85 protein-coding genes and 1 riboswitch (2 of these 86 only partly in view) are annotated in these 115,343 nt (G+C 72.7%); of the genes, 52 read left to right on the top strand and 33 right to left on the bottom strand.

Annotation, left to right across the window (positions count from 1 at the left end):
- Positions 1 to 474, top strand: the 3' portion of a protein-coding gene (locus tag I3F54_RS01545) for a vitamin B12-dependent ribonucleotide reductase (protein WP_240116684.1). The gene continues 2,424 nt to the left of window position 1, outside the view; only the last 474 of its 2,898 coding nucleotides appear in the window; its start codon lies beyond the left edge, outside the window; it ends in the stop codon at positions 472 to 474.
- A gap of 312 nt (positions 475 to 786) precedes the next feature.
- Here I3F54_RS01545 and I3F54_RS01540 read toward each other — a convergent pair whose 3' ends face one another.
- On the bottom strand, positions 787 to 1,320 hold the full coding sequence (locus tag I3F54_RS01540) for a TerD family protein (RefSeq protein WP_240116683.1): 534 nt from the start codon (positions 1,318 to 1,320) through the stop codon (positions 787 to 789).
- Between the two features lie 155 nt (positions 1,321 to 1,475).
- Here I3F54_RS01540 and I3F54_RS01535 point away from each other — a divergent pair, with 155 nt between their 5' ends.
- From I3F54_RS01535 to I3F54_RS01525, 3 genes are all read left to right on the top strand, one after another.
- Positions 1,476 to 2,081, top strand: coding sequence for a YdbC family protein (locus I3F54_RS01535; RefSeq protein WP_240116682.1), 606 nt, complete (start codon positions 1,476 to 1,478; stop codon positions 2,079 to 2,081).
- A gap of 120 nt (positions 2,082 to 2,201) precedes the next feature.
- Complete coding sequence (locus I3F54_RS01530; protein ID WP_240116681.1) at positions 2,202 to 2,861, top strand: histidine phosphatase family protein; 660 nt, start codon at positions 2,202 to 2,204, stop codon at positions 2,859 to 2,861.
- Between the two features lie 12 nt (positions 2,862 to 2,873).
- On the top strand, positions 2,874 to 3,779 hold the full coding sequence (locus I3F54_RS01525) for an ADP-ribosylglycohydrolase family protein (protein ID WP_240116680.1): 906 nt from the start codon (positions 2,874 to 2,876) through the stop codon (positions 3,777 to 3,779).
- Between the two features lie 343 nt (positions 3,780 to 4,122).
- Here I3F54_RS01525 and I3F54_RS01520 read toward each other — a convergent pair whose 3' ends face one another.
- Positions 4,123 to 5,670 (bottom strand): MFS transporter, encoded by a 1,548-nt coding sequence (locus I3F54_RS01520; RefSeq protein ID WP_240116755.1) that lies wholly within the window; start codon positions 5,668 to 5,670, stop codon positions 4,123 to 4,125.
- 181 nt (positions 5,671 to 5,851) lie between these two features.
- Between I3F54_RS01520 and I3F54_RS01515 the strand changes: the two genes are divergently transcribed.
- The 3 genes from I3F54_RS01515 (at position 5,852) to I3F54_RS01505 (ending at position 7,953) form a co-directional block, all read left to right on the top strand.
- On the top strand, positions 5,852 to 6,475 hold the full coding sequence (locus I3F54_RS01515) for a TetR/AcrR family transcriptional regulator (protein ID WP_240116679.1): 624 nt from the start codon (positions 5,852 to 5,854) through the stop codon (positions 6,473 to 6,475).
- Positions 6,476 to 6,556: 81 nt separating this feature from the next.
- The gene (locus I3F54_RS01510; protein WP_240116678.1) at positions 6,557 to 7,258 is read left to right on the top strand and encodes a ribonuclease HII; all 702 of its coding nucleotides are present in this window, start codon (positions 6,557 to 6,559) and stop codon (positions 7,256 to 7,258) included.
- A gap of 68 nt (positions 7,259 to 7,326) precedes the next feature.
- Positions 7,327 to 7,953, top strand: a complete 627-nt coding sequence (locus I3F54_RS01505) for a hypothetical protein (RefSeq protein WP_240116677.1) — start codon at positions 7,327 to 7,329, stop codon at positions 7,951 to 7,953.
- Positions 7,954 to 8,522: 569 nt separating this feature from the next.
- Here the strand turns inward: I3F54_RS01505 and I3F54_RS01500 are convergent.
- Positions 8,523 to 9,143 (bottom strand): hypothetical protein, encoded by a 621-nt coding sequence (locus I3F54_RS01500; protein WP_240116676.1) that lies wholly within the window; start codon positions 9,141 to 9,143, stop codon positions 8,523 to 8,525.
- Positions 9,144 to 9,502: 359 nt separating this feature from the next.
- Here I3F54_RS01500 and I3F54_RS01495 point away from each other — a divergent pair, with 359 nt between their 5' ends.
- From I3F54_RS01495 to I3F54_RS01460, 8 genes are all read left to right on the top strand, one after another.
- Positions 9,503 to 11,662, top strand: a complete 2,160-nt coding sequence (locus I3F54_RS01495; RefSeq protein WP_240116675.1) for a RecQ family ATP-dependent DNA helicase — start codon at positions 9,503 to 9,505, stop codon at positions 11,660 to 11,662.
- 204 nt (positions 11,663 to 11,866) lie between these two features.
- Entirely contained in the window at positions 11,867 to 13,957 is a 2,091-nt protein-coding gene (locus I3F54_RS01490) for a DUF4192 domain-containing protein (protein WP_240116674.1), read from the top strand.
- 548 nt (positions 13,958 to 14,505) lie between these two features.
- Positions 14,506 to 16,719 carry a glycogen debranching N-terminal domain-containing protein gene (locus I3F54_RS01485; protein ID WP_240116673.1) on the top strand — a complete coding sequence of 738 codons (2,214 nt, stop codon included), beginning with the start codon at positions 14,506 to 14,508 and terminating at the stop codon, positions 16,717 to 16,719.
- Between the two features lie 131 nt (positions 16,720 to 16,850).
- On the top strand, positions 16,851 to 17,609 hold the full coding sequence (locus tag I3F54_RS01480; RefSeq protein ID WP_240116672.1) for an NUDIX domain-containing protein: 759 nt from the start codon (positions 16,851 to 16,853) through the stop codon (positions 17,607 to 17,609).
- A 67-nt stretch (positions 17,610 to 17,676) separates the two neighbouring features.
- The gene (locus I3F54_RS01475) at positions 17,677 to 19,863 is read left to right on the top strand and encodes an ATP-binding cassette domain-containing protein (RefSeq protein WP_240116671.1); all 2,187 of its coding nucleotides are present in this window, start codon (positions 17,677 to 17,679) and stop codon (positions 19,861 to 19,863) included.
- 164 nt (positions 19,864 to 20,027) lie between these two features.
- Positions 20,028 to 20,915 (top strand): FadR/GntR family transcriptional regulator, encoded by an 888-nt coding sequence (locus I3F54_RS01470; RefSeq protein WP_240116670.1) that lies wholly within the window; start codon positions 20,028 to 20,030, stop codon positions 20,913 to 20,915.
- A 457-nt stretch (positions 20,916 to 21,372) separates the two neighbouring features.
- Positions 21,373 to 22,914: an RNA polymerase sigma factor gene (locus tag I3F54_RS01465; RefSeq protein ID WP_308372995.1), complete on the top strand. Its 1,542-nt coding sequence runs from the start codon at positions 21,373 to 21,375 to the stop codon at positions 22,912 to 22,914.
- A gap of 156 nt (positions 22,915 to 23,070) precedes the next feature.
- Entirely contained in the window at positions 23,071 to 23,901 is an 831-nt protein-coding gene (locus tag I3F54_RS01460) for a serine protease (RefSeq protein WP_240116669.1), read from the top strand.
- A 114-nt stretch (positions 23,902 to 24,015) separates the two neighbouring features.
- Here I3F54_RS01460 and I3F54_RS01455 read toward each other — a convergent pair whose 3' ends face one another.
- Complete coding sequence (locus I3F54_RS01455) at positions 24,016 to 24,246, bottom strand: hypothetical protein (protein ID WP_110631647.1); 231 nt, start codon at positions 24,244 to 24,246, stop codon at positions 24,016 to 24,018.
- Positions 24,247 to 24,688: 442 nt separating this feature from the next.
- On the opposite strand from I3F54_RS01455, the gene I3F54_RS01450 reads away from it, so the two are divergent.
- The 3 genes from I3F54_RS01450 to I3F54_RS01440 all read left to right on the top strand — a co-directional run bounded on the left by I3F54_RS01450 (position 24,689) and on the right by I3F54_RS01440 (position 29,272).
- Entirely contained in the window at positions 24,689 to 26,812 is a 2,124-nt protein-coding gene (locus I3F54_RS01450; RefSeq protein WP_240116668.1) for a type IIA DNA topoisomerase subunit B, read from the top strand.
- A 325-nt stretch (positions 26,813 to 27,137) separates the two neighbouring features.
- Positions 27,138 to 27,683, top strand: a complete 546-nt coding sequence (locus I3F54_RS01445) for a DUF485 domain-containing protein (protein ID WP_240116667.1) — start codon at positions 27,138 to 27,140, stop codon at positions 27,681 to 27,683.
- Positions 27,680 to 29,272, top strand: coding sequence for a cation acetate symporter (locus I3F54_RS01440; protein WP_240116666.1), 1,593 nt, complete (start codon positions 27,680 to 27,682; stop codon positions 29,270 to 29,272). The genes I3F54_RS01445 and I3F54_RS01440 overlap by 4 nt, the downstream gene beginning before the upstream one ends.
- Before the next feature lie 122 nt (positions 29,273 to 29,394).
- Here the strand turns inward: I3F54_RS01440 and I3F54_RS01435 are convergent, their stop codons facing one another.
- Positions 29,395 to 30,087: a response regulator gene (locus I3F54_RS01435; RefSeq protein WP_240116665.1), complete on the bottom strand. Its 693-nt coding sequence runs from the start codon at positions 30,085 to 30,087 to the stop codon at positions 29,395 to 29,397.
- A 162-nt stretch (positions 30,088 to 30,249) separates the two neighbouring features.
- On the opposite strand from I3F54_RS01435, the gene I3F54_RS01430 reads away from it, so the two are divergent.
- The 3 genes from I3F54_RS01430 (at position 30,250) to I3F54_RS01420 (ending at position 33,060) form a co-directional block, all read left to right on the top strand.
- Positions 30,250 to 31,065, top strand: coding sequence for an ABC transporter ATP-binding protein (locus tag I3F54_RS01430; RefSeq protein ID WP_240116664.1), 816 nt, complete (start codon positions 30,250 to 30,252; stop codon positions 31,063 to 31,065).
- Positions 31,055 to 31,921 carry an ABC transporter permease gene (locus tag I3F54_RS01425; protein WP_240116663.1) on the top strand — a complete coding sequence of 289 codons (867 nt, stop codon included), beginning with the start codon at positions 31,055 to 31,057 and terminating at the stop codon, positions 31,919 to 31,921. Before I3F54_RS01430 ends, I3F54_RS01425 begins: the two co-directional genes overlap by 11 nt.
- An 80-nt stretch (positions 31,922 to 32,001) precedes the next feature.
- Complete coding sequence (locus tag I3F54_RS01420) at positions 32,002 to 33,060, top strand: ABC transporter substrate-binding protein (protein WP_240116662.1); 1,059 nt, start codon at positions 32,002 to 32,004, stop codon at positions 33,058 to 33,060.
- A gap of 16 nt (positions 33,061 to 33,076) precedes the next feature.
- Here I3F54_RS01420 and I3F54_RS01415 read toward each other — a convergent pair whose 3' ends face one another.
- The 4 genes from I3F54_RS01415 to I3F54_RS01400 form a co-directional block, all read right to left on the bottom strand.
- Positions 33,077 to 33,754, bottom strand: coding sequence for a response regulator (locus I3F54_RS01415; RefSeq protein WP_240116661.1), 678 nt, complete (start codon positions 33,752 to 33,754; stop codon positions 33,077 to 33,079).
- Positions 33,751 to 35,418 carry a sensor histidine kinase gene (locus tag I3F54_RS01410; protein ID WP_240116660.1) on the bottom strand — a complete coding sequence of 556 codons (1,668 nt, stop codon included), beginning with the start codon at positions 35,416 to 35,418 and terminating at the stop codon, positions 33,751 to 33,753. The genes I3F54_RS01415 and I3F54_RS01410 overlap by 4 nt, the downstream gene beginning before the upstream one ends.
- Before the next feature lie 135 nt (positions 35,419 to 35,553).
- A complete protein-coding gene (locus I3F54_RS01405) occupies positions 35,554 to 36,492 on the bottom strand; it encodes a sucrase ferredoxin (RefSeq protein WP_240116659.1) in 939 nt (312 codons plus the stop codon).
- Between the two features lie 79 nt (positions 36,493 to 36,571).
- The gene (locus tag I3F54_RS01400; RefSeq protein ID WP_240116658.1) at positions 36,572 to 37,828 is read right to left on the bottom strand and encodes a citrate synthase; all 1,257 of its coding nucleotides are present in this window, start codon (positions 37,826 to 37,828) and stop codon (positions 36,572 to 36,574) included.
- A gap of 110 nt (positions 37,829 to 37,938) precedes the next feature.
- On the opposite strand from I3F54_RS01400, the gene I3F54_RS01395 reads away from it, so the two are divergent.
- Entirely contained in the window at positions 37,939 to 39,105 is a 1,167-nt protein-coding gene (locus tag I3F54_RS01395; protein WP_240116657.1) for a citrate synthase, read from the top strand.
- 166 nt (positions 39,106 to 39,271) lie between these two features.
- Here the strand turns inward: I3F54_RS01395 and I3F54_RS01390 are convergent, their stop codons facing one another.
- Both I3F54_RS01390 and I3F54_RS01385 read right to left on the bottom strand, forming a co-directional pair.
- Positions 39,272 to 39,508 (bottom strand): hypothetical protein, encoded by a 237-nt coding sequence (locus tag I3F54_RS01390; RefSeq protein ID WP_240116656.1) that lies wholly within the window; start codon positions 39,506 to 39,508, stop codon positions 39,272 to 39,274.
- 146 nt (positions 39,509 to 39,654) lie between these two features.
- The gene (locus I3F54_RS01385; RefSeq protein ID WP_240116655.1) at positions 39,655 to 40,206 is read right to left on the bottom strand and encodes a DUF6082 family protein; all 552 of its coding nucleotides are present in this window, start codon (positions 40,204 to 40,206) and stop codon (positions 39,655 to 39,657) included.
- A 319-nt stretch (positions 40,207 to 40,525) separates the two neighbouring features.
- Here I3F54_RS01385 and I3F54_RS01380 point away from each other — a divergent pair, with 319 nt between their 5' ends.
- On the top strand, positions 40,526 to 41,644 hold the full coding sequence (locus I3F54_RS01380; protein ID WP_240116654.1) for a GTP-binding protein: 1,119 nt from the start codon (positions 40,526 to 40,528) through the stop codon (positions 41,642 to 41,644).
- A gap of 266 nt (positions 41,645 to 41,910) precedes the next feature.
- On the opposite strand, the gene I3F54_RS01375 is transcribed toward I3F54_RS01380, so the two are convergent.
- Positions 41,911 to 44,364: a DNA topoisomerase (ATP-hydrolyzing) subunit A gene (locus tag I3F54_RS01375; RefSeq protein ID WP_240116653.1), complete on the bottom strand. Its 2,454-nt coding sequence runs from the start codon at positions 44,362 to 44,364 to the stop codon at positions 41,911 to 41,913.
- A 325-nt stretch (positions 44,365 to 44,689) separates the two neighbouring features.
- Here I3F54_RS01375 and I3F54_RS01370 point away from each other — a divergent pair, with 325 nt between their 5' ends.
- The 4 genes from I3F54_RS01370 to I3F54_RS01355 all read left to right on the top strand — a co-directional run bounded on the left by I3F54_RS01370 (position 44,690) and on the right by I3F54_RS01355 (position 49,594).
- Positions 44,690 to 46,081 carry a pitrilysin family protein gene (locus I3F54_RS01370; protein WP_240116652.1) on the top strand — a complete coding sequence of 464 codons (1,392 nt, stop codon included), beginning with the start codon at positions 44,690 to 44,692 and terminating at the stop codon, positions 46,079 to 46,081.
- Positions 46,078 to 47,466 (top strand): pitrilysin family protein, encoded by a 1,389-nt coding sequence (locus I3F54_RS01365; protein ID WP_240116651.1) that lies wholly within the window; start codon positions 46,078 to 46,080, stop codon positions 47,464 to 47,466. The genes I3F54_RS01370 and I3F54_RS01365 overlap by 4 nt, the downstream gene beginning before the upstream one ends.
- Positions 47,467 to 47,680: 214 nt before the next feature.
- A riboswitch (cyclic di-AMP (ydaO/yuaA leader) is annotated at positions 47,681 to 47,846 on the top strand.
- A gap of 12 nt (positions 47,847 to 47,858) precedes the next feature.
- Positions 47,859 to 48,611 (top strand): M23 family metallopeptidase, encoded by a 753-nt coding sequence (locus I3F54_RS01360; protein ID WP_240116650.1) that lies wholly within the window; start codon positions 47,859 to 47,861, stop codon positions 48,609 to 48,611.
- A gap of 287 nt (positions 48,612 to 48,898) precedes the next feature.
- Positions 48,899 to 49,594: a GntR family transcriptional regulator gene (locus I3F54_RS01355; protein WP_240116649.1), complete on the top strand. Its 696-nt coding sequence runs from the start codon at positions 48,899 to 48,901 to the stop codon at positions 49,592 to 49,594.
- Between the two features lie 436 nt (positions 49,595 to 50,030).
- On the opposite strand, the gene I3F54_RS01350 is transcribed toward I3F54_RS01355, so the two are convergent.
- The gene (locus I3F54_RS01350; protein ID WP_240116648.1) at positions 50,031 to 50,312 is read right to left on the bottom strand and encodes an HPr family phosphocarrier protein; all 282 of its coding nucleotides are present in this window, start codon (positions 50,310 to 50,312) and stop codon (positions 50,031 to 50,033) included.
- 180 nt (positions 50,313 to 50,492) lie between these two features.
- Here I3F54_RS01350 and I3F54_RS01345 point away from each other — a divergent pair, with 180 nt between their 5' ends.
- The 4 genes from I3F54_RS01345 to I3F54_RS01330 all read left to right on the top strand — a co-directional run bounded on the left by I3F54_RS01345 (position 50,493) and on the right by I3F54_RS01330 (position 56,036).
- Positions 50,493 to 53,330 carry a bifunctional GNAT family N-acetyltransferase/acetate--CoA ligase family protein gene (locus I3F54_RS01345; protein ID WP_240116647.1) on the top strand — a complete coding sequence of 946 codons (2,838 nt, stop codon included), beginning with the start codon at positions 50,493 to 50,495 and terminating at the stop codon, positions 53,328 to 53,330.
- Positions 53,331 to 53,510: 180 nt separating this feature from the next.
- Positions 53,511 to 54,107: a DUF5998 family protein gene (locus tag I3F54_RS01340; protein WP_240116646.1), complete on the top strand. Its 597-nt coding sequence runs from the start codon at positions 53,511 to 53,513 to the stop codon at positions 54,105 to 54,107.
- Entirely contained in the window at positions 54,107 to 55,300 is a 1,194-nt protein-coding gene (locus I3F54_RS01335) for an alkaline phosphatase family protein (RefSeq protein ID WP_240116645.1), read from the top strand. Before I3F54_RS01340 ends, I3F54_RS01335 begins: the two co-directional genes overlap by 1 nt.
- Before the next feature lie 85 nt (positions 55,301 to 55,385).
- Positions 55,386 to 56,036, top strand: coding sequence for a thymidine kinase (locus I3F54_RS01330; protein WP_240116644.1), 651 nt, complete (start codon positions 55,386 to 55,388; stop codon positions 56,034 to 56,036).
- An 89-nt stretch (positions 56,037 to 56,125) separates the two neighbouring features.
- Here I3F54_RS01330 and I3F54_RS01325 read toward each other — a convergent pair whose 3' ends face one another.
- The gene (locus tag I3F54_RS01325) at positions 56,126 to 56,929 is read right to left on the bottom strand and encodes a VOC family protein (protein ID WP_240116643.1); all 804 of its coding nucleotides are present in this window, start codon (positions 56,927 to 56,929) and stop codon (positions 56,126 to 56,128) included.
- Positions 56,930 to 57,226: 297 nt separating this feature from the next.
- On the opposite strand from I3F54_RS01325, the gene I3F54_RS01320 reads away from it, so the two are divergent.
- A complete protein-coding gene (locus tag I3F54_RS01320) occupies positions 57,227 to 58,078 on the top strand; it encodes a sulfurtransferase (RefSeq protein ID WP_240116642.1) in 852 nt (283 codons plus the stop codon).
- 288 nt (positions 58,079 to 58,366) lie between these two features.
- Here the strand turns inward: I3F54_RS01320 and sepH are convergent, their stop codons facing one another.
- A complete protein-coding gene (gene sepH, locus I3F54_RS01315) occupies positions 58,367 to 59,401 on the bottom strand; it encodes a septation protein SepH (RefSeq protein ID WP_240116641.1) in 1,035 nt (344 codons plus the stop codon).
- Positions 59,402 to 59,902: 501 nt separating this feature from the next.
- Here sepH and I3F54_RS01310 point away from each other — a divergent pair.
- Positions 59,903 to 60,778: a hypothetical protein gene (locus I3F54_RS01310; protein WP_240116640.1), complete on the top strand. Its 876-nt coding sequence runs from the start codon at positions 59,903 to 59,905 to the stop codon at positions 60,776 to 60,778.
- Here the strand turns inward: I3F54_RS01310 and I3F54_RS01305 are convergent.
- Positions 60,702 to 62,000, bottom strand: coding sequence for a D-arabinono-1,4-lactone oxidase (locus I3F54_RS01305; RefSeq protein ID WP_374205836.1), 1,299 nt, complete (start codon positions 61,998 to 62,000; stop codon positions 60,702 to 60,704). The two genes, I3F54_RS01310 and I3F54_RS01305, sit on opposite strands and share 77 nt — an antisense overlap.
- Positions 61,981 to 63,219, bottom strand: coding sequence for an MFS transporter (locus tag I3F54_RS01300; RefSeq protein WP_240116638.1), 1,239 nt, complete (start codon positions 63,217 to 63,219; stop codon positions 61,981 to 61,983). Before I3F54_RS01300 ends, I3F54_RS01305 begins: the two co-directional genes overlap by 20 nt.
- A gap of 210 nt (positions 63,220 to 63,429) precedes the next feature.
- Here I3F54_RS01300 and I3F54_RS01295 point away from each other — a divergent pair, with 210 nt between their 5' ends.
- Both I3F54_RS01295 and I3F54_RS01290 read left to right on the top strand, forming a co-directional pair.
- Positions 63,430 to 64,557: a ferrochelatase gene (locus tag I3F54_RS01295; protein WP_240116637.1), complete on the top strand. Its 1,128-nt coding sequence runs from the start codon at positions 63,430 to 63,432 to the stop codon at positions 64,555 to 64,557.
- Between the two features lie 8 nt (positions 64,558 to 64,565).
- Positions 64,566 to 65,381 carry an inositol monophosphatase family protein gene (locus tag I3F54_RS01290; RefSeq protein WP_240116636.1) on the top strand — a complete coding sequence of 272 codons (816 nt, stop codon included), beginning with the start codon at positions 64,566 to 64,568 and terminating at the stop codon, positions 65,379 to 65,381.
- Between the two features lie 101 nt (positions 65,382 to 65,482).
- On the opposite strand, the gene I3F54_RS01285 is transcribed toward I3F54_RS01290, so the two are convergent.
- Positions 65,483 to 65,656, bottom strand: a complete 174-nt coding sequence (locus tag I3F54_RS01285) for a hypothetical protein (RefSeq protein WP_240116635.1) — start codon at positions 65,654 to 65,656, stop codon at positions 65,483 to 65,485.
- A 451-nt stretch (positions 65,657 to 66,107) separates the two neighbouring features.
- Here I3F54_RS01285 and I3F54_RS01280 point away from each other — a divergent pair, with 451 nt between their 5' ends.
- The 4 genes from I3F54_RS01280 to I3F54_RS01265 all read left to right on the top strand — a co-directional run bounded on the left by I3F54_RS01280 (position 66,108) and on the right by I3F54_RS01265 (position 69,732).
- Positions 66,108 to 66,761, top strand: coding sequence for a response regulator transcription factor (locus I3F54_RS01280; RefSeq protein ID WP_003993508.1), 654 nt, complete (start codon positions 66,108 to 66,110; stop codon positions 66,759 to 66,761).
- Positions 66,762 to 66,767: 6 nt separating this feature from the next.
- Entirely contained in the window at positions 66,768 to 68,009 is a 1,242-nt protein-coding gene (locus I3F54_RS01275; protein ID WP_240116634.1) for a HAMP domain-containing sensor histidine kinase, read from the top strand.
- A 393-nt stretch (positions 68,010 to 68,402) separates the two neighbouring features.
- A complete protein-coding gene (locus tag I3F54_RS01270; protein WP_205384670.1) occupies positions 68,403 to 68,699 on the top strand; it encodes a DUF4193 domain-containing protein in 297 nt (98 codons plus the stop codon).
- A 13-nt stretch (positions 68,700 to 68,712) separates the two neighbouring features.
- Entirely contained in the window at positions 68,713 to 69,732 is a 1,020-nt protein-coding gene (locus I3F54_RS01265; RefSeq protein ID WP_240116633.1) for a hypothetical protein, read from the top strand.
- Between the two features lie 21 nt (positions 69,733 to 69,753).
- Here the strand turns inward: I3F54_RS01265 and I3F54_RS01260 are convergent, their stop codons facing one another.
- A complete protein-coding gene (locus I3F54_RS01260; protein ID WP_240116632.1) occupies positions 69,754 to 70,215 on the bottom strand; it encodes a DUF3093 domain-containing protein in 462 nt (153 codons plus the stop codon).
- 113 nt (positions 70,216 to 70,328) lie between these two features.
- On the opposite strand from I3F54_RS01260, the gene I3F54_RS01255 reads away from it, so the two are divergent.
- The 5 genes from I3F54_RS01255 to I3F54_RS01235 all read left to right on the top strand — a co-directional run bounded on the left by I3F54_RS01255 (position 70,329) and on the right by I3F54_RS01235 (position 73,530).
- A complete protein-coding gene (locus I3F54_RS01255; RefSeq protein ID WP_240116631.1) occupies positions 70,329 to 70,913 on the top strand; it encodes a PaaI family thioesterase in 585 nt (194 codons plus the stop codon).
- Positions 70,910 to 71,470 carry a dUTP diphosphatase gene (dut, locus tag I3F54_RS01250; RefSeq protein ID WP_240116630.1) on the top strand — a complete coding sequence of 187 codons (561 nt, stop codon included), beginning with the start codon at positions 70,910 to 70,912 and terminating at the stop codon, positions 71,468 to 71,470. Before I3F54_RS01255 ends, dut begins: the two co-directional genes overlap by 4 nt.
- A gap of 1 nt (position 71,471) precedes the next feature.
- Positions 71,472 to 72,230: a DUF3710 domain-containing protein gene (locus I3F54_RS01245; RefSeq protein ID WP_240116629.1), complete on the top strand. Its 759-nt coding sequence runs from the start codon at positions 71,472 to 71,474 to the stop codon at positions 72,228 to 72,230.
- Positions 72,231 to 72,411: 181 nt separating this feature from the next.
- Positions 72,412 to 72,810 carry an OB-fold nucleic acid binding domain-containing protein gene (locus I3F54_RS01240; protein ID WP_240116628.1) on the top strand — a complete coding sequence of 133 codons (399 nt, stop codon included), beginning with the start codon at positions 72,412 to 72,414 and terminating at the stop codon, positions 72,808 to 72,810.
- 3 nt (positions 72,811 to 72,813) lie between these two features.
- Positions 72,814 to 73,530: a DUF3159 domain-containing protein gene (locus tag I3F54_RS01235; protein ID WP_240116627.1), complete on the top strand. Its 717-nt coding sequence runs from the start codon at positions 72,814 to 72,816 to the stop codon at positions 73,528 to 73,530.
- A gap of 230 nt (positions 73,531 to 73,760) precedes the next feature.
- On the opposite strand, the gene I3F54_RS01230 is transcribed toward I3F54_RS01235, so the two are convergent.
- A complete protein-coding gene (locus I3F54_RS01230; protein ID WP_240116626.1) occupies positions 73,761 to 74,432 on the bottom strand; it encodes a TrkA family potassium uptake protein in 672 nt (223 codons plus the stop codon).
- On the bottom strand, positions 74,432 to 75,103 hold the full coding sequence (locus I3F54_RS01225; protein ID WP_205384680.1) for a TrkA family potassium uptake protein: 672 nt from the start codon (positions 75,101 to 75,103) through the stop codon (positions 74,432 to 74,434). The genes I3F54_RS01230 and I3F54_RS01225 overlap by 1 nt, the downstream gene beginning before the upstream one ends.
- 380 nt (positions 75,104 to 75,483) lie before the next feature.
- Here I3F54_RS01225 and I3F54_RS01220 point away from each other — a divergent pair, with 380 nt between their 5' ends.
- From I3F54_RS01220 to I3F54_RS01190, 7 genes are all read left to right on the top strand, one after another.
- Positions 75,484 to 77,532 (top strand): APC family permease, encoded by a 2,049-nt coding sequence (locus I3F54_RS01220; RefSeq protein WP_240116625.1) that lies wholly within the window; start codon positions 75,484 to 75,486, stop codon positions 77,530 to 77,532.
- Between the two features lie 89 nt (positions 77,533 to 77,621).
- Positions 77,622 to 78,962 carry a class I SAM-dependent RNA methyltransferase gene (locus I3F54_RS01215; protein ID WP_240116624.1) on the top strand — a complete coding sequence of 447 codons (1,341 nt, stop codon included), beginning with the start codon at positions 77,622 to 77,624 and terminating at the stop codon, positions 78,960 to 78,962.
- A 418-nt stretch (positions 78,963 to 79,380) separates the two neighbouring features.
- Entirely contained in the window at positions 79,381 to 80,820 is a 1,440-nt protein-coding gene (locus I3F54_RS01210) for a DUF234 domain-containing protein (protein ID WP_240116623.1), read from the top strand.
- Between the two features lie 225 nt (positions 80,821 to 81,045).
- On the top strand, positions 81,046 to 82,569 hold the full coding sequence (locus I3F54_RS01205) for a TIGR02677 family protein (RefSeq protein ID WP_240116622.1): 1,524 nt from the start codon (positions 81,046 to 81,048) through the stop codon (positions 82,567 to 82,569).
- Complete coding sequence (locus I3F54_RS01200; RefSeq protein ID WP_240116621.1) at positions 82,566 to 84,092, top strand: TIGR02678 family protein; 1,527 nt, start codon at positions 82,566 to 82,568, stop codon at positions 84,090 to 84,092. Before I3F54_RS01205 ends, I3F54_RS01200 begins: the two co-directional genes overlap by 4 nt.
- The gene (locus I3F54_RS01195; RefSeq protein ID WP_240116619.1) at positions 84,089 to 88,192 is read left to right on the top strand and encodes a TIGR02680 family protein; all 4,104 of its coding nucleotides are present in this window, start codon (positions 84,089 to 84,091) and stop codon (positions 88,190 to 88,192) included. The genes I3F54_RS01200 and I3F54_RS01195 overlap by 4 nt, the downstream gene beginning before the upstream one ends.
- Entirely contained in the window at positions 88,182 to 89,468 is a 1,287-nt protein-coding gene (locus I3F54_RS01190; protein ID WP_240116618.1) for a TIGR02679 family protein, read from the top strand. The genes I3F54_RS01195 and I3F54_RS01190 overlap by 11 nt, the downstream gene beginning before the upstream one ends.
- A gap of 858 nt (positions 89,469 to 90,326) precedes the next feature.
- Here I3F54_RS01190 and I3F54_RS01185 read toward each other — a convergent pair.
- The 3 genes from I3F54_RS01185 to I3F54_RS01175 all read right to left on the bottom strand — a co-directional run bounded on the left by I3F54_RS01185 (position 90,327) and on the right by I3F54_RS01175 (position 92,449).
- Entirely contained in the window at positions 90,327 to 90,800 is a 474-nt protein-coding gene (locus tag I3F54_RS01185) for a DsrE/DsrF/DrsH-like family protein (RefSeq protein WP_240116616.1), read from the bottom strand.
- An 18-nt stretch (positions 90,801 to 90,818) separates the two neighbouring features.
- A complete protein-coding gene (locus I3F54_RS01180; protein ID WP_240116615.1) occupies positions 90,819 to 91,136 on the bottom strand; it encodes a TusE/DsrC/DsvC family sulfur relay protein in 318 nt (105 codons plus the stop codon).
- 71 nt (positions 91,137 to 91,207) lie between these two features.
- Entirely contained in the window at positions 91,208 to 92,449 is a 1,242-nt protein-coding gene (locus I3F54_RS01175) for an NAD(P)/FAD-dependent oxidoreductase (protein ID WP_240116613.1), read from the bottom strand.
- Positions 92,450 to 92,520: 71 nt separating this feature from the next.
- Here I3F54_RS01175 and I3F54_RS32285 point away from each other — a divergent pair, with 71 nt between their 5' ends.
- Entirely contained in the window at positions 92,521 to 93,024 is a 504-nt protein-coding gene (locus tag I3F54_RS32285; RefSeq protein ID WP_308372977.1) for a redoxin domain-containing protein, read from the top strand.
- On the opposite strand, the gene I3F54_RS01170 is transcribed toward I3F54_RS32285, so the two are convergent.
- The 9 genes from I3F54_RS01170 to I3F54_RS01125 form a co-directional block, all read right to left on the bottom strand.
- Positions 92,919 to 93,524, bottom strand: coding sequence for a class I SAM-dependent methyltransferase (locus I3F54_RS01170; RefSeq protein ID WP_240116611.1), 606 nt, complete (start codon positions 93,522 to 93,524; stop codon positions 92,919 to 92,921). The two genes, I3F54_RS32285 and I3F54_RS01170, sit on opposite strands and share 106 nt — an antisense overlap.
- Positions 93,525 to 93,701: 177 nt before the next feature.
- Positions 93,702 to 95,087: a rhodanese-like domain-containing protein gene (locus I3F54_RS01165; RefSeq protein WP_240116609.1), complete on the bottom strand. Its 1,386-nt coding sequence runs from the start codon at positions 95,085 to 95,087 to the stop codon at positions 93,702 to 93,704.
- A gap of 126 nt (positions 95,088 to 95,213) precedes the next feature.
- On the bottom strand, positions 95,214 to 96,446 hold the full coding sequence (locus I3F54_RS01160) for an FAD/NAD(P)-binding oxidoreductase (protein ID WP_240116607.1): 1,233 nt from the start codon (positions 96,444 to 96,446) through the stop codon (positions 95,214 to 95,216).
- A 46-nt stretch (positions 96,447 to 96,492) separates the two neighbouring features.
- Positions 96,493 to 96,819 (bottom strand): rhodanese-like domain-containing protein, encoded by a 327-nt coding sequence (locus tag I3F54_RS01155; RefSeq protein WP_240116606.1) that lies wholly within the window; start codon positions 96,817 to 96,819, stop codon positions 96,493 to 96,495.
- A 1,156-nt stretch (positions 96,820 to 97,975) separates the two neighbouring features.
- Positions 97,976 to 98,890: an endo-beta-N-acetylglucosaminidase H gene (locus tag I3F54_RS01150; RefSeq protein ID WP_240116604.1), complete on the bottom strand. Its 915-nt coding sequence runs from the start codon at positions 98,888 to 98,890 to the stop codon at positions 97,976 to 97,978.
- Positions 98,891 to 99,161: 271 nt separating this feature from the next.
- Positions 99,162 to 100,526, bottom strand: a complete 1,365-nt coding sequence (locus I3F54_RS01145) for a hypothetical protein (protein WP_240116598.1) — start codon at positions 100,524 to 100,526, stop codon at positions 99,162 to 99,164.
- A gap of 924 nt (positions 100,527 to 101,450) precedes the next feature.
- The gene (locus I3F54_RS01140) at positions 101,451 to 102,245 is read right to left on the bottom strand and encodes a thioesterase II family protein (protein WP_240116753.1); all 795 of its coding nucleotides are present in this window, start codon (positions 102,243 to 102,245) and stop codon (positions 101,451 to 101,453) included.
- 35 nt (positions 102,246 to 102,280) lie between these two features.
- Positions 102,281 to 106,306: a type I polyketide synthase gene (locus I3F54_RS31980; RefSeq protein WP_275675553.1), complete on the bottom strand. Its 4,026-nt coding sequence runs from the start codon at positions 106,304 to 106,306 to the stop codon at positions 102,281 to 102,283.
- On the bottom strand, positions 106,296 to 115,343 hold the 3' portion of the coding sequence (locus I3F54_RS01125; RefSeq protein WP_240116596.1) for a non-ribosomal peptide synthetase. It continues 4,758 nt past the right edge of the window; 9,048 of the gene's 13,806 nt are visible here — the last part of the coding sequence; the start codon falls outside the window, past its right edge; its stop codon occupies positions 106,296 to 106,298. Before I3F54_RS01125 ends, I3F54_RS31980 begins: the two co-directional genes overlap by 11 nt.

Genomic DNA, 115,343 nt, shown 5'->3' with positions numbered 1-115,343 from the left:
CCGCTGGAGACGTACGTCTCGAAGTTCACCAACATGCGCTTCGAGCCGGCCGGCATGACCGACGACCCGGACGTGCGGATGGCCCAGTCGATCGTCGACTACATCTTCCGCCGTCTGGCGCTGGACTTCCTGCCGTTCGAGACGCGCTCCGCGCTCGGCATCCACTCCGCCGAGGAGCGTCAGCGCCACCTGGAGACCGGTTCCTACGAGCCGGCCGACGACGAGGTCGACGTCGAGGGCCTGGCCCAGTCGGCACCGCGCGCCCGGGAGCTGCCGGCCGTGGCCACGCCGAAGGCGGACGCCGCCACGGCACAGCCCGCTCCACAGCAGGCCCACACCAACGCGGAACTGGTGGAGATGCAGTTGGGCATCCACGCCGACGCCCCGCTGTGCTTCTCCTGCGGAACCAAGATGCAGCGAGCGGGCTCCTGCTACATCTGCGAGGGCTGCGGCTCGACCAGCGGTTGCAGCTGACCCGTGGGCGGCCTGCCGGCCGCCCACGCGACCGCCGGGCTCCGGCGGTCAGCGACGGTCCCCGGTGACAGGGGGCGCCGACCTCGCGTCGGCGCCCCCTGTCCGGCTCCGGGGCCCGTCCCCGCGTGAGTGTCCGGCACCGCGCGGACCCCGCACATGCTCCACGTGCCGGCCGACCGCGGCGTCGCCACCCGCAACACCGGCGACCCCGCGCACCCGTTCACCCACCGGGAGGCCGTCCTCGGCGCCCTCACCCGGACGCCGGCCGTCGTGGCCCCCGCACCGGCCGAGTGCCGCGCGACGCCGCGCCGGTCAGGACTGGTGCACCCGCCCCATCTGCCGGATGAACACCGCCGGGTCGTCGTCGAAGCCGAACACCCCGGCACGCAGACGCCAGCCGCCGGAGGCGTCGCGGGTGAACTCCGCCACCGCCGCCGCGGTCGCCCCGAGCACGCCGCCGAAGTCGTTCTCGAACAGGACGGTGTATCCCTCCCGGATCCGCAGCCCCGGCCGCTGCACGTCCACGAACGTCCGGCTCACGGCCCGCTGCTGGATGACGACGCCGACCACCACGCGCGCGTACCGGCCGTCGAGCCGGTCCAGCTCCAGCGTCATGACCTCGTCCCAGCCGAAGCCCCTGCCGTCCGCGCTGTCCCGGTTCAGCGTGATGGTGCCGTCGGGTGAGCGGCTGTCGAAGTGCACTGCGTACGCGGGCTCGCCGTACAGGTCGTCCACGCCGTAGGTCGCGGCGACGAGGTCCAGGTCGGTGGGTGGCTGTCCCGCCGGGCTCGGGTCCCACTTCAAAGAGACCTCGACCTTCTCGATTCCCTTGCTGAGGCCGTTCACCGGACTCCCCCTTCCCCGTGCACACCATTACCCTCACGCGAACTACCCGTCCGCCAGGGCCGATTGTCCATCCTGCCACGCGTGCGTGCCGCTTCGCCCGGGCGGACTGCGGCGGAGACGACCACGGCCGCGGCCCCTGGCCTTACGATGGCGCGGTGCTGGTCAAGTGGATTCGCTGCACCGTGGTGGACCGCCGGGGGTTCGAGCGGGGGCAGCGGAAGTGGGCGGGGCTTCCGGGGGAGCCGGGTTTTCGGGGGCAGGGCGGGGGCTGGAGCCGGGAGCGGCCTTCGGTGGCGAACATCTTCGCCTTCTGGGAGAGCCGTGTCTTCTACGACTCCTTCATGGCCCGCTCCCACGACCGGCTGGCCGCGGCGCAGGCGGGCACGTTCAGGGACGCCCAGGTCAGGCTCTTCGACTACCGCTTCGACGTGAAGACGGGCTTCGAGCCCCGGTTCACCGACGCCGACCTGATCCGGGTCGCCCTGTGCCGCGTGCACGAGGCGCGCGTCGAGCACTTCACACTGATGCAGGAGAAGGTCTGGAACCCGGCGATGGCCGGCTCGCCCGGGATGATCCGCGGATTGTTCGCGGAGGCCCCGGGCCACGAGTTCCTGGTGCTGTCGATGTGGCGGTCGGCGGCCGAACACGGAAAGTACCGGACCGAGCGCGTCGAGCGCCTGGCGTTGCGCGCCCAGACGGAGGCGGACGTGGCGGCGCTGTCGGGAGACATGGTGGAGCTCGAACCGAGCTGGACGGTGTGAGCGGTGATGCCGGTACGGGCGGTGTGGGCGGTGTGACGTGGGGCGCGAGCCGTGTGAGGTACGCCGTATGGTTGCCGTAGGGGGTGCTCCTCTCCCCGTCACCGGATCTAGGGTTTTGGCATGGCACGACCACGGCGCATCGTCCTTGTCCGGCACGGGGAGTCAACGGGCAATGTTGATGACACCGTCTACGAACGCGAGCCCGACCACGCTCTGGCCCTGACCGAGCGGGGCCGGCGGCAGGCCGAGGGGACCGGGAAGAGGCTGCGGGAGCTGTTCGGCCAGGAACGCGTCAGCGTGTACGTCTCGCCGTACCGCCGTACGCACGAGACCCTGCGCGCCTTCCACCTCGATGCCGGGCTCATACGGGTGCGCGAGGAGCCCCGGCTGCGCGAGCAGGACTGGGGCAACTGGCAGGAACGCGAGGACGTGCGCCTGCAGAAGGGCTACCGGGACGCCTACGGGCACTTCTTCTACCGTTTCGCCCAGGGTGAGTCCGGTGCCGACGTCTACGACCGGGTCGGTGGCTTCCTGGAGAGCCTCTTCCGCAGCTTCGAGGCCCCCGACCACCCCCCGAACGTCCTGCTGGTGACCCACGGGCTCGCCATGCGGCTGTTCTGCATGCGCTGGTTCCACTGGACCGTCGCCGAGTTCGAGTCCCTGTCCAACCCGGGGAACGCCGAGATGCGCGTGCTCGTTCTCGGGGACGACGGCAAGTACACGCTGGACCGGCCCTTCGAACGGTGGCGGGATCCGGAGCCGTACGGAATCACCGGATAGAGTGGCAGGGCGATGACCGCTGACTCCTCCTTCGAAGGGCGCCTGGAGCGCGCCCTGGCCAGCCTGCGCGGACTTGCGGTGGGGGACGCCCTGGGCTCCCAGTTCTTCGTCCCCGCGAACTATCCGCTGCTGAAGCGCCGCGAGCTGCCCCCGGGGCGGTGGCAGTGGACGGACGACACCGAGATGGCCGGCTCGGTGGTCCTGGTGCTGGCCACCCACCACCGCATCGACCAGGACGCCCTGGCCCGCTCCTTCGCCGACCGCCACGACTTCGACCGCGGGTACGGCCCCGCGGTCAACCGCCTGCTGCGCCTGGTCCGCGAGGGCGGCGACTGGCGGGAGCTGTCGTCCGCCCTCTTCAACGGCCAGGGCTCCTGGGGCAACGGCGCCGCGATGCGGATCGCCCCGCTGGGTGCCTGGTACGCCGACGACCCGGAGCAGGCCACCCACCAGGCGGAGATCTCCGCCTACCCCACCCACCAGCACCGCGAGGCCGTCGTCGGCGCCATGGCGGTGGCCTCGGCGGCCGCCCTGGCCGGCGCTCCCGGTGGTCCGCCCGCTCCGGAGGCGTTCCTCGACGGCGTGATCGCCCTCATCCCGAAGAGCGCCGTCAGGGCCGGCCTGCGGCGCGCCCGGGACATGCTCGACTACGGAGACCCGGGCACCGTGGCGGCCGTGCTGGGCTGCGGCCGCCGTACGACCGCCCATGACACCGTGCCCTTCGCCCTCTGGTCGGCGGCCCGCTCCCTCGGCGACTACGAGGCGGCGTTCTGGACGACCGCGCAGGTCGGCGGGGACGTCGACACCACCTGCGCCATCGTGGGCGGCGTCCTGGCAGCGGGCAAGGCGGGGACTCCGCCGACGGGCTGGGCGGAACGCACGGAGGACGTTCCCCGCTGGGTGCCACGGGTGGACTGACGGGCCCCGGCCCCTCGGCTCCCGAACCCGCCCCGGAGGCCCGGCGGCCTGCCGCACCGGACGGCGCGCCCTATGACCGCACGGCGGTGCGACGGCCCGCAGCGGGGCGGAGCGGGCCGCGTGGTGGCGCCGCCGTGCCGTACGCCGGTTCGGCGTTCCTGACGGCGCCCCGGCAGTCCGGACGGCGACCCGGCGGCTCTGCGCGGTCTCCGGGAACATCGTGTGAATCAGTGCCCGTCGTCGCTCCGCCCGCGCCCGGCGCGCGGGTGGAGCGGAGCGCCCGGGCGGCACGGTCTCCCGCCGTCCCGGCCGGAACGTTCCGGCCGGGACGGCGGGAGACCGCTCAGCCGACCATGGGTCCCGTCGCACCCGACAGGGCCTCCAGGTCGCTCCTGCGGACCCGGATCACCAGTCCCGCGGTCAGCAGCGCGAGGACGGCCATGGCGGCGGCTGCGACGAAGCCCGTGGAGATCCCCTGGGCGAGCACCGCGTGCCCCCAGGGGGCGGGCAGCTGATGCGTCCTGGCGAACTCGGCCTGCTGTGCGGGCGTGGCATCGGTGAGGAAGTGCGGCAGCTGCCGCTCCGCCTCGTCCTTGCTGGCCGTGCCGAAGACCGTCGTCAGGATGGACAGGCCGAGCGAGCCGCCCACCTGCTGCATGGCGTTGAGCAGGCCGGAGGCCGCTCCGGCCTCGTGCTGGGCCACCCCCGACACCGCGGTGACGGTGAGCGTCACGAAGTTCAGGCCCATGCCGAAGCCGAACACCAGCATCGGACCGAGCACCCCGCCGGCGTAGGAGCTGTCCGAGCTGATGAGGGTCTGCCATGCCAGGCCGGTCACCGCGAGGGTCGAGCCCGCGACCATGAACGGCTTGGGGCCGAGCACCGGCAGGAACCGTTGCGACAGCCCGGCACCGATCGCGATCACGACCGTGACCGGCAGGAAGGCGAGGCCCGCCTGGATCGGGCTGTAGCCGAGCACGTTCTGCACGAACAGGACGATGTAGAAGAACATGCCGAACATCGCCGCGGCGAGGCTGAGCATGATCACGTAGGTTCCGGAGCGGTTGCGGTCGGCGAACATCCGCAGCGGGGTGATGGGCTCCCTGGCCCGCGACTCGACGAACGCGAAGGCGAACAGCAGGACCACCGCCGCGCCGAACGAGCCGATGGTCAGGCTGTCCCGCCAGCCCTCGTCGGCCGCACGGATGAAACCGTAGACGAGCAGGGCCATGCCGCCCGTGGACGTGACGGCGCCCGCGATGTCGAACCGGCCGGTGTGGCGTTCGGACTCGTTGATGTACAGCGGCGCGAGCACTGCGATCAGCACGCCGATGGGCACGTTGACGAAGAACACCCACCGCCAGTCCAGCCACTCGGTGAGCATGCCGCCGGAGAGCAGGCCGATCGCGCCGCCGCCGGCGGACACCGCGGCGAAGACCCCGAAGGCCCGGTTGCGCTCGGGGCCCTCGGGGAAGGTGGTCGTGATCAGCGCCAGCGACGTGGGTGACGCGATCGCGCCGCCCATGCCCTGGAGCACCCGCGCGGCCAGCAGCTGCCAGGGCTCCTGCGCGAGCCCGCCGAGCAGGGAGGCGAGGGTGAACAGCAGGATGCCGGTCATGAAGACCCGGCGGCGCCCGAGGATGTCGCCTGCCCGGCCACCGAGCAGCAGCAGACCGCCGAAGGTGAGCGTGTAGGCGCTGACGACCCAGGTGAGGTCCGTCGTACTGAAGGCGAGCGCGTCTTGAATGTGCGGGAGCGCGATGTTCACAATCGTCGCATCGAGTACCACCATGAGTTGACACGCTGCGATGACCGTGAGCGCGATGCCGGGACGCCCCTCCCGGCGGGCCGCACCCGGTTTCCTGTCCTGAACGAGTTGAGAGGTTGTCACCATGGGTCCCCCACGAGTTGCTTAGTGAACGCTCGCGTTCACTGTCGCGCTCACGGTAGGCGAGCCTCGTTAGTGAACGCAAGCGTTCACTCGCGGTCGGCCGCCAGGCGTGTCCCCCGCCGCCGCTCGCGCGTCCCGTTCCCCCGGAAATGTCCGCTCTCTGTCCGCTGGAGACACTCAGATGGTTACCTCGCGCTGGACGACCGCCTCCGCCCGGGCGGCTTCCCCCCGCCGGCGCGGCGTCGTCCTCGAACACGCGATCCTGGACGCCGCCCTGGAGCAACTCAGTACCGTCGGCTGGAAGGGTCTGACGATGGAGGGCGTCGCCGCCGGCGCCCAGACCGGCAAGGCCGCGGTCTACCGGCGCTGGCCCACCAAGGAGGACCTGGTCGCCGACGCCCTGCAGTCCGGACTGCCCCCCTTCGACGCCGCCCCCGATCTCGGGACCGTGCGTGCCGATCTGGTCGCGCTGTGCCGCCGGGCTCGCGACGCCATGTACTCGCGCCTCGGTTCCGCACTCCGATCAGTCATTCACGAATGCGATCCGTTGCAGGTCGAGCGCTTCCATGGCGTGATCGCCGAAGGTGTTGTGGAGCCGGTCGTCAAACTACTGCGCGAGGTCATCGAACGCGGGATCGATCGCGGGGAGGTGCGTCCCGACGCCCTGAACGGCTTTGTGCTGGACGCGGTTCCGGCCATGATGATGTACCGCTCCAAGATGTGCGGAAGCGAATGGGCCGACCAGGAGCTCGATGAGATGGTCGACCGGCTGATGATGCCGCTGCTGCGCCCCGGCACCGTCTGAGGCCCTCGTCGCCGGGCCCGGCGACGCCTGTGGGAGCCAGGGTGTCGCGCGGGGATCACAGAGGCGTACGCTAAGGGCGCCATGCCGTACGAAGCACCTACCCACACCGTCGAGCGCTCCCTTCGCGCCACGACCGGAGCCAAGGTCATCGCGGGTGTCGACGAGGTGGGGCGCGGCGCCTGGGCCGGTCCCGTCACCGTCTGCGCGGCGGTCACCGGACTGCGCCGGCCCCCCGAAGGGCTCACCGACTCCAAACTGCTCACCGTCAGGCGGCGGGTGGAGCTGGCCGAACGGCTTTCGGCGTGGGTGACCTCGTACGCCCTCGGGCACGCCTCGCCCGAGGAGATCGACGACATCGGGATGACGGCTGCGCTGCGGCTCGCCGCCGTCCGCGCCCTGGAAGCGTTGCCGGACCGCCCGGACGCGGTGATCCTCGACGGCAAGCACGACTACCTCGGTACTCCGTGGCAGGTCCGCACGGTGGTCAAGGGTGACCGGTCCTGCGTCGCGGTGGCCGCGGCCTCGGTGATCGCCAAGGTTCAGCGCGACAAAATGATGGCCGAACTGGGTGTCGAACATGCACACTTCGGTTTCGCGGACAATGCCGGGTACCCGTCGCCGGTGCACAAGGCCGCACTGGCGGAGTGGGGCCCCACCCCCTACCACCGCCTGTCGTGGGCGTATCTTGATGCGCTGCCCCAGTGGCGGCACCTCAAGAAGGCCCGCAGCGGGGCGGACGGAGGGGTTCCGGAGATCGAGGGTCAGCTCGGCTTCGATTTCTGACCGTTCCGCACGCACTCACGTGCCACCCGTTCACGTGAGACGCACCAACGTTTGATAGAAGTCACGTCATGCCTCTCATTCCCGAGGAGCCTCAGATTCACGAGAGTGCCCAGGGTCCCCGCGCCACTCCGGCCAGCGGCCGTAGCGCGCCGACCCCTCGCCCCGTACCCGGACCCCGCCCCGCGGCCCCGCCGCGTCCCGGCCGTCCCGGACCCCTCCGCCCCGCCCCGCCGGCGCAGCGCACGCCCCGCGACGGGGCTGCGGCCAAGCCCGGACCCAAGGGCCCCGCCGCCCCTGCCCAGGCGACCACGCAGATCCAGCTGATCCCGGCCTCGGTCGAGGGGGCGCTGGACGCGGCGGAGGAAGCCGTGGACCTGCTCCTGGACTCCGGTCGCACCCCCGGTGACGTGCTGGTGGTCACCACCGGCGAACCGCATCCCTGGGCCGCCCACGAGCTGTCCTTCGGTGAGACCTCCTACTGGGCGCAGCACGACGCGCGCGAGGACGTCTTCTACGCCGACGCCGCCGTGGCCGGCCGTGCCGCCTCGCGTGCCGTGGTCGTCGTCGCCGTCAACGGCGGCAGCGACGCCACGGCTGCCTCCGCCCTGTCGCTCGCCCACACCAGGGCCGACGCGCTGCTGATCGTCTGTGGCGATCCGCAGCAGATCAACTCGGTGCTGGGCGCGGGCGTCTGAGCGGTTCGGCGCCGGGCGGGGACACCCGCAGCGCCCCGGAGGGGTCGCCTGCGGTGCTGCGCCGTGCCCGCCGCAGGGTGGGAGCCGGCGCGGATGTGTGCCCTGCGGTCCCGTCGCCGGGTGGCAGCCGGTTGTTCGTGCCCGGGGTGCCGTGCCGCCTGCCGTGCCGCACGCTGCGTGGACGCGGCCGCCGTGTCGCGGCGGTGTGCCTGTGCGGGACTCCGGCAGGCCCGGCCGGGTCGCCGAGCGGGTTCCGCCGCTGCCTCACCCGTGCCGGGGCGCGCCCTACGGGGCCGGCCGGTGCGCGGGCGCCGGTGTGCCACGTGGGCGAGGACCGCTCGCCGGAGGACCGGGAGGGCGGCGTGGACGCGCAGGGGGAGACGGATCGTGCCGTCGGCTCGGGCCCGCCACTCTGCCTGGAGTACCGGGCGGCCGGTGCCTCCGCGGAGGTTCGCGGCTTCGTCCGGGGGACCTGGCGAATCGTTACTTCGACGGGGGCGGGCGAGCCGCTCCGCGGCGGCGGAACGGCGAGCCGTTCCGCCGGTCCGCGGTGCCCTCCGGCCCGTGGCTCAGCGGGCCGCTGCCCGGCGCAGGAGCTCCGACGCGGCACCGCCGGTGCGCGGCAGCGGGGGCGGGACCTCCGAGGCGCCGAAGGGCTCGGGGGAGGAGTCAGCGTTCGGGTGACGGCCCCCGCGGCCCTCGCCGAGGACCTGCCAGCCGTCACGGGTCAGCGTGATGTACGCCCCGCACCGCAGCCCGTGCAGCGTGCACGCGTCGCGCAGTCCCCACATCCACGCGCCGTCCTCCTCCGTCCAGCGCGCGTCGCCGTCCCGGCAGTACAGCAGCACGGCGGTGCGGACCGGGGTGCGGCGCCGCAGGTCGTGCGGGATGACCCGGCGCAGCTGGGCGAGCAGCGCGTTGCGGAACATCCAGCCGTCGGCCGGCGCGGGCCGCCGCACGAAGGACGCGCTCGCCAGCAGCCGTTCCTCCGGGTCGAGGACGGCCACCACCGCGGTCGACGGTCTCGGGCGGTGGCGCGTGTGCAGCCCGCTGACGACCTCCCGCGGACTGCGCAGCAGAGGGATTCCCGCGGAGGCCCACTCGGCGGGCTCCAGCAGACGGCTGGCGGAAGCGGCGGACGTGGACGTCGACAACGAGCCCGCCGAGGACGGAGCGAATCCGAAGGTCACGTTCCTCCCTTCGGCTACGCGCCCACACTGCGGGCGAGTCGGATTCGGGGGAGCGCACACCGCAGCAGAGCCCTACCTGATCACGGGCGGGCCGTGCGGGGAGCGGACCTCAATTCTTCCTGCCGAACTTGGATGCGGCAACGAGCAATTGGGCTCGGCGACCGGTATGCGGTGATCAGTGTCTTATATCACTGCCCCGTGAGGCGCCCGTCGATGCACGGGACGGCGGCGCACCGCACGTTCTACCCCGCCGGACCGCACCGGTCCAGAGGCGAGGTCGTCCGAAAGCACCGGGTGCGCGACCGCCGTCACACCGAGTGAAGTGGTCGGCGGGGCCCGGCATCGGGTTGCATGGGGGCATGGACAACGCTGAGCTCCGTGCCGAAGCCGATGCCGTCCTCGCCGAACTCGTCGGCGCGCCGGGCGGTCCCGCCCGTCTGCGCGAGGACCAGTGGCAGGCCGTGGCGGCCCTGGTGGAGGAGCGCCGGCGCGCCCTGGTGGTGCAGCGCACCGGCTGGGGCAAGTCCGCGGTGTACTTCGTCGCCACCGCGCTGCTGCGGCGGCGCGGAGCCGGTCCCACGGTGATCGTGTCCCCGCTGCTCGCGCTGATGCGCAATCAGGTGGATGCCGCGGAACGGGCGGGCATCCGCGCACGCACCATCAACTCGGCCAACCCGGAGGAGTGGAGCGTCGTCCACGGGGAGATCGAACGCGGCGAGACCGACGTGCTCCTCATCAGCCCCGAACGCCTCAACTCGGTTGACTTCCGCGAGCACGTGCTGCCCGGCCTCGCCGCCACGACCGGCCTGCTGGTCGTCGACGAGGCGCACTGCATCTCCGACTGGGGCCACGACTTCCGCCCCGACTACCGCCGGCTGCGCACGATGCTGGCGGAGTTGCCCGCGGGCGTGCCGGTGCTCGCGACGACGGCCACCGCCAACGCCCGGGTGACCGCGGACGTGGCCGAACAACTCGGCACCGGGGCCGGCGGGGCCCTCGTGCTGCGCGGCCCGCTGGAACGCGAGAGCCTGCGGCTGGGCGTCCTGGAACTGCCGGACGCGGCACACCGGCTGGCCTGGCTGGCCGAGCACCTGGACCGGTTGCCGGGCTCGGGCATCGTCTACGCCCTGACGGTGGCCGCCGCGGAGGAGGCCACCGCCTACCTCCGGCAGCGCGGCCACCAGGTGGCCTCCTACACGGGGAGGACGGAGAACGCGGAGCGGGTCCAGGCCGAGGCGGACCTGCTGGCGAACCGGGTCAAGGCGCTCGTGGCGACCTCGGCGCTGGGCATGGGCTTCGACAAACCCGACCTCGGTTTCGTGGTGCACCTCGGTTCGCCGTCCTCGCCGATCGCGTACTACCAGCAGGTGGGGCGGGCCGGCCGTGGCGTCGAGCACGCGGACGTCCTGCTGCTCCCGGGCAGGGAGGACGAGGCCATCTGGCGCTACTTCGCCGATACCGCCTTTCCCCCCGAGGAGCAGGTGCGCCAGACCCTGTCGGCTCTCGCCGGCGCGGGGCGGCCGCTGTCCGTCCCCGCCCTGGAGGCGGCGGTGGACCTGCGCCGGAGCCGCCTGGAGACCATGCTCAAGGTGCTCGACGTGGACGGCGCGGTCAAGCGGGTGAAGGGTGGCTGGACGGCCACCGGTGCCGCGTGGGTCTACGACGCCGAGCGCTACGCCTGGGTGGCGCGGCAGCGCGCCGCCGAGCAGCAGGCCATGCGCGACTACATCGGCACCCCGCGGTGCCGGATGGAGTTCCTGCGCCGGCAACTGGACGACGAGGGGGCCGCCCCGTGCGGCCGCTGCGACAACTGTGCGGGCGCCTGGATCGACGGGTCCGTCCCGACCGAGGCCCTGGCGGGCGCGGTGAAGGAACTCGACCGCCCCGGGGTGGAAGTCGAGCCGCGCCGGATGTGGCCGACCGGGATGCCCGCCCTGGGCATCGACCTGAAGGGGCGGATCCCGGCGGGCGAGCAGTGCTCCACCGGGCGCGCGCTGGGGCGGCTCTCCGACATCGGCTGGGGCAACCGGCTGCGCCCGCTGCTCGCCGACGGTGCACCGGACGGCCCGGTCCCCGACGACGTCCTGCGGGCAGCGGTGGCGGTCCTCGCCGACTGGGCACGCTCACCCGGCGGCTGGGCTCCGAACGCCCCCGACGCCACCGCCCGGCCCGTCGGCGTCGTCGCCCTCCCGTCCCGCACCCGCCCGCACCTGGTCGCCTCCCTCGCCCAGGGCATCGCGACGGTCGGCCGCCTGCCCCTGCTGGGCACGCTGGCGCACACCGGGTCCGACGGCGCGCACACGGCACGCCGCCACAACTCCGCCCAGCGGCTCGCCACGCTCTCCGGTGCCTTCACGGTTCCCGGCGAACTGGCCGGGGCCCTGACGCGGTCCCCCGGTCCCGTGCTGCTCGTCGACGACTGCACCGACTCCGGCTGGACCCTCGCGGTCGCCGCCCGCCTGCTGCGCCGGGCGGGCAGCGGCCCGGTCCTTCCGCTGGTGCTCGCTGCGGCGGGGTGAGGGCGGGTCGGCGGGGACCGGCCGTGACCCGTCGGCGTGGCTCCATGGTGTGGCCCGGTGATCTCCTGGCCTCGCGGTCTCGCGGCGTGCTGCGCCGGGGTCGGCTGTTGACCCTGCGCTGCTCAGGCCACCTTTTGACGTGTCCTTGATCGGACTTGTCCACAGGCTCAAGCGAAACATTTGATTCCGCGAGATCGTCAGCGCATGACACATCACGGCGAAAAGACCGATTCCTTCGGGAACGGCGAAACCTCCGGTTCCTCCGGAAGTGGCGAGACGGCGGCTTCCCGCCGGAACGGCGAGGGCAGCGGCTTGCTCCCCGGTGACGAGAGGACCGGCCTCCCCCCGGGTGGCGGGGGGACCGGCTTCCTCCCGGACGGTGAGGGGACCGCGGGCAAGCGTGGAGGTGAACCGGCGGATCCCCTCCCGGGCGGAGGAGCGACCGGCCGCCTCCAGCAGGGCGAGGGGAGCAGCCTCCTGCCGGGTGGCGGGGGGACCGGCTTCCCCCAGGGTGAAGGAGCGGATTTCCTCCCGGGTGGTGAGGGGGCGGGCCTTGTCCAGGGCTGCGAGGCGACTTCTTCCCTCCCGGAGGGCGGCATCACTGCTCCGCTCGGCGACGGCGGCTCCGGCGGCCCCTTCGGGAGCGGCGGCCGTACCGCTCCCGCTCACCTGGCGGGGCACGACGGACCCCTCGGGCACGGCAGCCCGGCCGACCCGCACGAGGTCACGCTGCGCAGCCCCTCCGAGCTGGCCGACGCCCTGCCGTATCTCCTCGGCTACCGCCCCGAGGACAGCATCGTCCTGGTCGCCGTCCACGGCGGCGGAGAGCGCGGCAGGTTCGGCGGCCGGGCCCGGCTCGGCATCCCCGCGGGCCAGGAGGACTGGACGGCCGCGGCCCGCCAACTGGCCCACGGACTGGTGACCGGATGCGAACGCCGGGGTGCCCGCCCCGGGCAACTGGTGGCGTACCTCTGCCAGGAACCGACGGAGGGCGAGACCGGCCAGCAGGTCATGGAGCGGCTGGAGCCCCTCGCCCGCGCCCTTCGCGTTCAGTGCGGACTCCTTGACGTGCCGGTCGTCGAGGCCCTGTGCATCTCGGACGGCCGGTTCTGGTCGTACTGCTGCGCGGGCGAGGCCTGCTGCCCGCCCGCAGGCCTCCCCATGGGCCTGCCCGGCACATCCGTGCTGGCCGCGGCCGCCGCCTACGCCGGCATCCGGGTGCGCGGCACCCTCCGCGAGCTGCGGGCCCGGATGCTGCCCTGGGAGAACGCCGGCACCCTCGGACAGCAGAACGCGCTGGACGCCGCCGGGGCGGCACTGGTCCCACGCATCCTCGACGACGCCGAGCGCGTGCGGGTCGCCGAGGAGACGGTGGAACTGGCCGGGCGGATCATCGGGCGCTACGCGGACGCGCCGCCCGTCTCCGGCACGCTCACGGCGGACCGCCGCGACGACGGCCTGCTCGACCACGGCGAGGCGGCACAGTTGATTCTCGGCCTCCAGGACCGCACCACCCGTGATCGCGCCGCCCAGTGGATGGAGGGCGACGAGGCCGGCCCCGCCCTGCGCCTGTGGAGGGCCCTCGCGCGGCGCTGTGTCGGTCCCTACGGGGAGCACGCAGCCGCGCCCCTGACCCTCGCCGGCTGGGTCGCCTGGTCGACGGGCGACGACATCGAGGCCAGGGAGGCATTCGCGATGGCGCTGGGCGCGGACCCCGACTACCTCTTCGCCCGCCTGCTGCACCAGGCCGTGAACGAGGGCCTGGACCCGGAGTCCGTGCGTCGCTGCCTGCGCACCGAGCGCCGGACCCGCGGAACGGCGCCGGACGCCGAACGGCCTGCCGGCGCGACCTCGGACAGCGGAGGCTCGGGTGCCGCCGCGCCGGCCGACGACGAGGGCGAGGGCGACGGCGGAGGGGGAGAGGGAGGCGGAAGGGAGCCGGGAACGGCAGCAGGTGCCGAACCCACCGCTGCACACGGGACGGGAACCGTGGCCGCGCCGCGGATTCGCGTGGGGACCCCGAGCCGCCTTCGTCGCAGCATCACCCGGGGGTCCGCGGGCAGGACGCGGCGCCCTGACGCGGTCGACGTGCGTACGGCGTCGGCGCCCGGCGTGCCCGCCCGGGACCGGTCCGGCAGCCGGCGCCCCCCGGCCTCACCGGCCGGCGGAACACGGCCGCGCACTGCCGGCCAGGACGCACCTCAGCGCAGCGTGCCCCGTGTGTACGACGCGTTGTCCGCGAGCACGGACGGTTTGCACCCCGATGACGGGGGCGGTGGGGGACCGCGGGCCTGAACGGCACGGCGTGACGGCAAGCCCGGGCGGCGGGCCGGTACCGGAGCGGGCGGCGCGGGCAGAGAGGGCGCCGGGTGGCGCGGCGGGGAGTGCGCATGCGCCGTGACGGACTCGGCGGGTCGAGCGGTGGGTGTGTCTCGTGACGGGCGGGGAGAGGCGGGTGGCCGAGCGCGCGGCACCGGGGAGGCGGACGCGACCGTGGCGTGGCGGAGTGTGGGACCCGGCGAGACCGGGCGGCACGACGAGATGCCCCGGACGGGCCCCCGGACGGGCGGGGAGTGCCGGGTGAGAGTGCTTCGCGCGGCGGGGCAGGCACGCTCAGCGGGGCGGGCGGTATCGGCGGCTCGCCGCCATGCCGCCGACCGGCTGGCCGGGCCGCCTGCGGGCGTGACCCGCCGGTGCCCCGCCCCGTTCACCTGAGTGGCGGAGCGCCCGCACCGGGCGGGTCGCCGCACCGTCCCCTGCCCGCCGCACCACCTCCTGTCCGCCGCCGACCTCGACCCGGCGCCCGAGCCGCCCGAGGCGTAAGGCGCGCAGAGGAAGCCTCCATGCAGCAGCCCGAGCCGCCCTTCCGCGACCGCCACGACCGCCTCGACATCGACAGACCCGTGCCGCCTCCCGGCACGGCCAGCGACCCGCCGCCCCGGGCGGCCGGGGCCGCACACCACGGCCCGCCCGCACCGGACAGGCAGCGCGGTACGGCCGGTCCGCCCGACGGGTCTTCCTCTCCCACCGTGGGCCGGGCCGGGCGGACCCCGCCCGCCCCGTCCGGTACAGCCGCGCCGCCGTCCGGGCACACGGTGTCGTCCCGAACCGGTGAACTCCCCTCCGTCCACACCGCGTTGATCTGCCTCTCGCTGCCCGGCCTCGCCGTCTCCGCGGACCACGGGCAGCTCAACGGACGGGGTCTGGAGGGCTTCTACCGGTCGGGTCGCCGCGTGCTCTCCCGCTGCCAGGTACGGGTGGCCGGACGAGAGCCGCTCCCCGTGCAGGCGAGGACGGACGGAGCCGACCGGGCCCGGTTCGTGGCGACCGTGCGCGCGTCGCCGGACGCCGGCCCGGATCCGGACCTCGTGGTCGAACGGCTCCGCTGCGCGGACGGCACGGAGCGGATCACCCTGCGCAGCACGGCCCGCCGGCCCCTGCGTCTGCCGGTGGAGATCGCCCTCGGCACGGACCTGGCCGATCTGGCCGCGATCGCTGCGGGCCGGGCGGGAAGAGAACTCCCGGCCACTGTCCAGGACGCCGGGCTGCGCTGGTCCTGCGCCACCGGCACATCCTCGGTCACGGCCGACCCCCCGCCCGCGGACGCCCTGGCCTCCGCCGGACTGCTGCGGTGGGAGGTCGATCTGCCGCCCGGCGCGGCCGCGAGCATCCGACTGCGGGTGCGGCCCGACGGGGCAGGCCCCCTCCGCAGCGCCGCCTGCACGACGACCAGCCCGCTGGCGGCGGCACGGGCCACCGGAGACGACCCCGGCGTCCCGGCGTTGCTGGAAACCGGCATCGCGGACCTCCGGGCCCTTCTGCTCCGAGACCCCGCGCACCCCTCCGACATCCACCTCGCGGCCGGGGCGCCCTGGCGCTGCGGGCTCGCCCCGGCCGAGGCGCTGGCCGCCGCCCGGATGGCGCTCCCCCTGGGCACCCGGCTCGCCGCCGGCACCCTGCGCGCCCTCGCCCGCACCCAGCTCACGGAGGTGGGACCGTGGTCCGGGACGATCCCGGGCCCGCGCCGGGACGCGGGCCCCCACCTGCCGCCCGGCTGCACCGGCACCGAGGCCACACTGCTCTTCCCCGTCCTCCTGGCGGAAGCCCGCCGCTGGGGACTGCCGGAGCGGGATCTCGACGAACTGCTGCCGACGGCCGAGCGGTGCCTGACCTGGCTGCGGAGCGCCGTGGACGAAGCGGGGTACCTGCACGACCCGCAGCCCGACGGCCCCGCCCGCTGCGAGACCCAGGCCCACGCCCACCGGGCGGCCCTCCTCGGCGCCGACCTGCTCGACGCCTGCGGCAGACCGGGCGGCGACGGGCTACGGCAGTGGGCGGCACGGATGCGGAGGTCCTTCCGGCAGGACTTCTGGACCGACGGCCCGGGCGGTGGCCGGCCCGTCGCGGCGCGGACGCCGGACGGCCGCTCCCTGCCCCACCTCGGCGCCGCCGCCGTCCATCTCCTCGACACCGGACTGCTCGGCGCCGGGGAGCAGGCGCCCGGACTGCTGGACGAGGTGCGGACCGAACGGCTCGCCCGCCTGCTCGGCGGTCCGGCCCTGGACAGCGGCTGGGGACTGCGCGGACTGGGTGCGAAGGAGCCCGGCCACAACCCCTTCGGGCACCGCAGCGGTGCCGTGCGCGTCCACGAGACCGCCGTCGCCGTCGCCGGCCTGGCCGCGGCCGGCCACGAGAGGGAAGCGGGCCCACTGCTGCGCGGCGTCCTGGCCGCGGCCGGGCACTTCGGCCACCGGCTGCCCGAAATGTACGCGGGCGAGCAGCGTACGGAGGGGAGCCTTCCCCTTCCGCACCCGGCTGCCTGCCGACCTGCGGCCACGGCAGCCGCCGCCGGAGTGCTGATGCTGACCGCAGCCGCCGGGATCCGTCCCGACGTACCCGGCGGGACGGTCACGTTGCGTCCCCTGCGCGGCGCGCCCCTCGGAGAACTCGGTCTGACCGGGCTGAGCGTCGCCTGCGCACCCTTCTCCGTGCGGGTCAGCCGCCTCGGCCTCGCCATGGTCGAGGAGGTGGCGCAAGGGCTGCAACTGCGCGCGTGACCTCGTACAACGCCGTACCGTCCGTGGGCGGGCAGTGCGCCGGCGTCCGCATGCCCGAGCGAATCGGATCAGCCATCGAAGCGGCCGACGAGGGGAGTGTTTATCGTCAGGCAGACGACTATGATCGCCGCATGCCCTACGACCCGTCAGCCTTTCCGCCCCTCGCCGTCACCGTGGACCTGGTCGTGCTGACCGTGCGCCGCCATGCTCTGTGCGCGCTGGCGGTACGCAGGGGGGAACCGCCCTTCCAGGGACGCTGGGCGCTCCCCGGCGGTTTCGTACGGGCCGACGAGGACCTGGCGCAGGCCGCGGCGCGCGAGCTGGCAGAGGAGACGGGTCTGCGCGCGCACGAGCCGTCCGCCCCGGCCCAGGACCACGGCGCCCACCTGGAGCAGCTCGCCACCTACGGCGACCCCAAGCGGGATCCGCGCATGCGTGTCGTCAGCGTCGCCCACCTCGCCCTCGCCCCCGACCTGCCCGCACCACGCGCCGGTGGGGACGCCAGCAACGCGCGCTGGGCCCCGGTCGAGGAGCTGCTTCAGCAGGGCGGCTACGGCCGGGACGGGGAACCGGTCGCACCGCTCGCCTTCGACCATGCGCAGATCCTCGCCGACGGCGTGGAGCGCGCCCGCTCGAAGATCGAGTACTCGTCGCTGGCCACCGCTTTCTGCCCGCCCGAGTTCACCGTCGGGGAGTTGCGCCGCGTCTACGAGGCGGTGTGGGGCGTCGCCCTCGACCCACGCAACTTCCACCGCAAGGTCACTGGCACCCCCGGCTTCCTGGTGCCCACCGGAGGCACCACCACCCGCCAGGGCGGTCGCCCCGCCCAGCTCTTCAGGGCGGGCGGGGCGACCCTGCTCAACCCGCCGATGCTGCGTCCCGAGGTGTGAACGCACCTCTGCCGCCACAGCAGGGCGAACACCCTGAAAACGGACATCGCGCGCTATCTTGCTTCGAGTGATCCAGGCCTTCGGACTGACCAGTGTTCCCCGCAAGGACCTTCCGCCCGCCGTCGACGACGTCTCGTTCGAGGCGGGCGCGGGTCGCGTCACCACGCTGCTCGGCACACCGGGCGCGGGCAAGACCACGGCCCTCAGACTCATGCTCGAACTCCAGCGAGGGCGCGGTGTCACCCACTTCAGAGGCCGCCCCCTGCACCGCATCGCCCACCCGTCCCGCGAGGTGGGCGTCCTGCTCGGCGATGTGCCGGGGCATCCGGCCCGCACCGTCCGCGGCCACCTGCGGATGCTCTGCGCCGCGGCGGGCGTGCCGGTGCGCAGGGCCGACGAAGTCATCGAGACCGTGGGCCTGGCCGGTCTGCGCGACGAGCGGCTCGGCACCCTCTCCCGCGCCATGGACCGCCGCCTCGGCCTGGCCTGCGCCCTGCTGGGCGACCCCCACACCCTGGTCCTCGATGCCCCCACCGACGGCCTGTCCGCCCGCGAGAGCCGCTGGCTGTACGGCACGCTGCGCGCGCACGCGGCCCAGGGCGGCACCGTCCTGCTGACCACGGACGACCCCAAGGAGGCGGCCCGCACCGCCGACCGGGTCGTGACGCTGGAGCGGGGCCGCCTCGTCGCCGACCAGGACGCGGCCCACTTCGCCCGCACCCGACTCCGCCCCCGGATCGCCGTCCGTACCCCCCATGCCGCGCGCCTCGCCGCCCTCGTCGCCAAGGAGGCCCGGGCGGCCCGCCGCTCCGTCGAGGTCGTCCAGGACAGCGGCAATCGTCTCTCCGTGTACGGCACCACCTGCGCGGATGTCGGCGAGACCGCGTTCCGTCACGGCATCCTCGTCCATCAACTCGCCGACGAGATCGGCGACATGGGTCCCGGAGCGGGCGTGGACCCGCCCGCCGCGGACGGCGCCGCTCCGGACGTCCCCGCCGGCCGGGCGGACCCCGCCGCGCGGCTCGCGGAGGAAGCGGCGTCCCGACCCGGCTCCGCGGTCCTCGCGGTGTCGGCGCCCGCCCGCACACCGCACCCGGAACCTCCGGCGGGCGACCCCCCGGAGCCCCCGGCAACGCTCACTCCGAGCCGGACCGCCCCGGGTCCCGGCGCCGGCGCGAAGCTCGGCTCGCGCGCCGGCACGGGCGCCGACGCGCCTCCCGGTGCCGATCCGCACCCGGAAGCCGGTGCGCGCCCCGCTCCCGTTGATGACGCGGACCCGCCCGGGGCCCGCACCCCGTCCGCGGGCCGGCCTGCCGCCGCATGTGCGCCCACCACCCCGCCCGGGCCGTCCACCGCCACCGCATCGGCCGCATCCGCACCCGACCGCCCCGGCGGTGGCGCCGCGCGGGGTGCCGCTCGGCGCGGTCCCGCCGTCCCCGTCTCCGCTCTGCCCCCTCTCCCGCCTCCCGTCTCCGTGCGCCCCGCCCCCAGCCCGCTGCGGCCCCTGCGCTACGAACTCCGGCGGGCCACGGGGGTCGGCACGGGGTTCGTCACGGTCGCCGTCGTGCTCGTCGTCTCCGCGGCGACGGCCGCGCTGCTGGCCGGCATCGGCCACACCCCGCAGGCCCGGCTCCTCGCCGCCTGGCCCCAGCAGGTCCCCCTGCCGCCGGCGGCGCTCGGTGCCGGACTGCTCGGCGCGCTCGCTTTCGGCGACGAGTTCCGCCACCCCGCGCTGGCGGCGGACCGGGGCACCGTCCCCCGCCGACTGGGCCTGCTCGTGGCCAAACTCGTCGTCTCCGCGGCCACCGCGCTGCTGCTCGCCTTCCTCACGGTCGGCTGTGACGCCGAAGTGCTCTATCTCCTCTACGGACGCGAACTCGCCGAAGTTCCCGCGGACTGGCTGTCGCTGGGCGCGAGTTGGGCCGGGCTCGTCGTCGGCTGTGCGTGGGCCGGCGTCCTGGCTGCGGGCGTCTTCCGCTCCACGACGGCCGGGCTCGCCGCGGTGGTCGCCGTACCCGTCGCCGTCGTGCCCCTCGTACACCGGGTCGTCGAGGGAGCGGACGTGCGAGCCGCGGCCGGGGTGCCGGTACGGATGCGCGAGGTGTTCCTGCTGCGCTGGCCCTTCGGCGGAGAGCGCTATCTCGCCGCCGCGGCCCGCATGATCGCCCAACCCGTCGGCAGTGCGCTGATGTTGTCACTGACCGCCCTGCTCTGCGCGTATCTGCTCACGACCCTGCGCAGTCGGACCCGGTGATGACCGGGTGTGTCCGAATGATTCCGCAATGTGTGCAACTTCCCTTTGAGGGGCCCATTTCCTTCCGATAAGGCGTCAATTGCGACGAGGTGAGCGATCACCCTTTCGTGTGCTTTTCACCAAAGCCCTCAAGGGAGTTGGGGACGGCGCCGACACAAGACTCCGTGAGTACCCTTGCGCACACCATGATGACCGCCGCCCGCTCCGCCGACTCCGGTCTGGCCGGCCCGGGCGAACTCGACCGCTATCCCTACGCCGAGGCCCCCGCGGTCGAGCGCGTCGGCCCGCCCGCCTGGGACGCCGCGGATCCCGAGCTCGGGCGCGTGGGCCGGCGTGCCGCGGGCAGTCGCGGGCGCGGGCTGCACGGCCAACTCGTCCAGCAACTGGGCCAGATGATCGTCTCCGGTGACCTCGGGGCGGACCGCCCGCTGGTGCCCGAGGAGATCGGCCAGCGCTTCGAGGTCTCCCGCACCGTCGTCCGCGAGTCGCTCCGGGTCCTGGAGGCCAAGGGGCTGGTCAGCGCCCGCCCGAACGTGGGCACGCGCGTGCGCCCCGTCAGCGACTGGAACCTGCTCGACCCGGACATCATCGAGTGGCGCGCCTTCGGGCCGCAGCGCGACGACCAGCGCCGCGAGCTGAGCGAGCTGCGCTGGACGATCGAGCCGCTGGCCGCGCGCCTGGCCGCCGGGCACGGGCGGGAGGAGGTGCAGCAGAGGCTGGCCGACATGGTCGAGATCATGGGGCACGCCTTCACGCAGGGCGACGCGCTCACCTTCTCCAGGGCGGACGCCGAGTTCCACACGCTGCTGATCCAGGTCGCGGGGAACCGCATGCTGGAGCACCTCTCCGGGATCGTGTCCTCCGCCCTCCAGGTGTCCGGCGGTCCCGTCACGGGCTGTGACCGACCCAGCGAGGCGTGTCTGTCCCACCACGGCAGGATCGTCGACGCCCTCGCCGCGGGCGACGGTGCTGCGGCCGAGGCGGCCATGCGCCAGCTCCTGACGGTCCACCCCGGGGTCGAGCGCGTGGTCCCGGCTCCGCGCGAGCACTGACCGCACCCCGCGGGCGGTGCTGCCCGGCGTTGTCGCCCCCTCCTGCGGCATCGCCGGCCGGTCGGCCGCCCCGTCGGACCCCGCAGGACCGCTCCCCGGCGACCCCGGGTGATCACGGGCCTGCGGGGTCCGGCGCCGCGACGGCGGGTGGTCCGGCTGGTGGCGGACAGTGCCCGGCCCCGGCTGAAAGCGTGAGGTGACCTTGTCTGCCCATATTTGATCGCTTTTGAGTGCTTACGGGGTGTGACTCGGGCCACGCAGATTGGGCGTAACGCTCGTGGAAACAACGCGATGACCTAATAGGTGACAGTCGCGGAGGGAATACGGACGCCGGTGACGGCGCTGTGCATCTCCCCGGCCCCGCCCGCGCCGTCGGCCCATCCCCAAGCCGGCGGTCGGCCCCTGTTCGTCGTGGACGGGGCCGGAAGCCGTTTTCCAACGTTCCGAGAGGTTGTTCGTGTCGGCCAGCACATCCCGTACGCTCCCGCCGGAGATTGCCGAGTCCGTCTCTGTCATGGCGCTCATCGAGCGGGGAAAGGCTGAGGGGCAGATTGCCGGCGACGACGTGCGTCGGGCCTTCGAAGCCGACCAGATCCCGGCCACTCAGTGGAAGAACGTACTGCGCAGCCTCAACCAGATCCTCGAGGAAGAGGGTGTGACGCTGATGGTCAGTGCCGCGGAGCCCAAGCGCACCCGAAAGAGCGTCGCAGCGAAGAGTCCGGTCAAGCGCACCGCCACCAGGACGGTCGCGGCGAAGACGGTGACCACGAGGAAGGCCACCGCCAGCACCGCTGCTGCCCCGGCTGCTCCGGCAGCGCCCGCCGACCCCGCCGAGGAAGCCGCCCCGGCCAAGAAGGCCGCAGCCAAGAAGACGGCGACGGCCAAGAAGACCGCGGCGAAGAAGACGACCGCCAAGAAGACCGCGGCCAAGAAGACCAGTGCCAAGAAGGACGACGCCGAGGTTCTTGAGGCCGAGGGCGTCGAGGAGAACAAGGCTCCCGACGAGCCCGAGGGAACCGAGCAGGCCGGATTCGTACTGTCGGACGAGGACGAGGACGACGCGCCCGCGCAGCAGGTCGCCGCGGCCGGCGCCACCGCCGACCCGGTCAAGGACTACCTCAAGCAGATCGGCAAGGTCCCCCTGCTCAACGCCGAGCAGGAGGTGGAGCTCGCCAAGCGCATCGAGGCGGGACTGTTCGCCGAGGACAAGCTCGCCAACTCCGACAAGCTGGCGCCGAAGCTCAAGCGCGAGCTGGAGATCATCGCCGAGGACGGCCGCCGCGCCAAGAACCACCTGCTGGAGGCCAACCTCCGTCTGGTGGTCTCCCTGGCCAAGCGCTACACCGGCCGCGGCATGCTCTTCCTGGACCTCATCCAGGAGGGCAACCTCGGTCTGATCCGCGCGGTGGAGAAGTTCGACTACACCAAGGGCTACAAGTTCTCCACGTACGCCACCTGGTGGATCCGTCAGGCGATCACCCGCGCCATGGCTGACCAGGCCCGCACCATTCGCATCCCGGTGCACATGGTCGAGGTCATCAACAAGCTGGCCCGTGTGCAGCGCCAGATGCTCCAGGACCTGGGTCGCGAGCCCACCCCGGAGGAACTGGCCAAGGAACTCGACATGACCCCGGAGAAGGTCATCGAGGTCCAGAAGTACGGCCGCGAGCCGATCTCCCTGCACACCCCGCTGGGCGAGGACGGCGACAGCGAGTTCGGTGACCTCATCGAGGACTCCGAGGCCGTCGTGCCGGCGGACGCGGTCAGTTTCACGCTCCTCCAGGAGCAGCTGCACTCCGTGCTGGACACCCTGTCCGAGCGCGAGGCGGGCGTCGTGTCCATGCGTTTCGGTCTCACCGACGGTCAGCCGAAGACCCTCGACGAGATCGGCAAGGTCTACGGCGTCACGCGTGAGCGCATCCGCCAGATCGAGTCCAAGACCATGTCGAAGCTGCGTCACCCGTCGCGCTCGCAGGTGCTGCGCGACTACCTCGACTAGGCCACGCCGCCGGACGACAGCAGGTCGCGGCCGCACGGCATCGAAGGCCCGGCTCCCGAACGGGAGCCGGGCCTTCGTGCTGTCGCCGCGAGTGCGGCGCCGGGCGCACTGGATCACTCTGGGTGTCCCATGACCACCCCAGAGTGAGGAGTACGCATGCGTCGTCACCTTGTTCGGGCGCTGATCGGGCCGCTGGCGCTGGCGGCCGTCACCGCCGTCATACCACTGGCGTCCGCCGCCCCCGCCGCCGCGGACAGCGTTGTCGTCGGGGGTTTCCCGGTCGATGTGTCGCAGGGCCCGTGGACCGTTGCGCTGTCCAGCCGTGACCGGTTCGGCGGTACGCGTGCCGGGCAGTTCTGCGGCGGGGTGGTGGTCGGTCCGGACACCGTGCTCACCGCCGCCCACTGCATGGCCGAGGAGGTCCTGGGCGGGCCACCCGGCCAGGTGCGTGATCTCGAGGTCATCGCCGGGCGTACCCAGTTGTTGTCAGGTACGGGGAGAGAGGTCCCGGTGCGTGAGGTGTGGGTGAATCCCGGCTACGACGCCGTCAGCAATGCCGGGGACTTCGCGGTGCTCACGCTGACCGAACCGCTTCCGCAGCAGGACGTCATCGCCATGGCCGCCTCGGGTGACCCGGCGTACGTGCCGGGAACGCCCGCCCTCGTCTACGGCTGGGGCGACACCACGGGAGCCGGCGACTACGCCACCAGCCTGCGGGCGGCCCGGGTCCATGTGCTGTCCGATGCGCAGTGCGAGCAGGCATATCCGGGCGGCAGGGCGGGTGCGTACTTCGCCGACAGCATGTTGTGCGCGGGGGAGGTGCTGGGCGGCAGGGACGCCTGCCAGGGGGACAGCGGCGGCCCGCTGGTCGCGCAGGGCCGGCTGATCGGCCTGGTGTCGTGGGGGAGTGGCTGCGGGCAGCCGGGCAGCCCCGGTGTCTACACCCGGGTGTCTGACGTCGTGAGGGTGCTGGGCGCGGGAGCCTGACGCGGCTCGGGCACCTGCATCACCGTACGACGCGCACGGGCGGCCGTCCCGCAACGGGGACGACCGCCCGTACACCGGCCCGTGCCGGACCTGGCTCGTCGTTTCTGCGAGGGATCAGCGCTCTTCGTCGGAGGCGTTGCCGGGAACGGACGTGAGCCGCTCCGTCTCGTCCTGTATCTCGGCGGCGATCTTCTTGAGTTCCGGCTCGAACTTGCGGCCGTGGTGGGCGCAGAAGAGCAGTTCTCCGCCGCTCAGCAGGACGACGCGCAGGTACGCCTGGGCGCCGCAGCGGTCGCATCGATCAGCGGCCGTCAGCGGGCTCGCGGGGGTCAGAACAGTAGTCACGTCGCCTCTTCTCTAGCTCGACGAGCTGTCGTACCAGGGTCAACATCCAACCAGCCCCAAAACGTTCCCGCTCGCGGCTTTTCCTCGAAAGATTCTTCCGAGGTGGCTGGCTGCTGCCGGGTTGGCGGCGAATGTGCCGTATTGCGTGTCTGTCGTGCCTTACGGTTTCGCGCTGTCGGTCATGGTCGGTCCTCCCGGCCGGGTTGCCGGTTCGTTCTTGAGGACGTGCCCGGAGCCTAAATGGTTCATGCCTCCAAGGGAACGTGATGTGCACTTCACCCCATCGAGGGATCGAACACCCATGCGACTCTCGACTAGTCTGTGAGGAGCACGAGGGTGGCGTTACAACGGCTCTACCAGGCCTCGGTACCCTCTGAGCGGTGACTGAAGCCGTGCCACTACCCTTCGGGGCCCATCTGAAATTCAGCGAGGAGCGAACCGCGTGACCGCCGAGACGTCCGTGTCGTCCACAGCGCTGCTGGCAGGAGCCGAGCGGGACGGGTCCAACTACACCGCGCGGCACCTCCTCGTCCTCGAGGGGCTCGAGGCCGTGCGCAAGCGCCCCGGTATGTACATCGGCTCGACCGACAGCCGTGGCCTGATGCACTGCCTGTGGGAGATCATCGACAACTCCGTGGACGAGGCCCTGGGCGGGTACTGCGACCACATCGAGGTGATCCTGCACGACGACGGTTCGGTCGAGGTCCGGGACAGCGGCCGCGGCATCCCGGTCGACGTCGAGCCCAAGACCGGCCTGTCCGGTGTCGAGGTCGTCATGACCAAGCTGCACGCCGGAGGAAAGTTCGGCGGCGGCTCGTACGCCGCGTCCGGCGGTCTGCACGGCGTCGGCGCCTCGGTGGTCAACGCGCTGTCCGCCCGGCTCGACGTCGAGGTCGACCGCGGGGGGAACACCCACGCGATCAGCTTCCGGCGCGGAGTGCCCGGCGCGTTCGCCGCCGACGGACCGGACGCCCGCTTCGAGTCCAAGGGCGGGCTGCGCAAGGGGAAGAAGATCCCCAAGACCCGGACCGGTACGCGGGTGCGTTACTGGGCCGACCGGCAGATCTTCCTCAAGGACGCGAAGCTCTCCCTGGAGACGCTGCACCAGCGCGCCCGTCAGACGGCGTTCCTGGTCCCGGGACTGACCATCGTCGTCCGGGACGAGTTCGGCCTCGGTGAGGGCGGCAGCAAGGGCGAGGAGTCCTTCCGCTTCGACGGCGGCATCAGTGAGTTCTGTGAGTACCTGGCGAGCGACAGGGCTGTCTGTGACATCCTCCGTTTCAGCGGGCAGGGCACCTTCAAGGAGACCGTCCCGGTCCTGGACGAGCACGGTCAGATGACCCCGGCGGAGGTCACGCGTGAGCTCGGCGTCGACGTCGCCCTGCGCTGGGGCACCGGCTACGACACCACGCTCCGTTCGTTCGTCAACATCATCGCCACGCCCAAGGGGGGCACCCACGTCGCGGGTTTCGAGCAGGCCGTGACCAAGACCGTCAACGAGGTGCTGCGGGCCAAGAAGCTGCTGCGGGTCGCCGAGGACGACATCGTCAAGGACGACGCCTTGGAGGGGCTCACCGCCGTCGTGACCGTACGGCTGGCCGAGCCGCAGTTCGAGGGGCAGACCAAGGAGGTCCTCGGCACCTCGGCCGCCCGCCGCATCGTCAACGCCGTGGTCTCCAAGGAGCTCAAGGCGTTCCTGACCTCCACCAAGCGTGACGCGGCCCAGCAGGCCCGGGTGGTCCTGGAGAAGGCCGTCGCCGCCGCCAGGACGCGCATCGCGGCCCGCCAGCACAAGGACGCGCAGCGCCGCAAGACGGCTCTGGAGTCCTCCTCGCTCCCGGCCAAGCTGGCCGACTGCCGCAGTGACGACGTGGAGCGCAGCGAGCTGTTCATCGTCGAGGGCGACTCCGCGCTCGGCACGGCGAAGCTGGCCCGGAACTCCGAGTTCCAGGCGCTGCTGCCGATCCGCGGCAAGATCCTCAACGTCCAGAAGTCGTCCGTCACGGACATGCTGAAGAACGCGGAGTGCGGAGCGATCATCCAGGTCATAGGAGCCGGCTCGGGCCGGACCTTCGACCTGGACGCGGCCCGCTACGGCAAGATCATCATGATGACCGACGCCGACGTCGACGGCTCCCACATCCGCTGCCTGCTGCTGACGCTGTTCCAGCGCTACATGCGGCCCATGGTCGAGGCCGGCCGCGTCTTCGCCGCCGTCCCTCCGCTGCACCGCGTCGAGCTGGTCCAGCCGAAGAAGGGCATGGACAAGTACGTCTACACGTACTCGGACCGCGAGCTGCGCGACAAGCTCATGGAGCTCCAGAGCAAGGGCATCCGGTACAAGGACTCGATCCAGCGGTACAAGGGCCTCGGCGAGATGGACGCCGACCAGCTGGCCGAGACCACCATGGACCCCCGCCACCGCACCCTGCGCCGGATCAACCTCACCGACCTGGAGGCCGCGGAAGGCGTGTTCGACCTGCTGATGGGCAACGACGTGGCTCCCCGCAAGGAGTTCATCTCCGGCTCCGCAGCCACGCTCGACCGGTCCCGCATCGACGCCTGACCACCGACGCCTGACCACCGACGTCAGGCCGCGGCGTCCGGCCGCGGCCCCGGTCCCCGATCACCGTGTCGCGCCCCGGCACTCACGGCCGGCTGGGGCGTCGTCCGGAACCCGTCACCCCGCTGGGACCGTCCCTGACCGGGCCGACGGTTCCGGTGTCCGGTGGCCCGGACGGCGCCCGACCACGCGGCGCGCAGGGCGCCCGGGTGGTGCGCCAGGCGTGTGCGGAGGGGCTGGGGCAGCCTCCGGTGACCTGAGTCACCTGATGGGGTGAAGAGCGGGGAGAGAGGAGCCGGAGACCTTCCCGTTCTGCCCATCCTTGGGCATGCAGTCAAGCAACGGTCGTCCGCGCGGGGGCGGTTCCGAGAGACCCGCCGGCAGCCAGGAACGCCACACTCCGTCCGCCTTTGCGGCGCCCGAGGGCGCACCGTACGACGACCCGTGGTACGACGCCCTCGCCTCCGGGTGGGGAGAGTCGGCCGGGGACGTCCCGGTCGCCGCGGTCCCGTCCGCGCGCCAGGCACGGGACGAAGCCGCCACGGCCGACGTCTACCTCTCGGTGCAGCGCAGCGCGGCCTTCCAGGAGGTGCGCAGCCGGTACCGGAGGTTCGTGATTCCCGCGGTCGCCGGGTTCTTCACCTGGTACGTCGGGTATGTCGTGGCCGCGACGACCGCGCCCGGCCTCATGGCGCGCCCGGTGGCGGGCGCGGTGAACGTGGCGATGCTCGCCGGACTCGGACAGTTCCTCAGCACGTTCCTGCTCACCTGGGCCTATGTCCGCCACGCCCGGCTGCGCCGGGACCGCGCCGCCCTGGAGCTGCGCTGGGACACCCAGGAACTGGCCCGTGGAGCCCGAGGGGGTGTGTCGTGACCGGAGACCACCAGTCGCTGGCCCTGGTGCTGTTCAGCGCCTTCGTCGCCGTCACTCTGGGGATCACGACCTGGGTGAGCCGCAACCGGCACGGCTCGGCCGAGGAGTTCTACGCGGGCGGGCGGCTCTTCTCGCCGATGGAGAATGGTTTTGCCATCGCGGGCGACTACATGTCGGCCGCTTCCTTCCTCGGCATCTCGGGGCTCATCGCGCTGTACGGCTACGACGGCCTGCTGTACTCCGTGGGCTTCCTGGTGGCCTGGCTGGTGGTGCTGTTCCTCGTCGCCGAACTCGTGCGCAACTGCGGACGGTTCACGCTCGCCGACGTGGTCGCGGCCCGCATGAGGGAACGGCCGGTGCGGATCGCGGCGGGAACCTCGTCGGTCACGGTGTCCGTCCTCTACCTGGTGGCGCAGATGGTGGGCGCCGGCAGCCTGGTCGCCCTGCTCCTCGGGCGCACGGGCGAGGCGGCCCAGGCCTGGACCGTCATCGGCGTCGGCGCGCTCATGGTCGTCTACGTGTCGCTGGGAGGGATGCGGGCCACCACATGGATCCAGATCGTCAAGGCGGTCCTGCTGCTCGCCGGCACCGTCACACTGACCGTCCTGGTCCTGGTGCGCTTCCACGGCGACTTCGACCGGCTCCTCCTCGCGGCCGCCGACCGCAGCGGCCACGGCGCCGCGTTCCTGGCGCCGGGTCTGAAGTACGGCGGGGGCTGGACCGCGCGGTTCGACTTCATCAGCCTGGGGCTTGCCCTGGTGCTCGGCACCGCGGGGCTGCCGCACATCCTGTCCCGCTTCTACACCGTGCCGACCGCGCGGGCCGCCCGTCGCTCGGTGGTCTGGTCGATCGGGCTCATCGGCGGCTTCTACCTGATGACGATCGTGCTCGGCTTCGGCGCCGCCGCCATCGTCGGGCCGGACGCGGTACGGCGGTCGAACGCGGCCGGGAACACGGCGGTGCCCCTGCTGGCCCTCGACCTCGGCGGCGGCGCGAACTCCACCGGTGGAACCGTTCTGTTCGCCGTGGTCGCGGCCGTCGCCTTCGCCACCATCCTCGCGGTGGTCGCCGGCATCACCCTCGCCTCCTCCGCGTCCGTGGCACACGACCTGTACGCCTCGCTGCGGCGCCGGCGCGGCACTCCGCGCAGTGAGGTGGCCGTGGCCCGGGCCGCCGCGATCGGCATCGGTGTCGTGGCGATCGCCCTCGGCCTGCTCGCGCGTGACCTCAACGTCGCCTTCCTCGTGGGCCTCGCCTTCGCCGTGGCGGCCTCCGCCAACCTGCCTGTGCTGCTGTACTCGCTGTTCTGGCCGGGCTTCACCACCCGGGGCGCCGTGTGGGCCGTGTACGGCGGGCTGGTGCCGGCCCTCCTGCTCGTCGCCCTGTCACCGGTGGTGTCGGGCAGCCCCGAATCGCTGTTCCCGGGCGTCGACTTCCAGTACTTCCCGCTGCGCAACCCCGGCCTGCTCTCCATCCCGCTGGGCTTCCTCGCGGGCTGGCTCGGCACGGTCACCTCGACCGAGATCCCCGACGAGGCCAAACACGCGGAGACGGAGGTTCGCTCGCTGACGGGCGCGGGGGCCGTCTGAGACCCCGACGCGCACGGGAACGTCGCCCTCCCCCGCCGCCCACGACTTGTGGCGCCTGCCGGGTACCGCCCGGCCACCGAGCGGCCGGAGCGGTGCCCGGCATGGACGCCGGAAGCGCTGCATCAGGGCGCCACCCACGCGTAGCGGTGCTCCGGACGACCGGTGTCGCCGTACCTCAGGGAGAGGCGGAGGCGGCCGGCCTGCTCCAGGTGGCGCAGATAGCGCTGGGCCGTGGAACGGCTCAGGCCCGTCTCGGCGGCCACCTCGTGGGCGGAGAGCGGATGGTCCGCGCGGTGCAGTACGGAGCAGATCAGGTCGGTGGTCGGCTCCGAGTGGCCGCTCGGCAGACCGGGCGAGGAGGGCGCGGGTGCCGTGCGCAGGGCGCCGAAGATCCGGTCGACCTGCTCCTGCCCGGCGATCCCCCGGCCGCCGACCCGGTCCACCGTGCGCCGCAGTGCGGCGTAGGAGTCCAGCCGGGACCGGAGAGCGGCGAAGGTGAACGGTTTCATCAGATAGTGCAGGGCGCCCAGCCGCATGGCGGTCTGGACGGTCGTCACATCACCGGCCGCCGTGATCATGATGACGTCGGTGCCGTGGCCCTGCTCCCTCATCCGGTGGACGAGCTGCAGGCCCGGCTGGTCGGGCAGGTAGTGGTCGAGCAGGACCAGGTCGATGCCGCCGCGCTCGACGGCGGCCAGCGCCTGGGCGGCACTGTGCGCGCGGGCGGCCACCCGGAAGCCGGGAACCTTTCCCACGTACTTGGCGTTGATCTCGGCGACACGGAAGTCGTCGTCCACGACCAGGACGTCAATCATCGGGCCTCTCTCCGTCAAGGCCAGGCGGGCGGTTGCGCCCGCGTTTCGGCTCCGTTGTTGTAACGCGCGCAAAACGAGCACAACAGAGCGTTGCAAGCAGAAGAAGCCGATGCGCCCACAAGACTGCTGCCGTGACCCGGGCGACATCTACGGTCCCGGCTCATGAGCGCAGACACCGGCCCCGCCATCGAGCTGCGGGGCGCCAGCAAGACATTCCGGACCCCGTCGGGGGGTCTGCACACGGCCGTCAGCAGCCTGGACCTCACCGTGGGACGAGGTGAGTTCGTTGCGGTCGTCGGCCCCACCGGCTGTGGCAAGTCGACCACGCTGACACTGGTCAGCGGCCTGGAGGAACCCACCGAGGGAGACGTTCTGGTCGCCGGGGAACCGGTTCGCGCGGTCGGCGGCAAGGTCGGCTTCGTCTTCCAGCAGGACGCGACCTTCCCCTGGCGGACGGTTCTGTCCAACGTCATGGCGGGTCCGCGGTTCCGCGGCGTGCCGAAGGCCGAGGCGAAGCAGAAGGCCCGCGAGTGGCTGGCCCGGGTCGGTCTCGCCGCCTTCGAGGACCGCTATCCGCACCAGCTCTCGGGCGGGCAGCGCAAGCGCGTCGCGCTCGCCGCGACGTTCGTCAACGATCCCGAGATCCTGCTCATGGACGAGCCGTTCTCGGCGCTCGACGTGCAGACCCGCGCCCTGATGTCGGACGAGTTGCTGGAGCTGTGGGAGGGCACCGGGGCCTCCGTGGTCTTCGTCACCCACGACCTGGAGGAGTCGATCGCCCTGGCCGACAAGGTCGTGGTGATGACGGCCGGGCCCGCAACGGTCAAGCAGGTCTTCGACATCGACCTGCCGCGCCCCCGCAAGGTCGAGTCGGTACGTCTGGAGCCGAGGTTCCTGGAGATCTACCGCGAGATCTGGGTGTGCCTCGGCGAAGAGGTCCGCATCACGCGGGAAAGGGGTGCCGCCCATGTCGCCTGAGGTGGTCGGCGCATCCGTGGTGGAGACGGCCGGCCCGGCGCCGGACCGCGCGCTGTCACGCGCGCGTGCCGCCCGCAGGCGCAAGGCCGTCGTCACCGGAGCCCGCGTGCTCGTCCTGGTCGCCGTACTCGGCCTGTGGGAGGTGCTCTCCCGCGCGGAGGCCATCGACCCGTTCAACTTCTCGATGCCGTCCAGGATCTGGGACCAGATCCACACCTGGGTCACCCACGGGACGGCGCTCGGATCCCTGGGCGAGCAGATCTGGTTCACGCTGTACGAGGCTCTCGTGGGCTGGATCATCGGTGTGATCGCCGGTGTCGTCCTCGGTATCGCCCTCGGGCGGATCCGTTTCCTCGCCGATGTCCTCGGTCCCTACATCAAGGTGCTCAACTCCATACCGAGGATCGTGCTCGCCCCGATCTTCGTGATCTGGTTCGGACTGGGTCCTGCCTCCAAGATCGCCTCGGCCGTCGTCCTGGTCTTCTTCCCGGTGTTCTTCAACGCCTTCCAGGGCGCCCGCGAGGTCGACCGCAATCTGGTCGCCAACGCCCGGATCCTCGGCGCCGGCGACCGCCGGGTCACCCTCCAGGTCGTCGTCCCGTCCGCCACCTCGTGGATCTTCACCAGCCTCCACGTCAGCTTCGGCTTCGCCCTCATCGGCGCCATCGTCGGCGAGTACATCGGTGCCACGAAGGGCATCGGCCTGCTCGTCGCCCAGTCGCAGGGCACCTTCAACGCGGCCGGCGTGTACGCCGCGATGGTCATCCTCGCCGTCGTCGCGCTCGTGGCCGAGGGCCTGCTGACCTTCGCCGAGCGCCGCATCTTCCGCTGGAAGCCGTCCGGCTCCGACGGCTGAGACGCCCCGCCTCGTCCCCTCGCCCCGCACCTCCCCTCATCGGACCCTCCGCTCCGCGTACTCCCAAGGACGTGAACGCCATGCGCCAGAACACCCGGTTCGCCGTCTGGGCCGCCTCCGGCCTGCTCGCCCTGACCTCGCTCACCGCCTGCGCCGACGACGCTGCCGCCACGGCGTCGGCGGGCGGCGCCAAGGGCGACGGCAAGGGCACGAAGGTCAAGATCATGGTCGGTGGCCTCGACAAGGTCATCTACCTGCCGGCGATGCTCACCCAGCGGCTCGGCTACTTCGACGCCGAGGGACTGGACGTGGAACTCCTCAGTGAGCCCGCCGGCGTCCAGGCGGAGACCGCCCTGGTCTCCGGACAGGTCCAGGGCGCCGTCGGCTTCTACGACCACACGCTGGACCTGCAGGTGAAGGGGAAGTCCGTCGAGTCCGTGGTGCAGTTCTCCCACGCACCCGGCGAGGTGGAGATCGTCTCCGCCCGGGCCGCGGACGACGTCACCTCGCCGAAGGACTTCAGAGGCAGGAAGCTCGGCATCACCGGCCTCGGCTCGTCGACCGACTTCCTCACCAGGTACCTCGCCGTCAAGAACGGTGTCGGCGTCAGCGAGTTCACCCCCGTCGCCGTCGGTGCCGGACCGACCTTCATCTCGGCACTCCGGAAGGGCGCCATCGACGCCGGGATGACGACCGACCCGACGGTCGCCACCATCCTGGACAAGAAGGCCGGCACGGTCCTGATCGACATGCGCACGCCCGAGGGCTCGCGGGAGGCGCTGGGCGGGCCGTACCCGTCGTCCAGCCTGTACATGCAGACGGACTGGGTGAACAGCCACAAGGACACCGTCCGGAAGCTGGCCCGTGCATGCGTCAAGACGCTCAACTGGATGTCCACGCACAGCGCCTCCGAGATCGCCGACAAGATGCCCGCCGACTACTCCCAGGGCGACAAGGCGCTCTACGAGGAGGCCGTCAAGAGCACCCTGCCGATGTTCACCAAGGACGGTGTCATGCCCCAGGGCGGTCCGGAGACCGTCGAGAAGGTCCTGAAGGCGTTCAACCCCACCATCAAGAACGCCGAGGTGGACCTGAGCAGGACCTACACCACCGAGTTCGTCGAGAAGGCGGCCGGCTGACCGGCCGTTCGTGCCCTCAGACGCGGGTCGCCCACCCGTAGCGGTGTTCCGGGCGGCCCGCGTCGCCGTACCTGAGGGTCAGTTCGGCCTGTCCCGTGCGCTCCAGGAGCTTCAGATAGCGCTGCGCGGTCTGCCGGCTCACGCCCGTCCGCTCGGCCACCTCGTGGGCGGACAGGGAGCCGTCGGCGCTCCTCAGGCATCGGCGCACCAGATCGGCGGTCGCGGGGGAGTGCCCCTTGGGCAACCGCGGCCCCGAGGGCGCGCACAGCGCGCCGAAGAAGCGGTCGACGTCGGCCTGCTCCGCCTCTCCCCCGGCGTCCAGGGTCCGCCGCAGCAGGGCGTACGACTCCAGTTTCGCGCGCAGTCGCGCGAAGGCGAACGGCTTCACCAGATACTGCAGCGCCCCCTGTCGCATCGCCTCCTGCACCACCGAGACGTCCCGCGCGGCCGTCACCATGATCACGTCCGTCCGGTGCTCGCGCCGGCGGATCTCGCGGACGACCTCCAGGCCGGTTCCGTCCGGCAGGTAGTGGTCCATCAGGACCAGGTCCGGACGGAGCAGCTCCGTCCGGCGCAGCGCCTCTCCCGCGCTGTGCGCCCGGCCGGCGACGCGGAAGCCCGGCACCCTCTCCACATGGGCGGCGTTGACCTGCGCCACCCTGATGTCGTCGTCCACGACCAGGACCTCGATCACCGCGTCCCCTCCTTGGCAGCCTCCGCCACGGACGTCCCCGGCGCGGGACACGGGTCCGGCTCCGCCAGGGCCTCCGGCAGGACGACGGTGAACCGCGCACCTCCACCGTCCGCGTCGCCCACGGCCGCCCTGCCGCCCTGCCGCTCGGCCAGCCGCCGCACCAGCGGCAGGCCGATGCCGCGCTTGCCGTGGGCCGGCGGCCTCTTCGTGGACCACCCCTCGGTGAAGACCAGTTCCCGGTGCTCCACCGGGATTCCGGGCCCCGTGTCGCACACCGTCAGCACGACCGTACGGCCCTCGGCGCGCAACTCGACCTCCACGCGCGCGTGGAGGGTGCCCGCCACGGCGTCGAGCGCGTTGTCGACCAGGTTGCCGACGATGGTGACCAGCCCCCGGGGATCGACCAGCCGGTCCGGCAGCCGCGTGCGGTCGCAGATCCACAGAGCGGCCCCGCGCTCGGCCGCGACGGTCGCCTTGCCCACCAGCAGGGCCGCCAGCAGGGGGTCCCGGATCTTCTCGGTGACCTGTTCGGCGGTGGTCCGATGGTCGCCGACCACCTCGCCGACGAACTCCACGGCGTCGTCGTACATCTCCAGTTCGAGCAGCCCGAGCAGGGTGTGCATCCGGTTGGCGTGCTCGTGGTCCTGGGCGCGCAGGGCGTCGATCAGGCCCCGGGTGGAGTCCAGCTCCCGTGCGAGCCGCTCCAGCTCGGTACGGTCGCGCAGGGTGGCGACGGCACCGCCGTCCCCGGTGGGCATCCGGTTGGCCACCAGGACGCGCGGCCCGCGCACGGTGAGCAGATCGGTTCCCGTGACCCGGCCGGCCAGCACGTCCGCCGTGCGGCCCTCGCCCAGCGCGTCGTCGGGCGACCGGCCGACCGTCTCCTCGCCGACGCCCAGCAGGCGCTGCGCCTCGTCGTTGAGGAGGCGGACGCGGCCGGAGCGGTCCAGGGCGACCACGCCCTCGCGGATGCCGTGCAGCATCGCCTCGCGCTCGGCGAGCAACGCCGAGATGTCCGAGAAGGCCAGGTCCCGCGTCTGCCGCTGAACCCGCCGCGAGACGATCCAGGCGGCCAGCGCACCGACGGCCAGGGCCCCGCCGGCCAGCGCGAGCAGACCGGGGATCGCACTGATCAGGCGGGCCCGGACACTGTCGTAGGCGATGCCCACCGAGACGGCCCCGACGATGCGCCCCTCGGTGTCGCGCAGCGGCACTTTGCCCCGGGCCGAACGCCCCAGGGTGCCCTCGTCGATTCCCATGACCTCCTTGCCGCCCAGGGCCTGGCTGGGGTCGGTCGAGACATGGCCGCCGATCCGCGCCGGGTCGGTGTGCGACCAGCGCGTGCCGTCGAGGTTCATGATCACGACGTACTCGGCGCCCGTGGCGAGCCGGATCCGCTCCGCCTCCCGCTGTACGGGCCCGTCGGGGCGTGGCGCGGTGCTCTGGAGGTCCGCCGCGATCTGCGGCTGCTGCGCGGTGGTCTGCGCGATGGCGAGCGCCCGGTGCATGGCCTGGTCGTCCAACTGGTGGCTGAGCGGAGCCAGGAACAGGCCGGCGGCGAGGACGGCGACTCCCGCGGCGATCGTCACCTGCATCAGCAGCACCTGGGAGAACACGCGTCGCGGCAGGCCCAGGCGCAGACGGTGCGGGGGAGTCGGACTCATGCCCCAGACGGTACGCGGGGGTGCCTTTCCGGCCGCAGGGGTGCGGCCCGGGCCAGCGGATCGGCTTGATCGGTATGGACGGGGCCGACTGACCGTGTGGATGCCCGGTCGATCGGCCCGTGCTCCGTGATCCGGTCAATGCCTGCCGGCCGGCGCCAGCTCCCGCACGGAGCCGACGTCCATGCGTGCGGGTGTCCCCAGGACCGACGCCGCGCAGCTCTCCGGCCGGGGCGGCAGTGCGGCCCCCTGGGTCACCACCACACGCCAGCGGCGTCCGTCGGCGTGCGCGACGGTCACCTCCCAGTGCGGGGCCGCGCCGTCCGTGGACACGACGCTCAGCGCGTCCGCGACGTACACGCGCGCCTCCCGGCGCACCGCCAGCTCCGCCGCCTGCCCGGGCCGTTCCCAGGCCGAGCTGCCCCGGCACCCCTCGACGACGATCCGGCCCTCCCGGACGCCGTGCAGGACCTCCCTGACGCCACGTGCCCCGGCGCGGCCGTAGGCGTAGCCGTACGGCAGGACGAGCACCGTCGGCGCGAAGCGGTGACCACCCAGATGGGTGACCTCCCAGATGCCGTGCACGCCGGAGGCGGTCAGCTCGGCCGTCAGCGGCCGGCCCAGCAGGGCGCAGCAGCGGTCGCGCTTGCCGTTGGTGCACACCAGGGCGAGCGGAGCGCCGGTGTGCGGTTCGCCGCCCAGCGCCGCGTCGAAGCCCCGGTGGTCGCCGCGGCCGAGCGCACCGAGATCCAGGCCGAGCAGCTCCCCGGGGTCGTCCACGGCGGCGGTGTGCAGCCAGGCGCTGCCCGGGGTGGTGTGTGCCGCGAACACCCGGCGCGGTGCGGGGGTGCCGAGGTCGGCGTGACGGCCCGGACGCCGGATGAGTGCGACCCGCACGCCGGTGCCCCGTGCGGCGTTCTCCAGGGCGCGTCCCAGCACGGGGTCCAGATGGCTCGAAGTGAGCGCTCTGGAGCCCCAGGGGCCGGGCTGTTCCAGGAGGAGCCAGGTCCTGGCGGTGGCCGCGGTTCCGGAAACGGGCTCGTCGAAGTCCCGCGAGACGGTCGCGCACGTACTCACACAGGTGAGCCTAACCTGAGCCGCCGCGGGGTGACTTCCGGCCGTGTCCGCGCGTCCGCCGCCGCGGCCCCCGCCCGCCCTACTCCGGGAGCGGCTGGGGCGCCGGGGGGCCGACGTACCGGCCGCTGGGACGCATACGCAGCGGGCGCTCTCCGTACTCCTCCAGGGCGTGTGCGATCCAGCCCGCCGTGCGCGCCACCGCGAAGATCGTCTCGCCTGCCGTGGAGGGCATGCCGGACGAGGTGGTGAGTACGGCGAGGGCCAGGTCCACGTTGGCGTGCAGGGGTGTGTGGCGCGCGGCGGTGGCCACGATGTCCCGGGCCGCGAGGAGGGCGGGCTCCGCATGCGGGATCCGCTCCAGCAGCGCGAAGAGGGCGCGTGCGCGAGGGTCCTCGCCGGAGTAGAGGCGGTGGCCCAGTCCCGGGATGCGGCGGCCGGCCCGCAGCTCCTCCGCGATCACCGGGGCGGCGGAGCCCTGGTCGAGCACCTCCAGCAGCAGCCGGTGGGCGAGCCCGCTCGCGGCACCGTGCAGGGGGCCCTCCAGCACGCCCAGGCCCGCCGAGACGGCCGCGTAGGCGTGGGCGCGGGCCGAGGCGGCGACGCGTACCGCGAGCGTGGAGGCGGCCAGGTCGTGGTCGACGAGCAGGCCCAGCGCGGTGTCCAGGACGCGCAGGGAGGCCTCGTCGGCGTCCCGGCCGGAGAGCCGGCTCCACAGGCGCCGGGCCAGGGGACCTCCGTCGCGGCGGTCCTCCAGCACCGGCGGCAGGGCGGCCACGAGCGTCGGGATGAGGACCCGCGCGGTGCCGAGCACCGTCTGCTCGGACAGGTCGAAGCGCAGCGGGTCGGCGGCTGCGGCGGCTACCGCGGCGACCCTCAGCCGGTCGGTCGGACCGGTGTGTTCGGGCAGCGCGTCCACCACACCCCGCACGACGGCGACCGTGGCCTCGGGAGCGGTGAAGACGGTGCCGGGGCGCAGGCGGCCGGTCCACAGCCACTCGGCGATCTCCTCGTAGGAACGGTGTGCGGCCAGCTCGGTCGCGTCGACGCCGCGGAAGTAGTAGCGGTCCTTCTCGATCAGCGTGATGCGGGTGCGCACGGACAGCTCTGCACCGGAGCCCGGGCTCGCGCCGCCGTCGCGCCGGTTGCGGCGAGCGAGCGCCTCCACCTCCTCGGCGGCGAAGGTGCTGCCCCGTCCGCCGGGGGTGCGCCGGCTGCTGAGCTGGCCGCGGCTGACGTAGGCGTACACGGTCTCGGGCTTCACACCGAGCAGGTCGGCGGCCTCCTTGGTGCTCAGCCGCCGTCCCGGGTGGCCGGGGCCGGGTTCTTGATCGCGCATGGAGGTCACCGTAGCCGCCTCTCCGGGCATGGACCCATAGATTGACTCAATCAATATTGACAAGAAATCTGTCAATCATCGACAGTCAAATCAAGTTCAGGGAGGAAGACATGTCCGTCAACAGGTCCGTAGCCACCCGCGTCGACGTACCGCGAGGCCTCGCCGGTGTCGTCGTCACCGACACCGAGGTCGGTGACGTCCGGGGCCTCGAGGGCTTCTACCACTACCGCCAGTACTCGGCCGTCGATCTCGCCCGGACGCGCGGCTTCGAGGACGTATGGCACCTGCTGGTCCACGGCGAACTGCCGGACGCCGGGCGGAGCGCCGCCTTCGCCGCGCGGACGGCGGCGCTGCGGCGGCTGCCCGACGAGGTCCGCGCGGCGCTGCCCGCCGTCGCCGCGGCCTCCGGGTCCTCCGGTCCGCTCGCCGGTATGCGCACCGCCCTGTCCCTGCTGGGCGCGGCCAAGGGCTTCCGACCCGTCTACGACACCGACGCCGAACAGCGCCGGGAGGACACCGTCGTGGCCGCCGCGGCCGTGCCGACACTCCTGACCGCGCTGTACCGGCTGGGTCGGGGGCTCGAACCGGTGGAACCGCGCGAGGACCTGTCCTGCGCGGCCAACTACCTCTACATGCTGACCGGTGTGGAACCGGAACCGGAGTGCGCCCGCGCGGTCGAGCAGTACCTGATCGCGACGATCGACCACGGATTCAACGCGTCCACCTTCACCGCCCGCGTCGTCGCCTCGACCGGCGCCGATGCCGCCGCGTGCCTCGTCGCCGCGGTGGGCGCCCTGTCGGGGCCCCTGCACGGCGGCGCGCCGAGCCGCGCCCTGGACACCCTGGACGCCATCGGCACCCCGGACCGCATCGACGCCTGGATCCGCGAGCGCGTCCTGGCGGGTGAGCGCATCATGGGCTTCGGTCACGCGATCTACCGCACCGAGGACCCTCGTTCGCGCATGCTCCGCGAGATCGCCCAGCGATTCGGCGGACCGCGGGTGGAGTTCGCCGTCGAGGTCGAGCGCCGGGTGGAGGCGATCCTGGCGGAGCTGAAGCCCGGCCGCCAACTCCACACGAACGTCGAGTTCTACGCCGGGGTCGTCATGGAACTGTGCGGTCTGCCCCGCGAGATGTTCACGCCGACGTTCGCGGCGGCACGCGTGGTGGGCTGGAGCGCCAACATCCTGGAACAGGCCAGGGACTCGAAGATAATCCGACCGGTCGCGCGGTACGTGGGGCCGGTGCCGCCGGTGCAGGTGCCCGAGGCCGCCTGAGACATGCGTGTGGCCTGGTGCCGTTCTGGCGCCAGGCCTCATCGGTGAGGGTCGAGCAGGGACGGGGTGCCGGGCTGCTCGCCGGATGGCGTTCCGGCATGGAGCGATCGTGCGCTGCCGGAAGGTGAGGGAACGCGCCGGTGGGATGCGCGCTCGTCCGGGCGGCTCAGGCGTCGGGGATGTCCGCCTTGGCGCGGATCAGCGTCTCCCGGCTCACGACGACGATGCGTTCGTAGTCGGCGCGGGAGGCGTCGGCGGGCAGCTCGCGGTCCAGCGCCTCGGTGGCCTCGGTGCCGATCACCGCGAAGTTGCCGTCGCTCAGCTCGAACACATCCGGGCAGTTCGCTCCGGAGTTACTGCCACGGGCGCTCGGAGGCACACCGATGCGGCGCACGATCTTCAAAGGGGTACCAGTCCTTCGGGAAGGCTTGGGCATGATGTTGGGGCAGAAGATACTGTGCTGTGTGGCGTCGGCGGGTGTAGTCGCGGAGAAAAGACACCCTGGCGTGTCGTCTGTGAAGGCGTGTTGACCGTGTGCCAGGTCGGACGTCACTCGGCCGGCGGGTTGCCCACCACCCACCACTCGTCCGTGTCGGCCTCGTCCAGTTCCTGTACGAGGCCGTCCACCATGCGCCCTATGTCGGCTTCGTCGGACGACTGCTTGAGGGTGGCGCGCTGGGCCCTCGAAGCCTCCCAGTACTCCCGGAAGAGCGGACTCTGGAAGAACTCCCGCAGGTGTTTGTAGAACTCCTCCTTGTCCAGGACGTCTGCGCGGTACAGATGGAACAGATAGGCGTACCAGGCGTTGGCGTAGAAGAACTGGCGTCGTTTCTCCGCGGGGATCCTCGGGTCGTAGGTGTCGATCACGGCCGCGAGGGAAGGATCGTCGATGGCCCTGGCCAGCAGTTCCCAGTGCATGCGCTGCTGATGCGCGTAGGCCCTGCGCCGGACCGCGAGTTCCTCGAGCTCCAGCTGCCTTTCCCGCAGCCGTGCCTCCTCGAGACGCCGTTGACGCTGCGCCAGCGTCAGCGCGGCCGTGGAGGCCAGAAGGGCGAGTGCGGTGGAGCTGAACCTCCCCGTGATGTGCTTCCGTGTGGCCATGTCAACCCCCGAATCATGCGGCCGTCCGCCGGTCGTCGGGGTGCGGGTCGACTGTGGGGGACCGGCGACTGTGGGCGGCGCTTGCCACCTCCAGGGTGCCGAGCGGCTCTGATCGGCGGGGAGGCGGAGAGGAGGCGCACGGAGGGATGCGAGGGTCGCGCAAGCCAGCGCCTCGCCCAACGTCTGCCCCGCATGCACTGCTAACAATCGTTCACTTCGCGGCGATTCTCATGACTCGTATCCTGGGGCGGCATTCCATCCTCATACGTACGCCGGGTTGCGAGCCGGTGTACGCGTCGGCGTGAGAGAGGTCGTACACATGCCTTCGCCCCCGAGTCCGCAGCAGGTTCCGGTGCAGCTCCCGGCGCAGGTCCCGGTCGTCGTCCTCGCCGGCTTCCTGGGTTCGGGCAAGACCACGCTGCTCAACCACCTCCTGCACCGCAGCGGCGGCAGCCGCATCGGGGCGATCGTCAACGACTTCGGGGCCATCGAGATCGACGCGATGGCCGTCGCCGGCGCCCTGGGCGACTCGACCGTGTCCCTCGGCAACGGGTGCCTCTGCTGTGCCGTCGATGCCGGCGAGCTCGATCACTACCTTGACCGGTTGGTCAACCCCTCTCTCGGTATCGACGTCGTCGTCATCGAGGCCAGCGGACTCGCCGAACCGCAGGAGCTGGTGCGGATGGTGCTGGCCAGCGAGAATCCGCGCGTCGTCTACGGCGGGCTCGTCGAGGTGGTCGACGCGGCGGAGATCGACGGCACCCGGGCCAGGCACCCCGAGCTCGACCGGCACCTCGGCCTCGCCGACCTCGTCGTGGTCAACAAGCTCGACCGGACCGCCGACGGTGCGCGCGTCCTGGAACTCGTCCGGTCGCTCAACGACCGTGCCGCGGTCGTCCCGGCCACCTACGGTCGTGTCGACCCCGCCTTCTTCTTCGACTGCCGGCCCGGCGAGGAGCGCATCGGGCAGTTGTCCTTCGACGACCTGCACGACGACGCCGGCGACGGGCACACGGGGCACCTGCACACCGCGTACGACAGCCTGTCGTTCTCCTCCGGCGTCCCGATCGACCCCCGCCGTCTGATGGAGTTCCTCGACAGCAGGTCCGAGGGGCTGTACCGGATCAAGGGCTGCGTCGACCTCGGGGCGTACGACGTCCGCAACCGGTACGCCGTCCACGCCGTCGGACGCTTTCTGCGCTTCTACCCGGAGCCCTGGCCGCCCGGCGAGGACCGTCTCACCCGGCTCGTGCTCATCGGTTCCGGCATCGACACGGAGTACCTGGCCAAGGCCCTGGAGGCGTGCAGGAACGACGCCCCGCACACCGCCGACGAGCACGGCCTGTGGGGCGTCCTGCGCTACGTACGGGATCCTGACGGGCCGGGGGCGGAGGAGGAGCCGCCGGTCCGGTCCGGTCCGTACCCGCTGCGGAAGTAGACCTTGCCCGTCGGCGGCCGGGCTCTGCGGGTCGTGCGGACCCGGCGTACGGCCGGTGGGCCCGGCCTGAGCGGGCGCTGCCGCGGGGGCGTCGAGCGGACAGGCCCCGGGCCGGGACGCGACGGCCGTACAACAGGCCCTGGCGGTGCAACCGGAAGGAGGCACCGGAAGGCCTGCCCGGTGACCGGGCCGTACCGGTCACGCGGCAGGACGGTCCCGCGGCAGGCCCGTCCACGAGGCAGCCCGCCACTGCCCGGGCCTGCCCACTACGCCGGTCCGGCCACCGCCGACACCGGCTTCGCCAGGGACACACCGGAGCCGTCGCGGCGCGGGTCGACCTCCGGGAGTTCGGCCGGGGAGCCGTTCTTCTGCGCCGCGCGGGCCGGGGCGGCGCCGGCCCAGCCCAGGGACAGGCAGTCCTCGCCCTTCAGGAAACGCTGGCAGCGCACGCCGCCCGTGGCCCGGCCCTTGCGCGGGTACTGGTCGAACGGCGTCAGCTTCGCGGTCGTCTGGACGGAGTCGTCCAGGGTGCCGCGGGAGCCCGCGATCGTGAACACCACCGCGTCCGCCGCCGGGTCGACCACCGTGAACGAGATGACCTTCGCGCCCTGGGCGAGCTTGATGCCCGCCATGCCGCCCGCCGCCCGGCCCTGCGGGCGGACCTGGGAGGCCTGATAGCGCAGCAGTTGCGCGTCGTCCGTGATGAAGACCAGGTCCTCCTCGCCGGTCCGCAGCTCGATCGCGCCGACGATCCGGTCGCCCTCCTTGAGGGTGATGACCTCCAGCTCGTCCTTGTTGGCCGGGTAGTCGGGCACCACGCGCTTGACCACTCCCTGCTCCGTGCCGAGCGCGAGGCCGGGTGTCGACTCGTCGAGCGTGGTCAGGCAGACCACCTGCTCGTCGTCGGTCAGCGAGATGAACTCGGACGGCGGAGCGCCCCCCGAGAGGTTCGGCGAGGCCATGCTCTCCGGCAACTGCGGAAGGTCGATGACGTTGATCCGGAGCAGACGGCCCGCCGACGTGACGACGCCGATCTCGCCACGCGCCGTCGCCTGCACCGCCGAGACGATGACGTCGTGCCTGACCCGCCGGCCGTGCGCGCTCTTGAACGGGTCGCCGTCGGCGGTGCGCGCGAGCAGCCCCGTGGACGAGAGCAGCACCCGGCACGGGGCGTCGGCGACCTGGAGCGGCACCGCGGCCGCGGGGACACCCGCCGACTCCAGCAGCTCCGTCCGCCGGTCCGTACCGAACTTCTTCGCCACCGCGGCCAGTTCCGAGGAGACCAGCTTGCGCAGCTCCGCGTCCGACTCCAGGATCCGGGTCAGCTCCGCGATCTCCTCCGTGAGCTTGTCCCGTTCGGCCTCCAGCTCGATCCGGTCGTACTTGGTCAGACGGCGCAGCGGCGTGTCGAGGATGTACTGCGTCTGCACCTCGCTGAGCGCGAAGCGCTCCATCAGGCGCTGCTTGGCCTGCGCGGAGTTCTCGCTGGAGCGGATGAGGCGGATGACCTCGTCGATGTCGACGAGGGCCGTCAGCAGCCCCTCGACCAGGTGCAGGCGGTCGCGTCGCTTGCCGCGGCGGAACTCCGAACGGCGCCGCACGACCTCGAAGCGGTGGTCGAGGTAGACCTCCAGCAGTTCCTTCAGGCCGAGGGTGAGCGGCTGGCCGTCGACCAGGGCGACGTTGTTGATCCCGAAGGACTCCTCCATCGGGGTCAGCTTGTACAGCTGCTCCAGGACCGCCTCGGGCACGAAGCCGTTCTTGATCTCGATCACGAGGCGCAGGCCGTGCTCGCGGTCGGTGAGGTCCTTGACGTCGGCGATCCCCTGGAGCTTCTTCGCGCCGACCAGGTCCTTGATCTTGCCGATGACCTTCTCCGGGCCGACGGCGAACGGCAGCTCGGTGACGATCAGACCCTTGCGGCGCGCCGTCACGGTGTCCACGGAGACCGTCGCGCGGATCTTGAAGGTGCCGCGGCCCGACTCGTACGCGTCACGGATGCCGGAGAGGCCGACGATCTTGCCGCCGGTGGGCAGGTCCGGGCCCGGGATGTGCCGCATCAGGGTGTCGAGATCGGCGTTCGGGTGCCTGATCAGGTGGCGCGCGGCCGCGATCACCTCGCGCAGGTTGTGCGGCGGCATGTTGGTGGCCATACCGACGGCGATCCCCGAGGTGCCGTTGACCAGCAGGTTCGGGAAGGCTGCGGGCAGGGCGACCGGCTCCTGCTCCTGGCCGTCGTAGTTGGGCGCGAAGTCGACCGTGTCCTCGTCGATCGACTCCGTCATCAGGCTGGTGGCCTCGGTCATCCGGGACTCGGTGTACCGCATGGCGGCCGGCGGGTCGTCGTTGCCGAGCGAGCCGAAGTTGCCGTGGCCGTCGACCAGCGGCACGCGCATGGAGAAGGGCTGCGCCATGCGCACCAGGGCGTCGTAGATCGACGCGTCTCCGTGCGGGTGCAGCTTGCCCATCACCTCGCCGACGACACGGGCGCACTTCACGTAGCCGCGGTCGGGGCGCAGGCCCATCTCGTTCATCTGGTAGACGATGCGGCGGTGTACAGGCTTCAGGCCGTCCCGGGCGTCCGGCAGGGCGCGGGAGTAGATGACCGAGTACGCGTACTCGAGGTACGAACCCTTCATCTCGTCCACGACGTCGATGTCGAGGACCTTCTCCTCGTACGCATCGTCGGGCGGCGGGGTCTTCGTGCTGCGGCGGGCCATCGCTGCCGGCTCCTTGCTGAAGCGTGAACGGGACTGACGCGGACCATTGTGGACCGCGCGACTGACAACGCGGGCCGGGACCCGGCGTGGAGCGGTCTCGCGGACCCGGCACGATGTGGACCGGGGGCCGGACATGACGTGACCGGGAGGTGTACGGCAGCCGGCGCGGCCCGTGGCCGGGAACAACCGCCGAGGCTACGCGATCTCGCTCTCGGCGTACGCCCCGCGGGAACTTCGCCGGTCCTCCGCACGCTTGCATACAGTGGCACGACCGGCACGAAAAGCGCGGTTCTCGATGACCGCCTCCGCGATCGAAGGGACGTACATGCCCATGGGTCACACGGCCACAGCCGAGGCAGGCTCCGGCGGCCTGACAGCGACCGAGCACCGCCTGGCCAACGGCCTGCGCGTGGTGCTCTCCGAGGACCACCTGACCCCGGTCGCGGCGGTGTGCCTCTGGTACGACGTCGGCTCCCGCCACGAGGTCAAGGGGCGTACCGGCCTGGCTCACCTTTTCGAGCACCTGATGTTCCAGGGCTCCGCCCAGGTCAAGGGCAACGGCCACTTCGAGCTGGTGCAGGGCGCGGGTGGCTCGCTCAACGGCACCACCAGCTTCGAGCGCACCAACTACTTCGAGACCATGCCCGCCCACCAGCTGGAACTCGCCCTCTGGCTGGAGGCAGACCGCATGGGCTCCCTGCTGGCCGCCCTCGACGACGAGTCGATGGAGAACCAGCGTGACGTCGTCAAGAACGAGCGCCGCCAGCGCTACGACAACGTCCCCTACGGCACCGCCTTCGAGCGGCTGACCGCACTGGCCTACCCGCAGGGCCACCCGTACCACCACACGCCCATCGGCTCGATGGCGGACCTTGACGCGGCCACCCTGGAGGACGCCCGCAGGTTCTTCCGCACCTACTACGCGCCGAACAACGCGGTCCTGTCGGTCGTCGGCGCCATCGACCCGGAGCGGACGCTCGCCTGGATCGAGAAGTACTTCGGCTCCATCCCGTCCCACGACGGCAAGCCGGAGCCCCGTGACGGCAGCCTGCCCGAGGTCATCGGCCGGGAGCTGCGCGAGGTCGTCCAGGAGGAGGTGCCGGCACGCGCCCTGATGGCCTCCTACCGCCTCCCGCACGACGGCACGCGCGCGTGCGACGCCGCCGACCTCGCCCTGACCGTTCTCGGCGGCGGCGAGTCCTCCCGCCTGTACAACCGGCTCGTCCGCCGCGACCGCACGGCCGTCGCGGCCGGCTTCGGTCTCCTGCGGCTGGCCGGGGCGCCCTCGCTGGGCTGGCTGGACGTGAAGACCTCCGGCGACGTCGAGGTGCCGGTCATCGAGACCGCCATCGACGAGGAGCTCGCCCGGTTCGCCGAGGAGGGCCCCACGCCGGAGGAGATGGAGCGAGCCCAGGCCCAGCTGGAGCGCGAGTGGCTGGACCGGCTCGGCACGGTCGCCGGCCGCGCCGACGAACTGTGCCGGTACGCCGTCCTGTTCGGCGACCCGCAGCTCGCCCTCACGGCCGTGCAGCGCGTGCTGGAGGTGACGCCCGAGGAGGTCCGCGAGGTCGCCGCGGCCCGCCTGCGGCCCGACAACCGGGCCGTCCTCGTCTACGAGCCGCTCGCCCCCGAGCACGCCGAGGACGTGGAAGGCACCGAAGACCCGGAGTCCGCGGCCACCGTGGAAGCCACCGACGACGAGGAGGCGGCCAAGTGACCGAGCTCGCCCAGATGGAGTTCCACCCCCGGCCCGTGGCGGGCGAGCCCAGGCCGTGGGCCTTCCCGGCCCCGGAGCGAGGCGGCCTCGGCAACGGACTGACCGTGCTGCGCTGCCACCGCCCCGGGCAGCAGGTGGTCGCCGTGGAGGTGCTGCTGGACGCGCCCCTGGACGCGGAGCCGACCGGCCTCGACGGCGTCGCCACGATCATGGCGCGGGCCTTCTCCGAGGGCACCGACAAGCACACCGCCGAGGAGTTCGCCGCCGAGCTGGAGCGCTGCGGCGCGACCCTCGAAGCGCACGCCGACCACCCCGGCGTCCGCATCAGCCTGGAGGTGCCCGCCTCCCGGCTGGCCAAGGCGCTGGGCCTGGTCGCCGACGCCCTGAGAGCACCCGCCTTCGCCGACAGCGAGGTCGAGCGGCTGGTCCGCAACCGCCTGGACGAGATCCCGCACGAGCTGGCCAGCCCCGCCCGGCGGGCCGCCAAGGAGCTCTCCAGGCAGCTGTTCCCGGCGACCTCGCGTATGTCGCGCCCCCGTCAGGGGACCGAGGAGACCGTGGCCGGCATCGACGCCGCGGCCGTGCGCGCCTTCTACGAACGGCACGTGCGCCCGGCCACCGCCACCGCCGTGGTCGTCGGCGACCTCACCGGCATCGACCTCGACGCGCTGCTCGGTGACACGCTCGGCTCCTGGACGGGCTCGCCGGCCGAGCCGCGGCCCGTGCCGCCCGTGACCGCCGACGACACCGGCCGTGTCGTCGTCGTGGACCGCCCCGGTGCCGTCCAGACCCAGCTGCTGATCGGCCGGATCGGCCCCGACCGCCACGACCGGGTCTGGCCCGCCCAGGTTCTCGGCACCTACTGCCTCGGCGGCACCCTCACCTCCCGCCTGGACCGCGTGCTGCGGGAGGAGAAGGGCTACACGTACGGTGTCCGCGCGTTCGGGCAGGTCCTCCGGTCCGCCCAGGACGGCACGGGTGCCGCGATGCTCGCGATCAGCGGCTCCGTCGACACCCCGAACACCGGCCCCGCCCTGCGGGACCTGTGGACGGTGCTGCGGACGCTCGCCGCCGAGGGGCTGACCGACGCCGAGCGTGACGTCGCCGTGCAGAACCTCGTCGGAGTGGCGCCGCTGAAGTACGAGACCGCGGCGGCCGTCGCGAGCACCCTGGCCGACCAGGTCGAGCAGCACCTCCCCGACGACTACCAGGCCGCCCTGTACCGGCAGCTGGCCACCACCGGCACCGTGGAGGCCACCGCCGCCGCGGTGGGCGCCTTCCCGGTGGACCGGCTGGTGACCGTCCTCGTCGGCGATGCCGCGCAGATCAAGGAGCCCGTGGAGGCTCTCGGCATCGGTGAAGTCACCGTCGTCGCGGCCGAGTAGGCACGCGTACGTGGGGCCCTGGTGGACGGCGAACCACCGGGGCCCTTTTGCGTGCGAAGGCCAGGAGACCTCCGAATGTCCGAAATGATGGGGAGGTTGCCTGTCTGCCCTGTGGGATACGCTACAAAAACCGTGTTCCGTTTGGGTATTGAAAGTCCGGCGCCTTAGCGTCGTGCGGGCTGTCCGTCCGGTAGTGCGCCGCGCCCGCGGCACCGGACAGTCATCGCCGAGTCCCCGTACGGCGCGAGCCAGGGGAGCCGGGGACCCACCGCAGTCCCCAGGGGTGAATCGGGTGCCCGCGCCAGGTGCGAGGGGATCCGTAGGAGACCTTCCTGCTCCGAACCCGTCAGCTAACCCGGTAGGCGAGAGGGAAGGAAAGGACCAGCCACTACATGGCGTTCAGCTGCGCCACCGGGAAGCACCGCCGTCCGAGCCGGATGAAGCGGACCACCGCGCAGGCGGCCGGCTTCGCCGCCCTCACCACCACCGGCGTCGTGGGCACCCTGGCGGCCCCGGCGCTCGCCGCGGAGCCGGCGGCCGAGCAGACCGGGCTGCTCCCGGTGATCAGCGCCGACGACTCCGTCGCCGAGGAGATCGGCGCCCAGGCGAAGGCCCAGAAGGAGGCCGCCGACCAGAAGGCGGCCGAGGAGGCCGCGCGCAGGCGGGCGGCCGAGCAGGCCGAGAAGGTGCGCGAGGCGCGGGAGCGCGCCGCCCGCGAGGCCGAGCGCAAGCGCCTCAACACCTTCGTGGCGCCGATCGCCGGATCCTACGTCTCCACCGGTTACCGAGCCGGCGGCAACCTGTGGTCCTCCGGCAGTCACACCGGCATCGACTTCCACGCCGCGAGCGGCACCACCGTCCACGCGGTCGGCTACGGCACCGTCGTCGAGGCCGGCTGGGGCGGTGCCTACGGCAACCAGATCGTCCTCCGGATGCACGACGGTTCGTACACCCAGTACGGCCACCTGTCGTCGCTGTCCGTCTCGGTCGGCCAGCAGGTGGCCGTCGGCCAGCAGATCGGCCGGTCGGGTGCGACGGGCAACGTCACCGGCCCGCACCTGCACTTCGAGGCGCGGACGACCCAGGAGTACGGGTCCGATGTCGACCCCGTCGCCTACCTGCGTGCGCACGGCGTCGCTCTCTGACGAAACGCCCCGAGACCCTCTGAAGCCCCGGCCCCCGCCGGGGCTTCCGGCGTTGGAGCGGGTTCCCTTGGCGCACGCCCGCCGGCGTCCGACCGCGTGCGCGCTCACGCACGCCCGCTCCCGTATGTCTTCTCACGCCCTCCCGCCCGGCGCACCGTTCTCGGCCCGCTGTCCAAAAAATATCCCTGGATTCCGGCCCGCCGTCGGAAATTCGGCCGCATTGCCATAGAGTCGCTGAACACACGTCAATCGTCGACGTTTCACGGGGATTAAGGCGGAGGTCGGTCATGCGTATTCCGGCGCACTCGGTGTGTACGGCGATCCGGGACGACATCGTCGCCGGTGTCCACGAACGCGGCAGCCGGCTCACCGAGGAACTGCTGGCGCGCCGTTACGGCGTTTCCCGCGTCCCCGTCCGTGAGGCGCTGCGCACGCTGGAGGCGGAGGGCTTCGTGGTGACCCGGCGGCACGCGGGCGCGTGCGTGGCCGAACCCACCGAGCAGGAGGCCGCCGACCTGCTGGAGATGCGCACGCTGCTGGAGCCGCTCGGTGCCTCCCGGGCCGCCCAGCGGCGCACCGAGGCCCATCTGAAGGTGCTGCGCGGGCTCGTCCGGCTGGGCCAGGAACGGGCCAGGAAGGGCAGCAGCGAGGACCTGCGAGCCCTGGACACCTGGTTCCACGAGACGCTTGCCCAGGCCTCCGGCAGCCAGGCGCTGACCGCCACGCTCACCCAGATCCGGCACAAGATCGCGTGGATGTACACGGTGGAGGCGCCCGCCCAGCCCGTCGACGTCTGGGCCCAGCACGGCGCGATCGTGGACGCCGTGGCGCGCGGCGACGGTGAACGTGCGCGTGCCCTGACCGCGCAGCACACCGAGCGTTCCCGTACCGCGCGCCGGCTGCGCTTCTCCGGCGGCGCGGAACGCGCCGACCGTGTGAGGACTTCGCAACATGCCGTAAACATCTCGGCGCTGCGGCATTAACACGGGCGCCGTATACAAAGAGGGGATATTCGGTGGGGGTTGTTTCCCCTGCCCTTTTTCGTGTTGCGGGAATTTTCAGTGATGCGCCCGGCGTGCCCGTGTGAGTGATATGCCCGAGTAAACCCGCCGGCGTTTCCGGGTGTGCCTCCGTTAATTCCGCGCGCCGTGTCCCGTGCGGAACTGCGGGCGTGGACGGCCGGCGCCGGGGGAGCCCGGGCGCGGAGGGTGGTCCGGGGGGAATCGGGGTCGCGGGCTCCGGCGATCAGCGGTGGCGGGCTCCCTGGAGCGGCGAGCGGCCGAGGACGGCCGGGAGGGGTGCGAAGGGTCACCGAAGGCCGGGCGCCGCCCGGCCGGGCGCCGAAAGGTGCCGGAGGGGACCGCGGGAGCCGCGCCGCCCCGCGGGGGCAGCGCGGCTCCCGCGCGTGCCGCGGGGGGCTCAGACGGTCTCGGGGAGTTCTTCGAGCCCCTCGGACACCAGCCTCGCCAGACGGTCCAGGGCGCCGTCCGCACCCTCGGCGTCGGTGGCGAGGACGATCTCCTCGCCGCCCTGGGCGCCCAGGCCCAGGACGGCCAGCATGGAGCCCGCGTTGACGGGGGCGCCGCCGGCCTTGGCGATCGTCACCGGGACGCCTGCGGCCGTGGCGGCTCGGACGAAGATGGAGGCGGGGCGGGCGTGGAGACCCTCGGCCCAGCCGACGTTGACGCGGCGCTCAGCCATGTGTTGCTGCCCTTCAGGTGTTCAGGGTTGTCTAGACCAGTTTCCCACATCATGGGGCATGCCCGGGAGGGCCCCCGAGAACCTCCCGGCCGCCACCGGCGCGGCCGCGGTCCCGGCCCGGTGGCCGTCCTTCCGCGGACTGCCCCGCGCGGTGGCCGGGCGCGCCTTAGTCTGGGGCCCATGCAGAGCGCGCCGGACCGGCAGGAGTACCCCGCCCACTGGGAGGCCGACGTGGTGCTGCGCGACGGCGGCACCGCGCGCGTCCGACCCATCACCGCCGAGGACGCGGACCGCCTCGTCGGCTTCTACGAGCAGGTCTCGGACGAGTCGAAGTACTTCCGTTTCTTCGCCCCGTACCCCCGTCTGTCCGCCAAGGACGTCCACCGCTTCACGCACCACGACTTCGTGGACCGGGTGGGACTCGCGGCCACGGTGGGCGGCGAGTTCATCGCCACGGTGCGGTACGACCGGATCGGCGCCGACGGCAGGCCCGCCTCGGCGCCCGCCGACGAGGCCGAGGTCGCCTTCCTGGTCCAGGACGCGCACCAGGGCCGCGGTGTGGCCTCCGCCCTTCTGGAGCACATCGCCGCCGTCGCGCGCGAGCGCGGCATCCGCCGCTTCGCCGCCGAGGTCCTGCCCGCCAACACCAAGATGATCAAGGTCTTCACCGACGCCGGGTACACCCAGAAGCGCAGCTTCGAGGACGGCGTCGTGCGCCTGGAGTTCGACCTCGAGCCGACCGAGCGGTCGCTGGCCGTGCAGTACGCACGCGAGCAGCGGGCCGAGGCCCGCTCGGTGCAGCGCCTGCTCATGCCCGGCGCGGTCGCGGTCGTCGGTGCCGGCCGCACCCCCGGCGGGGTCGGCCGCAGCATCCTCGGCAACCTCCGCGAGGCCGGCTACACCGGCCGGCTGTACGCAGTGAACCGCGCCTTCCCCGAGGACCTCGCCGAACTCGACGGCGTGCCCGCGTACCGCTCGGTGCGCGACATCGACGGTCCCGTCGACCTCGTGGTGGTCGCCGTGCCCGCCGACCACGTTCCCCGGACCGTGGCCGAGTGCGGCGAGCACGGAGTCCAGGGGCTCGTCGTCGTCTCCGCCGGATACGCCGAGAGCGGTCCCGAAGGGCGCGAACGCCAGCGCGAACTCGTCCGGCACGCGCGGGCGTACGGCATGCGGATCATCGGCCCGAACGCCTTCGGCGTCATCAACACCTCGGCCGACGTCCGGCTGAACGCCTCCCTGGCCCCCGAGATGCCGCGGCCCGGCCGGATCGGCCTGTTCGCGCAGTCCGGAGCCATCGGTATCGCCCTGCTGTCCCGGCTCCACCGGCGCGGGGGAGGGGTCACCGGCGTCACCGGGGTGTCGACCTTCGTCTCCTCAGGCAACCGGGCCGACGTCTCCGGCAACGACGTCCTGCAGTACTGGTACGACGACCCGGACACCGACGTCGTCCTGATGTACCTGGAGTCCATCGGCAACCCGCGCAAGTTCACCCGCCTCGCCCGGCGCACGGCGGCGGCGAAGCCGCTGGTGGTGGTCCAGGGCGCCGGCTCCGCGCCCCAGGGGCACGCCGTACGGGCCACCCGGCTGCCGCACGACACGGTCTCCGCGCTGCTCAGGCAGGCCGGCGTGCTGCGCGTGAACACCATCACCGAACTGGTCGACGCCGGCCTGCTCCTCGCCCGCCAGCCGCTGCCGTCCGGTCCGCGCGTGGCCATCCTCGGCAACTCCGAGTCGCTGAGGCTGCTCACCTACGACCAGTGCCTCGCCTCCGGTCTCCGGCCGCACCGTCCGCTGGACCTGACCACGGCCGCGTCCGCGGAGGACTTCCGGGAGGCGCTGGCACGGGCACTCGCCGACGACACCTGCGACGCGGTCGTCGTCACGGCGATCCCGGCGATCGGGGAGGGCCCGCCGGGCGACGCCGAACTGGCGGAGGCCCTGCGATCGGCGGCCGAGGCGGTGCCCGGCAAGCCGGTGCTGGTCGTCCACGTCGAGCTGGGGGGCCTCGCCGAGGCGCTGTCCGCCGCGGCGAGCACGGCACCGCAGGCCGGCGACAGGGCGCCGGGCGGCGGCGCGGACGGCTCCCGTCGGCCCCGTCCCTCGGAACAGCCGCCGGCCGCGACGCCGCCGGACGCCCCGCCCTCGGCGCCGCCCCGCCTGATCCCCGCCTACCCCGCGGCCGAACGCGCCGTACACGCCCTCGCCGAGGCCGTGCAGTACGCGCAGTGGCGCCGCGAGGCCGCCGACCCCGGCCGGGTGCCCGAGTACGACGACATCGACGAGAAGGGAGCCGCCCGGCTCATCGACGGGCTCCTCGCGCGCGGCCAGGGCCTCACGCTCAGCACGGAGGCGACGAGCGAGCTCCTCGGGCGGTACGGCATCCAGGTGCGCGCGGCCCTCCAGGCCCCCACGCCCGACACGGCCGCCGAGGCCGCCCGCGCTCTGGGCTACCCCGTCGTCCTCAAGGCCACCGCACCGCACCTCAGGCACCGCGCCGACCTGGGCGGTGTGCGTCTGGACCTGGCGGACGAGGAGCAGCTGCGGCGGGCGTACGCCGAGCTGACCGGGCTGTTCGGCAAGCCGGACGAGGTGCGGCCGGTGGTGCAGGCGATGGCGCCGCGCGGCGTCGACACCGTCGTCCGCGCGGTGATCGACCCGGCGGCCGGGGCCGTCCTGTCGTTCGGGCTCGCCGGTGCCGCCTCCCAGCTGCTCGGCGACACGGAACACCGGCTGATCCCGGTCACCGACCGGGACGCCGGCGCGCTGGTGCGTTCCATCCGGACGGCTCCGCTGCTGTTCGGCTGGCGCGGCTCGACCCCGGTCGACACGCCCGCCCTGGAGGAACTGCTGCTCCGCGTGTCCCGGCTGGTCGACGACCACCCCGAGGTCGTCGCGGTCAGTCTGGAGCCGGTCGTCGTCGCCCGGCACGGCCTGACCGTCCTCGGCGCCTCCGTCCGCCTGGCACCGCCTCCCGCCCGCGACGACCTCGGCCCGCGCACCCTCCCCGCGTACTGACCGGGCCGACGGCCGACGCGGACGCCACCCGCCCTCCGGCGCCTGTCGTCCCCCCGTCCTGCGGCCGTCGCCCGGAGGGAGGCCCCCGGGGCCGGAACGGACGACGGTACGACGGCCCTGCCGTGCGAACGGCCCGGGTTGCTCCTGACTGGCCCGGACCGGCCCCGCACGGGGATTAGGATGGACGCCATGGCCAAGACCAGTACGACGACCCAGGGGCTGCGTGCGGCGATCGAGCGCAGCGGCTACTACCCGGCCCTCGTGGCCGAGGCGGTGGAGGCCGCCGTGGGCGGCGAGCCCATGCGGTCGTACCTGGTCCACCAGGAGACGACGTTCGACCAGAACGAGGTCCGGCGGCACGTGACCGTGCTCGTCCTCACCGACACCCGCTTCATCGTCAGCCACACCGACGAACAGGCCGCCGACACCACCTCCCCGACGCCGTACGCCACGACGTCCACGGAGTCCGTGAAACTGGGCCGGATCTCCTCCGTGGTGGTCAGCCGCGTCGTCGCCAACCCGGAGTCGTACACGCCGGGCACGCTGCCGCGCGAGGTGGTGCTCACCATCGGCTGGGGCGCCGTCTCCCGGATCGACCTGGAACCCGCAGCCTGCGGCGACCCCAACTGCGACGCCGACCACGGCTACACGGGCAACTCGACGGCCGACGACCTCAGCCTGCGCGTCAGCGAGGCCGGGGACGGCCCGGAGACGGTGCGCCAGGCGCTCGCCTTCGCGCAGGCCATCTCCGAGGCGACCGCGGACGCCTCCCGCTGATGGCGCAGCCCACCGTCTGGGACCACCATCCGGAGCCCCTCGCGCCCGCCTCGGCACCCGTTCCCGAATACGGCACCGGTTCGCTCGCGGACCTGCTGCCCACCCTCGCCGCGGGTATGGGCGTACCCGGCACCACCGCCGCCATCCCCGAGCTGACCCCCGCCGACCGCAACTGCGTGTTCCTGATCGACGGGCTCGGCTGGGAGCAGCTGAAGGCGCACCCCGAGGAGGCGCCGTACCTCGCCTCGCTGCTGGCGAGTTCGCGCGGCGGCACCGGGCGCCCGATCACCGCCGGATACCCGGCCACCACCGCCACCTCCCTCGCGTCGGTCGGCACCGGCCTGCCGCCCGGCGCGCACGGTCTGCCCGGCTACACCGTCCGCAACCCGGCCACCGGCCAGCTGATGAACCAGTTGCGCTGGCAGCCCTGGACCGCGCCGCGCCCCTGGCAGCCGTACCCGACGGTCTTCCAGCTCGCCCACGACGCCGGTGTGCACGCGGCGCAGGTGTCGTCCCCGACCTTCGAGAACACCCCGCTCACCAAGGTCGCGCTCAGCGGCGGAAGGTTCCACGGACGGCTCACCGGCGAGGAGCGCATGGACCTCGCGGCCGAGCAGCTCGCCGCCGGTGACCGCGCCCTGGTCTACACGTACTACGCCGAACTCGACGGCGCCGGCCACCGCTTCGGCGTCGCCTCCGACACCTGGCGCGGCCAGCTGATGTACGTCGACCGGCTCGTGCAGCGGCTCGCCGAGCAGCTCCCGCCGCGCACCGCGCTCTACGTCACCGCCGACCACGGCATGATCGACGTGCCGTTCGGTGAGCAGCACCGCATCGACTTCGACGAGGACTGGGAGTTGCGGGCGGGCGTCGCCCTGCTCGGCGGCGAGGGCCGCGCGCGGCACGTCTACGCGGTGCCCGGCGCCGGGAACGACGTCCTGACCTGCTGGCGCGAGGTGCTCGGCGAACAGTTCTGGGTGGCCTCGCGGGACGAGGCGATCGCCGCGGGCTGGTTCGGCCCGCGCGTCGACGAGCGCGTGTACGCGCGCATCGGGGACGTGGTGGCCGCGGCCCACGACGACGTCCTGATCATCGCGTCGGAGCGGGAGCCGAAGGAGTCGGCCATGGTCGGCAACCACGGTTCGATGACCCCGGCGGAGCAGCTGGTCCCCCTCCTCGAAGTACGCTCCTGACACTCCGCCCCCACCACCGAAGCCCCCGCGAACCGCTGCACCGGACGTCCCGCCGGTCCCGTTGCCGAAAGGTGCTCATCCCCCCATGCCCGAGCTGGTGTTCTTCTCCGGAACGATGGACTGCGGGAAGTCGACGCTGGCTCTCCAGATCGAGCACAACCGCTCCGCACGCGGCCTCCAGGGCATGATCCTCACGCGTGACGACCGCGCGGGCGAGGGCAAGCTGTCCTCCCGGCTCGGTCTGGTCACCGACGCGGTGGAGGTCGAGGACGGCATGGACCTGTACGTGTACCTCGTCGACCACCTCTCCCAGGGCCGACGCGCCGACTATGTCATCGCGGACGAGGCCCAGTTCCTCGCACCGGAGCAGATCGACCAACTGGCGCGCGTCGTCGACGACCTGGAGGTGGACGTCTACGCCTTCGGCATCACCACCGACTTCCGCTCCAAGCTGTTCCCGGGCTCGCAGCGCCTGGTGGAGCTGGCCGACAGGGTCGAGGTGCTCCAGGTCGAGGCCCTGTGCTGGTGCGGCGCCCGCGCCACGCACAACGCCCGCACGGTGGGCGGGGCCATGGTCGTCGAGGGCGCGCAGGTCGTCGTCGGCGACGTCAACCAGTCAGTGGACGAGGTCGGGTACGAGGTCCTGTGCCGTCGCCACCATCGGCGCCGCATGACGGCCGCGTCGGCCCGCGCGGCGGCACTGTCACCGGACGTGCTGCCGGTCCAGCCGGACTGAGCCGCAGGGTCCCGGCCGCTGCCCGGCCGTCCGGCGGGACGGGACGTTCGAGACGGTCCGTGAGCCGGCGCAGGTACCGTCCCCGCACGTCAGCGCGGGCTCTGCAGGAGCGTGAAGCGCGCTCCCTCCGGGTCGGACACCGTCGCCACCCGTCCGCGGGCGCTGTCCCACGGCGGTGTCAGGACATGGCCGCCGAGGCCGGCGAGCCGCTCGACCGCCTCGTCCGTGTCGGCCACCTGGAAGTACGTCATCCAGTGGGGTCCCCGGTCGCGGGGCAGCGCGTGCCCCACGCCGTGGATGCCGGCGACCGGGCGGCCCTCCACACGCAGGGTGACGTAGTCGACGTCGCCCGAGTCGGCCGGCTCCGGCTCGTAGCCGAAGACCGTTTCGTAGAACTTGGCCACGCCCACCGACTCGAACGTCAGCAACTCGTTCCAGGCGGGGGTGCCGGGCAGCCCGGTGACGGCCGTACCGCGGAGGGACGCGGCCTGCCACAGGCCGAAGACCGCACCGCTGGGGTCGGAGCCGATCGCCAGCCGGCCGGCGTCGGCGGCGTCCAGTGGGCCGACACCGACGGTGCCGCCGCACAGCCGGACCGTCTCGGCCGCATGGTCCACGTCGTCGGAGGCGAGGTAGGGCGTCCAGGCGATGGGCAGTTGACGGTCCGGGGGCAGCTGGCCGACGCCGGCCACCTCGTGCCCGTCCAGCAACGCCCGCGCGTACGGGCCCAGCTGCCGAGGGCCGGGTCGGAACTCCCAGCCGAACAACCGGCGGTAGAAGTCCTCGGTCGCGTCCAGCCCGTGCACCATCAGACTCACCCAGCAGGGCGTGCCGGGCGCGTACCGCGTGTGCGCCTCGCCGTTACGGCCGGCCGTCCCCGGTGCCTCGGTCATCGTCACTCTCTTCTCGGCCCCTCGCGGCGGCCGTCGTCGCTTCCGCTCTCCGGACCCCCGTGCCGATGCTCGCACCACCGTGGCGCCGCGCGCTCCGGGCGCGCCGCCGGGGGAGAGGCGCTGCCCGCACGGCGGCCGTGGTGCGGTGCCCCGTCGGCTTCCGTGTGCGTGCCGGCGGATGGTGATCGGCTGTACAGCATGTGCCCGATCCCGTACGCCCGGTGATCGAGCCTGTCCGGCCGAGCAGAGTAGCCGGACACGGACGCTGCGGCCACCCCGTACGCAAGGATGGTGACCATGAAGGCCATCATCTCCGCATCCGAACTCGCCGACGAGCTGGCGGACGGCGACCCGCCGGTACTGCTCGACGTCCGCTGGCAGCTCAGCCTCGCCAAGGCGGCGGGGGAGCCGCCGTTCGACGGCCGCGCCGCCTACGCCGCCGGGCACCTCCCCGGCGCCGTCTACGTCGACCTGGACGCCGAGCTGGCGTCCGCGCCCTCCTCGGCGGGCCGGCATCCGCTGCCCGACCTGGAGGTGTTCGGCGCCGCGATGCGCCGGGCGGGCGTGTCGGTGGCCCGGCCGGTCGTCGTGTACGACGGCGGGCTGGGCTGGGGCGCGGCACGCGCCTGGTGGCTGCTGCGCTGGGCGGGTCACCCGGACGTGCGGGTCCTCGACGGCGGGTTGCCTTTGTGGGAGGGCGAGTTGTCGACCGGCGTCCCCGATCCCGGGGAGGGCGACTTCCGTCCCGGGCCGGTGGGGGGCGGGCTGCTGGACGCCGACGGCGCCGCCGCACTGGCCCGCTCCGGGCTGCTGCTCGACGCCCGCGCGGGGGAGCGGTACCGGGGCGAGGTCGAGCCCGTCGACCGGGTCGGCGGCCACATCCCGGGCGCGGTCTCGGCACCCACCACCGACAACGTGGCTCCGGACGGCCGCTTCCGGCCCGCCGGGGAACTCAGGGGCCGCTTCAAGGAGCTGGGAGCCCTTGACGGTACGGAGGTCGGTGTCTACTGCGGCTCGGGCGTCTCGGGGGCGCACGAGGTGCTCGCGCTGGCCGTGGCCGGCGTCCCGGCGGCGCTCTACGTCGGCTCCTGGTCGGAGTGGTCGTCGGACCCGTCCCGCCCCGTCGCCGTGGGACCGGATCCGCAGTAGGGGTCCGGCAGGTGGGTGCGCGGGGGAGGGATCCACGTTCCACACATCGGGCGGGTCGCCCACGAGGGTGAACGGCTCGGTCAGCTCCTCCGCCGATCGCGCCGCGGCCCACGTCGCGCGGTCGGCCACCGAGCCGATCCGGCGCCGCCGCTGCCAGGCTGGAGCGCGGTGGTGTCGGACCGGCCGGTCCGACACACCGGTAACGCCGCTGCCGCTGGGGCACACGAGCCCACCCCTACCACCTCCGGCACGCCGCGGAAGGGGGCCGGCCGTGGGGATGCGGCCGGTCTACTCCTGCTTCTTGCGGCGCGTCCCGAAGACGATCTCGTCCCAGCTGGGCACCGCGGCACGGCGGCCGGGGCGGACACCGTCGGCCTCGGCCTGGCGGTCGGTCGCCCCGATGAGGCGGTCGCGGTGGCTGCTGATGGAGCGCGGCATCAGGACGTCCGCGTAGGCCGACCCGGCCGAGGCGGCCGGCGCCGGGGGCTCCTCCTCCGCAGCCTCCTCCTCGGGCTCCTCCGCGGATTCCGCAGGGCGCTCCGGCACCACCAGGTCGCCCCGGAAGCTCGGAACCGCCTCCAGCAGGCTGGTCAGCGAGTCCCGTTCGGCCGCGGTCTCCTCCTCCTCCGGCTCGGCCGGGGGGGCGGGCAGGGCCGGCCGTTCCCGGTCGAGGGAGCGGTCCAGGGGCCGGTCGCGCGGCAGTCTGGCGATGCGGGGCACGAAGGGGAAGCTGGGTTCCGGGGCGGCAAGGTCGTCTGACTCGCCGATCAGCGAGCGCGCCTCGTCGTCGACGGCCTGGACGAGCCGCCGGGGCGGGTCGTAGGTCCAGCTCGCCGAGTGCGGTTCGCCCGCGACCCGATAGACCAGCAGGACCTCCCAGGTGCCGTCGTCACGGCGCCAGGAGTCCCACTGGACGGTGTCCTTGTCGGCGCCGCGCAGCAGCAGCCGCTCCTGCACCGCCTCTCCGAGCTGGGGTCCGGTGTTCTCGCCGGGCCGGCGGACGGGCGTCTTGCGGGCCCGCTCGGCCATGAAGGCGCGCTCGGCGAGCACGGGGCCCTCGAAGCGCCGCACCCGGTCGACGGAGATGCCGGCCATCTGCGCGACCTCCTCCGCGGTCGCGCCGGCGCGTATCCGCGCCTGGATGTCGCGGGGGCGGAGATGGCTCTCCACCTCGATCTCGATCTGACCGAGCCGAGGGCGGTCGCCGCGCACGGCGGCGCGGAGCCGTTCATCAATCGGAAGCGTGTACTCCGTTGAGTCCGCAGCCTTCAGCACCAGCCGTGTGCCGTCATTCGAGACGGCCACGACACGCAGTTCGGGCATGGGGACCTCCCGGGTGGTGCCTGCCGACGTCACGTGCGTCGCTGCTTCCGCTAGTCGAGTGTGGCCTGCCCGGGTGCAGCCTGCCACAACCTTGCCGAGTTGCCCGGCGTGTCGGGCGCGGGCCCTGGATCGCCGTTATGGCACGGTTACCGGTTCGCCACGCTAAGTGACCAACCTCGTCACCCTGTGCAACTAGCCCCCTCCTGGCGGTCCGGCGAGGCTCCGGGCACCCTGACGGGAGACCGGACCCAGGGCTCGCAACAGTACTCCATTTGGGCCACGTGCGCGGATTGGCGCGCCGCCCGACTTCCGGCAAGGGGGCGGACTCGGTCGTCCCGTTGAGGGTTTCCCTGATCTTGAGCGTGGCGTACTTCACGCAACCACCTGAACCGGAACCATCGGTTCTGTCCGAACGTCCCCTTCTTGTGCGGTTGGTTGACCATATGCCGATTGCTGATCAAGTGACGGGTCTCGTACGGGAAGGGCAGGCAGGGTTCGGGTATGCGCGAAAAGCCCGATGGCGACGACGAGTTCAGCGCGGCGGGTGCCGCAGCGGACGAAAGGGCGCGGAGGAGGCGGATCGACCTCAGCGTCCCGCAGGTGGCCGGCAGTGCCGTGGCCGCGGTGGTGGCCGCCAAACTCGCCTCCTCCTTCGGCGTGTACGGCACGATCCTCGGCGCCGGGGTCGTCAGCGTCATCGCCACCTGCGGGGGCTCGGTCTTCCAGCACGTCCTCACCCGGACCGGCGAGCAGATCCGCGGGACCCCGGGTGCGGCCGGGTCGGCACGGTCGGCGCCCGGGGTGCCGGACGCGTACGCCGGGACGACGCCGCCCCGCGCACCGGACGCGTACGGCGAGGCGACGGTCCACCGCGCGCGGGCCGGGCGACGGCGCAGGTCACTGGTCGCCGCCGCCCTGGTCTTCGCCGTGACCATGGCCGGCATCACCGCCTACGAGCTGGCGTCCGGCAGCAGTTTCAGCGGCGGCGGGGGAACGACCGTGAGCGACGCCCTCACCGGAGGGAAACCGTCGTCCTCCGGCTCCGCGGACACCCCCGAAACCCCGGATTCCCCCGACCCGTCCGGCCACCCGGCCCCCTCGGGGCCGGCAGGCCCGGCCGACTCCGGCTCGCCCGTGCCCCGTTCACCCTCCTCACCGTCCGGGGAACCCGGCGGAGGGCCGGTTTCCCCGGACGCGTCCCCGTCGGACGGCGGGGGCGACGACGGTGCGACCGGCAGTGCCGTTCCGGAGCCGGACCCGTCCGGCACCGGCTCCTCGGGAGGCGGTCCCGGAACCTCCGCTACGCCCCCAGCACCCGGCGCAGATAGCCGTTCTGGAACAGCCGCTCCGGATCCAGCCGGTCCCGCAGGGCCGTGAACTCCCCGAAGCGCGGATAGACCCGGGAGAGGTACTCCGCGTCCCGGGTGTGCACCTTGCCCCAGTGCGGCCGCCCCTCGTGCGCGGTGAAGATGTGCTCGGCGGCGGTGAAGTACCGCTGGTAGGGCGTGCCCCGGAACATGTGGACGGCGATGTAGGCACTGTCCCGGCCCGACGCCGTGGAGAGCGTGATGTCGTCGGCCGGGGCGGTACGCACCTCGACGGGGAAGCTGACGCGCAGTCCGGAGCGGTCCACCATCGCCTTCAGCTCGCGCAGCGTCTCCACGACGGCCGCCCGGGGTACGGCGTACTCCATCTCCACGAACCGCACCCGGCGCGGCGAGGTGAACACCTTGTAGGGGATGTCGGTGTAGGCCCGCGCGGACAGGGCCCTGCTGGAGATCCGGGCGATCGCCGGGATCGTGGCGGGCGCGGCCCGGCCGATCCAGTTGGCCGCCTGGAAGACGCCGTTGGAGAGGAACTCGTCCTCGAACCAGCCCGCCATCCGCCCCATGGGCTCGGCCGGACCGGTGCTGCGGTTGTTCCGCTTGGTGTTGGTGCTCCCGGTGTGCGGGAACCAGTAGAACTCGAAGTGCTCGTTCTCGGCCCACAACTGGTCGAAGTCGGCGAGCACCCGATCGAGGGACATCGGTTCCTCGCGGGCCGAGAGGAGGAAGACCGGCTCCACGGCGAAGGTGATCGCGGTGACGATCCCGAGTGCGCCGAGGCCTGTGCGGGCGGCCGCGAAGACCTCCGGGTTCTCCTTCTCGGAACAGGTGAGCACCGAGCCGTCGGCGGTGACCAGCTCCAGGGCCCTGATCTGGGCGGCGATCGAGGCGGATTCGCGTCCGGTGCCGTGCGTCCCCGTGCTGGCGGCGCCGGAGACCGTCTGCTCCATGATGTCGCCCATGTTGGTCAGCGACAGCCCCTCGCGGGCCAGCGCCGCGTTGAGCCGCTTGAGCGGAGTGCCGGCCTCCACCGTGACGGTCATGGCGTCCCGGTCGATGTTGCGGATGCCCGTCAACAGGTGCGGCCTGATCAGGACTCCGTCGGTGGCCGCGATCGAGGTGAAGGAGTGGCCCGTCCCGACGGCCTTCACCTTCAGCCCCTCCCCGGCCGCCTGCCGCACGGCGGCGGCCAGCTCGTCCACGGAGGCCGGTTCCACCTCCCGTGCCGGGCGGGCCGAGACATTCCCGCCCCAGTTACGCCACGTGCCGTTCATCCGCCTCGCTGTGCTGCTCAAGGGTGCCTCCCCGACACGGAACCGGCCTGCTCAGCCGGCGGTACCCGAGGAAACCGACCGCGACCGCGACGGCCCCGGAGGTCACCGGAACCCCGTACCCGGCCCGCGCGCCGGCCGTGTCGATCACCCAGCCGGCCACGGACGAGCCGAGCGCGACGCCGACCGCGAGCCCGGTGCTCACCCAGGTCATCCCCTCGGTCAGGTGCGCGCGTGGTACGTGCTCTTCGACGAGGGACATCGTCGTGATCATCGTGGGTGCGACGGACAGGCCCGCGACGAAGAGCGCCACGGCCAGAAACGGCAAGTCTCCGACCAGTAGGAGGGGGATCATACTCACGGCCATGGTGCAGACGCCCAGCAGCCAGCGGCGTGCGGGCGCCCCGGTGAAGCGCAGCAGGCCGAACACGAGGCCCGCCGCGCAGGATCCGGCCGCGTACAGCGCCAGCACCACGCTCGCGGCACCCTTGTGGCCCCGCTCGTCGGCGAAGGCCACGGTGACCACGTCGACGGCCCCGAAGACCGCACCGGTGGCGGCGAAGGCGGCCACCAGCACCTGGAGCCCCGCCGAGCGCAGCGCCGTCCCGGTGCCGTGACGCGCGCGTGGATGCGGCACGGGCTCGGTGGCCCGCTGCGCGGTCAGCAGGAACACGCCGGCCGCCAGGAAACACGCCGCGAGCAGCGGCCCGGCCTCCGGGAACCACGCGGTGGACAGCCCGATGGAGACGATCGGCCCGAGGACGAAGCAGACTTCGTCGACCACGGACTCGAACGAGTACGCGGTGTGCAGCCGCGGCGTGCCCCGGTACAGGGCGGCCCAGCGGGCGCGGACCATCGCCCCGAGGCTCGGCACCGCTCCGATGCCGGCGGCGCACAGGAACAGCAGCCCGTCCGGCCCGCCGCGGTGCGCGGTCAGCAGCAGCCCGGCCGCGGAGGCCAGTGCCACCGACGTCGCGGGGCGCAGCACCCGGCGCTGCCCGTGCCGGTCCACCAGCCGCGAGATCTGCGGCCCGACCACGGCGGCGGACAGCGCGATGGTCGCCGACAGCGCTCCCGCGAGGCCGTAGCGCCCGGTGAGCTGGGAGATCATGGTGACCACGCCGATGCCCGTCATCGACAGCGGCATACGGCCGAGGAACCCGGCGGCGGAGAAGCCCTTGGAGCCGGGTGCGGCGAACAGGGCGCGATAGGGGCTGGGCACGGGATCTCCGGGGGGTCCGGTACGGTGGCGGGCCGTCGCGTAAGGTGCGAACGAGGCCGATACAGCTTACGGTCGGGTGGCCCGCGCGCACCCGCGTTTTTCCGCCGGCGCCCGGTCGTACCGGTGTGCTGCCCGGCGACGCACCCGGTCCGCCCCCTCCCGCCGCCCCGCCGTTTCCCGGCCGTCGGTGCCGGGTGGCAGGATCGAGTCATGCCAGACGCGCTCGATGCCACTCCCTACGACGCCCTGCTCCTGCTCTCCTTCGGCGGCCCGGAGGGCCCTGACGACGTGGTCCCGTTCCTGGAGAACGTGACGCGGGGGCGCGGCATCCCCAAGGAACGCCTGAAGGAAGTCGGCCGGCACTACTTCCTCTTCGGCGGAGTCAGCCCGATCAACGGCCAGAACCGCGCCCTGCTGGACGCCCTCCGCAAGGACTTCGCCGACCACGGCCTGGACCTGCCGGTCTACTGGGGCAACCGCAACTGGGAGCCGTACCTCACCGACACGCTGCGGGAGATGGTCCGGGACGGCCGCCGCCGCATCCTGGTGCTGGCCACCAGCGCCTACGCCTCCTACTCGGGCTGCCGCCAGTACCGTGAGAACCTCGCCGGCGCGCTGGCGACCCTGGAGGCGGAGGGCCTCGTACTGCCGCGGATCGACAAGCTGCGGCACTACTTCAACCACCCGGGCTTCGTCGAACCGATGATCGACGGTGTGCTCCGGTCCCTCGCCGACCTCCCCGACGACGTCCGCACCGGCGCGCACATCGCGTTCACCACCCACTCCATCCCGGTCTCCGCCGCGGACGACTCCGGCCCGGCCGCGCACCACGGGGACGGCGGCGCCTACGTCGAGCAGCACCTCGACGTGGCCCGGCTGATCGCCGGCGCCGTCCGCGAGCGCACCGGCGTCGACCACCCCTGGCGGCTCGTCTACCAGTCCCGTTCCGGTGCCCCGCACATCCCGTGGCTGGAGCCGGACATCTGCGACCACCTCCAGGAGCAGCACGCAGCCGGCGTCCCGGCCGTCGTGATGGCCCCCATCGGCTTCGTCTCCGACCACATGGAGGTCCTGTACGACCTCGACACCGAGGCCGGCGCCAAGGCCGGGGAACTGGGCCTGCCGGTGCGACGCTCGGCCACCGTGGGCGCCGACCCGCGCTTCGCCGCCGCGATCCGCGAGCTGATCCTGGAGCGCGCCTCGGCCGAACGCGGGCAGGACGTCGTCCCCTGCGCCCTCGGCGCGCTGGGGCCCAGCCACGACGTCTGCCCGGTCGGCTGCTGCCCGGCCCGCGCCCCCCGCCCCGCCGCCTGCGGCGCCGACAGCCCCTACGCGTGAGGAGAACCGTGACCGACCCCCTGTACACGGACCTGCTGCGGCTCGCCCGGGAGGCCGCCCACCGGGCGGGCGAACTGCTGAGGGACGGCCGCCCGGCGGACCTCGCGGTCGCCGACACCAAGTCGAGTCCCGTCGACGTCGTCACCGAGATGGACATCGCGGCGGAGAAGCTGATCACGGGCCTGATCTCCGAACGGCGCCCCGACGACGGCATGCTCGGCGAAGAGGGCGCCGCCACCGCGGGCAGCACCGGCGTCCGCTGGGTGATCGACCCGCTCGACGGCACCGTCAACTATCTCTACGGCCTGCCCACCTGGGCCGTCTCGATCGCGGCCGAACAGGACGGCGAAACCGTCGTCGGGGTCGTCGCCGCCCCGATGCGGGGCGAGACCTACCACGCGGTCCGCGGCGGCGGCGCCTGGGCCACCGATGCCCGGGACGGCGAGCGCCGGCTGGTCTGCCGCCCCGCGGCACCGCTCGACCAGGCACTGGTCTCGACCGGCTTCAACTACGTCGCCGACGTCCGGGACCACCAGGCCGGGGTGGCCCGGCGGCTCATCCCGCTCGTGCGGGACATCCGGCGCAGCGGCTCCGCGGCGATCGACCTGTGCGACGTGGCCGCGGGTCGCCTCGACGGCTACTACGAACGGGGTCTGCACCCCTGGGACCTGGCGGCCGGTGACCTGATCGCCCGGGAAGCGGGCGCGCTGACGGGCGGACGCCCCGCGGAGCGCCCCGGAGGCGAGCTGACGGTCGCGGCCACCCCGGCCGTCTTCGAACCGCTCCAGCGGCTGCTCGAGGACTTCGGCGCCTGGCACGACTGACGGACCCCGGCGGGCCGACCGGTGGACGCCGACGGGCCCGAGGACGCAGCAGACCCCCGGCGCTGGATTCGCCGGGGGTCTGCTGTCGTGCTGCGGGTCGATCAGACGCTGTAGGTGCCGACCTCCACTCCGTGTTCGGCGGCGAGGCGGTGCAGGTCGTCCAGTTCCGACTGCTCCACCTCGACAAGGAAGTCGTCGCCCTCGTCACGCGCCCGCGTCAGGTCGGACTCGGTAGCCCTTATGCGCTGCAGAAGTCCTGCCGTGAATGCGTCCATGCTGCGCCCCCTCGTCCTGGGTCGTGGGTCGGTGGCACGGGGGTGTGCCATTGGGAAGGGGCGATCACGTCTCCGTAGGTGCCCAGCGCTGCCCGGCCGGGCGGCGACGGTGCCGGACACCCACGCCCACTCTGCGGAAGCGGATCGCGGCGTACCGCATGGTGCTGCGGCACAAGCAGAGCGTGATCGCGGGGTGTAAAGCCGTCCTCCCCCAGCGGACGCACGGGGAAACCTGGGCGGGTCGAGAAATCTTCCCGCGCCCGCAGCCGCCCGCGTGTGCCGACGGCGGTGGCCGGAACCCCACGGGTGGGTTCCGGGACGGCCGGGCGCGACCGTCTTACAACCGGTTTACGGGCGAACGCGGCAGGATGGAGGCGTAGACCCCCGGTACGAATTCCGCCAGTGCGCGCCCACGCGGCGCGCTCGGCGGCTTTGAGGAAGGACTAGCGACGTGCGCGTACTCGTCGTCGAGGACGAGCAACTGCTCGCCGATGCGGTGGCCACCGGACTGCGCCGGGAGGCCATGGCGGTCGACGTCGTGTACGACGGTGCGGCTGCTCTGGAGCGCATCGGCGTCAACGACTACGACGTGGTCGTCCTCGACCGCGACCTCCCGCTGGTGCACGGCGACGACGTCTGCCGCAAGATCGTCGAACTCGGCATGCCCACGCGCGTGCTGATGCTGACGGCGTCCGGCGACGTCAGCGACCGTGTAGAGGGCCTGGAGATCGGCGCCGACGACTACCTCCCCAAGCCCTTCGCGTTCAGCGAGCTCATCGCACGCGTGCGTGCCCTGGGACGGCGCACCAGCGTGCCGCTGCCGCCGGTCCTGGAGCGCGCGGGGATCAAACTCGACCCCAACCGCCGCGAGGTCTTCCGCGACGGCAAGGAGGTGCAGCTCGCGCCCAAGGAGTTCGCCGTCCTGGAGGTGCTGATGCGCAGCGAGGGCGCCGTGGTCTCCGCCGAGCAGCTGCTGGAGAAGGCCTGGGACGAGAACACGGACCCGTTCACCAACGTGGTGCGGGTGACGGTGATGACCCTGCGCCGCAAGCTGGGGGAGCCGCCCGTCATCGTGACCGTTCCCGGCTCCGGCTACCGGATCTGACGCGTGATGGCCGCGACACCCGCACCGCCCCCGCCCACGGCACCCCCCAAGCCCACCTGGGACCCGAGGAAACCGGAACTGCCCTTCCCCTGGTTGCGCCCCACCATCCGCATACGGCTCACGCTGCTCTACGGCGGCATGTTCCTGATCGCCGGCATCCTGCTGTTGTCGATCATCTACCTGCTCGCCGCGCAGGCCCTCCACGAGGGCGTCGGCCAGTCCCTCCGGGTGACCGGCACCTTCGACATCACCAGTACGACGTGCCCCGCACTGAACACGGCACCCAACAGCGAGCTCAACAACGTGCTGGAGCACTGCCAGGCCGCGCAGCGCCAGCACGCCCTGGACGACCTGCTCAGCCGGTCCCTGCTGGCGCTCCTCGGGCTCGCCGTGATCGCCTTCGCCTTCGGTTACGCCATGGCCGGCCGGGTGCTGTCCCCGCTCGGCCGGATCACCCGCACGGCACGCGCGGTGGCGGGCTCGGACCTGTCCCGCCGCATCGAGCTGGACGGACCGGACGACGAGCTGAAGGAGCTGGCCGACACCTTCGACGACATGCTGGAGCGCCTGCAGCGGGCCTTCACCGCCCAGCAGCGCTTCGTCGGCAACGCCTCGCACGAGCTGCGGACGCCGCTGGCGATCAACCGCACGCTGCTGGAGGTCCACCTGTCCGATCCGAACGCGCCGGTGGAGCTGCAGCAGCTCGGCAAGACGCTGCTGGCCACCAACGAGCGCAGCGAGCAGCTCGTGGAGGGGCTGCTGCTGCTCGCCCGCAGCGACAACCAGATCATCGAGCGCAAGCCGGTCGATCTCGCCGAGGTGGCCGGGCAGGCCATCGACCAGGTGCATGCCGAGGCGGAGGAGAAGGGCGTCGAGTTCCGGGGCAAGCGCGATCCCGCGGTTCTCCAGGGCAACGGCGTCCTGCTGGAGCGGATCGCGCTGAACCTGGTGCAGAACGCCGTCCGGTACAACGTCCCCGAGGGCGGCTGGGTCGAGGTGACCACCCAGGTCCAGCACGGCCAGGCGGTCCTGGTCGTCTCGAACACCGGGCCGGTGGTTCCGGCGTACGAGATCGACAACCTCTTCGAACCGTTCCGGCGGCTGCGCACGGAGCGCACCGGCAGCGACAAGGGCGTCGGGCTGGGGCTGTCCATCGCGCGGTCCGTGGCGCGGGCGCACGGCGGCCACATCTCGGCCACGCCGCGCGAGGGCGGCGGGCTCGTGATGCGCGTCACCCTGCCTCTCTGAGATCATGCCTCCGACACGCGGGGATGTTCGCTTTGCGCGGAATTTCCGGGGCACCGACCCGGCACCCCCCTGTGTCATCGATCACAAGGAAAATTTTCCGGCCATCCACTCTCCGTGATCACGAGTGGGGATGAAAAGTCGGAAAAGTCCGGGTTTTCGGGGGTCTTGATCACGGGAAGTACACGGTGAGACGCCTTTGAAGTGCGGCGTCCGGACCGTGTACGGTCCCGTTCGCCATCCAAGCCGATCACTCTTGAGGAGTCCGGTTGGGTGTCGATTGAGTAACAGACCTTGATGTGAGGCAAAATCTCCGCCTCGGGTCGGGCACAAGTCCGGCCTCTCACGCGTTACGTGCGCTGGAGACACCGCAGACACCCAGAGGGGGAGAGCGACATGGCAACCGATTACGACACCCCACGCAAGACCGACGACGACGTCGACTCGGACAGCCTGGAAGAACTGAAGGCTCGCCGGAACGACAAGTCGGCGTCCTCGGTCGACGTCGACGAGTTCGAGGCCGCCGAGGGCCTGGAGCTTCCCGGCGCCGACCTGTCCAACGAGGAGCTGGCCGTCCGTGTGCTGCCGAAGCAGCAGGACGAGTTCACGTGCATGAGCTGCTTCCTGGTGCACCACCGCAGCCAGCTGGCGCGGGAGAGGAACGGCCAGCCGATCTGCCGCGACTGCGACTGAGGCCGGGTCGGCCGTGACTGGCTCGACCCCTTCCCGGAAGCGACGCTTCCCCCGGTGGGGAGCGGACTCGGGACCGTCCGACGGTCCCCACGGCGTGCGTGACGACGAGCGAGGCTCACCCGGTACGTCCGATGCGGCGGGACCGGCATCCGATACGACGGATCCGGCACCCGGCAGGACGCGGGCGGCCTCGCTCGAATCGCCCGGCGGCCGGGAGCACCTCCCGGCGCCGACCCAGCCCGAGGGAGGAGCCCCCGAGCGGAGCGCGCCCCCGGCCCGGGCGACGGTGCCCGCAGCACGCACGAGAGCGGCGGCGATCCGGCGCAGAGCCGGTGAACTGGGCCGGGAAGGCGCCCGCAGGAGCGGCAGCCAGGCCCGGGCGGGCCTGTCCTACCTCGTCGACCGCGTCATCGACATCGCCCCGCGCGTGCCCGTACGGGACCTGGCGACCCTCCGCCGGCAGTTCCCCGGCCTCGGGCCCGAACAGCTCGCGGACAGACTCGTGGCGGGTGCCTCGCGCGCGACGTCCACCGTGGGCGCGGGCATCGGCGCCGCCGCCATGCTTCCCGTGCCGCCGGCCATGCCGGCCGAACTGGCCACGGAGATCACCGGCGTCGCGGCGATCGAGCTGAAACTCATCGCCGAACTCCACGAGGTCTACGGCCTGCGGCCGCCCGGCGGACTGAGGGAACGCAGCACCCTGTACCTGCGCTCGTGGTCCGGGGAACGCGGTATCGACGTGCTCAGGCCGTCGACGATCGACGCGGCCCTCGGGGGCCGCATGAAGCGCGAGCTGCGCCAGCAGATCATGAAGCGGCTGGTACGCGATCTGCCGAACCTGATGCCGTTCATGATCGGAGCCGGTGTCGGCGCCGTCCTGAACCGCCGCGAGACCAGAAGGCTCGCCGCGCGCGTCCGGACCGACCTGCGCAAGGCTCAGGTCCCCTGGGACGTCCTCCCCGAGCAGCCGCCGCTGGAGCAGCCCGACCGGCCGCTGGCGCTGGGCGAGATCGCCGGGGAGCTCGGTCACTGACCGAGCGCACCGCCGGACCCCTCAGGCAGCGGCCTTCGCCGCCTCCAGCGCCCGAGCCAGCCGCTCCGGCTCCCGCGTCGACAGGTACAGGTACGGCGTCGGGTCCCCGGAATCGGTGACCTCCACCCGCAGCGCCGTGGGGATGTAGGCCCGCAGGAGCATGAACGCGCGTGTGTCCGCCTTGTAGGTGCGCCACGCACGCGCCTCCTCGGCGTCCAGGGTCTCCGCCGCACCCAGCGCCGTCACCGGGATCTTCGCCTCGCCCGCGACGAGCAGGCCCCCGACCACACGGATGCGGACGGAGCCGTACGCGCTGGCCGTCACGGCCGCGGCGGCGGTGCCGCCGACCAGGCCGCCCAGCGTCGGAAGGGTGCCGAAGGGCACCAGGATCAGCGCCAGGGCGATGCCCACGAGGACGGAGACGAGCCACCACGAGCGGGGGGCGGTGAGGCGTTCTTCGTACGGGGTGGCGGAGAGCTGCATGGAGCCAAGCTTGGCACGATGACCCGATTCCGCCGGGAGCAGGGTGGGCGGGCCGCCGGGTGCAGCGGGCACGGCGGTGGCGGGCTGCGGACGGGCGGGTAAGGTCTGCGCCTGTGAGTGGTACTTCCGCAGCCCTTCAGCCCCCGGCCGACGCCGTGAAACCGGTGCGCCATCCCGAGGCGCCCGCACCCGGCGAGATCCTCGGTGCCCACTACGAACACTGTTTCGGATGCGGCGGCGGGCAACCGCACGGACTGCACCTGGAGGCACGGGCCGGCGAGGGCGTGAGCCTGACCGCCGAGTTCACCGTCCAGTCCGCCCACCAGGGCGCTCCCGGCCTCGCGCACGGCGGGGTGCTGGCCACGGCCCTCGACGAGACGCTCGGCTCGCTGAACTGGCTGCTGCGCACCATCGCCGTCACCGGGCGGCTGGAGACCGACTTCGTGCGGCCGGTGCCCGTCGGCACCACCCTCCACCTCCAGGCCGAGGTGACCGCCGTGGCCGGGCGGAAGATCTACTCGGCGGCGACCGGGCGCATCGGCGGTCCCGACGGTCCCGTCGCCGTCCGGGCCGAGGCGCTGTTCATCGAGGTCAAGGTCGACCACTTCATCGACCACGGCCGCGAGGAGGAGATCCAGGCCGCCATGAGCGACCCCGACCAGGTCCGGCGCACCCGCGCCTTCGAGGTGAACCCGTGAGCCGTGAGCACCGCCGTGAACTCGGTGTGCTCATCCGGCGCGTCGACCCGGACGTACCGCTTCCGGCGTACGAGCATCCCGGCGACGCGGGAGCCGACCTGCGCACCACCGTGGCCCAGGCACTGGCCCCCGGCGAGCGGGCCGTGCTGCCCACCGGGGTGTCTGTCGCCCTCCCGGAGGGGTACGCGGCCTTCGTACACCCCCGATCGGGGCTCGCCGCCCGCTGCGGTGTCGCCCTCGTGAATGCCCCGGGGACGGTTGATGCCGGGTACCGTGGGGAGATCAAGGTGATCGTGGTGAATCTCGACCCGCGCGAGTGCGTGCGGTTCGAGCGCTTCGACCGGATTGCCCAACTGGTCGTCCAGCAGGTCGAGAGGGTCCGCTTCCAGGAGGTCGCGGAGCTTCCCGATTCGGCGCGGGCCGAGGGGGGCTTCGGGTCCACCGGTGGCCATGCCGCGGTGGGCGGCGTGAGCGGCACAAGCGGTCGGGTCGCCGAGGGCGGCCGGACGGGTGGGAATCGATACGCTTCGGTCGTATCCGACCGGGAAGGACAGTGACGTGTTCGGACGTCGCAAGAAGAAGGATGCCGCCGAGGGCGCGGCCGGCGAGGCCGAGCAGGTCGTCGACAGCGTCGACACCGAGGCGGACGACGAGGGCGAGCGCGAGCGCGTGCGCCTGGAGCCCGAGCCGCGGCCCGACGGGCCCTGGGACAGCACCGAGGTGCGCGAGCCGGGCGAGGGCCGGGTGGACCTCGGCGGCATGTTCGTGCCGGGCGTCGACGGCATGGAACTCAGGGTCGAGGTCGCCGGCGACGCGATCGTCGCGGCGACGGTCGTACTGCGTGACAGCGCCATCCAGCTGCAGGCCTTCGCCGCGCCGAAGCGCGAGGGCATCTGGGGCGAGGTGCGTGAGGAGATCGGCTCCGGCATCACCCAGCAGGGTGGCATCGTGGACGAGGTCGAGGGCCCGCTCGGCTGGGAGCTGCGGGCGCAGGTGCCGGTGCAGCTGCCGGACGGCACGGGCGGTTTCCAGGTGGTCAGGTTCGTCGGCGTGGACGGCCCTCGCTGGTTCCTGCGCGGTGTGATCTCGGGCCAGGGCGCGGTGCAGCCGCAGGCCGCCGGTCTGCTGGAGCAGATCTTCCGGGACACGGTCGTCGCCCGCGGTGACGGCCCGATGGCGCCCCGCGACCCCATCGTCCTGAAGCTCCCCAACGACGCCCAGATGGTTCCCGAGGGCGTCCAGCAGGAGGAGGGCTCCCGCTTCTCCGGAGGCATGGGCCAGCTGCAGCGCGGGCCGGAGATCACCGAGGTCCGCTGATCCGTCCACGACGAGGGCCGCATCCCGGTACGGGGTGCGGTCCTTCTCGTGTCCGGCACACCCCTCCGGATCACCCGCCCGGGCTTGCCCCACCGGTGGACGGAGGCCGTCCGCGAGCCGCCGGTTCGGGTGACGGAGCCGGGGGTACGGTGCTCACAGTGCACCCCGGTACGCTTCAGACATGAGTGCTGTTCCTCGTTCCGAAAAGCAGGCGGGCCGGTTCCGGCGCATGCTCGACCGGCTTTCCTCGTCCCAGGCGGAGCTGGAGTCCGAGGAACTGCGGGAGGACGCCGCGACCGCCGGCTGCACCCGGATCGGAGACTGCCAGGACCGACAGATCGTCACGGTTACTGGTACCTTGCGCACGGTCACGCTGCGCCCGCGGGCCGGAGTCCCGGCTCTGGAGGCCGAGCTGTTCGACGGCTCGGGCGCCCTGGACGTGGTGTGGCTCGGCCGGCGCTCCATCGTGGGGATAGAACCGGGGCGCAAGCTGATCGCATCGGGCCGGATCTCGATGAGCCGGGGCCGCCGGGTGCTGTTCAACCCGAAATACGAACTGAGACCGCTCGGACGGGAGTAGCCGGTGACGTCCCTCGACAAGCCGACCGAAGACACTGTGGCGGACGATGCCCGGACCGTGACGGAGGCCGCGCTCTTCGAGGCGTTCGGCGGGGTACGGGGCATGGTCGAGACCGTGCTCCCCGGCCTGCTCTTCGTCACGATCTTCACGATCAACAAGGACCTTCACTGGTCGGCGATCGCCGCGCTGGCAGTGTCCGTGGTCCTGGTCGTGGTACGGCTGGCCATGAAGGACACCGTCAAGCACGCCTTCAGCGGTGTCTTCGGCGTGGCCTTCGGTGTCGTCTTCGCGATGATGACCGGCAATGCCAAGGACTTCTACCTGCCGGGCATGCTCTACACGCTGGGTCTGGCGCTGGCGTACATCATCACCGCGCTGGCCGGTGTGCCGCTGATCGGGCTGATCCTCGGCCCGGTCTTCAAGGAGAACCTCTCCTGGCGGACCCGAAACCCGGGCCGTAAGAAGGCCTACACCAAGGCCAGTTGGGCCTGGGGTCTGATCCTGCTCGCCAAGTGCGCGGTCCTGTTCCCGCTGTACTGGTGGGCGGACACCACCCAGCTGGGCTGGGTGCTGGTCGCCCTGAAGATCCCGCCGTTCCTGCTGGCAGTCTGGCTGACCTGGGTGTTCCTGGCGAAGGCTCCGGCGCCGATCGACGTGTTCGCCGAGATGGAGGCCGCGGAGAAGGCCGAGCGAGAGGCCGCCGTCCGCCCGGGGGAGTAGACAGACCGCCCGCGGCCCCCACACGCCGCCGCACGGACGAACGGCCCGGCATCTGCCACCTCCGCGCACCGCGGCTGTGGCCGCCGTCCCGCCCGCCTCACCAGCCTCTCTCGCCTCTCCTGCCGTCACCGCACCGCTCGGTGCGGTGACGGCCCGGCGACGCGACCACACGAGAGAGGGGGCCCCCGGTCATCGGGGGCGCCCCTCATCGCGCCGTGCCGGAGGGAACGTCAGCCGACGTCCCGGCGCACCGACAGCAGGTCCTCCAACTGCTGCTCCCGGGCCTGCGCAGCCACGAACAGCAGCTCGTCGCCCGGCTCCAGGGAGTCGTCACGGGACGGGGTGAGCACGCGGGTGCCGCGAATGATCGTGACCAGCGAGGTGTCCTGCGGCCACTCCACGTCCCCGACCTGCGTGCCGGCCAGGGCCGACTCCTCCGGCAGGGTCAGCTCGACCAGGTTGGCGTCGCCGTGGCTGAAGCGCAACAGCCGCACCAGGTCGCCGACGCTCACCGCCTCCTCGACCAGGGCCGACATCAGACGCGGAGTGGAGACGGCGACGTCCACGCCCCAGGACTCGTTGAACAGCCACTCGTTCTTGGGGTTGTTCACGCGGGCCACCACACGGGGCACGCCGTACTCCGTCTTCGCCAGCAGCGAGACGACCAGGTTGACCTTGTCGTCGCCGGTCGCGGCGATCACGACGTTGCAGCGTTGCAGCGCCGCCTCGTCCAGGGACGTGATCTCGCAGGCGTCGGCGAGCAGCCACTCCGCCTGCGGAACGCGCTCGACCGAGATCGCGGTCGGCGCCTTGTCGATCAGCAGGACCTCGTGGCCGTTCTCCAGCAGCTCGCCCGCGATCGAGCGGCCGACCGCGCCGGCACCGGCAATGGCGACCCTCATCAGTGACCGCCCTCCTCTTCAGGACCCTGGGCGAACGCCGCCTCCACCTTCTCGACCTCGTCCGCACGCATCATCACGTGCACCAGGTCGCCCTCCTGCAACACCGTCTGCGAGGTGGGCAGGATCGCCTCGCCGAGGCGGGTGAGGAACGCGACGCGGACGCCCGTCTCCTCCTGGAGCCTGCTGATCTTGTGGCCGACCCAGGCGGTCGAGGTGTGCACCTCGGCCAGTTGCACCCCGCCGGTGGGGTCCCGCCACAGCGGCTCGGCGCCCGACGGCAGCAGACGGCGCAGCATCTGGTCGGCCGTCCAGCGCACGGTGGCGACCGTCGGGATGCCCAGGCGCTGGTAGACCTCGGCCCGCCGGGGGTCGTAGATCCGGGCGGCGACGTTCTCGATGCCGAACATCTCACGGGCCACGCGGGCGGCGATGATGTTGGAGTTGTCGCCGCTGGAGACCGCGGCGAAGGCGCCGGCCTCCTCGATGCCCGCTTCGCGCAGGGTGTCCTGGTCGAAGCCGACCCCGGTGACCCGGCGGCCACCGAAGGAGGAGCCCAGGCGTCGGAAGGCGGTGGGGTCCTGGTCGATCACTGCGACCGTGTGCCCCTGTTGCTCCAGGGTCTGGGCGAGAGCGGACCCCACTCTGCCGCAGCCCATGATGACGATGTGCACGACCGTCCTTCCGGTGTCAAGAGTCTCTGACGTGGCGGTAACAGGTTCTCAGACCGGCGACCAAGCTACACAGGGGTGGTCCGGGGTGTGCACCCCCGTACAGGGTTACCGGGGGTGCAGGGCCCGCGGCGCGTGATGCTGCGCACGCTGCGCAGGGTGAGGAATCCGAGGCCGACGAGTGCGAGGGCGGCTCCGGTCGGCTCCGCGAGGGCGGGCACGGGACCTCCAGGGCGTGGTGGCGGCGGGGGGTCCAGACATCTAGGCACGGGGCGGCACCGCCTGCGGAATCCCTCGCTCGTAGGGCCTCCGTTTCCACCCGTGCGGCAGATCGGCGTGGGTGTGTGGGCGAGCCCCTGTTCGAAGGCTTACGATCCTCTGTTGTGTCCAAACTGACCGACGTGCCCAAGCGGATTCTGATCGGGCGCGCACTGCGCAGTGATCGGCTGGGGGAAACACTCCTGCCGAAGCGCATCGCACTCCCCGTCTTCGCCTCCGACCCGCTGTCCTCCGTGGCGTATGCGCCCGGGGAGGTGTTGCTGGTCCTGTCCATCGCGGGCGTGTCGGCGTACCACTTCAGCCCCTGGATCGCGGTCGCGGTCGTCGTGCTGATGTTCACCGTGGTCGCGTCCTACCGGCAGAACGTGCACGCCTACCCCAGCGGCGGCGGCGACTACGAGGTTGCCACCACCAACCTCGGCCCCCGGGCGGGCCTGACGGTCGCGAGTGCCCTGCTCGTCGACTACGTCCTCACCGTCGCCGTCTCCATCGCGTCCGGCATCGAGAACCTGGGCTCCGCGATCCCCTTCGTCGTCGAGCACAAGACGCCCTGCGCCGTCGCCGTGATCGTCCTGCTCACGCTGATGAACCTGCGCGGCGTGAAGGAGTCCGGCAAGCTCTTCGCCATCCCGACGTACGTCTTCGTCGCGGGCGTCTTCATCATGATCGCCTGGGGTGCCTTCCGCGGACTGCTCCTCGGCGACACCATGCGGGCGCCGACGGCCGGCTTCCACATCGAGGCCGAGCACCAGGGCCTGGCCGGCTTCGCACTGATCTTCCTGCTGCTGCGCGCCTTCTCCTCCGGCTGCGCCGCCCTGACCGGCGTCGAGGCGATCTCCAACGGCGTGCCCGCCTTCCGCAAGCCGAAGTCGAGGAACGCGGCGACCACCCTCGCGATGATGGGCCTGCTCGCCGTCACCATGTTCTGCGGCATCATCGTCCTCGCCCTCGCCACCAAGGTCCGCATGGCCGAGAACCCGGCCTCCGACCTGCTCAGGAACGGCGTCCCGGTCGGTCCCGACTACGTCCAGAACCCGGTCATCACCCAGGTCGCCGAGGCCGTCTTCGGCAAGGGCAGCTTCTTCTTCGTCATCCTGGCGGCGGCCACCGCCCTCGTGCTGTTCCTCGCCGCCAACACCGCCTACAACGGCTTCCCCGTCCTCGGCTCGATCCTCGCCCAGGACCGCTACCTCCCGCGTCAGCTGCACACCCGTGGCGACCGCCTCGCCTTCTCCAACGGCATCGTGCTCCTTGCCGGCGCCGCCACCCTCCTGGTGTGGATCTACGGCGCAGACTCGACCCGGCTGATCCAGCTGTACATCGTCGGCGTGTTCGTGTCCTTCACGCTCAGCCAGATCGGCATGGTCCGGCACTGGAACCGCCACCTGGCCCAGGAGCGGGACCCGGCCAAGCGCCGCCACATGGTCCGCTCCCGCGCGATCAACGCCTTCGGCGCCTTCTTCACCGGCCTGGTCCTCGTCGTCGTCCTGGTCACGAAGTTCACCCACGGCGCCTGGGTCGCCCTGCTCGGCATGGTCATCTTCTTCGTGACGATGACCGCGATCCGCCGCCACTACGACCGCGTGTCCGCGGAACTCGTCGCCCCGGAGAGCCCCGGCGACGACACCGTGCGCCCCTCCCGCGTCCACTCGGTGGTCCTCATCTCCAAGATCCACCGGCCGACCCTGCGCGCCCTCGCGTACGCCAAGCTGATGCGCTCCGACACCCTGGAGGCGCTCACCGTCAACGTCGACCCCGCGGAGACCAAGGCGCTGCGCGCCGAGTGGGAGCGGCGCTCCATCGACGTACCGCTGAAGGTCCTGGACTCGCCCTACCGCGAGATCACACGGCCGGTCATCGAGTACGTCAAGAGCCTGCGCAGGGAGTCCCCGCGCGACGCGGTCTCGGTGATCATCCCCGAGTACGTGGTCGGCCACTGGTACGAGCACCTGCTGCACAACCAGAGCGCGCTCCGGCTCAAGGGACGCCTGCTGTTCACGCCCGGCATCATGGTCACCTCGGTGCCCTATCAGCTGCAGTCCTCCGAGGCGGCCAAGAAACGTGCCCGCAAGCGGCAGGAATGGAACGCGCCCGGTGCGGTGCGCCGCGGTCCGGCCCAGGAGCGGCCGAAGGAGTCGTCGCCGCCCAAGTAGACTGGTGGGCTGTTGTCGGGCTCCCGGAACACGCGGGAGCCGGTCCGGCCCCGCACGCCGTCCCTCTCTCGATCTGGAGTCACCCCGCCATGCAGGCAGAACCGAAGAAGTCGCAGGCGGGCTCGCTCGTGGGGGAGGAGTACGAAGTCGAGGTCGGTCCCGTCGCGCACGGCGGGCACTGCATCGCCCGCACCCCCGCCGGACGGGTGCTGTTCGTCCGGCACGCGTTGCCCGGCGAGCGGGTCGTGGCCCGGGTGACCGAGGGTGAGGAGGGCGCCCGCTTCCTCCGCGCGGACGCCGTCGAGGTCCTCGACGCCTCCAAGGACCGCATCGAGGCCCCCTGCCCCTTCGCCGGGCCCGGCCGCTGCGGCGGCTGCGACTGGCAGCACGCCAAACCGGGCGCCCAGCGCCGTCTGAAGGGCGAGGTGATCGCCGAGCAGCTGAAGCGGCTCGCGGGCCTCACCCCCGAGGAGGCCGGCTGGGACGGCACCGTGATGCCGGCCGAGGGCGACAAGCTCCCCGCGGGCCAGGTCCCGCAGTGGCGGACGCGCGTGCAGTACGCGGTGGACGCCGAGGGGCACGCCGGACTGCGTCGGCACCGCTCGCACGAGGTCGAGCGGATCGACCACTGCATGATCGCGGCCGAGGGCGTCAGCGAGCTCGGCGTCGTCCGGCGGGACTGGCCCGGCATGGCCCAGGTCGAGGCGATCGCGGCGACGGGGTCCCAGGACCGCCAGGTGATCCTGACGCCGCGGCCGGGTGCCCGCCTGCCGCTGGTCGAGCTGGACCGGCCGGTCTCCGTGCTGCGGGTGGACGAGAACGACGGCGGTATCCACCGCGTCCACGGCCGCCCCTTTGTCCGCGAGCGCGCTGACGGCCGTACCCACCGCGTCGGGAACGGCGGCTTCTGGCAGGTCCACCCGAAGGCCGCCGACACCCTCGTGACGGCCGTGATGCAGGGCCTGCTGCCCCGCAAGGGCGAAACCGCCCTCGACCTCTACTGCGGCGTCGGCCTCTTCGCGGGCGCCCTCGCCGACCGCCTCGGCGAGAAGGGCGCCGTCCTCGGCATCGAGTCCGGCAAGCGAGCGGTCGAGGACGCCCGGCACAACCTGGCCGACTTCCCGCGGGTCCGCATCGAGCAGGGCAAGGTCGAGTCGGTGCTGCCGCGCACGGGCATCACGGAGGTCGAACTCATCGTTCTCGACCCCCCGCGCGCCGGCGCCGGCCGGAGGACGGTCGAGCACCTGTCCTCCCTGGGCGCCCGGCGGATCGCCTACGTCGCCTGCGACCCGGCGGCCCTGGCACGCGACATCGCGTACTTCCGGGAGGGCGGGTACCGGGTGCGGACGCTGCGGGCGTTCGATCTGTTCCCGATGACGCACCACGTGGAGTGCGTGGCGATTCTGGAGCCGGCCGCGAAGGGCTCCTGACCTGCGGTTTTGTGGTTATCGTCGTCCGCTTGACCTGTTTCCCCTCGTCCAACAGGTGAAGCGCGGGGCTTGTCTGCGATACCCGCCTGACCTGCGATTTCAGACGGGCACGGCGATGGTGACGCAAAGCGTGTCCGCGCGCCCGTCGGGTTGTCGACGCTCGCATGACGCTCGTTCTGAAGGCCCATCACATCCACCCGTCCGTCCCGTCGCAGGCAAGGGGCGCCTCGCGATCCGCACGGACGGATCTGGGTCGAATCGCGCCGACCTCTGTGGCGCCAATCCCCCTGATAGGCGTCGGATGCCCCGGTGATCTCACTCTCCGTGGCCGTCTGTGCACTCTATTCATGAGGCCGCTTGAGGTGAAGTAAGATTCAATCTACGTAATAATCTATCTACGTTAGTTCCCGGGGGTGTCATGGAGTTTCAAGGTCGGGTCGGGGATCTTGAACTGCTGGGCGAGCAGTACCGGGCAGTGGCAGAGGGTGTTGGAGCCACTCGAGGGCGGGCTGTGATCATGACGGGCCGGCGCCGGGTGGGGAAGTCACGACTGGTCCAGGAGTTCTGCGACCGCTCGGGAGCGCCGTACGTGGTGTTTCAGGCCACCCGAGGGCGTAACCCGGTGACTGAGCGCGCCGACTTCGCCGCGGCCCTCGCGCAGTCGCCGCTGCCGGGGGTGGAGCTGGTGGCTGGCCTTCAGGCGCAGGACTGGAACCAGGCCCTGCGCTCGCTGGCGCTCGCGGTACCCGATGACTCACCCAGCATCGCGGTGATTGATGAGGTGCCCTGGCTGGTCGAGCAGGATCAGGAATTCGAGGGCGCACTCCAGACCGTCTGGGACCGTCACCTGTCTTCCAAGCCCGTGCTTCTGCTGCTGGTCGGCAGCGACACATCGGTGATGGAGGCACTGCAGTCGTACGGGCGCCCGTTCTTCGGCCGGGCGGCGAAAATGACCATTCGCCCCCTGAACCTGGCCGACGTGCAGGCCATGACCGGGCTCGACGCCGCCGGGGCCGTCGACGCCCAGTTGATCACTGGAGGATTCCCCGAGATCGTGCAGTCGTGGCGGCCGGGTATGGGGCGTACGGACTTCTTGCGGGCTTCGGTCGCCAATCCTCTCTCGCCCCTGCTGGTGGCCGGCGAGCTGTGCCTGCTGGGTGAATTTCCCGAGGCTTCGCACTCACGGGCCGTCCTGGAAGCGGTTGGCAGCGGCGAGCGTACGTTCAGCGCCATTGCGGCCCAGGCCGGCGGCGTCAGCGCGCTGCCGTCCGGCACGCTCTCCCCGCTGCTGGCCATGCTGCAGGCCAAGCGAGTCCTGGCCGCTGATCTCCCCCTGTCCGTCAAGCCGGACAGCAAGAACAAGCGCTACCGGATCGCTGACCCGTATCTCCGGTTCTGGCTGGCCTTCCTGGTGCGCGCGATCCCGCTCATCGAGCGTGGCCGCGGTGACTTGGCACTGGAACGCATCGAGCGGTCATGGACCACCTGGCGCGGGCGAGCGGTCGAGCCGCTGATCCGCGAGTCCTTGCTGCGCCTGATGCCCAATGCCGAGTGGCCCGAGACCGAGGCCATCGGCGGCTGGTGGAACCGTCAGAACAACCCCGAGATCGACCTCATCGGTGCAGACCGCGAGCCGGTGGCCCGGCAGGTGCACTTCGTCGGGTCGGTCAAGTGGCTGGAGACCCAGCCCTTCGGCCGTCATGAGTACGACGCCTTGGTACGCGGCATGCTCGCTGTTCCCGGTACCGCCCCGGACACCCCGATGGTCGCGGTCTCCCGCTGCGGGGTGGCCGATGATCTGCCACTGACCGCGCACTGGGGACCGGAGGACCTCGTACGGGCATGGCAGCCTCGATAGCCGCGGAGCCTGCGGCCGGACTTGCCGTCCACCGCGACCGTTGCCCGTGCCGGGCGGGGCTGCGGGTGGGGCGGAGGCTCGGCGTCATGGGGGGGTGTAAGGCGGCGCATTTTAGCGCAGGGAGTGCAAGGTGCCGGGCGTGGCGATAACCCGTACGGCGGACTGGCACACTGGGCGCTGTTCGCATCCGAGCCGAGCCGACCGGACGAGAGAGCCATCGCATCCGTGACCGACGAGTCCATGGCCCTGGAAGCTGCCGACGAGGGCGCCTTCGGCATCGACGCCTTCACCCTGGACGACCGGCTGCGGCTGTTCCACTTCGCCGCCGCCGACAAGCGCCACGACTATCTGTGGCTGCTGCGTGCCTTCGACCGGGGACGGGCCAACTATCAGGTGCTGCTGCACGCCTCGGACGCCGCGAGGCTGCTGGAGCGGTTCGCCGCGGACCATCCCGGTGCGGCCGCCGTCGGCGACGTACAGCCGCTGCTCGACGCGCTCGCCGAGTGGCGGGTCCTGGACCGCAGCTACGACGGGACGCGCGCCGCGAACCTGGCCGAGTACCGCAACCGGCACTACGTCTACCAGTTCACCCAGGCCGGATACCGGGCGTACCGGGCTGTGGAGGACGTCCTGGGGGCGCGGCTGGAGGACGCCCAGCTGTCGCGTCTGGTCTTCCCCGACATCCTCGCCGACCTGCACGCGCTGGCCGAGGCCAACGCCGCGGGCGACGCCGAGGAGGTGTACCGCAAGCTCGGCCGACTGGACTCCGTGCTGGGTGAGATGGCGCAGCGCGCCGCCCGGTTCTACCTGATGCTCGGCGACCTGGCGCGGACCAACGACACCCGGCCTGAGGTGTTCCTCGCCCACAAGGACGCCCTGCTCGCGCACATGCGGGAGTTCACCGCCGAGCTGGGCCGCTACGCCCCGCTGCTCGCCGAAGCCGCCGAGAACGCCGCGGCCACCGGCGTCGACCGGATGGTCGAGCATGCTGCAGAGGCCGACGAGCGCCTCTTCCGCAGCCCCGCCGAACGCCTCGACGACTGGCGGCAGCGGTGGCAGGGCATCGTCCACTGGTTCGCGGAGCGCGAGCACAGCGAGGCCGAGCGGCTGCAGGACGCTACGGTCACCGCCATCCGCTCCGTCCTCGCCCTGCTGCGCCGCGTCACCGAGGCCCGCCGCGGCGGGGTGAGTCGGGAGAGTCAACTGCGCCACCTCGCCCAGTGGTTCACCTCCTGCGAGAGCGACGACGACGCGCACGCCCTCTTCCAGGCGGTCTTCGGGCTCGGCGCGCCCCGCCATATCGCCGTCCCGTACGCCGACCCCGAGCTGATCCCGGGGCGTACGTCGTGGTGGGAGGCCGAACCGGTCGAGCTGGCGCGCACTCTCGTCCAGTCCGGCCGCAGCCCGGCGCTCAGGGGCCCCGGCCGCGTCGAACGCAACGAGGAGCAGCGGGCCCGGCTGCGCGCCGAGCAGCTGAAGGAGCAGGCCGAGCGCCGCCGCGCCGCCGTGTCCCTGGCGTCGGACGGCGTGTACGGCAGGGTGCTCGACGAGGCCGAGACGCGGGCTTTGCTGGGGCTGATGGACGTGGCGCTCGCCGCCCGCGTCCCGGCGAGCCGCACCGTCACCGCCGCCGCCGGGGCCGCCCACGGCGTACGCCTCACTCTCACCCCCGCCGAGGGTTCCACCACCGTGCGCACTGTCCGCGGCGACCTGCACCTGGACGGGCTGCGACTGGAGGTCACCGTATGAGCACCGGAGCACGGGACTCCCGCCCGTCGCCCGACGCCCCCGGCACAGGAGGGCCAGGGGCGCCTCCCGCCGGAGGCCGGGGGCGGGCGGGGCGCGTCGCCGAGACCGTCTCGCCCCTCGAACTCGCCGACTACCAGAAGGCGGTTCGGCTGGTCCTGCGGCATACGCTGATCACCCCCGCCTACCCGGACAGGGCGGCCCTCGCCACCGTACGCCGCTGGGCCGAGCAGCTGCGCACCGACCTCATGGAGGTCCTTGGCTACCGGCTCGTCACCACCGCCGACACCGCGCGGCTGCAGCGTGCCCAGGACCACCTGGACGCGACGCGGCCCGCCGTCACCCGTGCCGGCCGTCCCTTCGACCGGCGCCGCTACGCCTACCTCGTCCTCACTCTCGCCGCCCTCGGCCGCCACGGCGCACAGGTCGCCCTCGGCGAACTCGCCGACGCGGTCGCCGCCGACGCCGTACGCATCGACGGCCTCGGCCTGGACACCGCCCGCAAGGCCGACCGGGACGCCTTCGTCGACGCCGTCACCTGGCTCGCCGAACGTGGCGCCCTCGCCCTCGCCGACGGCTCCGCCACCGCCTGGGCCGGCGACCCCGAGCGCGCGGAGGCCCTGTACGACATCGACCGCGAGATCCTCACCGCCGTCTACCAGCCCTCCCGCGTCCTGCAGCACCTGACCTCGGTCACCGGGCTCCTCGACTCCGGCGGCGGGCTCGGCCTGGCCACGGGCCGCCACGCACAGCGCCGCGACCAGGCCCGCCGGGCCCGCCGCCTCGTGCTCGAGAACCCGGTCGCCTACTACGCCGACGCCGACCCCGAGCTGCTCGGCCAGCTGCGGGCCCCCGCACTCGCCGAGGACCTTCAGCGCCTCACCGGCCTCGGCGTGGAGCGCCGCGCCGAGGGAGTCGCACTCGTCGACACCTCCGGCAGGCTGTCCGACATCCGCTTCCCCGGCGGTGGCACCGTCGCCCAGGCCGCGCTGCTGCTCGGTGCACGCATCAGCGCGGCCGCCCAGCGCACCGGGCGGCACGCCCCCGACCTGCTGCCCGCCCCGACGGCGGCCGAACGCCTCGCCGGCCGTGTCCGCCGTATCGACGCCGCCCTCCCGGAGCGCGGCCGGCTCGCCGGACTTTCCGCACCCGAAGAGGAACCGGCGTACGAGACGCGCGAGGCGGAGCGGAAGCGGGACGAGCCGGAGGAGACCCGCTACCCCTTCGTCACCGACTCCTGGCTGCGCGGCAGGCTCAAGGAGATCGTCGGCGAGTACGGCAAGGGCTTCGCCGTCGACCTGCGCGAGGACCCGGACCGGCTGCTCGGTCAAGTCCTCGACCTGCTGGCCGCCATGTCGCTGATCGCCCGTGTCGACGGCGGAGTCCTCGCGCTTCCGCTCCTCGCCCGCTACCGCGGGGTCACCGCCCGGGTGAAGTCCCGCGAGGGAAGCGAGACCGTCAGCCGCGCACCCGCACCGCAGCCAGTCCTGTTCGCCGACGACACCCTCAAGGACCCGACCGCGTGAGCATCCCCGCTCCCACACCTGCCAACGCCCCCGATCCCGCCCCGGTCATCCGATTCGTCCCCACCCGCGCCGGGATCGTCAACCTCTGGGACTACCGGGACGAGGAGTTCTCCTTCGCCGGCGGCTGGCTGGTGCTGCGCGGGCCCAACGGCTCCGGCAAGACCAAGGCCCTCGAAGTCCTCTTCCCGTTCGTCCTCGACGGCCGTATCGACCCCAAGCGGCTCAACCCTTTCGCCGCCGAGGACCGCACCATGAAGTCCAACCTGCTCTTCCGCGGGCAGGACAACGCACTCGGCTACGTCTGGATCGAGTTCGTGCAGCCCGCCACCGGCGAGGCCGTCACCTGCGGCATCGGCCTGCACGCCCAGCGCCACCGGGACACCCCCGCCCGCTGGCACTTCGTCACCGACGGCCGCGTCGGCGAGGACTTCTCCCTCTTCACCGACGACGACCGGCCGCTCACGAAGAAGCAGCTCGCCGCCGAGCTCGGCCACGAGCTCATCGCCTCCCCGACCGACTACCGCGCCGCCGTCGACCAGCGGCTGTTCGGCCTCGGCCGGGAGCGCTACGAGCAGCTGCTCACCCTCATCCTCACCCTGCGCCGCCCGCAGCTCGCCAAGAACCTCGACCCGGCCAAGCTCTCCGACACCCTCACCGAGGGCCTGCGCCCCCTCGACGATGACCTCATCGCCGAAGCCGCCCGCTCCTTCGACGACATGGAGTCCGTGCAGCGCACCATGGAGGGGCTGGCCGCCGCCGACGACGCCACCCGGGCCTTCCTCGCCAGTTACTCCACCTATCTGCGGGTCCACGCCCGGGTGGCCGCCGACCGGCTCACCGCCCGCCGCACCGAGACCACCGGCCGTACCACCGCCCTGCGTACCGCCGCAGCCGATCTCGACTCGGCCCGGGAACAGCAGACCGCCGCCGAGACCCGCGCCGAGAGCGCCGGCGCCGCGCTCACCGCCCTGCGCGCCCGCCTCGACCAGCTGCGCTCTTCCGCCGCCTACCAGGCCATCGAGCAATTGGCCGACCTGGAACGCCTGGTGCGCACCTGTGAGCACACCGCTCAGCAGGCCGCCGCCGAACGCGAACGCCGCACCGCCGCCACCGGCCGCGCCCGCGCCGAAGCCGAACACGCGGGCCGGCTCACCGCCGAACTCGAGGCCGCCGTGTCCCGCGACGCCGCCGCGGTCGCCGACCACGCCCACACCGCGGGCATCGGCTGGACCCCGGCCGACGCCGAGCCCGCCCGGCTTGCCGAGCGGTCCGCCGCGCTCGCCGCCGCCCGGCACGAAGGCGTACGCGCCGTGCGCGCCGCTCAGCAGAGCTGCCGCGGCGCCGAGCAGACCCGCGCTCTGACCCGGAGTGCCCTCGACCGCGCCCAGGAGGCCGTCACGGGCGCCGAAAGCGCCGAGTCCGACGCCGAGTCGGCGGTCGAGACTGCCCGCGCGCAGGCGCTGGCGGCGCTGGCCCAGTGGACGCAGGCCCACGGTCCGCTGCTCCCCGAGGGCGCCGCCGACCGTTTTGCCGAAGCCCTCGATCTCACCGGCGAAGCAGAAGCGGCCACTCTCGCCGACACCTTCAACGAGGTCGTCGCCCCCGCCGTGCGGGAGCTGCGCGACACCCTCGCAGCCCTGCGAGCCCAGCGCACCGGCCTCGAACGCCGCCGCGCCGAGACCGAGGCCGAACGCGACCGCATCGCCGCCGAACACGACGACGCCCCACCCGCCGCCCGCGGCCGCACCGCCGACCGCACCGGGGAAACCGGCGTGCCGCTGTGGCAACTCGTCGACTTCGCCGACCACCTGACGGAGGGCGAGCGGTCCGGTCTGGAAGCCGCCCTGGAGGCGTCCGGGCTCCTCGACGCCCTCGTCACCGCCGAGGACACCCCCGTGGCGGCCGGGCACAGCGACGGCTACCTGCACGCCCGCACCCCCGTCGACGGCCCCAGCCTCGCCGACCTGCTGCGCCCCGAGGACGGCACGCCGATCCCCGCCGCGCGCGTCATCGCCGTACTGCGCTCCGTCGCCGTCACCTCCGACCCCGGCTCCTCCGCCGCGCAGATCGCCCCGGACGGCCGGTACACCGTCGGCGTCCTCGTCGGCGCGCACACCAAGGAGCACGCCGAATACGTCGGCGCCACCGCCCGCGAGTGCCGCCGCGCCGCCCGCGTCGCCGCCTGCGAGGCCCTCCTCGCCGAACTCGCCGCCCAGCTGGAGGAGTCGGCGCGCGAACAGGCCCGTACGGACGCCGTTCTGGAGGCGTACGACGCCGCCCGTGCCGCCCTGCCCCGCACTGCCGGTATCACCGCCGCGCTGCGCGAACTCGACAGGGCCGCCGCCCGGTTGCGCGCCACCCGCGAAGCCGCCGACACCGCCCAGGCCGCGTACGACGAGGCCGTGGCCGCCGCCTCGGTCGCCGAGCGCGCCCTGCGCCGCGCCGCCGCCGAGCACCGCATCGAAACCGGCCGCGTCGACGCCGTCGAGACCGCCACCCGCGCCTTCGAGACGGCGGTACGCGAACTCGCCGCGCGCCGCCGCGAACACGACCGCCAGCTCCAGGCCGTACAGGCCGCCGCCGACCGACTGGGCGCGGCCGCCGAGGACGAGGAAGCGGCCCTGGACGCCGAGCGCGCCGCGCGCCGCCGCCACACCGAGGAGGCCGCACGGCTCGACGCCCTCCAGGAGGCTGTCGGCGCGGAGGCGCAGGACGTGATGCGCCAGGCGCAGGAGGCCGAGGACGCCATCGACGGCGCGGTCCGCTCGGCCGAGATGTCGACCGCCGCCCTGCACACCGCCATCGCCGCCACCGCCTCCGCCGAGGCCCGCCTTACCGCGGCGGCCGAGGCCCGCGCCGTCGCCGCCGCCGAGCAGAAGGACACCGCCCGGGGCCTCGCCCCCTGCGCGGCCCGCGAACTCCTCGACATCCTGCGCTGTCCGCCTGGCCTCGCCTGGCCTGCCCAGGAGGCCGACTGGGCCGGCGAGGAGCTGCCCGCCGCGGCGGTCGCCGTCCACGAGGCGATCCTGGCCGCCACCCGCGACCTCACCCCCACCGAGAACAGCGTCAAGCAGTCCGTCACCCGCCTCACCAAGGCCCTGGACGACCTGCAGGCCCAACTGGCCGCCGCCGGACAGGACTACCGGCCCGAATGGGACGGCTCCGACGGCGTCATCGTCGTCCGCGTCGCCGACGAGGAAGGCCCGCTGCCCCTCGTCTCCTTCGCCGGGAAGATCGCCGGGCACCGCCGCGACCAGGCCGAACTGCTCAGCGACTCCGAGCAGCGCATCCTCGAGGACGCCCTGCTCACCCGGCTCGCCCAGCAGATCCACGACCGCACGGTCGACGCCCGCGATCTCATCCGGCGCATGAACACCGACATGCGCCGGCGCCGGATGTCCTCGGGGACGACGGTCGGCGTGAGCTGGCTGCTCGCCGACGACCTCGACGACGAGCAGCGCTCCGTCTGCACCCTCCTCGACGCGGACGCCGCCCGGCTCGGTCCCGAGGAACGCGCCCGTATCCGCGCCCACTTCGCGGCGCAGATCAAGAACGCCCGCGCCCGCCACCGCGACCTGCCCTACCGCGAACTGCTGGCCCAGGTCCTCGACTACCGGCGCTGGCGGCAGTTCGCCTTCCAGCTGGTACGCCCGGACCGGAGCGAGGAGCGGCTCACCCGCGCCCGGCACAGCCGCCTCTCCGGCGGCGAGCAGTCGGTGTCCCTGCACCTGCCGCTGTTCGCCGCCGCGCACGCCATGCTCAACTCCGCGCATCCGCACGCTCCGCGGCTGCTCGCCCTCGACGAGGCGTTCGCGGGCGTCGACGACACCGGGCGGGGTGAACTGATGTCGCTGGCCGCGCAGTTCGACCTCGACCTGTTCATGACCGGCTACGACCTGTGGGCCGCGCACGCCTCCGTTCCCGCCGCCGCCCACTACGATCTCGCGCACTCGGCGATCGACCACACCGTCTCCGCGCTGCTGCTCGTCTGGGACGGCGCGAAGCTGCTCGCCGACGACACCGGAGACCTCACCACCGCGCTCGGCTCGCCGGGCACCCGCCGCGTACCGGGGCCGAAGGAGGTCGCCGATGTCGGCTGAGCTGCCCGGGCAGGACACAACGCGACACGGGGAACCGCCGTACGAGGAACTCCGCAGCGAGGGCTGGACCCGGCTGCTCACCGCCGCCCGCCGCAGGCTCGAGCGCACCTCGGGCGCGCTTGACGGCGAGATCGGCCTCACCGCCCCCAGTGAGGCCGAGCGCCGCACCGTCATCGGTGTCACCGGCCGTTACCGGCCCGAGACGGTCAAACGCCTCGCCGTACCCCTCGCCGCCCTGGATGCCTATCTGTACGACCGGTACGGCACCGGTCTGCTCCAGACCCTCGGCCGGCTGAACGGCCCCCTGCGCGACCGGCCCGCCGAACGCGCCGACGAGGACACCCGCCGAGAACAGGCCCTGACGTCCGCCCGCTCCAGCCGTCTCGCCGGCGAGGACTGGTTCGCGGCCTGGCTGGACCGCCTCGCCGCCGACGGCACGCTCACCCGGCTCCTGCGCCGGGGGGACGCGTCCCTGGTCGACGCGGCGGTGCGCGTCCTGGAGGGACTTCCTCGGGACCCGTCCCGCGTCGTACCACTGCCGGTCCTCGCCGAATGGGCCACGGGGGACACCAAGGCCCTCGTCCCCGGCGCCCCGCTCGAACAACTCGTCCTGCGCGCTCTCGTTCTGCGCGCGGGCGGCCGGTACGCGGGCGGCGACGTCCCGCGCGACCGGTCCGGACGCCGAGCCCTGTGGGAGAGCGCGGGCGCCATCGCCGACGACCTCGCCAGCCAGGTCCTCGTCCTGGGCATCCGGCCCGAGGGCGACACAGTGGTCTGCGACTGGCTGCGCGACGCCGCCGACTTCGGCATCCCGTTCCGGCTCACCCTCCACCAGCTCGCGTCTGACCCTGTCGTCCTCGCCGACCGTGACATCTTCGTGTGCGAGAACCCGGCCGTCCTGCGCACGGCCGCCGCCGAACTCGAAGCCGAGAGCGCAGCCCTCGTGTGCACCGAGGGCGTACCGTCCGCCGCCTGCCACAAGCTGCTCGGCGACGCCGCACGGGCCGGCGCCCGGCTGCACTGGCGCGCCGACTTCGACTGGGCGGGCCTGCGCATCACCGCCGCCGCCGTGGAACGCCACGGGGCCCGCCCCTGGCGCATGACCGCCGCCGACTACCGTGACGCCCTCGGCCAGGGCGAGTCCACCCCCCTGGCCGGACCCGCCGCAGCCAGCCCCTGGGATCCCCGACTGGCCCAGGACATGGAGAAGTCGGGCCACGCCGTCATGGAGGAGCGCCTGCTGCCCGCACTCCTGGCCGACCTCACCCGTACCTGAGCCGGGGCGGCGTGGGGGCGTACCGCGCCGGTTGTGGGCTGGTGGACAGTCCTCGGTGGGTCACGATGTGCGAGCCGGCGTCCGGAGCGAGAAGGGGGAGGATCCTGCGGGGTGAGCTGGTCACCCTCCAGGCAGCCCCCGCTGACCGTCGGAAGGGCAGCACTGCCTGTGGCTCCTGCGCCCGAGGGAGTGCCGCGCCCAAGACTTGCTTCTGGACGGACAGCCGGTCGATGCACGGCGCAATGACGGGGGGCTGACTTACGTGGACGACGGGTTCCTCAAACTGTCTGCGTAGATGGCGAGAAGAGGCGCGCCTGTCAGAGGGAACGGCAAGAATACGGCGTTGGGTCACTCGCGCATCTTGGGGACGCCTCGGCTGTGAAACGCATTGAGCTTCTGGCGCTGCCAGATCTCAACCCTGGATCACTCCTTGAGGGTGGTCGGGTTCAGTCTGCCTGCCTGCTGCTCCGTCCGGTCGCCCTTCCAGTTCGGGAGGGCGGCCGTTCGTTGAGTACTCAGGAGAGTGGAAGCAGCCGCCTCGTGCGCCGTCTCCGGGTTCTTGTAGCTGCCCCGGGGCCGTCCCGTAATGATGACCAGGCGTCATAGGAGCGGCTCGCGATGCCCGGCCGTCGGGGACTCCTGAGGCTCGTACGACGCTCGACCCCCGACGGCGGGGTCGACTGGAACGGGGTGCCGCGATGCCCCGTGACCGCCCGAGCAGAGCTGCGGCACACGGGACGGACAGCAGCGCGCGCGGGCCACCCGGGCCGATCGAGTCGTCGTCAGGGCTGAACGACCGCCGCCGGCACGCGCCGCATCCCGCCCGGCAGCCCACGCCCGGCGCCCGTGCCGGCCATCTCAGGTGTAGATGATCTGGCCGCCGGCCGCGTGTTCGTAGAACTCGCCGACCGTGATGATGCCCTGGACCTGCTCGACCAGGTCGTCCTTGTCGAGTTCGAACAGGTCGACGGACGCCTTGCAGGCGTAGATGCCCGCCCCGGTGTCGGCGATCATCTCGATGAACTCCGGGATCGGCGGGATGTCGAGCTTGTCCATCTTGCGTTCCATGTACCGGGTGACCAGGTCCGGAACCCCTGGCATGCCGCCCAGCAGGGTCGGCAGGTGCAGTCCGGGGTTGCCGACGGTGGCCAGCTTGATGTGTTCCCAGTGCTTCTTCGTGATCGCGTCGAGGCCGAAGAAGGTGAAGAACAGGTCGGCCTCGATACCCTCGGCGCGGGCGCCGTTGGCCATGATCAGGGCCGGGTAGATCCCCTCCAGGGATCCCTTGGAGACGATGATCGAGACCTTCTCGATCACTGCTGTGTCGGACATGGCGGCTTGCGCTCCTTCTCAGATACAGCCGCGGGGCTTGGGGATACCGGCGATCTTCGCGGCCATCTTCGCCGGTCCCTTGGGAAACAGTTGGTAGAGCTCCTTGACGCTGACGCCGGAGGTCTTGCCGAGGACGCGCACGGTGGGGCCCGTGCCCTTGGCCGCGTACTGCTCGCGCATGAAGCGGATGACGATCCAGTGCCGGTCGGTCAGCGTGTCGATGCCGGACTCCTTGGCGATCTGCTCGGCCATCGGCTCGGTCCAGCAGGCCGGGTCGGTGAAGAAGCCCTCGTCGTCGACGGGGACGGCGCTGCCGGCGTAGGTGGTGGTGGGCATGACGATTCCTCTCCCCTGGGACGGACACGTGGCCTCGGACGGTCACGTGGCCTCGGACGGGTTCGCGGTGCTCAGGCGGATACTCGGTTCTTGCCGTGCTCGGGCATGGCCGAGCCGATGCCGGGCAGTTCGCGGCCGGGCAGCAGGCTGTGCCAGTAGAGCCACTCGAAGGCGAGTTTGCCGAGATGGCTCGCGTGCGACTCCTTCAGCAGCGGCAGGCCGAGGGGCCCCGGGAAGTGGCCGGGCAGCGGCTCGGTGTCGTAGTTGAAGTCGATGAGCAGCGCCTTGTGGAAGCCGGTCTCCACGAAACAGTTGGCGTGCCCGTCGAAGGAGGCGTCCAGCGGCTGTCCGGCAAGGTGACGGGCGATGTTGTGCACCAGCACCTCACCCTCGAAGTGGGCCACCGATCCGGCCTTGGAGGCGGGCAGTCCGGCCGCGTCCCCGATCGCGAACACCTCGGGCCGTCCCGGGAGCTGCAGGGTGTGCGGGTCGACGGGGACGAAGCCCAGTTCGTCACCCAGGCCCTCGGAGTGCTCCACGTACTCGGCGCCGCCGTGCAGGGGCACCACGACCGCCAGGTCGAAGGGCACCTCCCGTTCGTCGTACGACACCAGCCGCCCGCGTTCGCCGTCGACCTCTCCGAGCGTGAACTCCGTGACCAGGTCGACTCCCTTCTCCTTGAGGAGCCCGCCCAGCGCCTTGGCCGCGACCGGCTTGGTGAAGGCCGCGTCAAGGGGGGTGGCGTACGTCAACTCGACCCGGTCGCGGATGCCTCGCCGCTGGAGGTACCAGTCGGCGAGGAAGGCGAACTCCAGTGGCGCAACGGGGCACTTGAGGGGCAGGTCGGCGACGTCGATCACCAGGCGACCACCCTCGAAGCGTTCCAGCGCTTGGTGCAGGCCCACGGCTCCGGGGAGGTCGTAGAAGGTGAAGACCTTCTCACCCCAGCCGGGACCGGTCAGCCCCTCGGTCTCCTCCGGCAGCAGCCTCGCTCCGGTGGCGACCACGAGGACGTCGTACGGCAACCTGATGCCACCGGCGAGGTGTACCGTCCGCGCGTCCAGGTCGACCCGCTCGATCCGTGCCTGCTTGTAGTCGGCGGCCGCGTCGAGCTGCCGGGGACGGGGGCGGACGAGGTGGTCGGGCTGGGCGAGCCCGAAGGGCACGAACAGCAGGCCGGGCTGGTAGAGGTGGTCGTCGTCCTGGTCGACGACCGTGATCCGGCACTCGCGCCGGCCGTACGTACGGCACAGGCGGTTCGCCGTCATGGTGCCGGCGGTCCCACCGCCGAGAATCACGATGTGTTTGCCCATGACCTCACTGTCGTACGGGAGGTGACGGCCAGGCATGGGCCGCTGGTCCCCACTGGAGTACCCACCCGGGTATGTCTTCGGGCGGGACCACCGCCCCCGAAAACCGCTTGCCCGCCACGAACACCCTGGTGGAACACCCGGAGGGGTGTGCCGTCTCGCGAGCACACACGGGGGCCGAACGGTCCCGCCCCTACCCCGTCGGCCTGCCGCTCGTCGGCGACACGGCGCCGGACTTCGGGGCCCAGGTCAACCCACGGTCCCGTCCGGCCGGCCGACCACGCCGGCCGGTGTTCTTCAGCCGTCCGGCGGACTTCACCCCGGTGTGCACCACCGAGTGCGTCGCCCTCACCGAACCCGCCGCCGCGTTCGACGCCCGCGATGCCGCCCTGCCGGGCAACTCAGCGGGCTCCGTCCACAGCCACCTCGCCTGGACCCGCGGGGCAGAGGGCCCGACAGCGCCGGGCCGGCGTCATCTCCGTACGGCGCGGACCAGCGCGTCGAGGGCCGTGCGACTGCTGCCCTCGGCGAGGGTCACCGGCCGGGTGACGGTCTCGGCCCGCAGGATGTCGGCGTAGGGCCGCCACAGGTCGGCGACCTGCTCGGCGGTGTAGAGCACGCGCGGGTCCTGCGGGCCGCCGTGTCCACGCTCGGGGTTGGCCGCGTCATGGCCGACGAGCAGCAGGGTGCCGCCCGAGCGGACGGCAGCGGCTGCCCGGGGCAGGATCTGGGCCATGTCCGGCCACGGCAGGTGCAGGTACGCGATCAGCGCCAGGTCGTACGTCGCCTCCGCAGGCGCCCAGAGCGTGAGATCGGCGTGGACGGTGCGCAGCCGTGCTCCCCGGTCGGCGGCCAGCCGCCCGGCCTTCTCCAGGGCTACGGCGGAGAAGTCGACGGCGTCCACCTCCCAGCCCCGCTCCGCGAGCCACACCGCGTTGCGGCCTTCGCCGGCGGCGAGGTCCACCGCCCGTCCGGACGGCTCCAGACCGGCCAGTTCCTCGGCGACGAAGCGGTTGGGCCCGGCCTTCCACACCAGTTCGCCGCCGCGGTAGCGCTCGTCCCAGCTCGCCGCGTCCATGTCCTGCGCCTCATTTCCCCGCGTGCGCGGAATCGTCGTCCGTGTCGATGTCGTCGTCCGGGTCCATCGTGTCGTCTCCTGCGAGCAGATGGGGGTAGGGGCGGCTGCGAGGGCGCGGGGCGATACAGGGCGCCGCAGGCGCGGGACAGCCGCGGTCGCCGCCCGGAGTGCGGGGGATCAGACGTCGGCGGGCGCGGGCAGGGCGAGCCAGGCGCCGTAGCCGCCGAGCAGGTCGGAGACGTCGGTGTGGCCCTCGTGGCGCAGGAGGCTGGCGGCGATGGAGGAGCGGTGGCCGCCCGCGCAGTGCACGACCAGGGGACGGCCGGCCGGGATCTCGTCGATCCGGCGGGCCAGTTCGGCCAGCGGGATGTGCAGCGAATCCTCGATGAAGCCTTCTTCGCGTTCGGCGGTGTTGCGCACGTCCAGCACCAGCGGCGGTTCGTCGCCGGCCAGGAGCCGGCGGAGTTCGTCGACGGTCAGGCGGCTGGCCCGCTCCATCGCGTCGGCCAGGGCCGGGAAGGCTCCCTCGGGCTCGCGCAGGTACCCGCCGACCCTGTCGAAGCCGATCCGGGCCAGCCGGGTGACGACCTCCTCCTCCCGGTCCTGCGGTGCGATGACGACGACCTCCTGTTCGGGGGCGACGACCATGCCCGCCTGTTCGGCGAAGCGGCCGTCGGCGGGGACGTTGACCGAGCCGCGCAGGTACCCGGGCGCGAAGTCCTGCGGGGGACGGGCGTCGATCACGACGGCTCCGGCCGCGCGTCGCCGCATGAACTCCTCGGCTGTCAGCGGGAGGGGGGCGGCGGTCGCGTCGAACAGGCCGTGTTCCTTGCGGTTGAGGATGGCGTCGTAGACGAAGTAGGCGGGCGCGGACGGCTGCCCGGCCGTCACCAGTTCGACGAACCTCTCCTGGCTCATCGGCCGGCACGCGTAGTTGGTGGCGCGCTGTTCGCCGATGGTGGACTGGCGCTGGGTGGAGAGGTTCTTGCCGCAGGCGGAGCCGGCGCCGTGGGCGGGGAAGACCCGCACGGCGTCCGGGAGGGCCATCAGCTTGTTCTGGATGGTGTCGTGGAGCATCCTGCCGAGTTCGTCGGCGGTCACGCCGATGGAGGCCAGCAGGTCGGGCCGGCCGACGTCGCCGATGAACAGCGCGTCACCGGTCAGCACGCCGTAGGGGACGGTGTCGCCGGAGTGCTCGTACACCAGGACGCTGATCGACTCCGGGGTGTGCCCCGGGGTTTCGAGGATCTGGAGCTGGACGTCGCCGAGGCTGATGCGTTCGCCGTCGACCAGTTGGCGGATCGGGTACTCGGCCTCGGCGTGCTGTCCGTAGCCGATCCAGGCGCCGGTGCGGTCGGCGAGCTCCAGGTGGCCGGCGAGGAAGTCGGCGTGGAAGTGGGTGTTGATCACGGCCTCGACGGTGAAACCGTGGGCGGCGGCGTCGGTGAGGTACTCCGAGACGTCGCGGCGGGGATCGACGACGACGGCCCTGCCCGTGCTCTCGTCGGCGATCATGTACGACGCCTGGGAGAGGCAGTCGAGGTAGTACTGGGCGAAGAACATGGTCGGGTGACCTCCACGTTGGACGGGGATCACATACCCGGGGGTATGCAGAGGGGTCTGGTCCGCCCTTGTCGGAGGGCGGGGTGTGGTGGCCGGCCCGGGTCGGGGGAGGCCCGGGCCGACCGGTCAGAGGCGGCCGGTGAGCATGCCGTGCCAGTAGATCGGTGGCAGGGCGTACCGCTTGAACACCCACATCGAACGCCGCTCCCTGAAGGGGTCGAGCAGCGGGAAGGAGGGTGTGGGGTTGAGGTCGTAGTCGAACTCGGCGAGCAGCATCCGGTCCCGGCCCGTCACCAGCGGGCAGGACGTGTAGCCGTCGTACCGGTGCGAGGGGGAACGCCCGTTCATGACGTCGAGCAGGTTGCCGGCCACTGCCGGGGCCTGCTTGCGCACCGCGGCACCGGTCTTGGAGGTGGGCAGGTTCGCCACGTCGCCGAGGGCGAAGACGTTGTCGTAGGAGGGGTGCCGGAGGGTGTGCTTGTCGGCGGCGACGAAGCCCTGCGGGCTGGCCGGGTCGGCGAGCGGACTCGCCTTGACCCAGTCGGGGGCGCTCTGCGGCGGCACGGCGTGCAGGAGGTCGTAGCCGAGGGTCTCCTTCGTGCCGTGCGCGTGGTCGGTGATCGTGACCTGGCGGGCGTCGCCGTCGACGGCGGTCATCTCGGAGCGCAGCCGCACCTCGATGCCGTAGCGGGCGGCCACCTTCTCCAGGACCTGCGACCAGGCGGGCACCTTGAACATCGCCGGATCGGGGAGGACGAGGACGATGCGGATGTCGTCGAGGACCTTGCGCCTGCGCCAGTGGTCGGCGGCCAGGTAGGCGATCTTCTGCGGTGCGCCTCCGCACTTCAGCGGGGTCGCCGGGTGGGTGAAGACGGCCGTGCCCGAGCGCATCTCGCGGATCAGCTCCCAGGTGCGTGGGGCGTACTCCGGCGCGTAGTTGCTGCTCACCCGATCGTGCCCCACGGCCTTGCCGAGGCCGGGGACGCCGTCCCAGTCCAGCTGAATACCCGGTGCCATCACCAGGTGTTCGTACGTGAGTTCGGCTCCGCCGGACAGGGTCACGGTGCGGCTCTCGGGGTCGACGGCCAGGGCGCGGCGGCGGATCCACCGCACGCCGTCCGGGATGACCGACTGCTCGGGGCGGCGGGTGACACGCAGGGGTGCCTGGCCGCCGCCGACCAGCGTCCACAGCGGCTGGTACCAGTGCGTGTCGGACGGTTCGACCAGGGTGATGTCACTGACGCCGGCGCGGCGCAGGCGGGCGGCGACGGTGATGCCGGCGCTGCCGCCGCCGATGACGGCGACGCGGTGGCGGCCGGAGATCGGGGTGTTGGGGGAGGGGGAGGGTGTGGCGGCCAAGGCGGTGCTCCCTTCCGGCTGGCCGGTGTGCGGGGGCGGACGGGGGTCAGGTGGCGTGCTCGTGTGAACCGGTGGCGACGGGGTGGCCGGCGCGGGTCCAGGCGCTGGTGCCGCCGGTCACCGAGTAGGCGTCGAAGCCGCGGGAGTTCATCCAGTCCGCGGCGGTCCTGCTGCGGTTGCCGCTGGCGCAGATCACGAACACCGGTCGGCCGGGCGGCAGTTCGCCGCACCGTGTGGGCACGGTGCGCAGGGTCATCAGGCGGGCGCCGGGCACGTGTCCGGCGGCGTGCTCGTCCGCCTCCCGGGCGTCGACCACGAGCGCGCCGTCGGCCCAGGCCGCCGCGAACGCTTCCTGTGTCACTTCACGAGCCACTTCGTTGCCTCCTCAATTACCCCCTGGGGTATCTCTCCGGCGAGGGTAAGACGGCCTGAAGGTCGGCGTCAAATACCCCCGGGGGTATTTGCCCGGGAGGTGACTCCCGGCTCCGCGCCAGGGTCGGAAACGAGCCGTGGCCCATCGGTCACGGCCCCGGGCGGCCGGGGCGTCAGCCGCGTTCCGCCGTCCGGTCCGGAGTCGGCGGTGACCGTGCCGCCGTCTGCGGTGACCGGCTCCCTGACCACGGCGAGGCCGATGCCGCCAGCGCCTCCGATGCCGCCGGCGCCTCCGGCGCGAGCGCGGGCCCCGCGCCACAGGCGGGCGAGGGCATGCGGAAGCCCGGTGGCGGCCATGCCCCACCTCTACGCGCCACGCGCATGCCTCCGGGAGGGCCGAACGGGCCCGACCCTGCCGGTGGTCGTCCCCACGCACACCGCACGGCGACGGCAGGGCGCGGGGCGACCGTGGCGGCGCGGGAACGGAAGACGCCCCCGCTGACTCAGGGGGCGCCGTGAAGCGCAACACAAAGATCGCGACGGCGCGAACCCGAGGTGCCCCTCCAGCTCGGGTGCACGTCCCGCCTGACGACCCGCAGGTGCCGCCCGCCGGGACCGCCCGGCGGAACGATCTCGATGAGCCGGGGGCTGCGGCGAGGTGCATGAGGGGTTGTCCCCCAGGGGGGCGTCACGGGTGTTGGGGCTCGCTCGAGCCGGCGACGGTCCTCGTTGATCCGGGCGCAGGCGGTCAGGACGCGGCCGGCCGGTTCCGCCCGGCAGCGAACCCGCCGCGAGGGCCGCCAGCGGCAGCACCACACGCGCGAAGGTCCGCTCGGGCAGCAGCAGCGCGACACCCCCCACCGGCGACAGCAGGCCCACGGCCAACCCGGACGGCACGATCCACCACAGCACCGGCACATCAGGACGGTACCGGCGGGCCGCCGTGCCCGGCAGCAGTGCCGTGACCGGCGCACGGCCGTCTGCCGGGCACCTTTCGCGGGGCCGGGGCGAGCCCGCCTGCCGCCCCGCAACGGGGCGGCAGGCGGGCGTGCGGCCCGTGTGTGACATCGTTGTCACCGCGCCCGTACAGATTGCCGCGCTATGGAACGAGGCGGGCTCGCTGAGGGGAGCGGCGCCTGCCGGGGCGCACGGGCGCCCTACGGCGTGTAGAGGGCGTCACTGCCGTACAACTCCCTGGTGAACGCGGAGACGTCGGCGCTCCGGTCGGTGCCGTCGAGGTTGTACGTCAGATAGACGCCGTATCCCTCGCTGACGGTGCGGCTGGCGAGGCTGGCGACCGTGCTCTGTGCGGTGCGGCCGATCTCGACCGCCGCCGGTGACAGCTGCGACTTGGGCAGTGCGATGCCGGGGACCAGCCAGGTGCCGTAGTACGGGTTCCAGGCGTAGTCGAACTTCGAGGAGACGTCGACGCCGCCGTAGGACAGGCGCGACGCCGCGGGGCCGATGTTGTAGAGGCTGATGATCTTGTCCGGCATGTTCGCTCGCAGTGCTGTCACCAGGTACACGAACGAGCTGTCGTTGGGCTGGGTCGTGCCGTTCCTGCCGTACTCGGCGTATTCGTCGTCGAAGTCGATGCCGTCGAGACCGTAGGTGGCCACGGCGTCCGACATCTGTTTCGCGAACGCCGAAGCCGCCTGTTGGGACGTGAAGTTGGCGAATCCTGCACCCTGGTGGTTGCCGAGCACCGAGAGTACGACCTTGATGCCCTGCTGCTGCAACGGCCGTATCTCCGTTGCCGCGTTGTCGAGGACCCGCTGCACGTTCTCGTTGAAGTACAGGTATGCCTCCTTCGTGCTCGTGTCGTAGTTGATGTTCGCCGCGAAGATCACGGCGACGTCGAAGGCGTTGCCGCCGCCGTCGGCGAGGGTGTACTTGCCGACGTTGAGCAAGCTGTTGCTGTTCACCTCGATGTAGGCCACCGAGGTCGGACCCTGTTTGGTGGGAGCGGGGGCGCAGGCCGCCGCTGTTCCGGTCGTGCCGAAGGCGAGGGCTGTGACGGCCGAGAGCGCGAGCGCGGCCGTCCGCACTCTGTTCCGTACCAGAGTGAACATCGTTGGTCGTTCTCCCATCGTGTGGTCGGCGCCCGACCTGTTCGGGAACGCCGTGCGGGCTTTGGCGAGGTTCCACTGCCGTGACCGGGTGCCGAGAACCGTGCGCGAACTCCTCACGGCTTCCCCGTACGTCACAACATCGGTTATGGAAACACGAGTTGGCGCATGTGGAACAGCGGTCGGAACGGTCCTGTGAGAGATCGGCTGACCTTCGGCGCCGGGGGACCTGCGAAGACGCCGGCCACCCGGCCCCGGGGCAGTTTCAGAAGGTTCAGACCGCGGGCGCCCGCACAAGGAGGTCGTCGAGCTCACGCACGGCGGAGACGGCGGTATGAGCGGTGAACTTGCCACGGTACAGGCTGCTGAGCCCGCAGGGCATCCGCTCGAAGAGGGACGCCGCCGCCCGGGCGGCGGCGACGGCGGATTCGACATCTCTGAGGGACAGTTGTGCGTCCACGACGGCCAGGAGATCCCGGGCTATCAGCAGCGGCGGCTGCCCCGGCGGGCCGGGTCGGGGGCCGGCCCCGAGGAGCGGGGCGAAGTGCTCCAGCGCCCGCTTGGACTGGCCCGCGTCCAGCCAGGCCCGCCCGGCGGCGACGGAGAGCCAGGTGTCGTCCACGTTGACGTACGAGGTGTCCTCGTCCGCCGAGCCGGACGCCAGCGCGGCGGACGTCTGGTCCACGGCCCGGGCGCTGACGATGATCTCGCCGAGCCGGGCGTGCGCACGGGCCTCCCGGCTGTGCAGGACGGCCGCGAGCCGGGCCGGCGGACGGGGGGTGACCGCGCGGGCGGCCTGGACCAGCGTGAGGACCTCCCGGGGGGCGCCGGTGTCGATGTGGCTCCAGGCCAGATCAGCCAGACAGAGGGAGACGGTCGAGGGCGAGCCCGCCCTGGCGGCGGCGCGGGCGGCCGCGACGTAGTAGCGCTCGGCGCGGACGTCCTCGCCGAGGCCCTTGCTGAGGAAGCCGCACAGGTGGGCGAGTTGCGCGGTGACAAGCAGCAGTCGGGCGCCGGTCGCCCGGTCGTAGCTGTTGTCGGTCACCAGTGCGCTGGCCAGGGCGAGTTCGGCACGGGAGACCCGGTGCAGCCTCACCGGGTTCATGACCGACACCAGCTCGTAGAGTGCGTTGGAGCGCTCTTCGACCAGGGTGACGGTGTCGGGGGTGACGCGGTGCCTGCCGAGGGCCGCAGGCTGCGGGGGGCTTGCCACGGCGGCCAGGATCTCCCGGACGAAGGCGGAGAGGCCGGTGCCGGTGAGGGTGAGGCGGCTGCGCCCGAGGTGGACGGTCGGCCGTTCCTTGTCGCATTCGACGTCGACGGCCTCTTCCCGGGCCCGCGGCCGGGCTGTCCGCGAGATGGCCGCCGTGCCCAGGTGAAGCCAGTGCGGCCAGCCGAGCCGCTGGACCTCTTCCTCCGGCACCTGATGGATGTGCGCCATCGACAGCTGCGTGTTGTGGTCGGGCGGGACGCCCTGGGTCTCCCACCGCGAGACCTTCTCACGGCGCTTGCGCAGCTTCCCGAAACCCAGTGCTTCGTGGGTCTCGGCCACCAGCTCCGCGTAGGAGAGCTGTGTGTCCCCGGTCAAGGCACGCAGCTGGGCCAGCGGGTGCTGAGAACGTGTCGTGGAATCGGGCATGTCCTCACCAGGGGATCAGGCCGCCGGCGGGGCGGGGCCTCTGTCGCGATGTCACATGGCAACAGAGCCCTGACCGCAGGGGCGTTGTCAGCCGGCCGACTTGAGCCAGGCGTCCTGGTAACGCTCCGCCGCCTCGGTGCGGATCGACGCGGTGCCGGTCGTCTCGCCTTCTGGCCACGTGCGGTCCACGGGCTGGGTGAGAGCACCGCACTGCCACGGCTCCTCGGGAGTGGGGCCTCCGGCCTGCGAGTTGCCGGGAGCCGGACAGGGCTGCCACCGGGGTCGCCGGTCCGTCGGGGAGACGGGCGGTCGTCCTGCGTCCCGTACCGGGGGCGTCGGCTCCGGGCCGTCGCCGGTCGCGCGGTGTCCCGCAGTGGCGACCAGGGCGGCCGATCGCCGCCGTCAGTCGGCTCAGCCGCGTCGGCCTCGGGCGACGCGGCGGGGTGTCATCGGACGTTGTGCGGTAGTGCATCGGTGGACACGGTTTCCTTCGTGCAGCGTGGGAAGTGATGTGCGGGCACCTCGGCTGGCCGCAGTGCCGTGGATCACACCCCGAACGGGTGGGGTCCGGAGCTGAGGCAGTGTCATCGAACAGCAGGACCGGGCGCGTTCCCAGAGCCCGGGCACCGAAGACCGCAAAGGTTTCGGTGTGGGGACACCGCCCGCGACCGTGCCCCTCCCGGAGGCGGGCCGGTGACATGTCGGGTGGTGGACACCCCTGCCCCGGGCCCGCGCGCTCGCCCCGGTGTGCGGACGTACCACCGGGTGCGCGGGCCTCCTCCACCTACGCCGCCCTGCTCCGGCCCGCCGACGCCGCTCCACCCGGCACACGGCCGCCCGGTCCGGGCGGCCGCGCCGGTCGCCGCTTCGCGGGCCGGAGGTACGGCTCCGCCGCCGCGCCGCAGGTGTTCGGCCGAGTCGCGGTCAGCCCGTGACCTCACGGACGGCCGCGACGATCCGGTCGACCAGCGGTCGAGGATCGGGCAGAAAGTAGAAGTGCTCGCCGGGGAACAACGTGCTGCCGAGCCAGGGTTCGGTCCACTCCGCCCAGCCGTCCAGCAGCTCGGTCCCGACGGCGGGGTCCGAGAGCCCGCCGTACACCGACACCGGGACCGTGAGCCGCGGCAGCCCGGTGTCGGGCGCCCACTCCTCGGCCGCCCGGAAGTCATTGCGCAGCACGGGCTCGAAGAGCGACCACAGCTCCGGCTCGTCCAGGACCGCCTGCGAGGTGCCGCCCATCTTCAGGAGCGCCGCCTTCAGTCCGGACGGGGGCAGATGGCTGCGCCGGGTGACGGCGGCCGGCCCGGCGTGCGGCGGACGCGCCGCCGAGATGCCCAGCCAGCGGGGCTCCGGCAGCCCCTCGGCCGCCAGCAGCCGGGTGAACTCGTACGCGGCCATCGCCCCCAGACTGTGCCCGAAGACGGCGAACGGCCGGTCCAGCAGTGGCCGGACGCCGGAGCCGGGCTGGAGCGTCCAGCGCACCAGCCCGTCCACGGTCGGCAGCAGTGGCTGCCGGTGCAGCCGGCCCCGGCCGGGCGCCTCGAACAGGCAGATCTCCCAGTCGGCCGGAAAATGCCTCACCCAGTCCCGGTAGGCGATGTGGGATCCGCCCGCGTGATGGAAGAGGAGCAGCCGCAGCGCGGGATCGTCCACCGGTACGGGGCGGACGATCCGCTGCACGGCCGGGCGGAGCGTGTCGCCCGCCTCTCGGTTGTTCATGTCGGCATCCTCGTGTGGTCCTCGGGCGGGCTCGGTCACAGCGCCCGCACCCTGGTGACAGCCGGTCGGTCCAGCCGGATCAGCCGCTCGCGCAGCACGGCGCCGACGATGCCGAGCGCGTCGCCGCGCAGCACGCCGTAGTGGTCGCAGGGCAGATCGACGCCCTCCACCGCACCGCCCACGTACGGCTTCCACCGTGAGACCGGCGCCGGCGCCGACGCGTCGTGGCTCTCGGTGGCCGTGAACGCCAGCAGATCGCACGAGACGGTGCCGGGCGTGTACGAGAACAGGCTCTGCGTGTTGCGCAGCATCACGTCCGCGATCCGGCCCAGAGACTCCTCCTCGATGCCCGCCAGCACGCTGTCCGAGCCGCGCAGCCTGCTCACCACCTCGGCCAGGTCGGGGCCGGGCCCGTCCGGACCGACCACGATGCCCGCGTCGGTCAGCAGGACCTGCATGAGGAAGGCGTCGACCTCCTCGGCGTCCGGCAGCTTCAGCGCGTCGTCCGCGGTGAAGGGGAAGGCGTCCAGCGTGGCCAGCAGCGCCACCCGCTCCCCGGCCCCCTCCAACTGCCCGGCCACCGCGTGCGCGACGAATCCGCCGAGCGACCAGCCCATCAGCGCGTACGGGCCGGACGTCTGGACGGCGCGGATCTCCTGCACGTAGTCCGCCGCCATCTCCTCGATGGTCCGCGGCACGGCCCCGGGGTCCGTCAGCCCGCGCGACTGGATGCCGTACACCGGGAACCGGTCGTCCAGGGCCGGGAGCAGTCTCGCGTACGGCCATGCGACGCCGCCGGCCGGGTGGACGCAGAAGAGGGGGGTGCCGCTGCCGCCGGAGCGCAGTTCGAGGACCACGTCCAGCGCGGTGCCCGAGTCGCCGCGGGCCCCGTCGAGCCGGGCTGCCAGGTCCGCGACCGTGGGGTGTTCCACCAGGGCGGCCACGGTGAAGGTCCGGCCCAGGGCCGAGCGGACCCGGGACGCCAGCTGCAGCGCCAGCAGTGAATCGCCGCCCAGGTCGAAGAAGTTGTCCTCGACACCGATGCCTTCGAGGCCGAGCACCTCCTGCCAGTGCTGGACGAGGTCCCGCTCCAGGCTGGTGCGCGGCGCGGCGTACGGGCAGTCGAGGGCCGGCCGCCGGTTGAACGCCGGGAACGCGCTGGACCGTTCGGTCCGGCCGTCGGCGCCGGTGCCGCCGTGCGCAGGACCGCTGCCGGCGCTCCGGGCGTGCCCGACGGCCGCGTCCTCCGCCACGGTCTGCGGATACGGGGCCACCGACGCGTGCCCGGTCCCGGACGGCGCCGCGTGCGACGCCTCGCCGGCACGGATCTCCGCGGCCCCGGCGTTCGGTTCGTACGGCAGGGGTGCCTCCTGCGCGGGCGCGGATGCCGCCGTCTGCGGGGTGACGCGCTCGATCCAGTGCCGGGTGCGCTCGAACGGGTAACCCGGCAAGGGAACACGCTGCGCTGAGAGCCGGTCCGTGTCCGGCTCCCGCTCCGATCCGGCCGCCCACAACCGCCCCAGGGAGTCGAGGAGGTGCGTGACGTCGGACCGCGTCTCCCGTGCGTGCCGCATCATCGGCACCACGGGCGTCCCGGCGCCCAGCTGGGCCTGGGCGTGCCGGGTGAGGCCCCGGCCGGGGCCCACCTCGGTGAGGGCGATGTTCCCCGACCGAGCCAGCTCGGCCAGCCCGTCCGCGAACCGGACGGTCTCGCGCATGTGGCGGACCCAGTACGCGGGGTCGGTGGCCTGATCCGGCGTGATCCAGGTGCCGGTCACGTTGGAGATGTACGGGATCCGTGGCACGCTCAGCTCGACCCGTCCGACCAGCTCCGCGAACTCCGGCAGCACGGCGTCCAGGTGCCGTGAGTGCGGTGCGATCCGCAGCCGTACCCGGGACAGTGCGACCCCGGCCGCCGACAGACGCTCCTCCAGGGCCGCCACCGCCGACTCCGAGCCGGAAACCGTGCACGAGGTCCGGGAGTTGACCGTCGCGAGGTCGACCTCCGTGCCCTCCAGATACGGGGCGAGCTCCTCCTCCGGAAGCCACACGCCCAGTGTCGCACCGCCTTTGCGGTGGAGCAGCCGGTCGCGCTCGTGCACCAGGACGAGGGCGTCCTCCAGGGACATCACCCCCGCCAGGCAGGCGGCCGTGTACTCGCCGAGCGAGTGCCCGAGCATCGCCGAGGGCGTCACGCCGTGTGACGCGACGAGTCTCGCGAGCGCGTGCTCGACGGCGACCAGCGATGCCAGCAGGGCCGGCGCGGCCGGCTCCAGCCCCGCGTACAGCTCATCGGTCAGGTGATGCCCGAGGCGGGGCCGCAGCGCGGCGGACGCCCGGTCCATCTCTTCCCGGAACACCGGCTCCGTGCGGTACAGCTCCGCGCCCATCTCCGGGTACTGGGCGCCGCCGCCGGGCAGCAGGAACGCCACCCGGCGCCCGACCTGCGCCGGCGCTCCCGCCGGCTCCCCGGCCGCCGTGCGCAGCTGCCCGACGGCCTCCGCGACCGTACGGGCCGCCACCGCGCGGCGGTACGCGAACCGCCGGCGGCCCACGTCCAGGGTGTGTGCGACGTCGCCGAGCCCGAGGTCCGGGTGCGCTTCCAGGTGGTCCGCCAGCTGCCGGCAGGCGGTGGCCAGCTGGGACGGTGTGCGGGCCGACACCCGCAGCAGGTGCGCCCCGCCTCCCTCCTCCCCGGCGGCACGCCGTTGCGGCGGCTCCTCGACGATCACGTGGGCGTTGGTGCCGCCGACACCGAAGGAGCTGACGCCCGCGCGCAGCGGGGCGCCCTCGGCGGGCCGCCACGGCCTGACCTCCCCGAACACGCGGAACGGGGTCGGCTCGAAGTCGATCGACGGGTTGGGCCGGGTGAAGCCGACGGTCGGAGGCAGCGTGCGGTGCCGCATCGCCAGGATCACCTTGATGAGACCGGTGACGCCGGCCGCCGCGTCGGTGTGCCCCACGTTGGACTTCACCGAGCCGAGTGCGCAGAAGCCCGTCCGGTCCGTGCTCTCCCGGAAGGCCCGGGTCAGCGCGTCCACCTCGATCGGGTCTCCCACCGGTGTTCCGGTCCCGTGTGCCTCCACGTAGCTGATGGTGTCGGCGGACACCTCGGCGGCGAAGTGCGCTCCGAGGATCGCCGCCGTCTGCCCGTCCGGGCTCGGAGCGGTGTAACCGGGCTTGCGCCGGCCGTCGTTGTTGATCGCGGAGCCCTTGACGACGGCCCAGACGCGGTCGCCGTCGGCGAGGGCGTCCTCCAGGCGTCGCAGCACCACGGCGGCGACGCCGTCGCCGCGTATGGTGCCCCGGGCCTCGGCGTCGAAGGCGCGCGTGCGGCCGTCGGGGGAGAGCACGCCCTGCTCGACGTACCGGTAGCCGCGGTGGGCCGACGGGTTGAGTGCGGCGCCGCCGGCCAGGGCCGTGTCGCAGCGGTAGTTGAGCAGGTCCTGGCAGGCCAGGTGCACGGCCACCAGCGAGCTGGAGCAGGCCGTCTGTACGGACATGCTCGGACCGGTCAGGCCCAGCTCGAACGAGACGCGGGTGGCGAACGCGTCGACCATGTTCGCGGACTTGGCGGCCAGCATGGTCAGGGAGCCCGGCTCGTGGGCGTACCGGGGGTGGACGTGGCTGAGGAAGTACTCGCTCTGGCTGCTGCCGCCGTAGACGCCGATCTCGCCGCCGGAGCGAGCCGGGTCGTACCCGGCGTGCTCCAGCGCGTGCTGGCACGTCTCCAGGAACAGCCGCTGCTGCGGGTCCATCAGCTTGGCCTCGGCCGGCGAGTAGCCGAAGAACTCCGCGTCGAAGAGGCCGATGTCGTCGATGACCGAGGCCATACGGACCAGGGTGGGATCGCCGAGGTCGCTCCGGGAGCCGCCGGCCGCGAGGAAGTCCTCCTCGGATACCGGCTTCGCGGACTCGTGCCCGGCCAGCAGGTTCCGCCAGAACTCCCCGACGTCCCGGGCGCTCGCCCAGCGGCCGGCCATGCCGACCACCGCGATGCCCAGCTCCTCGCTCTCCTCGTCGCCGGGGCCCCCGGCGTTGCTCATGTCCTCATCCGTCATCGCGTGAGTCCTTTCGGGCTGCGGCATTCCGCGCCGCCGACTTGCGGGCGGAAGCCTTGTTCCGGGCGCGCGCCTGCTTCTGGCGGGCGGCCCGGTCGGCGCCGGCCGACACGTCGACCGTGGCTGTCACCGCTCCGTCGAGATGCCGGGCCATCGCCGCCGGGGTGGGGTGGGTGAAGAGGTCGGCCAGCAGGATGTCGAGCCCCAGCCTCTGCTTGACTAGAGCACGGACGGTGACCAGCAGGATCGAGTGCCCGCCCAGGTCGAAGAAGCTGTCGTCCGGGCCGATGTCCTCGCGTTCCAGCACCTCCGCCCAGACGGCGGTCAGTGCCCGGATCAGTTCGTCGGCCGGTCCGGCGGGCGCCGCCCCGGCCGCCGGTACGGCCGTCCCGGCCCTTTCCGTGGAACAGGCCACCGGTGTGCCGAAGGCGTCGGGCAGTTCGCCGCCGGCCGGATCCCCGGTGCCGGTCACCGCCGCGACGAGCCGCTCCAGCGGCCGCACCGGGGCGACGGTGTGGGCCCCGGTCCAGGGCGCGGCCGGGTCCAGCCCGATCAGCAGGTGCGGGGTGTCGTGCCGCAGCGCGACGTCCAGTGAACGGACGGCGTCGCAGGGCCGCAGCACCCGGTAGCCGCGCGCCTCTGACAGCTCGCGCACCGCCACCCGGTCCCGGCTCATGCCGGTGGCGTCCCACATGCTCCAGGCCAGACTGTATGCGCGCAGGCCCAGGTCCCGTTGACGGACCGCCAGCGCGTCGAGGCAGGCGCTGGCGGCCGCGTACGCCCCGTTCATCGCGCCGCCGAAGTGGCCGTTGACCGAGGAGAACGACACGAACAGCAGACCCTCGCGGTGGGCGAGCGCTTCCGTCAGGTGTTCGGCACCGTCCACCTTGGCGTGCAGGACCGACCGCCAGCGCTCCGCCGACGGCTCGGTCACCGGGAACTCGTCCGAAGTGCCGGCCAGATGCCACACGCCGTCCAGCTCACCGGCCGCGCCGAGCAGCCGCCGCACGTCGGCGGCGTCGCCCACGTCGGCGGGCACGTACCGTACGTCGCCCAGCTCGCGGAGCTCGCGCAGGGCCCTCGCACGGGCGCCCTCGTCGGCCGGCGCGCGGCCGGTGAGTGTCAGCCGGCAGCCGTACCGGGTCAGCAGGTGACGGGACAGCTCGACGCCGATCCCGCCGAGACCGCCGGTGACCAGGTGGTGTCCGCCCCGCGCGAGCGCGGGGGAGTCGGCTTCCACCGGCGGCAGTTCCGCGATCCGGGGTACCAGACGGGCCTCCGCGTCCAGCGCCACATGCGGCTCCGCGCAGGGGGCGAGCAGTTCGGCGTGCAGCCGCCCGGCGAGACCGGGATCCGCCGGCGTTCGTACGTCGATCCACCGGCCGGACAGGCCGGGGAGCTCCTGGACCGCGCTCTTCAGCAGCGCGACCCCGGCGGCGTCCCCGGCGGGCGCGACGACGGTGAGCGCCGCGCCCGCGGGGAGCGCGCCGATCAGGCGGGCCAGCCCGACGACCTCCTCGCGCACACGCAGCCGCGTCAGGTCCACGACCCGGTCGGCGGGGGTGCCCAGCCCGGCAAGCTCCGAGGCGGTCCCGACCACCGTGCACCGGCCGCCGGACTTCTCCACCAGGGCGGCCAGTTCGCCGGCGGGCGGCTGCCCCTTGGCTGCCAGCAGCACCACATGGGCGCCGGACCAGTCGCCGGCGGCGGCCGGCCGCTCGGCCGGCTGCCACACCGGGCGGTGGAACCAGTTCGGCAGCGTCCGCTCGTTGCCCAGCAGCAGGTCGGCCGTGCGGATCGCGTCCGCATGCTCCCCGGCCTCGAAGGCCGCTCGCAGCGCGGGCCGCTGGATCTTGCCGATCTCCGTCTTCGGCACGTCCCCGGCCATGACCGGGATCACGAACGCCGGCCGGACCCCGCTGCGCGCGGTCACCTCACCGGCGATCTGCCGCAGCGCCGCCGCCCTGTCCGTGCCCGGCCGCAGGACCAGGTACACCGCGAGCTGGTCGGTGTCCGCACCGGGTGCGGTGACCGCCACGGCGGCGGTGAACGAGGTCCTCACCGCCGGGTGCTCCTCCACCACGGACTCGATCTCGTGCGGTGCCAGGTTGCGGCCGTTGACGACGATCGTGTCCTTCGCCCGCCCGGTCATGGTCAGTTCGCCGCCCTTGAGGAAGGCGAGATCGCCGGTGTCGAACCAGCCGTCCCCGGGGAACGCGGCCGCGTTCTGCTCCGGGTTCTCGTGGTAGCCGCCGGTGACCGACGGGCCGCGGATCTGGAAGTGACCCACTGTCCCCTCGGGCACCACGCGGCCCTCGTCGTCCGTGATCCGGATCGACGTGCCCGGGTAGGGGCGGCCGAGGCAGACGTATCGGTCGTCGTCACCGCTGTTCTCCAGCGTCAGGACCGCGTCGGTCTGCGCCGAGCTGGTCTCCGCCATGCCCCAGATCGGGTGCAGGGCGTCCGCCGGCAGCCCGAAGGGCAGCAGGTTCCGGACGAACCTCCGGGCGGTCCGCACGACGACGTTCTCCGCCCCGTTGCCGACGATCCGCAGCGCCGACAGGTCCCAGCTCCTGCCGGCGAACTCCCCGGCACGATCGTTGACCAGGCCGAAGGCGAAGTTGGGCGCCCACGTCCAGGTGACGCGATACGCGGACAGGGCGTCCAGCCAGCGCAGCGGGTCCTCCAGCACCCGGCCCGGGGCGCACAGGATCTGCCGGGCGCCGAGCACCACGTCCCTCAGGTGGACGTGGACGATGCCGCCGACGTGGTCCATCGGCATCCAGTTGAACGACACGTCCGCCGCGCCCAGCCCGTTGAGCTGGGCCGTGCCGGCCGTCCGGGCGAGGATGTTGCGGTGCCTCAGCTCGACCGCCTTCGGGACGCCGGTGCTGCCGGAGGTCAGCATGAGCAGGACGAGGTCGGCGCCGTCGGCGGCGTACCAGTCGGTGTCCTCCTCGGACCGCAGCAGTTCCTCGATGACGGCGATCCGTGCCGCCGGCCCTTCGGGGCGCCGGAGCATGGCGGCCATGCCGTCCGGCGACGAGCCGGCGGCGGTGAGGACCGGCGGCCGGCCGAGCATCTCCCAGGCCGTCTCGAGCTTCTGCGACTGCGCGGACCTTCGCGCGTAGCCGAGCGGCGGCGCGGCGAGCGGCACGGCCACCATGCCTCCCATCGCGCATGCCCAGAAGGCGGTCACGAACTCCCGTGTGCCGGCCAGCTGGAACAGCACCTTGTCACCGGGGGCCAGGCCGAGCCCCCGCAGGCCGCGCAGCACCCGGGACGCGTCCTGGGCCAGCCGGGCGTACGACTGCCGGTCCTCGGTGCCGTCCGCGCGCAGATGCACGATCTCGGCCTGCGGGCCGGCGCAGGTCGCGCGGCGCAGGGCGGTCAGCAGGTCCGGCACGTCAGCCGGCACGAGGTCGCCGCCGTACGTCTCCGACGGCGGGGCGTCGTCGGCCGCCGTGCCGCTTTCCGCGGCCGGGTCCGCCGCACCCGCGCCCCGGCGGTCGACCGGGGCGTCGAGGCCGAGGTGGACCCGGGCTGCTGCCGGGGCCGGCACGGGCCGGAGGGTCACGGCGGCGGTCTCCACTCCCGGGTCGGCCAGGAGCCGGTCGCGCCAGGCCACGGCCAGATCGTCGTCCAGCACCGGCAGCGCGGCCAGGACCTCGGCGTCGACCGCGCCGGTCGCCGTGCGCGGCAGCGTGGAGACGAGCGCGACGTGCGGCGTCCGGCGCTGGGCGGGCAGCGCCCGGCGGACGGAGCCGGCGACCTGGGCCGAGGCCAGGTGGCGTTCGGGTACGACGTGCAGGACCAGGCGTTCCACCCCGTCCGTGCCGCGGCGCACGGCCGCGGCGCACTCGCGCACGCCCGGCATGCCGAGCGCCGCCGCCGCGGCGGCCGTGGCTTCCTCGTCGGCTCCGCGATCCGGCTCCGGGCCGCGGCCCAGTTCCGAGAGCCGCAGCGACGGGTCGGCGCCCGCCTCGGCGAGCACCTCGCTCATCAGGTCGGTCAGCGACTCGGCGGTCCCGGCGTCGAACAGGTCGGTGCCGTACTCCACCGCCAGGTCCAGTCCGGCGGGCGAACCGTCCGCGTCGCGGTGCTCCGAGAAGCCGAAGACCAGGTCGAACTTGGCCACGTCCAGGTGCATCCGCTCGGGTGCGACCGGCATGCCGGCCAGCTCGGCCGTGCCGGAGGCGGCCTCGTTCAGCGCCAGTGAGACCTGGAACAGCGGGTGCCGGGCGAGGTTCCGGCGCGGGTTGAGCTTCTCCACCAGCACGTCGAAGGGAAGGTCCTGGTGCGACTGCGCCGCCGCGGTGGTCTCCCGCACACGGCGCAGCAGTTCACCGAACGCCGGGTCCGCCGACGTGTCCGTGCGCAGCACGACCGTGTTGACGAAGAAGCCGATCAGAGGGTCGAGTGCCGGGTCCGTGCGGCCCGCCAGAACGGTACCGATGGGGATGTCCTCGCCCGCGCCGGAGCGCGTCAGCGCGGCACCCAGGGCTGCCTGCACGACCATGAACAGCGTGGCGCCGTGCTCCCGGCCGACCTGCGCGAGCCGCGCGTGCAGGTCGGCGTCGAAGGTCCTTCGCACCAGCCGGCCCTGACGGCTCGGTGCCTGCGGGCGCGGCCGGTCGTAGGGCAGCGCCAACTCGTCCGGCAGGCCGGCGAGCCTCTCCTCCCAGTACGCGAGCTGGCGCGCGGACGTGCTCCCGGGGTCGCCCTGGTCGCCCAGCAGCTCCCGTTGCCACAGCGCGTAGTCGCCGTACTGGACGGGCAGTTCGTTCCACTCGGGGGCGCGGTCCTCGCAGCGGGCCCGGTACGCGGTGGTCAGGTCCTGGGCCAGCGGGGTCAACGACCAGCCGTCCGCGGCAATGTGATGCAGCACCAGAAGCAGGACGCTGGTGCCGTCCGACGACTGGAACAGGTGGGCACGGAAGGGCAGGTCGGTGTCCAGCGCGAAGCCCATCCGGGCCGCCGAGCGCACCTGCTCCTCCAGCAGCCGCTTCGGCGTCTCCGCCACGAACAGGTCCGGCTCGGCGTCCGTCGCGTCGATCACCAGCTGCACCGGTCGGCCGTCCCGCTCCGGGAAGACCGTGCGCAGCGACTCGTGGCGGCGGACGACATCGGCCAGGGCCCGGCGCAGCACCCGGCTGTCGAGCAGCCCGGGGAAGCGGAGGACCACCGGGATGTTGTACGTGGCGCTCGGGCCCTCCAGCCGGTCGATGAACCACAGCCGGGTCTGGGCCAGGGACAGCGGCATCGGGTCGGGGCGTTCCACCGGGGCGAGTGGTGGGCGTGTGCCCTGTCCGGTGCAGGCCTCCGCGAGTTCCGCGACGGTGGGCCGGGCGAACAGCTCGGCAACGCCGAGTTCCAGACCCAGGGCCGTACGGATCCGGCCGACGAGCCGGGTGGCCAGCAGTGAATGGCCGCCGAGGGTGAAGAAGTTGTCGCCACGGCCGACCCGGTCGACGCCCAGGATCTCGCACCACACCTTGGCGAGTGCCTTCTCCAGCGGCGTCGTCGGCGGGTCGGCGGGCTCCTCGACGACGCTGTCGCCGCCTCCGCCGGACGGGAGCTCGTCCACCAGGTGGACTGCGCAGGGCACCGGGACGCCGAAGCGGTCGGGTTCGGTGACGGCCGTGGTGTCGGGCGCCGCGCCCGTCACGTATCCGGCGAGGTGCCGCAGCGGCTCGGCGGGCGCGTCGAGGTGGCTGCGCACCCAGGGGGCGGCCGGGTCGAGGCCGACCAGGACGTGCCCGGGGCCGTGGCGCAGGGCGACGGCCAGCGACCGCAGTCCGTCGCGCTTGCCGATCAGGCGGAAGCCCCGGGCCCGGGCCAGGTCCTTCTTCGCGTAGCCGGCACTGGCTCCCAGGTCGTCCCACATGCTCCAGGCCACGCTGTGGGCGCGCAGCCCCAGGGCCCGCTGGCGTTCGACGAGCGCGTCGAGGTACGCGTTGCCGGCCGCGTACGCCGCGGCCAGAGCGCCACCGAACCAGCCGTTGACCGACGAGAAGGACACGAAGAGTGTGCCCGGCCGGTCGCGCAGGGCGTCCGTGAGGACGGCCGCACCGGTCGCCTTCGCTGCCAGGACAGCGTCCCAGTGCCCGGAATCCGTCTCAGGCAGCGGCAGTTCGGCGAAGGTCGCGGCCAGGTGCAGGACGCCGTCGAGCTGTCCGTACGTGTCCTCCGCGTCCCTGAGGACCCCGCGTACGGCGTCGGCGTCGCACACGTCGGCGACCGCGTAGCGCACGTCTCCGAGGGCGCGCAGTTCCTCCATGCCGGCGGTGCGCTTCGGGTCGCCCGTGAGCGGAGTGCGGCCGACGAGCGTCAGCCGTACCCGGTGGCCGGTCAGCAGACTGCGGGCCAGCTCGACGCCCAGCCCGCCGAGGCCACCGGTCAGCAGGTAGTGCCCGCCCTGGTGGAAGGCGGGCGCCGCGTCGGCGTCCGGGCGGGGGGCGGGCAGCGCGGCCAGGCGGTTGACCCAGCGGGTGCCGTCACGCAGGGCGACGACCACCTCGCTGGGCAGCGTGGCGATCTCGGCATGCACGGCGGCCGCCGCACCATCGGAGCCGGACGCGACGAGCACGTCGTCGATGTCCGTCCAGCGGGCGGTGAGCCACGGCAGTTCCTGCACCGCGCTTTTCAGCACGGCCGTCGCGGCCGCCCGTTCCGGCCGCACGGCGTCTCCCGGGACGACGGAACAGCCGCCCGCCGCGACGACCTCCAGCGTGATCCGCCGGTCGCCGCCGGATGTGCCGGCGAGCGCGGCGATCAGCCGGCCGAGATACCGCGCCTCGTCCTGTGACCGTGCCGGGTCCGGTTCCGTGTCCGGCGCGGGAGCGGCCATCGTGACGTCGACGATCCGATCGGCAGCCGGGTACCGCGCCGGGGACAGGGCGTCCTCCCGGGACGCGACGACCGTGCTCGTGCCGCCTGCCGCGGTGATGCGGACGGCCAGCGCGTCCGCGAGTTCCCGCAGGGTGCCCGCGACGATCAGCGTGTGCCCGGCAGCCGTCCGCGGGTCGACGCCGTGCACCGGCTCCGCGCGCCGCCACACCGGACGGTGGAACCAGTCGGGGGTCGTGCGCTCGTTGCCGAGCAGGACGTCCGTGCGCCGGACGAGGTCCGCATAGGCGCCGTCCTCGAAGCGCTTGCGCAGCAGGGTCCGCTGGATCTTGCCGATCCCGGTCTTCGGGATGTCCTCCTTTCGTACGGGCAGGACGAACGCCGGAGTGACACCGAACTGCCGCGTCACTCTCGCCCTGACCTCGGCCACCGTGGCCCGCGGGTCGGCGGCCGCGCGCGGCACGCAGAACACGGCGAGGTCGTCCGTGGTCGCGCTCGCCGAGGCACGCACCGCGACGGCGGCCGTGAACGACCGTTCCAGAGCGTCGAGTTCCTCGGCCGTCGCTTCGATCTCCTGGCTGGAGTGGTTGACGCCGTTGACGATGACGACGTCCTTGGCCCGGCCGGTCAGCGTCAGTGCGCCGTCCCGCAGGAAGGCCAGGTCACCGGTGTCGAACCAGCCGTCGTGGGTGAACGCCTCCGCGTTGTGCCGCGGTGCACGGTGGTAGCCGTCGGTCACCGCGCCGCCGCGTACCTGCAGGCGCCCGATCCGGCTCTCGGGCAGCGTGCGCCCGTCCTCCCCGGCGATCCGGATCGAGACGCCGGGCAGCGGCCGGCCGCAGCTCACGTACGGGTCGTCGTCGCTGCTGTCGTCCAGGGTGAGGACCGCGTCGACGCGGCCCGAGCTGGTCTCCGACATGCCCCACTCCGGGTGCATGGCGGTACGGGGCAGCCCGAAGGGGGCCAGCGCGGTGATGAAGCCGCGGGCCACGCGGGCGACCACGGCCTCGCCGCCGTTGATGACCAGGCGAAGGCAGGACAGGTCCCAGTCGTGCCCGGCACCGGTCTCGGCCAGCCGTTCCACGACGAGTCCGAAGGCGAAGTTGGGCGCCCATGTGCTGGTGGCGCGGTGGCGGTGGATCGCGTCCAACCAGCGCAGCGGGTCCTCCAGCACCCAGGCCGTGGGCGCCTGCACCTGCCCTGCCCCGGCCACCACGTCGCGAACGTGGAACATGACGACGCCGCCGACGTGGTCCAGGGGCATCCAGTTGAACGAGACGTCCTCCGGGGTGAGCCGGTGATGCCGGACCGTGGAGACGGCGTGTGCGAGCAGATTGCGGTGCCGCTGCTCGGCCGCCTTCGGCCTGCCCGTGCTGCCCGAGGTGAGCAGCAGAAGCACCAGGTCGTCGGGTGAGGCGGGGTGCCAGTCGCGGTCCTCCGGACAGCGCAGCAGGTCGTCCAGAGCTGCCACACGCGGCCCGTACTCCCGCCCGAGAGCGGCGACGATGCCCTCGCGGCCCGCCGCCGGGCCGAGCACCCACGGACGGTCCAGCATCTCCCAGGCTCCGGTGAGCCGGGTCAGCTGTGCGCTCTCCTGCTCGTACCCACCCGGCGGTGCGGCCAGCGGCACGGCCGTGATGCCACCGAGCACACACGCCCAGAAGCCGACGACGAACTGCCGGGTGTCCGGCAACTGGAGGAGGACGGTGTCGCCGGCGGACACGCCCGCGTCGCGCAGGCCGCGCAGCACCCGTGAGGCCTCCTCCGCCAGCCGGGCGTACGACTGGCGCTCCTCGCCGCCGCCCGCCCGCAGGTGCACGATCTCGCCGCCGCCCCCGGCCGCGGCGCGCAGGGCGTCGGTGAGCGAGGCGTACGGGAGCTCGCCGAGGTCCGGGCCCTCACTCAGCGACAGCCGTACCTCGCCGCTCGGTGCCGTGGCCTCGTCGTCCCACGCGGTCGTGGCGTCCTCGGCACGGCCGGGCAGCGCGGCGGGAACGTGCCCGATGTGCAGCGGGTCGCGGGCGGGCCGCTCGCTGTCCCGGACGAGTACCGCCGCGCCGGTCACACCGGCCCCGGCGGCCAGCCGCCGTCGCCATGCGGCGGCCACGCCGTCGTCCGGTACCGGCAGGGTGAACAGCGCCTCCGCGTCGAGCGCGCCCTCGTCCGTGCGCGGCAACGCCGACACCAG

This window comes from Streptomyces sp. MUM 2J, assembly GCF_022414535.1.
Classification (GTDB): Bacteria; Actinomycetota; Actinomycetes; order Streptomycetales; family Streptomycetaceae; genus Streptomyces.
This window is presented reverse-complemented; position numbering and strand designations above follow the sequence as displayed.

Excerpts from the sequence above, each read along its gene's own strand:
- I3F54_RS01530 (WP_240116681.1), top strand. The coding sequence starts at position 2,202 with ATGGCACGACCACGGCGCATCGTCCTTGTCCGGCACGGGGAGTCAACG.
- I3F54_RS01525 (WP_240116680.1), top strand. The coding sequence starts at position 2,874 with ATGACCGCTGACTCCTCCTTCGAAGGGCGCCTGGAGCGCGCCCTGGCC.
- I3F54_RS01515 (WP_240116679.1), top strand. The coding sequence starts at position 5,852 with ATGGTTACCTCGCGCTGGACGACCGCCTCCGCCCGGGCGGCTTCCCCC.
- I3F54_RS01510 (WP_240116678.1), top strand. The coding sequence starts at position 6,557 with ATGCCGTACGAAGCACCTACCCACACCGTCGAGCGCTCCCTTCGCGCC.
- I3F54_RS01505 (WP_240116677.1), top strand. The coding sequence starts at position 7,327 with ATGCCTCTCATTCCCGAGGAGCCTCAGATTCACGAGAGTGCCCAGGGT.
- I3F54_RS01495 (WP_240116675.1), top strand. The coding sequence starts at position 9,503 with ATGGACAACGCTGAGCTCCGTGCCGAAGCCGATGCCGTCCTCGCCGAA.
- I3F54_RS01490 (WP_240116674.1), top strand. The coding sequence starts at position 11,867 with ATGACACATCACGGCGAAAAGACCGATTCCTTCGGGAACGGCGAAACC.
- I3F54_RS01485 (WP_240116673.1), top strand. The coding sequence starts at position 14,506 with ATGCAGCAGCCCGAGCCGCCCTTCCGCGACCGCCACGACCGCCTCGAC.
- I3F54_RS01480 (WP_240116672.1), top strand. The coding sequence starts at position 16,851 with ATGCCCTACGACCCGTCAGCCTTTCCGCCCCTCGCCGTCACCGTGGAC.
- I3F54_RS01460 (WP_240116669.1), top strand. The coding sequence starts at position 23,071 with ATGCGTCGTCACCTTGTTCGGGCGCTGATCGGGCCGCTGGCGCTGGCG.
- I3F54_RS01445 (WP_240116667.1), top strand. The coding sequence starts at position 27,138 with ATGCAGTCAAGCAACGGTCGTCCGCGCGGGGGCGGTTCCGAGAGACCC.
- I3F54_RS01435 (WP_240116665.1), bottom strand. The coding sequence starts at position 30,087 with ATGATTGACGTCCTGGTCGTGGACGACGACTTCCGTGTCGCCGAGATC.
- I3F54_RS01430 (WP_240116664.1), top strand. The coding sequence starts at position 30,250 with ATGAGCGCAGACACCGGCCCCGCCATCGAGCTGCGGGGCGCCAGCAAG.
- I3F54_RS01425 (WP_240116663.1), top strand. The coding sequence starts at position 31,055 with ATGTCGCCTGAGGTGGTCGGCGCATCCGTGGTGGAGACGGCCGGCCCG.
- I3F54_RS01420 (WP_240116662.1), top strand. The coding sequence starts at position 32,002 with ATGCGCCAGAACACCCGGTTCGCCGTCTGGGCCGCCTCCGGCCTGCTC.
- I3F54_RS01410 (WP_240116660.1), bottom strand. The coding sequence starts at position 35,418 with ATGAGTCCGACTCCCCCGCACCGTCTGCGCCTGGGCCTGCCGCGACGC.
- I3F54_RS01400 (WP_240116658.1), bottom strand. The coding sequence starts at position 37,828 with ATGCGCGATCAAGAACCCGGCCCCGGCCACCCGGGACGGCGGCTGAGC.
- I3F54_RS01395 (WP_240116657.1), top strand. The coding sequence starts at position 37,939 with ATGTCCGTCAACAGGTCCGTAGCCACCCGCGTCGACGTACCGCGAGGC.
- I3F54_RS01385 (WP_240116655.1), bottom strand. The coding sequence starts at position 40,206 with ATGGCCACACGGAAGCACATCACGGGGAGGTTCAGCTCCACCGCACTC.
- I3F54_RS01380 (WP_240116654.1), top strand. The coding sequence starts at position 40,526 with ATGCCTTCGCCCCCGAGTCCGCAGCAGGTTCCGGTGCAGCTCCCGGCG.
- I3F54_RS01375 (WP_240116653.1), bottom strand. The coding sequence starts at position 44,364 with ATGGCCCGCCGCAGCACGAAGACCCCGCCGCCCGACGATGCGTACGAG.
- I3F54_RS01370 (WP_240116652.1), top strand. The coding sequence starts at position 44,690 with ATGCCCATGGGTCACACGGCCACAGCCGAGGCAGGCTCCGGCGGCCTG.
- I3F54_RS01360 (WP_240116650.1), top strand. The coding sequence starts at position 47,859 with ATGGCGTTCAGCTGCGCCACCGGGAAGCACCGCCGTCCGAGCCGGATG.
- I3F54_RS01355 (WP_240116649.1), top strand. The coding sequence starts at position 48,899 with ATGCGTATTCCGGCGCACTCGGTGTGTACGGCGATCCGGGACGACATC.
- I3F54_RS01350 (WP_240116648.1), bottom strand. The coding sequence starts at position 50,312 with ATGGCTGAGCGCCGCGTCAACGTCGGCTGGGCCGAGGGTCTCCACGCC.
- I3F54_RS01345 (WP_240116647.1), top strand. The coding sequence starts at position 50,493 with ATGCAGAGCGCGCCGGACCGGCAGGAGTACCCCGCCCACTGGGAGGCC.
- I3F54_RS01340 (WP_240116646.1), top strand. The coding sequence starts at position 53,511 with ATGGACGCCATGGCCAAGACCAGTACGACGACCCAGGGGCTGCGTGCG.
- I3F54_RS01335 (WP_240116645.1), top strand. The coding sequence starts at position 54,107 with ATGGCGCAGCCCACCGTCTGGGACCACCATCCGGAGCCCCTCGCGCCC.
- I3F54_RS01330 (WP_240116644.1), top strand. The coding sequence starts at position 55,386 with ATGCCCGAGCTGGTGTTCTTCTCCGGAACGATGGACTGCGGGAAGTCG.
- I3F54_RS01325 (WP_240116643.1), bottom strand. The coding sequence starts at position 56,929 with ATGACCGAGGCACCGGGGACGGCCGGCCGTAACGGCGAGGCGCACACG.
- I3F54_RS01320 (WP_240116642.1), top strand. The coding sequence starts at position 57,227 with ATGAAGGCCATCATCTCCGCATCCGAACTCGCCGACGAGCTGGCGGAC.
- sepH (WP_240116641.1), bottom strand. The coding sequence starts at position 59,401 with ATGCCCGAACTGCGTGTCGTGGCCGTCTCGAATGACGGCACACGGCTG.
- I3F54_RS01310 (WP_240116640.1), top strand. The coding sequence starts at position 59,903 with ATGCGCGAAAAGCCCGATGGCGACGACGAGTTCAGCGCGGCGGGTGCC.
- I3F54_RS01305 (WP_374205836.1), bottom strand. The coding sequence starts at position 62,000 with ATGAACGGCACGTGGCGTAACTGGGGCGGGAATGTCTCGGCCCGCCCG.
- I3F54_RS01295 (WP_240116637.1), top strand. The coding sequence starts at position 63,430 with ATGCCAGACGCGCTCGATGCCACTCCCTACGACGCCCTGCTCCTGCTC.
- I3F54_RS01285 (WP_240116635.1), bottom strand. The coding sequence starts at position 65,656 with ATGGACGCATTCACGGCAGGACTTCTGCAGCGCATAAGGGCTACCGAG.
- I3F54_RS01275 (WP_240116634.1), top strand. The coding sequence starts at position 66,768 with ATGGCCGCGACACCCGCACCGCCCCCGCCCACGGCACCCCCCAAGCCC.
- I3F54_RS01270 (WP_205384670.1), top strand. The coding sequence starts at position 68,403 with ATGGCAACCGATTACGACACCCCACGCAAGACCGACGACGACGTCGAC.
- I3F54_RS01260 (WP_240116632.1), bottom strand. The coding sequence starts at position 70,215 with ATGCAGCTCTCCGCCACCCCGTACGAAGAACGCCTCACCGCCCCCCGC.
- I3F54_RS01240 (WP_240116628.1), top strand. The coding sequence starts at position 72,412 with ATGAGTGCTGTTCCTCGTTCCGAAAAGCAGGCGGGCCGGTTCCGGCGC.
- I3F54_RS01230 (WP_240116626.1), bottom strand. The coding sequence starts at position 74,432 with ATGAGGGTCGCCATTGCCGGTGCCGGCGCGGTCGGCCGCTCGATCGCG.
- I3F54_RS01215 (WP_240116624.1), top strand. The coding sequence starts at position 77,622 with ATGCAGGCAGAACCGAAGAAGTCGCAGGCGGGCTCGCTCGTGGGGGAG.
- I3F54_RS01210 (WP_240116623.1), top strand. The coding sequence starts at position 79,381 with ATGGAGTTTCAAGGTCGGGTCGGGGATCTTGAACTGCTGGGCGAGCAG.
- I3F54_RS01200 (WP_240116621.1), top strand. The coding sequence starts at position 82,566 with ATGAGCACCGGAGCACGGGACTCCCGCCCGTCGCCCGACGCCCCCGGC.
- I3F54_RS01190 (WP_240116618.1), top strand. The coding sequence starts at position 88,182 with ATGTCGGCTGAGCTGCCCGGGCAGGACACAACGCGACACGGGGAACCG.
- I3F54_RS01185 (WP_240116616.1), bottom strand. The coding sequence starts at position 90,800 with ATGTCCGACACAGCAGTGATCGAGAAGGTCTCGATCATCGTCTCCAAG.
- I3F54_RS01180 (WP_240116615.1), bottom strand. The coding sequence starts at position 91,136 with ATGCCCACCACCACCTACGCCGGCAGCGCCGTCCCCGTCGACGACGAG.
- I3F54_RS01175 (WP_240116613.1), bottom strand. The coding sequence starts at position 92,449 with ATGGGCAAACACATCGTGATTCTCGGCGGTGGGACCGCCGGCACCATG.
- I3F54_RS32285 (WP_308372977.1), top strand. The coding sequence starts at position 92,521 with ATGTCTTCGGGCGGGACCACCGCCCCCGAAAACCGCTTGCCCGCCACG.
- I3F54_RS01170 (WP_240116611.1), bottom strand. The coding sequence starts at position 93,524 with ATGGACGCGGCGAGCTGGGACGAGCGCTACCGCGGCGGCGAACTGGTG.
- I3F54_RS01165 (WP_240116609.1), bottom strand. The coding sequence starts at position 95,087 with ATGTTCTTCGCCCAGTACTACCTCGACTGCCTCTCCCAGGCGTCGTAC.
- I3F54_RS01150 (WP_240116604.1), bottom strand. The coding sequence starts at position 98,890 with ATGTTCACTCTGGTACGGAACAGAGTGCGGACGGCCGCGCTCGCGCTC.
- I3F54_RS01145 (WP_240116598.1), bottom strand. The coding sequence starts at position 100,526 with ATGCCCGATTCCACGACACGTTCTCAGCACCCGCTGGCCCAGCTGCGT.
- I3F54_RS01140 (WP_240116753.1), bottom strand. The coding sequence starts at position 102,245 with ATGAACAACCGAGAGGCGGGCGACACGCTCCGCCCGGCCGTGCAGCGG.
- I3F54_RS31980 (WP_275675553.1), bottom strand. The coding sequence starts at position 106,306 with ATGACGGATGAGGACATGAGCAACGCCGGGGGCCCCGGCGACGAGGAG.